The sequence below is a fragment of the Pseudomonas sp. TH32 genome (genome assembly GCF_016650855.1).
GTDB lineage: Bacteria > Pseudomonadota > Gammaproteobacteria > Pseudomonadales > Pseudomonadaceae > Aquipseudomonas.
The window spans coordinates 1-112,592 of record NZ_JAEKFA010000002.1 but is presented as its reverse complement, the minus strand read 5'-3'; the positions used below and the strand labels follow the sequence as shown (position 1 = coordinate 112,592).

Annotated in this window: 110 protein-coding genes and 8 pseudogenes; 45 read left to right on the top strand and 73 right to left on the bottom strand. The window is 59.2% G+C overall.

The features are described from left to right. Window position 1 precedes the first annotated feature (1 nt). The 3 genes from JFV30_RS04255 to cysK all read right to left on the bottom strand — a co-directional run bounded on the left by JFV30_RS04255 (window position 2) and on the right by cysK (window position 3,788). The gene (locus tag JFV30_RS04255; protein ID WP_010176511.1) at window positions 2–862 is read right to left on the bottom strand and encodes a DMT family transporter; all 861 of its coding nucleotides are present in this window, start codon (window positions 860–862) and stop codon (window positions 2–4) included. A gap of 826 nt (window positions 863–1,688) precedes the next feature. Continuing rightward, window positions 1,689–2,627: an aspartyl/asparaginyl beta-hydroxylase domain-containing protein gene (locus JFV30_RS04250; RefSeq protein WP_010176513.1), complete on the bottom strand. Its 939-nt coding sequence runs from the start codon at window positions 2,625–2,627 to the stop codon at window positions 1,689–1,691. 186 nt (window positions 2,628–2,813) lie between these two features. Next, window positions 2,814–3,788, bottom strand: a complete 975-nt coding sequence (gene cysK / locus JFV30_RS04245) for a cysteine synthase A (RefSeq protein WP_010176514.1) — start codon at window positions 3,786–3,788, stop codon at window positions 2,814–2,816. Between the two features lie 123 nt (window positions 3,789–3,911). On the opposite strand from cysK, the gene JFV30_RS04240 reads away from it, so the two are divergent. The 3 genes and pseudogenes from JFV30_RS04240 to JFV30_RS04230 all read left to right on the top strand — a co-directional run bounded on the left by JFV30_RS04240 (window position 3,912) and on the right by JFV30_RS04230 (window position 7,165). Continuing rightward, complete coding sequence (locus JFV30_RS04240) at window positions 3,912–4,988, top strand: DUF748 domain-containing protein (protein WP_201122088.1); 1,077 nt, start codon at window positions 3,912–3,914, stop codon at window positions 4,986–4,988. A 142-nt stretch (window positions 4,989–5,130) separates the two neighbouring features. Beyond that, a complete protein-coding gene (locus tag JFV30_RS04235) occupies window positions 5,131–5,976 on the top strand; it encodes an AAA family ATPase (protein ID WP_003210690.1) in 846 nt (281 codons plus the stop codon). An 11-nt stretch (window positions 5,977–5,987) separates the two neighbouring features. Next, window positions 5,988–7,165: pseudogene (locus JFV30_RS04230) on the top strand (vWA domain-containing protein). Window positions 7,166–7,255: 90 nt separating this feature from the next. Here the strand turns inward: JFV30_RS04230 and JFV30_RS04225 are convergent. The 4 genes and pseudogenes from JFV30_RS04225 to JFV30_RS04210 form a co-directional block, all read right to left on the bottom strand. After that, window positions 7,256–8,064, bottom strand: a pseudogene (locus JFV30_RS04225) (5-oxoprolinase subunit C family protein). Between the two features lie 110 nt (window positions 8,065–8,174). After that, window positions 8,175–8,879, bottom strand: a complete 705-nt coding sequence (gene pxpB, locus JFV30_RS04220) for a 5-oxoprolinase subunit PxpB (protein ID WP_201122085.1) — start codon at window positions 8,877–8,879, stop codon at window positions 8,175–8,177. Further along, entirely contained in the window at window positions 8,876–9,619 is a 744-nt protein-coding gene (locus JFV30_RS04215; protein ID WP_201122084.1) for a 5-oxoprolinase subunit PxpA, read from the bottom strand. Before JFV30_RS04215 ends, pxpB begins: the two co-directional genes overlap by 4 nt. 70 nt (window positions 9,620–9,689) lie before the next feature. Further along, window positions 9,690–10,976 (bottom strand): MFS transporter, encoded by a 1,287-nt coding sequence (locus JFV30_RS04210; RefSeq protein WP_010176520.1) that lies wholly within the window; start codon window positions 10,974–10,976, stop codon window positions 9,690–9,692. 141 nt (window positions 10,977–11,117) lie between these two features. On the opposite strand from JFV30_RS04210, the gene JFV30_RS04205 reads away from it, so the two are divergent. Further along, on the top strand, window positions 11,118–12,047 hold the full coding sequence (locus tag JFV30_RS04205; protein WP_201122082.1) for a LysR family transcriptional regulator: 930 nt from the start codon (window positions 11,118–11,120) through the stop codon (window positions 12,045–12,047). Window positions 12,048–12,053: 6 nt separating this feature from the next. On the opposite strand, the gene JFV30_RS04200 is transcribed toward JFV30_RS04205, so the two are convergent. The 3 genes from JFV30_RS04200 to JFV30_RS04190 are packed head-to-tail and all read right to left on the bottom strand — an operon-like array spanning window position 12,054 to window position 13,960. Next, complete coding sequence (locus JFV30_RS04200) at window positions 12,054–12,596, bottom strand: DUF2937 family protein (RefSeq protein ID WP_003210684.1); 543 nt, start codon at window positions 12,594–12,596, stop codon at window positions 12,054–12,056. A gap of 11 nt (window positions 12,597–12,607) precedes the next feature. Further along, window positions 12,608–13,384: a class II glutamine amidotransferase gene (locus tag JFV30_RS04195; protein ID WP_010176522.1), complete on the bottom strand. Its 777-nt coding sequence runs from the start codon at window positions 13,382–13,384 to the stop codon at window positions 12,608–12,610. Window positions 13,385–13,414: 30 nt separating this feature from the next. Next, entirely contained in the window at window positions 13,415–13,960 is a 546-nt protein-coding gene (locus tag JFV30_RS04190) for an MFS transporter (RefSeq protein ID WP_201122080.1), read from the bottom strand. Between the two features lie 21 nt (window positions 13,961–13,981). Here JFV30_RS04190 and JFV30_RS04185 point away from each other — a divergent pair, with 21 nt between their 5' ends. After that, entirely contained in the window at window positions 13,982–16,036 is a 2,055-nt protein-coding gene (locus JFV30_RS04185; RefSeq protein WP_201122078.1) for a S9 family peptidase, read from the top strand. Window positions 16,037–16,120: 84 nt separating this feature from the next. Next, window positions 16,121–16,594: a cyclic nucleotide-binding domain-containing protein gene (locus JFV30_RS04180; RefSeq protein ID WP_010176525.1), complete on the top strand. Its 474-nt coding sequence runs from the start codon at window positions 16,121–16,123 to the stop codon at window positions 16,592–16,594. Here the strand turns inward: JFV30_RS04180 and JFV30_RS04175 are convergent. Then, window positions 16,591–16,878 carry a hypothetical protein gene (locus JFV30_RS04175; protein ID WP_201122076.1) on the bottom strand — a complete coding sequence of 96 codons (288 nt, stop codon included), beginning with the start codon at window positions 16,876–16,878 and terminating at the stop codon, window positions 16,591–16,593. The genes JFV30_RS04180 and JFV30_RS04175 overlap by 4 nt on opposite strands. Window positions 16,879–16,956: 78 nt before the next feature. Between JFV30_RS04175 and JFV30_RS04170 the strand changes: the two genes are divergently transcribed. Further along, the gene (locus JFV30_RS04170; protein ID WP_003210678.1) at window positions 16,957–17,643 is read left to right on the top strand and encodes a spermidine synthase; all 687 of its coding nucleotides are present in this window, start codon (window positions 16,957–16,959) and stop codon (window positions 17,641–17,643) included. Window positions 17,644–17,690: 47 nt separating this feature from the next. Here JFV30_RS04170 and JFV30_RS04165 read toward each other — a convergent pair. Then, window positions 17,691–18,604 (bottom strand): annotated as a pseudogene (locus JFV30_RS04165) (ParB/Srx family N-terminal domain-containing protein). 148 nt (window positions 18,605–18,752) lie between these two features. On the opposite strand from JFV30_RS04165, the gene JFV30_RS04160 reads away from it, so the two are divergent. From JFV30_RS04160 to JFV30_RS04150, 3 genes are all read left to right on the top strand, one after another. Beyond that, window positions 18,753–19,127 (top strand): YajD family HNH nuclease, encoded by a 375-nt coding sequence (locus tag JFV30_RS04160; protein ID WP_003210675.1) that lies wholly within the window; start codon window positions 18,753–18,755, stop codon window positions 19,125–19,127. A 234-nt stretch (window positions 19,128–19,361) separates the two neighbouring features. Beyond that, a complete protein-coding gene (locus JFV30_RS04155) occupies window positions 19,362–19,829 on the top strand; it encodes an RNA methyltransferase (protein WP_003210674.1) in 468 nt (155 codons plus the stop codon). A gap of 69 nt (window positions 19,830–19,898) precedes the next feature. Next, a complete protein-coding gene (locus JFV30_RS04150; protein ID WP_201122074.1) occupies window positions 19,899–20,249 on the top strand; it encodes a YgaP family membrane protein in 351 nt (116 codons plus the stop codon). An 87-nt stretch (window positions 20,250–20,336) separates the two neighbouring features. Here the strand turns inward: JFV30_RS04150 and JFV30_RS04145 are convergent, their stop codons facing one another. Both JFV30_RS04145 and JFV30_RS04140 read right to left on the bottom strand, forming a co-directional pair. After that, a complete protein-coding gene (locus JFV30_RS04145) occupies window positions 20,337–21,575 on the bottom strand; it encodes a hypothetical protein (RefSeq protein WP_201122072.1) in 1,239 nt (412 codons plus the stop codon). A 12-nt stretch (window positions 21,576–21,587) separates the two neighbouring features. Further along, window positions 21,588–22,037: a YcgN family cysteine cluster protein gene (locus tag JFV30_RS04140; RefSeq protein ID WP_010176530.1), complete on the bottom strand. Its 450-nt coding sequence runs from the start codon at window positions 22,035–22,037 to the stop codon at window positions 21,588–21,590. A 153-nt stretch (window positions 22,038–22,190) separates the two neighbouring features. Here JFV30_RS04140 and JFV30_RS04135 point away from each other — a divergent pair, with 153 nt between their 5' ends. Next, the gene (locus JFV30_RS04135; protein WP_201122070.1) at window positions 22,191–22,784 is read left to right on the top strand and encodes a nitroreductase family protein; all 594 of its coding nucleotides are present in this window, start codon (window positions 22,191–22,193) and stop codon (window positions 22,782–22,784) included. Between the two features lie 35 nt (window positions 22,785–22,819). Here the strand turns inward: JFV30_RS04135 and JFV30_RS04130 are convergent, their stop codons facing one another. From JFV30_RS04130 to JFV30_RS04110, 5 genes are all read right to left on the bottom strand, one after another. After that, on the bottom strand, window positions 22,820–23,752 hold the full coding sequence (locus JFV30_RS04130; RefSeq protein ID WP_010176533.1) for a D-2-hydroxyacid dehydrogenase: 933 nt from the start codon (window positions 23,750–23,752) through the stop codon (window positions 22,820–22,822). 117 nt (window positions 23,753–23,869) lie between these two features. Next, entirely contained in the window at window positions 23,870–24,163 is a 294-nt protein-coding gene (locus tag JFV30_RS04125; RefSeq protein ID WP_003210667.1) for a YcgL domain-containing protein, read from the bottom strand. Further along, window positions 24,160–25,293, bottom strand: a complete 1,134-nt coding sequence (rnd, locus tag JFV30_RS04120) for a ribonuclease D (protein ID WP_003210666.1) — start codon at window positions 25,291–25,293, stop codon at window positions 24,160–24,162. Before rnd ends, JFV30_RS04125 begins: the two co-directional genes overlap by 4 nt. Window positions 25,294–25,415: 122 nt before the next feature. Then, entirely contained in the window at window positions 25,416–26,066 is a 651-nt protein-coding gene (locus JFV30_RS04115; RefSeq protein ID WP_201122068.1) for a class I SAM-dependent methyltransferase, read from the bottom strand. Between the two features lie 143 nt (window positions 26,067–26,209). Further along, entirely contained in the window at window positions 26,210–27,583 is a 1,374-nt protein-coding gene (locus JFV30_RS04110; RefSeq protein ID WP_201122066.1) for a glutamine synthetase family protein, read from the bottom strand. Between the two features lie 387 nt (window positions 27,584–27,970). Between JFV30_RS04110 and JFV30_RS04105 the strand changes: the two genes are divergently transcribed. Next, window positions 27,971–28,747, top strand: coding sequence for a transporter substrate-binding domain-containing protein (locus tag JFV30_RS04105; RefSeq protein ID WP_169387338.1), 777 nt, complete (start codon window positions 27,971–27,973; stop codon window positions 28,745–28,747). Here the strand turns inward: JFV30_RS04105 and cynR are convergent. Beyond that, entirely contained in the window at window positions 28,722–29,588 is an 867-nt protein-coding gene (cynR, locus tag JFV30_RS04100) for a transcriptional regulator CynR (RefSeq protein WP_010176537.1), read from the bottom strand. The genes JFV30_RS04105 and cynR overlap by 26 nt on opposite strands. 112 nt (window positions 29,589–29,700) lie before the next feature. On the opposite strand from cynR, the gene JFV30_RS04095 reads away from it, so the two are divergent. Genes JFV30_RS04095 through JFV30_RS04085 form a run of 3 tightly spaced genes read left to right on the top strand, consistent with a single transcriptional unit; the run spans window position 29,701 to window position 31,737 of the window. Then, on the top strand, window positions 29,701–30,342 hold the full coding sequence (locus JFV30_RS04095; protein ID WP_201122065.1) for a carbonic anhydrase: 642 nt from the start codon (window positions 29,701–29,703) through the stop codon (window positions 30,340–30,342). A gap of 29 nt (window positions 30,343–30,371) precedes the next feature. Beyond that, a complete protein-coding gene (gene cynS / locus JFV30_RS04090; protein WP_010176539.1) occupies window positions 30,372–30,842 on the top strand; it encodes a cyanase in 471 nt (156 codons plus the stop codon). 55 nt (window positions 30,843–30,897) lie between these two features. Continuing rightward, window positions 30,898–31,737 (top strand): cache domain-containing protein, encoded by an 840-nt coding sequence (locus JFV30_RS04085; RefSeq protein ID WP_201122063.1) that lies wholly within the window; start codon window positions 30,898–30,900, stop codon window positions 31,735–31,737. Window positions 31,738–31,822: 85 nt separating this feature from the next. Here JFV30_RS04085 and JFV30_RS04080 read toward each other — a convergent pair whose 3' ends face one another. Further along, window positions 31,823–33,334 carry a DHA2 family efflux MFS transporter permease subunit gene (locus JFV30_RS04080; RefSeq protein WP_201122061.1) on the bottom strand — a complete coding sequence of 504 codons (1,512 nt, stop codon included), beginning with the start codon at window positions 33,332–33,334 and terminating at the stop codon, window positions 31,823–31,825. A 74-nt stretch (window positions 33,335–33,408) separates the two neighbouring features. Then, complete coding sequence (gene pobA / locus JFV30_RS04075) at window positions 33,409–34,593, bottom strand: 4-hydroxybenzoate 3-monooxygenase (protein WP_201126123.1); 1,185 nt, start codon at window positions 34,591–34,593, stop codon at window positions 33,409–33,411. Window positions 34,594–34,782: 189 nt separating this feature from the next. Between pobA and JFV30_RS04070 the strand changes: the two genes are divergently transcribed. Further along, window positions 34,783–35,679, top strand: a complete 897-nt coding sequence (locus JFV30_RS04070; RefSeq protein ID WP_201122058.1) for a helix-turn-helix domain-containing protein — start codon at window positions 34,783–34,785, stop codon at window positions 35,677–35,679. On the opposite strand, the gene JFV30_RS04065 is transcribed toward JFV30_RS04070, so the two are convergent. Both JFV30_RS04065 and JFV30_RS04060 read right to left on the bottom strand, forming a co-directional pair. After that, on the bottom strand, window positions 35,663–35,839 hold the full coding sequence (locus JFV30_RS04065; protein ID WP_162835184.1) for a hypothetical protein: 177 nt from the start codon (window positions 35,837–35,839) through the stop codon (window positions 35,663–35,665). The genes JFV30_RS04070 and JFV30_RS04065 overlap by 17 nt on opposite strands. A 111-nt stretch (window positions 35,840–35,950) precedes the next feature. Continuing rightward, window positions 35,951–36,856, bottom strand: coding sequence for a LysR family transcriptional regulator (locus tag JFV30_RS04060; protein WP_201122056.1), 906 nt, complete (start codon window positions 36,854–36,856; stop codon window positions 35,951–35,953). 104 nt (window positions 36,857–36,960) lie between these two features. Between JFV30_RS04060 and JFV30_RS04055 the strand changes: the two genes are divergently transcribed. Both JFV30_RS04055 and JFV30_RS04050 read left to right on the top strand, forming a co-directional pair. Then, entirely contained in the window at window positions 36,961–37,833 is an 873-nt protein-coding gene (locus tag JFV30_RS04055) for an MBL fold metallo-hydrolase (protein ID WP_169387335.1), read from the top strand. A gap of 34 nt (window positions 37,834–37,867) precedes the next feature. Beyond that, window positions 37,868–38,482, top strand: a complete 615-nt coding sequence (locus JFV30_RS04050) for an NAD(P)-dependent oxidoreductase (protein WP_169387334.1) — start codon at window positions 37,868–37,870, stop codon at window positions 38,480–38,482. On the opposite strand, the gene JFV30_RS04045 is transcribed toward JFV30_RS04050, so the two are convergent. Then, window positions 38,479–39,348 (bottom strand): LysR substrate-binding domain-containing protein, encoded by an 870-nt coding sequence (locus JFV30_RS04045; RefSeq protein ID WP_201122054.1) that lies wholly within the window; start codon window positions 39,346–39,348, stop codon window positions 38,479–38,481. The two genes, JFV30_RS04050 and JFV30_RS04045, sit on opposite strands and share 4 nt — an antisense overlap. Window positions 39,349–39,459: 111 nt before the next feature. Between JFV30_RS04045 and JFV30_RS04040 the strand changes: the two genes are divergently transcribed. The 4 genes from JFV30_RS04040 (at window position 39,460) to JFV30_RS04025 (ending at window position 45,048) form a co-directional block, all read left to right on the top strand. Continuing rightward, entirely contained in the window at window positions 39,460–41,085 is a 1,626-nt protein-coding gene (locus tag JFV30_RS04040; protein ID WP_201122052.1) for a 5-guanidino-2-oxopentanoate decarboxylase, read from the top strand. Continuing rightward, the gene (locus JFV30_RS04035) at window positions 41,082–42,524 is read left to right on the top strand and encodes an aldehyde dehydrogenase family protein (protein WP_201122050.1); all 1,443 of its coding nucleotides are present in this window, start codon (window positions 41,082–41,084) and stop codon (window positions 42,522–42,524) included. Before JFV30_RS04040 ends, JFV30_RS04035 begins: the two co-directional genes overlap by 4 nt. Before the next feature lie 263 nt (window positions 42,525–42,787). After that, window positions 42,788–43,975 carry a cyanate transporter gene (locus tag JFV30_RS04030; RefSeq protein WP_201122048.1) on the top strand — a complete coding sequence of 396 codons (1,188 nt, stop codon included), beginning with the start codon at window positions 42,788–42,790 and terminating at the stop codon, window positions 43,973–43,975. 137 nt (window positions 43,976–44,112) lie between these two features. Continuing rightward, window positions 44,113–45,048 (top strand): LysR family transcriptional regulator, encoded by a 936-nt coding sequence (locus JFV30_RS04025; RefSeq protein ID WP_201122046.1) that lies wholly within the window; start codon window positions 44,113–44,115, stop codon window positions 45,046–45,048. A 10-nt stretch (window positions 45,049–45,058) separates the two neighbouring features. Here JFV30_RS04025 and JFV30_RS04020 read toward each other — a convergent pair whose 3' ends face one another. From JFV30_RS04020 to JFV30_RS04010, 3 genes are all read right to left on the bottom strand, one after another. Beyond that, window positions 45,059–45,421 carry a 5-carboxymethyl-2-hydroxymuconate Delta-isomerase gene (locus tag JFV30_RS04020; RefSeq protein ID WP_010176553.1) on the bottom strand — a complete coding sequence of 121 codons (363 nt, stop codon included), beginning with the start codon at window positions 45,419–45,421 and terminating at the stop codon, window positions 45,059–45,061. Between the two features lie 70 nt (window positions 45,422–45,491). Then, window positions 45,492–46,679 (bottom strand): low temperature requirement protein A, encoded by a 1,188-nt coding sequence (locus JFV30_RS04015; protein WP_201122044.1) that lies wholly within the window; start codon window positions 46,677–46,679, stop codon window positions 45,492–45,494. A gap of 26 nt (window positions 46,680–46,705) precedes the next feature. Continuing rightward, complete coding sequence (locus tag JFV30_RS04010) at window positions 46,706–47,641, bottom strand: LysR substrate-binding domain-containing protein (RefSeq protein WP_201122043.1); 936 nt, start codon at window positions 47,639–47,641, stop codon at window positions 46,706–46,708. Window positions 47,642–47,771: 130 nt separating this feature from the next. Here JFV30_RS04010 and JFV30_RS04005 point away from each other — a divergent pair, with 130 nt between their 5' ends. Next, window positions 47,772–47,948 carry a hypothetical protein gene (locus JFV30_RS04005; protein ID WP_158000320.1) on the top strand — a complete coding sequence of 59 codons (177 nt, stop codon included), beginning with the start codon at window positions 47,772–47,774 and terminating at the stop codon, window positions 47,946–47,948. Here JFV30_RS04005 and JFV30_RS04000 read toward each other — a convergent pair. The 6 genes from JFV30_RS04000 to JFV30_RS03975 form a co-directional block, all read right to left on the bottom strand. Continuing rightward, on the bottom strand, window positions 47,903–49,228 hold the full coding sequence (locus JFV30_RS04000; RefSeq protein ID WP_201122042.1) for an MFS transporter: 1,326 nt from the start codon (window positions 49,226–49,228) through the stop codon (window positions 47,903–47,905). The two genes, JFV30_RS04005 and JFV30_RS04000, sit on opposite strands and share 46 nt — an antisense overlap. Before the next feature lie 59 nt (window positions 49,229–49,287). Next, entirely contained in the window at window positions 49,288–50,610 is a 1,323-nt protein-coding gene (locus JFV30_RS03995; RefSeq protein WP_201122040.1) for an MFS transporter, read from the bottom strand. A 74-nt stretch (window positions 50,611–50,684) separates the two neighbouring features. Beyond that, on the bottom strand, window positions 50,685–51,563 hold the full coding sequence (locus JFV30_RS03990; protein WP_201122038.1) for an SMP-30/gluconolactonase/LRE family protein: 879 nt from the start codon (window positions 51,561–51,563) through the stop codon (window positions 50,685–50,687). 69 nt (window positions 51,564–51,632) lie between these two features. After that, the gene (locus tag JFV30_RS03985) at window positions 51,633–52,565 is read right to left on the bottom strand and encodes a 3-keto-5-aminohexanoate cleavage protein (protein ID WP_010176558.1); all 933 of its coding nucleotides are present in this window, start codon (window positions 52,563–52,565) and stop codon (window positions 51,633–51,635) included. 81 nt (window positions 52,566–52,646) lie between these two features. Then, complete coding sequence (locus tag JFV30_RS03980) at window positions 52,647–53,435, bottom strand: SDR family oxidoreductase (RefSeq protein ID WP_201122036.1); 789 nt, start codon at window positions 53,433–53,435, stop codon at window positions 52,647–52,649. Next, window positions 53,432–54,154, bottom strand: coding sequence for a GntR family transcriptional regulator (locus tag JFV30_RS03975; RefSeq protein WP_003211913.1), 723 nt, complete (start codon window positions 54,152–54,154; stop codon window positions 53,432–53,434). The genes JFV30_RS03980 and JFV30_RS03975 overlap by 4 nt, the downstream gene beginning before the upstream one ends. Before the next feature lie 134 nt (window positions 54,155–54,288). Here JFV30_RS03975 and JFV30_RS03970 point away from each other — a divergent pair, with 134 nt between their 5' ends. Continuing rightward, window positions 54,289–54,678, top strand: a complete 390-nt coding sequence (locus tag JFV30_RS03970) for a VOC family protein (RefSeq protein ID WP_201122034.1) — start codon at window positions 54,289–54,291, stop codon at window positions 54,676–54,678. Between the two features lie 51 nt (window positions 54,679–54,729). Here the strand turns inward: JFV30_RS03970 and JFV30_RS03965 are convergent, their stop codons facing one another. After that, entirely contained in the window at window positions 54,730–54,876 is a 147-nt protein-coding gene (locus JFV30_RS03965; RefSeq protein ID WP_010176561.1) for a hypothetical protein, read from the bottom strand. Window positions 54,877–55,074: 198 nt separating this feature from the next. Between JFV30_RS03965 and tcuC the strand changes: the two genes are divergently transcribed. Both tcuC and JFV30_RS03955 read left to right on the top strand, forming a co-directional pair. Beyond that, entirely contained in the window at window positions 55,075–56,367 is a 1,293-nt protein-coding gene (gene tcuC, locus JFV30_RS03960) for an MFS transporter (RefSeq protein ID WP_010176562.1), read from the top strand. A 12-nt stretch (window positions 56,368–56,379) separates the two neighbouring features. Beyond that, entirely contained in the window at window positions 56,380–57,138 is a 759-nt protein-coding gene (locus JFV30_RS03955) for a substrate-binding domain-containing protein (RefSeq protein WP_010176563.1), read from the top strand. On the opposite strand, the gene JFV30_RS03950 is transcribed toward JFV30_RS03955, so the two are convergent. Beyond that, a complete protein-coding gene (locus JFV30_RS03950) occupies window positions 57,130–58,032 on the bottom strand; it encodes a LysR family transcriptional regulator (protein ID WP_088422866.1) in 903 nt (300 codons plus the stop codon). The genes JFV30_RS03955 and JFV30_RS03950 overlap by 9 nt on opposite strands. 383 nt (window positions 58,033–58,415) lie before the next feature. Here JFV30_RS03950 and JFV30_RS03945 point away from each other — a divergent pair, with 383 nt between their 5' ends. The 3 genes from JFV30_RS03945 to JFV30_RS03935 are packed head-to-tail and all read left to right on the top strand — an operon-like array spanning window position 58,416 to window position 59,988. Further along, window positions 58,416–58,697, top strand: a complete 282-nt coding sequence (locus tag JFV30_RS03945; protein WP_010176565.1) for a ribbon-helix-helix domain-containing protein — start codon at window positions 58,416–58,418, stop codon at window positions 58,695–58,697. Then, on the top strand, window positions 58,694–59,008 hold the full coding sequence (locus JFV30_RS03940) for a type II toxin-antitoxin system RelE/ParE family toxin (RefSeq protein ID WP_201122032.1): 315 nt from the start codon (window positions 58,694–58,696) through the stop codon (window positions 59,006–59,008). The genes JFV30_RS03945 and JFV30_RS03940 overlap by 4 nt, the downstream gene beginning before the upstream one ends. Window positions 59,009–59,058: 50 nt before the next feature. Next, window positions 59,059–59,988, top strand: coding sequence for a hypothetical protein (locus JFV30_RS03935; protein WP_242487023.1), 930 nt, complete (start codon window positions 59,059–59,061; stop codon window positions 59,986–59,988). On the opposite strand, the gene JFV30_RS03930 is transcribed toward JFV30_RS03935, so the two are convergent. From JFV30_RS03930 to JFV30_RS03915, 4 genes are all read right to left on the bottom strand, one after another. Continuing rightward, window positions 59,957–61,582, bottom strand: a complete 1,626-nt coding sequence (locus JFV30_RS03930; RefSeq protein WP_201122030.1) for a methyl-accepting chemotaxis protein — start codon at window positions 61,580–61,582, stop codon at window positions 59,957–59,959. The two genes, JFV30_RS03935 and JFV30_RS03930, sit on opposite strands and share 32 nt — an antisense overlap. 179 nt (window positions 61,583–61,761) lie before the next feature. Continuing rightward, window positions 61,762–62,787: a histone deacetylase family protein gene (locus tag JFV30_RS03925; RefSeq protein ID WP_201122028.1), complete on the bottom strand. Its 1,026-nt coding sequence runs from the start codon at window positions 62,785–62,787 to the stop codon at window positions 61,762–61,764. Between the two features lie 11 nt (window positions 62,788–62,798). Then, window positions 62,799–64,028: a Zn-dependent hydrolase gene (locus JFV30_RS03920; protein ID WP_201122026.1), complete on the bottom strand. Its 1,230-nt coding sequence runs from the start codon at window positions 64,026–64,028 to the stop codon at window positions 62,799–62,801. Window positions 64,029–64,050: 22 nt separating this feature from the next. Continuing rightward, a complete protein-coding gene (locus JFV30_RS03915; RefSeq protein WP_010176571.1) occupies window positions 64,051–65,361 on the bottom strand; it encodes an MFS transporter in 1,311 nt (436 codons plus the stop codon). A gap of 159 nt (window positions 65,362–65,520) precedes the next feature. Between JFV30_RS03915 and JFV30_RS03910 the strand changes: the two genes are divergently transcribed. The 3 genes from JFV30_RS03910 to JFV30_RS03900 all read left to right on the top strand — a co-directional run bounded on the left by JFV30_RS03910 (window position 65,521) and on the right by JFV30_RS03900 (window position 68,445). After that, window positions 65,521–66,462: a LysR family transcriptional regulator gene (locus tag JFV30_RS03910; protein ID WP_201122024.1), complete on the top strand. Its 942-nt coding sequence runs from the start codon at window positions 65,521–65,523 to the stop codon at window positions 66,460–66,462. A 112-nt stretch (window positions 66,463–66,574) separates the two neighbouring features. Then, window positions 66,575–67,396 (top strand): SDR family NAD(P)-dependent oxidoreductase, encoded by an 822-nt coding sequence (locus tag JFV30_RS03905; RefSeq protein WP_201122021.1) that lies wholly within the window; start codon window positions 66,575–66,577, stop codon window positions 67,394–67,396. A gap of 26 nt (window positions 67,397–67,422) precedes the next feature. Further along, entirely contained in the window at window positions 67,423–68,445 is a 1,023-nt protein-coding gene (locus JFV30_RS03900) for an AraC family transcriptional regulator (protein WP_201122019.1), read from the top strand. On the opposite strand, the gene JFV30_RS03895 is transcribed toward JFV30_RS03900, so the two are convergent. From JFV30_RS03895 to JFV30_RS03875, 5 genes are all read right to left on the bottom strand, one after another. Beyond that, entirely contained in the window at window positions 68,435–69,049 is a 615-nt protein-coding gene (locus tag JFV30_RS03895; protein WP_201122017.1) for a hypothetical protein, read from the bottom strand. The genes JFV30_RS03900 and JFV30_RS03895 overlap by 11 nt on opposite strands. A gap of 104 nt (window positions 69,050–69,153) precedes the next feature. After that, window positions 69,154–69,921, bottom strand: a complete 768-nt coding sequence (locus JFV30_RS03890; protein ID WP_201122015.1) for an anti-sigma factor family protein — start codon at window positions 69,919–69,921, stop codon at window positions 69,154–69,156. Then, complete coding sequence (locus tag JFV30_RS03885) at window positions 69,918–70,415, bottom strand: RNA polymerase sigma factor (RefSeq protein WP_201126121.1); 498 nt, start codon at window positions 70,413–70,415, stop codon at window positions 69,918–69,920. Before JFV30_RS03885 ends, JFV30_RS03890 begins: the two co-directional genes overlap by 4 nt. A gap of 58 nt (window positions 70,416–70,473) precedes the next feature. Further along, window positions 70,474–71,025 carry a tetratricopeptide repeat protein gene (locus JFV30_RS03880; protein WP_242487022.1) on the bottom strand — a complete coding sequence of 184 codons (552 nt, stop codon included), beginning with the start codon at window positions 71,023–71,025 and terminating at the stop codon, window positions 70,474–70,476. A 43-nt stretch (window positions 71,026–71,068) separates the two neighbouring features. After that, the gene (locus JFV30_RS03875) at window positions 71,069–71,626 is read right to left on the bottom strand and encodes a cytochrome b (RefSeq protein WP_010176579.1); all 558 of its coding nucleotides are present in this window, start codon (window positions 71,624–71,626) and stop codon (window positions 71,069–71,071) included. 237 nt (window positions 71,627–71,863) lie between these two features. Between JFV30_RS03875 and JFV30_RS03870 the strand changes: the two genes are divergently transcribed. The 4 genes and pseudogenes from JFV30_RS03870 to JFV30_RS03855 all read left to right on the top strand — a co-directional run. Then, window positions 71,864–72,166: a type II toxin-antitoxin system HigB family toxin gene (locus tag JFV30_RS03870; protein WP_010176580.1), complete on the top strand. Its 303-nt coding sequence runs from the start codon at window positions 71,864–71,866 to the stop codon at window positions 72,164–72,166. A 3-nt stretch (window positions 72,167–72,169) separates the two neighbouring features. Next, window positions 72,170–72,541, top strand: coding sequence for a helix-turn-helix domain-containing protein (locus JFV30_RS03865; RefSeq protein WP_010176581.1), 372 nt, complete (start codon window positions 72,170–72,172; stop codon window positions 72,539–72,541). 233 nt (window positions 72,542–72,774) lie between these two features. Continuing rightward, the gene (locus tag JFV30_RS03860; RefSeq protein ID WP_201122013.1) at window positions 72,775–74,034 is read left to right on the top strand and encodes a tyrosine-type recombinase/integrase; all 1,260 of its coding nucleotides are present in this window, start codon (window positions 72,775–72,777) and stop codon (window positions 74,032–74,034) included. Next, window positions 74,022–74,309: pseudogene (locus tag JFV30_RS03855) on the top strand (tyrosine-type recombinase/integrase); the annotation flags it as partial. The gene JFV30_RS03860 and the pseudogene JFV30_RS03855, both read left to right, overlap by 13 nt. 744 nt (window positions 74,310–75,053) lie before the next feature. On the opposite strand, the gene JFV30_RS03850 reads toward JFV30_RS03855, so the two are convergent. The 11 genes and pseudogenes from JFV30_RS03850 to JFV30_RS03805 form a co-directional block, all read right to left on the bottom strand. Then, window positions 75,054–75,788, bottom strand: coding sequence for a reverse transcriptase domain-containing protein (locus JFV30_RS03850; RefSeq protein WP_201122011.1), 735 nt, complete (start codon window positions 75,786–75,788; stop codon window positions 75,054–75,056). A 217-nt stretch (window positions 75,789–76,005) separates the two neighbouring features. Beyond that, window positions 76,006–76,533, bottom strand: a complete 528-nt coding sequence (locus tag JFV30_RS03845) for a fimbrial protein (RefSeq protein ID WP_201122009.1) — start codon at window positions 76,531–76,533, stop codon at window positions 76,006–76,008. Next, window positions 76,530–77,033 (bottom strand): fimbrial protein, encoded by a 504-nt coding sequence (locus tag JFV30_RS03840; protein WP_201122008.1) that lies wholly within the window; start codon window positions 77,031–77,033, stop codon window positions 76,530–76,532. The genes JFV30_RS03845 and JFV30_RS03840 overlap by 4 nt, the downstream gene beginning before the upstream one ends. Further along, entirely contained in the window at window positions 77,030–77,512 is a 483-nt protein-coding gene (locus JFV30_RS03835; protein WP_201122006.1) for a fimbrial protein, read from the bottom strand. The genes JFV30_RS03840 and JFV30_RS03835 overlap by 4 nt, the downstream gene beginning before the upstream one ends. A 14-nt stretch (window positions 77,513–77,526) precedes the next feature. Next, complete coding sequence (locus JFV30_RS03830; RefSeq protein WP_342215031.1) at window positions 77,527–78,036, bottom strand: fimbrial protein; 510 nt, start codon at window positions 78,034–78,036, stop codon at window positions 77,527–77,529. 10 nt (window positions 78,037–78,046) lie between these two features. Further along, window positions 78,047–78,340, bottom strand: a complete 294-nt coding sequence (locus JFV30_RS03825; RefSeq protein WP_201122003.1) for a hypothetical protein — start codon at window positions 78,338–78,340, stop codon at window positions 78,047–78,049. A 42-nt stretch (window positions 78,341–78,382) separates the two neighbouring features. Continuing rightward, window positions 78,383–79,135: a fimbria/pilus periplasmic chaperone gene (locus JFV30_RS03820; RefSeq protein ID WP_274610268.1), complete on the bottom strand. Its 753-nt coding sequence runs from the start codon at window positions 79,133–79,135 to the stop codon at window positions 78,383–78,385. 115 nt (window positions 79,136–79,250) lie between these two features. Beyond that, window positions 79,251–79,517: a FimD/PapC C-terminal domain-containing protein gene (locus tag JFV30_RS33000; protein ID WP_242487129.1), complete on the bottom strand. Its 267-nt coding sequence runs from the start codon at window positions 79,515–79,517 to the stop codon at window positions 79,251–79,253. Between the two features lie 84 nt (window positions 79,518–79,601). After that, window positions 79,602–81,790, bottom strand: a pseudogene (locus JFV30_RS03815) (fimbria/pilus outer membrane usher protein); the annotation flags it as partial. 560 nt (window positions 81,791–82,350) lie between these two features. Beyond that, complete coding sequence (locus JFV30_RS03810; protein ID WP_201122001.1) at window positions 82,351–82,902, bottom strand: fimbrial protein; 552 nt, start codon at window positions 82,900–82,902, stop codon at window positions 82,351–82,353. A gap of 171 nt (window positions 82,903–83,073) precedes the next feature. Continuing rightward, window positions 83,074–83,700, bottom strand: a complete 627-nt coding sequence (locus JFV30_RS03805; RefSeq protein ID WP_201121999.1) for a response regulator transcription factor — start codon at window positions 83,698–83,700, stop codon at window positions 83,074–83,076. A gap of 204 nt (window positions 83,701–83,904) precedes the next feature. Here JFV30_RS03805 and JFV30_RS03800 point away from each other — a divergent pair, with 204 nt between their 5' ends. Then, a complete protein-coding gene (locus JFV30_RS03800; RefSeq protein WP_201121996.1) occupies window positions 83,905–85,116 on the top strand; it encodes an EAL domain-containing response regulator in 1,212 nt (403 codons plus the stop codon). A 202-nt stretch (window positions 85,117–85,318) separates the two neighbouring features. Beyond that, window positions 85,319–88,876, top strand: coding sequence for a transporter substrate-binding domain-containing protein (locus JFV30_RS03795; RefSeq protein ID WP_201121993.1), 3,558 nt, complete (start codon window positions 85,319–85,321; stop codon window positions 88,874–88,876). 726 nt (window positions 88,877–89,602) lie between these two features. On the opposite strand, the gene JFV30_RS03790 is transcribed toward JFV30_RS03795, so the two are convergent. Beyond that, window positions 89,603–89,803 carry an EAL domain-containing protein gene (locus tag JFV30_RS03790; RefSeq protein ID WP_342215029.1) on the bottom strand — a complete coding sequence of 67 codons (201 nt, stop codon included), beginning with the start codon at window positions 89,801–89,803 and terminating at the stop codon, window positions 89,603–89,605. Window positions 89,804–90,017: 214 nt separating this feature from the next. Between JFV30_RS03790 and JFV30_RS03785 the strand changes: the two are divergent. The 4 genes and pseudogenes from JFV30_RS03785 to JFV30_RS03770 form a co-directional block, all read left to right on the top strand. Beyond that, window positions 90,018–90,392, top strand: a pseudogene (locus JFV30_RS03785) (extracellular solute-binding protein); the annotation flags it as partial. A 196-nt stretch (window positions 90,393–90,588) separates the two neighbouring features. After that, window positions 90,589–91,131 (top strand): annotated as a pseudogene (locus JFV30_RS03780) (IS66 family transposase); the annotation flags it as partial. A 2,331-nt stretch (window positions 91,132–93,462) separates the two neighbouring features. Then, on the top strand, window positions 93,463–94,431 hold the full coding sequence (locus JFV30_RS03775; protein WP_201121450.1) for a DUF932 domain-containing protein: 969 nt from the start codon (window positions 93,463–93,465) through the stop codon (window positions 94,429–94,431). Window positions 94,432–94,498: 67 nt separating this feature from the next. Beyond that, window positions 94,499–94,690 carry a hypothetical protein gene (locus tag JFV30_RS03770; RefSeq protein ID WP_201121991.1) on the top strand — a complete coding sequence of 64 codons (192 nt, stop codon included), beginning with the start codon at window positions 94,499–94,501 and terminating at the stop codon, window positions 94,688–94,690. 29 nt (window positions 94,691–94,719) lie between these two features. Here the strand turns inward: JFV30_RS03770 and JFV30_RS03765 are convergent, their stop codons facing one another. After that, on the bottom strand, window positions 94,720–95,028 hold the full coding sequence (locus tag JFV30_RS03765) for a helix-turn-helix domain-containing protein (RefSeq protein ID WP_201121451.1): 309 nt from the start codon (window positions 95,026–95,028) through the stop codon (window positions 94,720–94,722). Between the two features lie 121 nt (window positions 95,029–95,149). Here JFV30_RS03765 and JFV30_RS03760 point away from each other — a divergent pair, with 121 nt between their 5' ends. From JFV30_RS03760 to JFV30_RS03750, 3 genes are all read left to right on the top strand, one after another. After that, entirely contained in the window at window positions 95,150–95,806 is a 657-nt protein-coding gene (locus JFV30_RS03760) for a hypothetical protein (protein ID WP_201121989.1), read from the top strand. A gap of 33 nt (window positions 95,807–95,839) precedes the next feature. Continuing rightward, a complete protein-coding gene (locus JFV30_RS03755; RefSeq protein ID WP_201121987.1) occupies window positions 95,840–96,172 on the top strand; it encodes a hypothetical protein in 333 nt (110 codons plus the stop codon). A gap of 443 nt (window positions 96,173–96,615) precedes the next feature. Continuing rightward, window positions 96,616–97,254, top strand: coding sequence for an EAL domain-containing protein (locus JFV30_RS03750; RefSeq protein ID WP_342215161.1), 639 nt, complete (start codon window positions 96,616–96,618; stop codon window positions 97,252–97,254). Between the two features lie 9 nt (window positions 97,255–97,263). Here the strand turns inward: JFV30_RS03750 and JFV30_RS03745 are convergent, their stop codons facing one another. From JFV30_RS03745 to JFV30_RS03690, 15 genes and pseudogenes are all read right to left on the bottom strand, one after another. Further along, window positions 97,264–97,704, bottom strand: coding sequence for a response regulator (locus tag JFV30_RS03745; RefSeq protein ID WP_446739843.1), 441 nt, complete (start codon window positions 97,702–97,704; stop codon window positions 97,264–97,266). Between the two features lie 14 nt (window positions 97,705–97,718). Beyond that, the gene (locus JFV30_RS03740; protein ID WP_201121454.1) at window positions 97,719–98,840 is read right to left on the bottom strand and encodes a fimbrial protein; all 1,122 of its coding nucleotides are present in this window, start codon (window positions 98,838–98,840) and stop codon (window positions 97,719–97,721) included. Continuing rightward, window positions 98,837–99,127 carry a FimD/PapC C-terminal domain-containing protein gene (locus tag JFV30_RS32995; protein WP_342215160.1) on the bottom strand — a complete coding sequence of 97 codons (291 nt, stop codon included), beginning with the start codon at window positions 99,125–99,127 and terminating at the stop codon, window positions 98,837–98,839. Before JFV30_RS32995 ends, JFV30_RS03740 begins: the two co-directional genes overlap by 4 nt. A gap of 96 nt (window positions 99,128–99,223) precedes the next feature. After that, window positions 99,224–101,433, bottom strand: a pseudogene (locus JFV30_RS03735) (fimbria/pilus outer membrane usher protein); the annotation flags it as partial. 33 nt (window positions 101,434–101,466) lie between these two features. Then, a complete protein-coding gene (locus JFV30_RS03730) occupies window positions 101,467–102,213 on the bottom strand; it encodes a fimbrial biogenesis chaperone (protein ID WP_201121455.1) in 747 nt (248 codons plus the stop codon). 72 nt (window positions 102,214–102,285) lie between these two features. Further along, the gene (locus JFV30_RS03725; protein ID WP_201121456.1) at window positions 102,286–102,834 is read right to left on the bottom strand and encodes a fimbrial protein; all 549 of its coding nucleotides are present in this window, start codon (window positions 102,832–102,834) and stop codon (window positions 102,286–102,288) included. A gap of 289 nt (window positions 102,835–103,123) precedes the next feature. After that, on the bottom strand, window positions 103,124–103,723 hold the full coding sequence (locus tag JFV30_RS32990) for a response regulator (RefSeq protein WP_342215018.1): 600 nt from the start codon (window positions 103,721–103,723) through the stop codon (window positions 103,124–103,126). A gap of 5 nt (window positions 103,724–103,728) precedes the next feature. Then, on the bottom strand, window positions 103,729–105,429 hold the full coding sequence (locus JFV30_RS03720; protein WP_242486999.1) for an ATP-binding protein: 1,701 nt from the start codon (window positions 105,427–105,429) through the stop codon (window positions 103,729–103,731). Next, the gene (locus JFV30_RS32985) at window positions 105,426–106,841 is read right to left on the bottom strand and encodes an ATP-binding protein (protein ID WP_242487020.1); all 1,416 of its coding nucleotides are present in this window, start codon (window positions 106,839–106,841) and stop codon (window positions 105,426–105,428) included. The genes JFV30_RS03720 and JFV30_RS32985 overlap by 4 nt, the downstream gene beginning before the upstream one ends. Beyond that, window positions 106,838–107,815 carry a transporter substrate-binding domain-containing protein gene (locus tag JFV30_RS32980; RefSeq protein WP_242487019.1) on the bottom strand — a complete coding sequence of 326 codons (978 nt, stop codon included), beginning with the start codon at window positions 107,813–107,815 and terminating at the stop codon, window positions 106,838–106,840. Before JFV30_RS32980 ends, JFV30_RS32985 begins: the two co-directional genes overlap by 4 nt. Then, on the bottom strand, window positions 107,812–108,477 hold the full coding sequence (locus JFV30_RS03710; RefSeq protein WP_201121458.1) for a response regulator transcription factor: 666 nt from the start codon (window positions 108,475–108,477) through the stop codon (window positions 107,812–107,814). Before JFV30_RS03710 ends, JFV30_RS32980 begins: the two co-directional genes overlap by 4 nt. 150 nt (window positions 108,478–108,627) lie before the next feature. Continuing rightward, complete coding sequence (locus tag JFV30_RS03705) at window positions 108,628–109,293, bottom strand: response regulator transcription factor (RefSeq protein ID WP_201121459.1); 666 nt, start codon at window positions 109,291–109,293, stop codon at window positions 108,628–108,630. 241 nt (window positions 109,294–109,534) lie between these two features. Then, window positions 109,535–111,007, bottom strand: a complete 1,473-nt coding sequence (locus tag JFV30_RS03700; RefSeq protein ID WP_201121460.1) for an EAL domain-containing protein — start codon at window positions 111,005–111,007, stop codon at window positions 109,535–109,537. Between the two features lie 261 nt (window positions 111,008–111,268). Beyond that, window positions 111,269–111,820 (bottom strand): inovirus Gp2 family protein, encoded by a 552-nt coding sequence (locus tag JFV30_RS03695; protein WP_342215159.1) that lies wholly within the window; start codon window positions 111,818–111,820, stop codon window positions 111,269–111,271. 548 nt (window positions 111,821–112,368) lie between these two features. Next, window positions 112,369–112,557 (bottom strand): helix-turn-helix transcriptional regulator, encoded by a 189-nt coding sequence (locus JFV30_RS03690; RefSeq protein ID WP_133836645.1) that lies wholly within the window; start codon window positions 112,555–112,557, stop codon window positions 112,369–112,371. Between the last annotated feature and the right edge of the window lie 35 nt (window positions 112,558–112,592).

Genomic DNA, 112,592 nt, shown 5'->3' with positions numbered 1-112,592 from the left:
GTCAGCCCTTACGAAACACAAAAGCCAACCCGACAATGATCAACCCCATCCCCAGCAGGCTCAGCATTGCCAGCCGGTTGCCGAAGATCAGGTAGTCCATCACCGCCGTCACCGCGGGCACCAGGTAGAACAGGCTGGTGACATTCACCAGATTGCCCCGGGCGATCAGCCGGTACAGCAACAGCGTCGCCAGCAGTGACACCACCAGCCCCATCCACAGCACCGGTACGAAAAAGCCAGTGCTGTGTTCAAAGTGAAACGGCTGGAACGGCACAAACACCGAGCACAACACCAGGCCCGCCAGGTACTGCACCGGCAGTGTGCCCAACGGGTTATCGGTGATGCGCTTCTGCATGATCGAGCCGAAGGTCATGCTGGCCAGGGCCAGCAGGCCGAAGAGCATGCCCGCCAGGGACATACCGGACATACCGATGCCCTGATACACCACCATGATCAACCCCGCCAACCCCAGCGCCAGGCCGAACATCCGGCTCCAGGAGCGCTGACGCTCCATCAGCACCACGGTCAGGATCGGTTGCACGCCCATGATGGTCGCCATCATGCCCGGCGTCACTTTGAGGTCCAGGGCCAGCAGATAGAAAATCTGGTAAGCCCCCAACAGCACCAGGCCGGTGGCTGCCGCGTAGAGCATCGGCTTGCCGGGGCGCGGCAACTTCAACTTGAGGACCGGTACCAGAATCACCAACCCCGCCAGGGCGATTGCAAAACGGATCAGCAGAAACGCAAAGGGAGACGCGTGGGCCAGGCCCCATTTGGAGAAAATCGCCCCGCTGCTCCACAGCAAGACAAACAGGCTCGTCGAGGCCGCCGCGGCCACGGATTGTTTCGAAAGAACAGACATGGATACCACCTGTGATCAGGCAAAAAGCCAACTCAGCAAACGCTGAAATTCAGTAGGTTTTTTCAGGCGGGCACAGGGGAACAGCAATCAGCTGATCAGCCCGAAATGCCAACACCCGGCGGTGATACGACTGCGTACACCGGCGTGCTACTGACAGGTGGGGGGTAGTGACTGATCTGCGCAGGCTGCTGGCTCCCGCACGGCACGACCGCAGCGTTGACCGCTGAATCGACTACCGCTATGCGCAAGGAAGCTGGCATGTGCTGATCTTTTTTGAAGGGATGAATACGGTGTCTGAAAACACCGGTGGTCGACTATAACCAGCCGGGGACATGCTTTGCAATGACTTCGCCAAAAGGCCAGTAAGGACAGCTTGAGTCAACACCACTAGCCTTGGAAAAAACCAATCCGCTCCGGATCAGGGGGGCTTTCAACTCATGATGACCCATGCCAAAAAAACGCGACACTCTGCGATATCAGCTATACCGCTCCACGGCGCTGCACCTTGCGAAAGCCTCTACCCGGCAGTGGTACGAAGCCCTGAAACATAGCAGTAGAGAAGGCATAGCATCGCAAACATGCTCAATTAATGATCAATAGTGGAGGCTAATATGGGAGCAGTTTCTAAAAACTCCGTCACCCAGAAAGCGTCATCGAAGGTAATAAAAGAGCTCAGGGCCCCAACACTTACAGCTAACCAACGGCGTTTTCTCAGTGCAGCCCTGACAGTCAGCGTTGAAGAACCCAGCCTTTTGGCTGGGAGCCCAGACAAATCAGAAGCATAAAAAAACCGCTCATCCGAGCGGTTTTTTTGCCTGCAACAACCTTAACCAAACAACCAATACCCCAACGCCGTCAGCACCACCACCGCCAGTACCGGCCGCAGGATGCGATAAGCCTTCGGATGCTTGCGCTTCCACTGCTTGACCACACCACTGAAGCCGTCACTGAAGCGCTTGCTCCAGGCATACGCCTGGTTGATCCCGCCAACGCGTTCATCATCCAGGTTCTGTGGCGCGGTAGCGCGGCCCAGTTGGGCGCTGACCCAACGGTTGATGCGGGTCATCAGGCGGCTGCTCAGCGGGCGTTCGATGTCGCAGAACAGGATCACCCGGGTGTGCTCGGTCTCGTTCTTCACCCAGTGCACGTAGGTTTCGTCGAACATCACGTCTTCACCGTCACGCCAGGCGTATACCTGGCCGTCGACGAAGATGCGGCAGTCGTCGGAGTTGGGCGTGGACAGCCCCAGGTGATAACGCAGGGAACCGGCAAACGGATCGCGATGCGGGTTGAGGTGGCTGCCACCGGGCAACAGCGCAAACATCGCGCCCTTGACGTTGGGAATGCTGCTGACCAGGGCCACGGTTTTCGGGCACAGCAGTTCAGCCGATGGCAACGGTTTGTCGTACCACTTGAGGTAGAAACGCTTCCAGCCCTTCTTGAAGAACGAGCCAAAACCGGCGTCGTTGTTCTTCTCGGCCGCGCGGATGTAGCCCTCGTCGAACAGGTGCATGGCCTCTTCGCGAATCACTTCCCAGTTGTCCTTGAGCACGTCCAGCTCCGGGAACTTGCTGCGGTCCAGGTACGGCTTGGACGGCACGGCAGAGAAGAGGTACATCAAGGCGTTGTACGGAGCGAACAGCGCCGAATGGTTGACGAACTGACGCAACATCGGCAAACGGGCCTTACCACGCAAATGCACATACAGCGTGCTGCCGATAAACAGCAGCAACACCGACAGTTTGGCGGCCAAAGAAAAGGTCATGCAGCAACTCCTGGAAATAGGCGTCTGGCGATTAGCCTCCCGGCATGGGGAAACCAGACGTAGCAGCCGGCCATGATAAACACTCCGGGCCTCGGGAAAAACCCGCGCACTCCAACAATCAGCATCTAGCGGTGCGCGATAACGGGCCAATTATGCATAAGGGCCACGCCATCGCGCTGATTTGAATCAAGCCTGGTTTTCCTGATCGGTGAACAAATCGGCGAACAACATGCTCGACAGGTAGCGTTCGCCGGAGTCCGGCAGCACCACGACGATGGTCTTGCCCTGCATTTCCGGCTTCTCCGCCAGGCGCACCGCCACGGCCATCGCCGCGCCGCAGGAGATACCGCACAGAATCCCCTCCTCCTGCATCAAGCGCAACGCCATGGCCTTGGACTCTTCGTCGCTGACCAGTTCGACCCGGTCGACCATCGACAGGTCGAGGTTCTTCGGCACAAAACCGGCGCCGATGCCCTGGATCTTGTGGGGGCTGGGCTTGATCTCTTCACCGGCCAGCGCTTGGGTAATCACCGGCGAGCTGATGGGTTCCACCGCCACCGACAGGATCGGCTTGCCCTGGATGTTCTTGATGTAGCGCGACACCCCGGTGATGGTGCCGCCGGTGCCTACGCCTGCCACCAGCACGTCCACGGCGCCATCAGTGTCATTCCAGATTTCCGGACCGGTGGTTTTCTCGTGGATCGCCGGGTTGGCCGGGTTTTCGAACTGGGCCGGCATAAAGTACTTGGCCGGGTCGCTGGCGAGGATTTCGCCGGCTTTTTCGATCGCGCCCTTCATGCCCTTGGCCGGCTCGGTCAGCACCAGTTCGGCGCCGAGGGCCTTGAGCACCTTGCGGCGCTCGATGCTCATGGAAGCGGGCATGGTCAGCAACAGCTTGTAACCACGGGCGGCGGCGACAAACGCCAGGCCGATACCGGTGTTGCCGGAAGTCGGTTCGACAATGGTCATGCCGGGCTTGAGTTTGCCGCTGCCTTCGGCGTCCCAGATCATGTTTGCGCCAATCCGGCACTTCACCGAATACCCCGGGTTACGCCCTTCGATCTTGGCCAGGATGGTCACGCCACGCGGGGCGATGCGGTTGATCTGAACCAGGGGCGTGTTACCGATGGAGTGCGCGTTGTCTGCAAAAATGCGGCTCATGACGGGTCCTTAAGGCAATTTCAGGAAGGCCCCAAGGGTATGCCTCGTGTTGCGAGGCGTCCAGTCAAGCGAACGTCCGGCGGCGCCAGCAGTCAATCGCCTACACGGATGGAGAAATTTCCTATGAAACGTCGCTACAGTTGGCCGCTCTGGACCCTCGTCGGGATCGTGGTACTGCTGGTCGTCCTGGATATCGCCCTGCCCTATCTGGTGCGCAATTACCTGAATGACAAACTCGCCGACATGGGCGACTACCGCGGCCAGGTCACCGATGTCGACCTCGCGTTGTGGCGCGGCGCCTATCGAATCAATGGTTTGCAGATCGTCAAGGTCGACGGCAAGGTGCCGGTACCGTTCGTCAAGGCGCCGGTGATCGACCTGTCGGTCAGCTGGCATTCGCTGTGGTACGACCATGCAGTCGTGGCCGAGGCACAGTTCATCAAGCCGGAGCTGAACTTCGTCGACGGTGGCACCAACAAACAGGCGTCCCAGACCGGTCAGGGCACCGACTGGCGGGCACAGCTGGGCAAACTGTTGCCGATCACCCTCAACGAGGTGCGCATCGATGACGGAAAGATCGCCTTCCATAACTTCAGCTCGAAACCACCGGTCAATCTGTACGCTACCCATGTCAATGCCAGCTTCTATAACCTGACCAACGTGGTGGACGTCAAAGGCCAGCGCGACGCACGCTTCGACGGCAAGGCGCTGTTCCTGGGCCAGGCACCGCTGGAAGCCAGCGCCACGTTCGACCCCTTGAGCAATTTCGAAAACTTCGAATTCCGCTTCCGGGCCCGGGATATCGAGCTCAAGCGCATGAATGACTTCGCCTCGGCCTACGGCAAGTTCGACTTCAATGCGGGCACCGGCGACCTGGTGGTCGAGGCGCAGGCCGAAAAGGGCCAACTGACGGGCTACATCAAGCCGCTGCTGCGCAATGTCGAAGTGTTCAACTGGCAACAGGACGTAGAGAACAAGGACAAGGGCATCTTCCGTTCAATCTGGGAGGCGGTGGTTGGCGCCAGCGAGACCGTGCTGAAAAACCAGAACAAAAACCAGTTTGCCACCCGCGTAGAGCTGAGCGGCAACGTTCACCAGCAAGATATCAGCGCGTTCCAGGCGTTTTTGCAGATTTTGCGCAATGGTTTTGTCCAGGCCTTCAACGCCCGCTATGAGCAGCCCAAGCCTTCGGCAAATTGATGTCAGACGTGACTGCCCATTCAGAGACTGAATAGCCCGTCTGCGTTCACAGTCGCCGGGGCTGCGCGGTATAGTCGGGCAAAGCTGATTACTCGCCCGCTTCGGTCCCGGACCGTTCGGCGTCACGTTCGAGGATTGATAGATGAAGTTCGAAGGCACCCAGGCCTACGTTGCCACCGATGACCTGAAACTGGCCGTCAACGCCGCCATCACGCTGGAGCGGCCGCTGCTGGTCAAGGGCGAACCGGGCACCGGCAAGACCATGCTCGCCGAGCAACTGGCCGAATCCTTTGGCGCCAAGCTGATCACCTGGCACATCAAGTCCACCACCAAGGCCCACCAAGGCCTCTACGAGTACGACGCGGTGAGCCGCCTGCGGGACTCGCAACTGGGCGTGGACAAGGTGCATGACGTTCGCAACTACCTGAAAAAGGGCAAGCTCTGGGAGGCTTTCGAGTCCGAGGAGCGGGTGATTCTGCTGATCGACGAAATCGACAAGGCCGACATCGAATTCCCCAACGACCTGCTGCAAGAACTCGACAAGATGGAGTTCTACGTCTACGAAATCGACGAGACCATCAAGGCCAAGAAGCGCCCGATCATCATCATTACCTCCAACAACGAAAAAGAGCTGCCGGACGCTTTCCTGCGCCGCTGCTTCTTCCACTACATCGCCTTCCCGGACCGCACCACCCTGCAAAAAATCGTCGACGTGCACTACCCGGACATCAAGAAAGACCTGGTCAGCGAAGCGCTGGACGTGTTCTTCGACGTGCGCAAGGTACCGGGCCTGAAGAAAAAACCGTCCACCTCCGAACTGGTGGACTGGCTCAAACTGCTGATGGCCGACAACATCGGCGAAGCGGTGCTGCGCGAGCGCGACCCCACCAAGGCCATCCCGCCCCTGGCAGGTGCCCTGGTGAAAAACGAGCAAGACGTGCAGTTGCTGGAACGCCTGGCGTTCATGAGCCGTCGCGGTAACCGATAAGGGCGATCGCCATGCTGCTCAACCTGTTCAATGAAATGCGTGCAGCCAAGGTGCCCGTCTCGGTGCGCGAGCTGCTGGACCTGATCAACGCGCTGAAACAGCGCGTGACCTTCGCCGACATGGACGAGTTCTACTACTTGGCCCGGGCGATCCTGGTGAAGGACGAACGGCATTTCGACAAATTCGACCGGGCCTTCGGCGCCTACTTCAATGGCCTGGAAAAACTCGACAATCACCTGCAGGCGCTGATCCCCGAAGACTGGCTGCGCAAGGAGTTCGAACGCTCGCTGACCGACGAGGAACGCGCGCAAATCCAGTCCCTTGGCGGGCTGGACAAGCTGATTGAAGAATTCAAGAAACGCCTGGAAGAACAGAAGGAACGCCACGCCGGCGGCAACAAGTGGATCGGCACCGGCGGCACCAGCCCGTTCGGCTCCGGCGGCTTCAACCCCGAAGGCATTCGCGTGGGTGATGCCGGCAAGCGCCAGGGCAAGGCGGTCAAGGTCTGGGACCAGCGTGAGTACAAGAACCTCGATGACTCGGTGGAGCTGGGCACGCGCAACATCAAGATCGCCCTGCGCCGCCTGCGCAAGTTCGCGCGCCAGGGTGCGGCGGAAGAGCTCGACATCGACGGCACCATCGACCATACGGCGCGCGATGCCGGGTTGCTGAATATCCAGATGCGCCCGGAGCGGCGCAACACCATCAAGCTGCTGTTGCTGTTCGACATCGGCGGCTCGATGGATGCCCATGTGAAGACCTGCGAAGAGCTGTTCTCCGCGTGCAAGACCGAGTTCAAGCACCTGAGTACTTCTACTTCCACAACTTCATTTATGAATCGGTGTGGAAGAACAACATGCGCCGGGGTTCGGAACGTACCTCGACCCAGGACTTGCTGCACAAGTACGGCGCCGACTACAAAGTGATCTTTATCGGCGATGCGGCCATGGCGCCGTATGAAATCACCCAGGCCGGCGGCAGCGTCGAGCACTGGAACGAAGAACCCGGGTACGTGTGGATGCAGCGGTTCATGGAGAAGTACAAGAAGCTGATCTGGATTAATCCGTATCCAAAAGATACCTGGGGCTATACCGCGTCCACCGGGATTGTCCGGGACTTGATCGAGGACCAGATGTTTCCGTTGACGTTGCGGGGGCTTGAGGAAGGGATGCGCTTTCTTTCCAAATAGGCGGAGCACTCACTGACGCCATCGCAGGCAAGCCAGCTCCCACAGGGAAATGCATTCCAAATTGTGGGAGCTGGCTTGCCTGCGATGCTTTTAGCGGTCCATAAAGCGGCGCAAATACTCCACCTGCTGCCGATGTGCCGTCTCCTGCACCACCGGCGCCAACCGCACTTTCTCCCCGGGCAAACACTGCGCCAGCCGCGCCAACGCCAATGGCGTCAACGCGCCCAATCGTGGGTAGCCGCCAATGGTCTGCCGATCATTGAGCAACACGATCGGCTGCCCGTCCGGCGGCACCTGGATCGCGCCCAGCGGTATGCCTTCCGAGATCAGCGACGGCCCTGGTACTGCAACGGCGTGCCCAGCAAGCGCATGCCCATGCGATCGGCGCGGCTGTCGAGGGTCCACTCGCTGTTGAACACATCAAACAGACTCTGCCCGCCAAACTGGCCAATCTGTGCCCCGAGGATCACCTCCAGTGGCGCCTTCGCGTCCAGTTTCGGCAACTGCCCGGCGGACAACTCCCGCATTGCACCGCCCGTGCCTGAATACGTCAGCTGCGCACCTTCCGCCAGCGCCCGGCCAAAACCATCCAGCCCGCCCAGTTCCTCACGCCCCACCGTGGCGCAACTGCCCAGCACCTGCGGCGCATCAAACCCGCCCGGCGCGGCCAGGTAAGCCCGCGCACCACTGAAGGGTTGGGTAAAACGCAAACGCTGGCCTTTTTGCAGAATAAAGCTGCGCCCCGGGCTGATGGCGCGCTCATCGACATAAGCGCCCAGGTCCGCCCCGGCCAGCGCCAGCAGGCAATAGCCCTCGGCCTGTACCGTAAAGCCGCCCAGGGTGATTTCCACCACCGGCGCGTCCAGGGCATTGCCCAGCAACCAATTGGCCCACGACATTGATACCCAATCCAGCGCACCGCCCTGGGTTACGCCCAAATGCCTTACGCCAAAGCGTCCGGCGTCCTGCAACAGGCACAGCGGTGTGCTGGCCTCGATCATCAAGCGGCTCATGCCTGCGCCTCCAACGGCGTGTCATCGCCACCCAGGTGGATGAATTCGCTGTGGCTGACGGCTTCGTACCGCACGGTGTCCCCCGGCTGCATCAGGCTGTAGCCGTCGCGCTCGCGGTCAAACAGCTTGGCCGGCGTGCGGCCGATCAGGTTCCAGCCGCCCGGCGATACCACCGGATAGGCCGCCGTCTGCCGCTCGGCGATCCCCACGCTGCCGGCCGCTACTCGCTTGCGTGGCGTGTTGAGGCGTGGCGTGGCGAGCTGTTCATCCACCAGCCCCATAAAGGCAAACCCCGGGGCGAAGCCCAAGGCGAACACCTGGTACTCGTGCTGGCTGTGGCGACGAATCACCTCCTCCACCGCCAGGCCACTGCGCTGCGCGAGCAACGTCAGCTCGGGGCCGACACTCAGGTCATACCAAACCGGCAACACATGGCATTGCCCGCTGCCCTTGGGCTCTGGCTGCAATTCCTCAAGCGCCTGATCGATCAACGCCCGGGCCTGGCCCGGGTCCAGCGCCAACAGGTCGTAGTGCACCATCAGGGTCGTGTAGGACGGCACCAGGTCCACCAGCGCAGGGCCAAACCCTTCCCTCAGCCGCCGTGTGGCGGCGAGCATCCAGGGCATGTTGTCTTCGGCGATCACATCAAACAGGCGCACCATCAGGCAGTCGATGGCCACTACTTCAATCCGTGACTTCATGCTGGGTTCAACGCCGCGCGGATGCGCTGCACGGCGGCCACCGAGCTGGCGTTATCGCCATGCACACACAAGGTATTGGCCTGCAGATGTAACGGGCTGCCGTCGCTGGCGACCAGGTGCTCACCGCGAGCGATGATCAGGGCTTGCTGGATGATCTTTTCCGGATCGTGGTGCACCGCGCCCGGCAACTGGCGGGAGACCAGATGGCCGGCGCTGTCGTAGGCCCGGTCAGCGAACGCTTCGAACCACAGGGTCACGCCATATTCGTCACCCAGGGCCTGGGCGGAGCTGTTGTCGCGCGTGGCCATCAGCATCAAGGGCAGGCTGGCATCGTAGGCCGCCACGGCCTGGATCACTGCGCGCAATTGGGCCGGCTTGGCCATCATGTCGTTGTACATCGCGCCATGGGGTTTGACGTAGCTGACACGCCCGCCCTGGGCCCGGCAAATGCCGTCGAGGGCACCGATCTGGTAGTGCAACAGGTCCTGGATTTCCTGCGGGGTGTAGGCCATCGAGCGGCGGCCGAAACCCTGCAAATCCTGGTACGCCGGGTGCGCACCCACCTGCACGCCATGCTGGAAGGCCAGGCTGACGGTCTTGCGCATGATGCTCGGGTCGCCGGCGTGGAAGCCGCAGGCAACGTTGGCGCAATCAATGAACGGCATGACCTCGGCGTCCAGACCCAAGGTCCAGTTGCCAAAGCTTTCGCCGATGTCGCAGTTCAATAGCAGGCGGCTCACGGTGAGGGCTCCTGTAGTCTTTATATTTTTCTAGTGTGGGACCTTTCTTCAAGATCCCGCAACGTTCAGGTTACTGTGCTTCAAGCTGCTTGCCACGGGTTTCCGGCAGGCTCAGCGCCGCCAGGATCACCACGCCGTAGGACACCGCCGCAAACCCGCCAATGCCCATGCTCAGGGGCACCTTCTGGCTCAACAGGCCAATCAGCAGTGGGAAGAACGCCGCGAGTGCCCGGCCGATGTTGTAGCAAAAACCCTGGCCAGAACCACGAATCCGTGTGGGAAACAGCTCGGTGAGAAACGCGCCCATGCCGCTGAAAATTCCGGAGGCAAAGAAGCCCAGGGGGAAACCCAGCCACAGCATGACCTGGTTGCTGACCTGCAATTGGGTGTAGAGCACGACGATGATGAAGGAGCCCACGGCGAACAAAATAAAGTTCTTTTTGCGCCCGAGCAGGTCCGTCATGTAGGCACTGATCACATAACCCACGTAGGAACCCACGATCACCATGGCCAGATAACCGCCGGTACCGAGGACACTTAAGCCCCGTTCGTTCTTCAGAAAGGTCGGCAGCCACGACGTGATGGCGTAATACCCGCCCAGCGCGCCGGTGGTCAGCAGCGAAGCGCGAAGCGTGGTGCTGAGCATGCCGGGGGCGAAAATCTCGTAGAACTTCGCCGGGTTGCTCGGTGCTTCCTTCGCTTTGGCCTGGCGATAAATCTCCGGGTCCTTGACCAGGCGCCGCACAAAAATCACGAAGATCGCCGGCAGCAGGCCCAACATGAACAGCGCGCGCCAGGCGTCTTCCGGGGGCAACCAGGAGTACAACAGTGCATAAAGAATCGCCGTGATGCCCCAGCCCAGTGCCCAGCCGGACTGCACCATGCCCACCGCCTTGCCGCGGTCCTTGGCGCGAATCACCTCGCCCATCAGCACGGCGCCGGCGGTCCATTCGCCGCCAAAACCAAAGCCCATCAAGGTACGCGCCACCAGCAACTGCTCGTAGCTTTGCGCCAGGCCACACAGGAAGGTGAACACCGCAAACCACAGCACCGTCAGTTGCAGGGTGAGCACCCGGCCAATGCGGTCCGACAGGATGCCGGCAATCCAGCCGCCCAGCGCCGAGGCGATCAGGGTGCTGGTGTGGATCAGGCCTGCCTGGCCGGTGGTAATGCCCCACATCGCAATCAGTGTCGGGACCACAAAGCTGAGCATTTGGGTGTCCATGCCGTCCAGGCCGTAACCGATCTTGCAGCTCCAGAACGTACGGCGCTCCTGCTGGTTGATATTGCGGTACCAGTCAAACGGTCCGGCGCGGCGTTCGGGCTTGGCCACCTCCAGGGTATCGGGCGCACTCATGGCGGATCTCCACGTGAATATTATTGGTATTGTTCTGGGCCCCTACGACGCTTATCGTGAGACGAGCCGATTTTTGGCGTGCGACCCCTGCTGCGTCCAACTAATAAAAACCGCCCCAATGCATAAGAAAAAGTTGATCCCATGAATTTGAAGTTCCTTGAAACCTTCGTCTGGGTGGCCAAGCTCAAGAGCTTTCGCCTCACCGCCGAAAAGCTCTTCACCACCCAGGCGTCGATTTCCAGCCGCATCGCGGTGCTGGAAAGTGAACTGGGGGTGAAGCTGTTCCTGCGCGATTCCCGCGGCGTGAGCCTGACCCCGGAAGGGGTGAAGGTGCTGGATTACGCCGAGCAGATGATGGCCACCATGCAAGGGCTGAAGCAGTCCCTGGAAACCACCAGCAGCCAGGTTGGACGGATCCGCATCGGGGTGATGGACACGGTGATCCACACCTGGCTCAGCCCGCTGGTGGCCGAGTTGATGGAGCGCTTTCCGCGGGTGGAGATCGAACTGGTGGCCGACACCTCGTTCAACCTCATCGATCAACTGCAAAAAGGCTTTCTGGACCTGATCCTGCAAACCGACCTGCTGCGCCAGGAAACCCTGCGCAGCCTGGAACTGGCCAGCCACCCCATGGGCTGGATCGTCGCCAGCGACTCGATCCACAACCGCAACTACGCCTCCCTCGCCGAACTGGCCCAGGAACGCATCATCACCTACTCGAAAAACTCCTGCCCGCACCAGGACGTGCTCAGCCTGATGCAAGCCAACGGCGTGGCTGCGCCCAGGATGAACTGCGTGAATTCGGTGTCGGCGATTACCCGTTTGCTGCGCGACGGGTTCGGGATTGGCGCGTTGCCGCCGGTGCTGGTCAGGGAAGAGTTGGCGCGGGGCGAAATGACCCTGCTGGCCATGGCACAACGCCCGCCGAACCTGCAGGTGGTGGTGTCGTGGCGGGTCGGGGTGGAGTTGGTGGAGGAAATCGTGGCGCTGTGCCAGATCGTGGTGGGGCGGTATGCGCAGAAGGTCGGCGAGGGTTTGATGGTGCTGAGCAAACCCTCGGCCGGACCGTAACCGGTCCTACAACCCTTTCAGGTCCCGCTCTTCAATCGGCCGGCTCTGGCGCAGGCGCTTGCCGCCCAACACCACCCAGTCGATCAGGCGGAACAGGCATTCGATGCCAAACGACAACAGCATCGCGCCACCCAGGCCCCAGCCCATGGCTTCCGGGGTCAGCAGCAGCATGTAGCTGTAGCCGTTCCAGGTTTCCTGGCGAATCGCCGGGTCGGCGGCCACGGCCACTTGCAGCGCGCGGATGTACCACGGGCCTTGCATCGCCTGGAATTGCTTATCCAGCGCTACCTGACGGTCGAGCAAGGTCCCCAGGCTGTTGGCATCGCTGCGAAACACCGGGTCGTCGCTGGCACGGTAATGAGCCACCAGCGCCTGCAAGTCACCGTTGAAGAACTGCTGCGCCGTGGCATCGAAGCCGCGCAGGCCGGTCTGGGCCTCGATCAAATGGGCTTCGACGCGCTTGGCGTAGTCGCTGATAAACCCCGGCACCTGCACACCCACCAGCAGGCCCACGGCAAACAGCACCAGTCGCAAATAGCTGAGCAACATATTCGGCGTCCTTACTCGGTTGTACCTTGGGAGACGCATTCACCGCGTCGCCACAGGCTCCACTGGCCCGGTTCGTAGCGGGTCCAGGTCTCGTTTTCGGTCAGGGGTTCGGTGGCGATCACCGTGACCACGTCGTTTGGCGTGGTTTCGGCCTGAAAATCGACGATCACGTCGACATCTTTCAACCGCGCAGGGCCAAACGGCGCACGCCGGGTGATCTGTGCCAGTTTGGTGGAGCAATAGCAGAACAGCCAGTCACCGTCGCTCAGCAGGCAGTTGAACACGCCCTTGCTGCGGTATTCGCTGCAGGCGGCAATCAGGTCGGGCAGCACCTGTTCGATGTCCACCGGCTCCGGGAAGGCTTCACGGACGCGGTTGAGCAAATCGCAGAATGCCGCTTCGCTATCGGTATCGCCCACCGGGCGGTAGAACGTGGCGCGGGGATTGAAGTCCGCCAGTTGGCCGTTATGGGCGAAACACCAGTTGCGGCCCCACAGTTCACGCACAAACGGGTGGGTATTGGACAGGCACACCTTGCCGACATTGGCCTGGCGGATATGGCCAATCACCACTTCGCTCTTGATGGGATAACGCTGCACCAGCAGCGCGACTTCCGATTCGCTGCTGGCCGCCGGGTCCTGGAACAACCGCAGGCCGCGGCCCTCGTAGAAGGCGATGCCCCAACCGTCGCGGTGGGGGCCGGTACGTCCACCGCGCTGCATCAGCCCGGTAAAGCTGAAGACGATATCGGTCGGTACGTTGGCACTCATGCCCAATAATTCACACATGCCAGGCTTCTCGATACAGGGCGTACAACGTTAAAGACGCGGTTCGACCCGCATACCGCTGACAGGGGCAGGACGACCGTAGCGCTCATCGGCGAACGGTTCGTCGTCATCCGGCTCGGCGGCAGCGGCTGCCGCAGCGGCGGCCTTCTGCTCACGGCGGGTCCTGGCGGCACGTTCGATGGGCCAGCGAATCAGCACAAATACCAGGTACACGCCGAACGCGATCATGGAATACATGAACAGATCGGAGATCGCCCGCCAGGCGTTGTTGCCGACCTTCAGCACCAGGTCCAGGGCGGTAATGGCCACGGCCGGGGCGAACTGGGTCTTCACCGGGTCGACAATGGTCGGGCTGAACAGCAGCACCGCCATCAGCAACCGCAGCGGCTCGCGCAGCCAGCGCCACATCCAGCGGGTCATGGCAAACCACACCAACAGGCAACCCAGGGCTGCGAAGGCGTAGAGGCCCCAAGCGATCAGATAGTCGTTCTCGGTCATGGTGTCCATGGCAAGGTAGGCAAACAGGCCGCTATGATAACGGCTTTTCAGTGCCGAGGCTGCAATGCCGTCGGCCAACCGCCAGACAGAGAGTGATCCATGCCCCCAGCGACCCACATCACTGCCGCCCCGATCGCCCGCAAGGCCCCAGGCACCGACCCGTACGCCTGGCTGCAAGAGCGCGACAGCGCCGAGGTGCTCGATTACCTCAAGGCGGAAAATGCCTGGCAAGAAGCAGAATTGTCCGACCAGCAGGCCCTGCGCGAAACCCTGTTCGACGAGATCAAGGGCCGCATCCTCGAAACCGACCTGTCCCTGCCCTCGCCCTGGGGCCCGTACCTGTATTACACCCGCACCACCGCCGGCGACGAGTACGCCCGCCACTACCGGTGCCCGCGCCCGGCAGATGACAGCCAACAGGTCGACGAAAGTGCAGAAGAGTTGCTGCTGGACCCGAACGCATTGGCCAACGGCGGCTTTTTCTCCCTCGGCGCGTTCAGCATCAGCCCGGACCACCAGCGCCTGGCCTACAGCCTGGACACCAGCGGCGAAGAGATCTACACCCTCTACGTGAAGGAATTGTCCACCGGCAAGGTCAGCGAACTCGAGTTTGAAGACTGCGACGGCAGCATGACCTGGGCCAACGACAGCCTGACCCTGTTCTTCAGCGAACTGGACGACACCCACCGCCCGCACAAACTGTATCGCTATCGCCTGGACGGCACTGCCGCCGAGGAAGTGTTCCACGAGCCTGACGGCCGTTTCTTCCTGCACTGCTATCGCTCAAGCTCCGAGCGCCAGTTGCTGCTGGCCCTGGGCAGCAAGACCACCAGCGAAATCTGGGCCCTGGATGCCGATCGGCCGCAGCAGGCGTTTACCTGCATGGCGCCACGGGTCGAAGGCCATGAATACGACGTCGACCACGGCAAGCTGGACGACCAGTGGACCTGGTTTATCCGCAGCAACCGCGACGGCATCAACTTCGCCCTGTTCCAGGCCGCCGACACTGGAAGCGTGCCGACCCAGGACGACTGGCAGAACCTGATCCCCCACGACGACGCGGTGATGCTCGATGGCGTGAGCCTTAATGCCCGGGCGATGACCCTGAGCCTGCGCATCGGCGGCCTGCCGATCATCGAAGTTCACCCCCAAGGCCAGGCCGCCTATCGGGTGGAACTGCCGGACGCGGCCTACAGCCTCTACGTGCAAAACAGCCTGGAATTTGTCAGCGACAAGATCCGCCTGCGCTATGAAGCGCTGAACCGCCCGGCGCAGGTCCGTCAGCTGGAGCTGGCCAGCGGCGCGCAACAGGTGCTCAAGGAAACCCCGGTGCTGGGCGTGTTCAACGCCGACGACTACGTCAGCCAGCGGCTGTGGGCGACGTCGGCCGATGGCACCCAGGTGCCCATCAGCCTTGTAGTGCGGCGCGACCAGTTGGGCAAGCCGACGCCGTTGTACCTGTATGGCTACGGCGCTTACGGCCACAGCCTCGACCCGTGGTTCTCCCATGCGCGCCTGAGCCTGCTGGACCGCGGCGTGGCCTTTGCCATCGCGCATGTACGTGGCGGCGGCGAGCTGGGCGAAGCCTGGTACCGCGCCGGCAAGCAGGAGCACAAGCAAAACACCTTCAGCGACTTTATCGCCTGTGCCGAACACCTGATCGCCCAGGGCCTGACCACCTCCAAGCAACTGGCCATCAGCGGTGGCAGCGCCGGCGGCCTGTTGATCGGCGCGGTGCTCAATCAGCGCCCGGAGCTGTTCCAGGCGGCGATTGCCGAAGTGCCGTTCGTCGATGTGCTCAACACCATGCTCGACCCGGAACTGCCGCTGACCATCACCGAGTACGACGAATGGGGCAACCCTGAGGAGCCCGAGGTGTATGCGCGAATCAAGGCCTACGCGCCGTACGAAAACGTCAGCGCCCAGGCCTACCCGGCCACACTGGTGATCGCCGGCTACAACGACAGCCGCGTGCAATATTGGGAAGCCGCCAAGTGGGTAGCCAGGCTGCGGGACACCAAGACCGACGATAACCTGCTGCTGCTCAAGACCGAGCTGGGCGCTGGCCATGGCGGCATGAGTGGTCGTTACCAGGGATTACGTGACGTAGCACTCGAATATGGATTTGTTTTCAAGGCGCTGGGGCTGATTTAAGGAACTCCGCTCGGCGGGCGGGTCTGAACACCTGACCGCCGGGCGCGCGCCCTGCACGATTTATGGACAAAGACTGTAAGCCTCATGCCAGAACCGACCTTACTCAATAACGAAATCCGCGACATGCTGATGGACTGCGGGCTCTTCGACCCGCTGCTACCGGAAGACTTCCATGTGGCGGCGGGCTATTTCAACATCAGCAGCATCGCCCGGGACGAGGTGATTTTCCTCGAGGGCGACGCCGGCACCTTCATGTGCATCATCCACTCAGGCCAGGTGGCCGTGCAGAAAACCAACCATGAAGGCCAGCGGCTGACCATCGCCACCTTGCGCAGCGGGCGGGCCTTTGGCGAGATGGCGGTGCTGGATGGCGAGCGCCGTTCCGCCAGCTGTGTGGCGGCCAGCGATTGCGTGCTGTTGAACCTGGGCAAGGATTCCCTGGAAAAAATGCTCAACGATGCACCGAAAATCGCGGCCAAGATCATTCGTGCGATTGCGATCGCCCTGTCCAAGCGCCTGCGCATGGCGGATGGGCAATTGCTGTCCCAGCAGTTTTAACCGCCCGGGGTCTTGGGCTTGATGTCGTTTTGCTGCAAGCCGGGGATCGTCTGGTCCTTCGGCGGCGTCGGCAACACGATCGGTGCCAGCATCGGTTCCCCACCGCCGGAAACCTTTGGCGTCGCCGGCGGCGTGACTTGCGGATAAGGTGTGGGCGTTGCAGTACCCGGCGAACCCGCAGTGGGCGCGGGGGTGATCGGCACGGTTTGCGACTCCTGGGCCCCGGCCGCACCGCTAAGGGTGAGCGCGCCCCATACAATGACCGTTAGAATGCTGCACTTCATCGATGGCTCCATGGCCTGACCGTAAAGTCGTAAGGCTACTCCCAACCGCGCAAGAATGCCCTTCCCAATGAGATTTCCATGAAACGTTTCGTTCTGCTGGACACCACTCCGATCCCCGACAACGGCGGTGCCTTGTGCCTGTTCGAATACGGTGAGGATTTTGTCATCAAGATTCAGGGCGGTGACGGTGGCCAGTTGATGAACACGCGCATGCACGGCTCCGAGGATGCACTGGCGGAGATTCCGTGCCGCAAGGTCGCCGGACGGCCCGGTTCCCGGGTGTTGATTGGCGGCCTGGGCATGGGCTTTACGCTGGCGGCGGCGCTCAAGCACTTGGGCAAGACCGCCGAAGTGGTGGTCGCCGAACTGGTGCCCGGCGTGGTGGAGTGGAATCGCGGCCCGCTGGGTGAAAAGTCCGGCCGCCCGCTGCTGGACCCGCGCACCGTGATCCGCCTGGAAGACGTGGCCAAGGTGCTGCAGGCCGAGCCCCAGGGCTTTGACGCGATCATGCTGGACGTCGACAACGGCCCCGAAGGCCTGACGCAAAAAGCCAACAGTTGGCTGTATTCCGCCGGTGGCCTCAGCGCCTGCGCCAAGGCCCTGCGGCCCAAGGGCGTGCTGGCGGTGTGGTCGGCCAGCGCCGACAAGCAGTTCAGCGACAAACTGCGCAAGGCCGGCTTCAAGGCCGAAGAAGTGCAGGTGTTTGCCCATGGAAACAAAGGCACCCGGCATACCATCTGGATCGCCGAGAAGCTCAAGGGCTGAAGCAGCCGACTGAACAGAGGCGGCACAAGGCCGCCCTTAACGGTTCGTCACTTACTTCTGCTGTCGATAACGTAGGGCACTTTCTTCTTGAACGTATCGTTCAGTTCCTTGCGGTTAAGTGACGTAAAGCCGCCCAACTGCTGAGCGCTGAAGCCGCTGCCCCCACCGGCGCATCGGGCGCCAGGCTGACCATGCGTTTGGCCAGCGCCTCGATAGCGTCCTCATACCCGCCTTGCTTGTTCAGGTTGAACGCGCCGAGGTCAATCTGCGTGCGCAGCCAGCCGCCCCAATAGAATTCCAGGAACTCCGGCACCACCGCGCCGGAGTTCGGCTTGCCGTAGGAAGCCTTGCGTGAGAAGTACACCAGGCTGCGGAACCTATCGTCGCCGAGGTCCTTGAAACCCAGGTGTGCCGGTATCTGCTCAGGGCTGATGGTTTTTCCCTGGCCGTCCTTGAGCCAGACCTTGCGCGCCTGCTCCATCCGTTTCCAGAACGTCGCCTGGTCCGGGCTGTCGCTGAAGTTATCGGTGACCCGCACCCACATTTTCAGCGTGGCACCCGCACCGGGCTGTTCCCACAAGGTACTGAAGCTGTGATGGCCGTCAGTGAGGTACAGCTGGCCTGCGGGGCCGACCACCACGGTTTTCATGTCTGCCGGGTGAGTGCCCACCGGGTCCTTGCAGGTGAAACTGTCGGGCTTATGCAAATCGGCGCCTTTGGGCACTGTGTCTGCTCCGCCCTGGCCGTTGGTCTCACAGTATTCGTCGAACACCTTCTTGGGAGACTCGGCAAACACCCCCAGCTTGTAGTGGATCTGGTCAAAACCGATGACCGCCTGGGCCGGATGGAGTTGCTCCAGCGCCACCTCGATCACCTGGCCGGGCTGGGGCGTGGAAAGCGCCTGGACGTGAACGCTGACGGCGCATAACAGCAATGCCCACCACCATGAATGCATCCGCATGAGTACCGCTCCTTTGAATTCAGTTCGCCGATACTACAAACATTCCCTGGCACCTGCGTGTACTGCGGCGGAAAAAGCCGGAGGTTTATTACCCCGCAAGCAGCTAGAATCAACGCTATCCGTGATCCACTAAAAGACAGGAGCCATGATGAGCTCGACCAACCCGCCCTCCCACACCGCCAAGCTGGACCGTATCCTTGCCGATGCCCAGCGCGACCGGGAAATGGGCTATCGCGACAAAGCCCTGAAGATGTACCCCCATGTGTGCGGCCGCTGCGCCCGTGAATTCGCCGGCAAGCGCCTGAGCGAACTGACCGTGCACCATCGCAACCATAATCATGACGACAACCCCCAGGACGGCTCCAACTGGGAGTTGCTGTGCCTGTATTGCCACGACAACGAACACTCGCGGTATACCGACCAGCAGTATTTCGGCGAAGGCTCCACCAGCAGCCCGACGATTGCCAAGGCGACGCACAACCCGTTTGCGGCACTGGCCGGGTTGATGAAGAAAGACGACTGAAGCGATGTGATGGGCGACTTGCTGTGGAAGGAGGCTGGTGTGGGAGGAGGCTTGCTGTGGCGAGGGAGCTTGCTCCCGCTGGGCTGCGTAGCGGCCCCACGTTTTTTGGGAGCGCTTCGCACTCCAGCGGGAGCAAGCTCCCTCGCCACAGTGTTGCACCCCATGCCGTTCAAACCGACCGCCTTTCGAGCAATCCCCGTATAATCGCCGTTTTTCTCGAAGGCACCCTCTCCCGTGGGCAATAAACGCTACAGCTGCATCGGTCTGTATAACCCCAAATCCCCCGAAAACGTCGGTTCGGTGATGCGCGCCGCCGGCTGCTACGGCGTGGCCTCGGTGTTCTACACCGGCAAGCGTTACGAGCGGGCCCGGGACTTTATTACCGATACCAAGAAGGTCCACCACGACATTCCACTGATCGGCATCGACGACCTGAAAAAGATCCTGCCCCTGGGCTGCATCCCGGTCGCCGTCGAGCTGGTGGAAGGCGCCCGCCCTCTCCCCGAGTACACCCACCCGGACCGCGCGCTGTATATCTTCGGGCCGGAAGACGGCTCCCTGGACAAAGAGATTCGCGACTGGTGTGAAGACGTGATCTACATCCCGACCACCGGTTGCATGAACCTCGCCGCCACCGTCAACGTGGTGCTTTACGACCGCCTGGCCAAGGGCAACAACACCCGTTCGGGTCCCAAGTACTGATTTTTTGGGAACGTCCGCGGCCTGTGTGCAGTCAGTTGCATATCAATAAGCCCTTGTTGGAGACAGATCATGAGCGACAGCAAAACCCTGCGACCCGTTATCCGGTCTACACCGTTGGAGCGCCAACCCACACAAAACGTCCAGGGCTGGGAACGCATCGGCTCCCTGGCGGGTGGCGTGGTGATGATGGGCAAAGGCCTGCGCCGTGGCGGCTTTTTCGGTTTGATTCAGATGGCGATTGGTGGCGTTGCATTGGCGCGCGGCATCAGCGGGCACAGCTCGGCGAAAGAGTTGCTGGAGCGCAGTCGCCAGGAAATGAACACCGTGCGCACGAAGATTGAACGCGCCGGTGAGGAACTGAAAAACCTCAAGACCAAGGCTGAAGTGGCGGCTGAGAAAGCCAGTAAAACCACTGGCTGAACCCGATCCCGATCCTGTAGGAGCCCGGCTTGCCGGCGATGGCGTCCTCAAGGACCTCATCGCCGGCAAGCCGGGCTCCTACAGGGATCAGTGCAGCAGCTTGCTGTCGAGCACCACCGACGACTCGCCGATAATGCTCTCCCCCAGCTGCACAAACTCCTTTGTGCTGATGCTGTTCAAGCGCATCACCGCCTGGGTCAAATCATCCAGCGAACGCTTGTTGTGGGTTTTCACACGAATCTCGCGGTCCAGTTCCTGCAATAACACCACCGCTCGCGCCACCGTCGCGCTGTTGGCGTGCTCGACCCGCAGGCTCGTCACGTCCTTGCCGTCCTTGGTCAGACGGGCCTGTATCGCGGCGTAACGGTCGTCACTGATACCGCCAGCGCGGCGCATCAGTTCAATGGCGTAATACTGCGCCAAGCCTTCGCTGATCCAGTCGCTGCCCTCATGGTCATTGAACCGGCCGATGGCCTGCACCACTTCACGGATCAACGGGCTGCTCCCGTTTTCGCTGACCAGCGGTGTGCGGCTGTTGAGGTAGATGGAATCGCGCGCCGCGAATGCGCCGCGCCGCATGGGATCGCTGGCGCCCACCACCAGCAGTTTTGCCGGATGCCTCGGGAACGCTGCTTGCACCTGAGGCCAGACAAACGTCAGCAAGGTCAGCACATCCATGCGGTGCATGCCCTGCCCTTTGGGCGAAGCCACAGTGATTTCGGTTTCGCCCAAGCGCATCCTGCGGCTGCCCAGATTGCCGGCGAGCATCCAGCCGGTGGGCCGGTCAAACAGGCGGGAAACGTTGTCGATGCGGAATTTGTTCTTGCCGATGCGCGGCCATGACGTCTCGACGCTTTTCCAGCCGGCAGGCAGTTCAAACACCAGGCGCGACACCAGTTCAATGCCGTCCTGTTGATCCAGGCGTGCAGTGGGCACCAGGTCTTCACCCCGAAACAGCGCCCAGCTCGGCGTCATGCGTGCTTCGTAAATCCCCTTCTTGCGCGCATGGGTCAGGCGGACACGGTAGGTCAGGCTGGCCTTGTCGGCGCTGGGCTGCCACAGGCCTCGGCTGTCACCCGGCGTATTGCCCGGCAGCACTTGCCACTGGCCATCGGCCTTGAAGTCGCTGTAGTCGCCGTCGCGGCCCAGGTCGAAGTTGAGGCTGCGCACCGCCGAGCCCTGGGACAGGCTCAGACGTACTTCAGCCTGATCACTTTGGGGCAGCAGCTTGACGTGATAGTCCAGGTCAACTTTCTTCGCCGCCCACGCCGACGCGCTCAATGCCAACAACAGCAGGCTTGCGGCCAGCCTGGCTCCAACCGTCATACACACTCCTTTTCAACCGGCGCGAAAAATCAGGTAATCCTCCCAGTCATCCTCGGGCACGCTGCCTTCGCTGAGCATGCGCCCGGACTGGGAAATGCGTTCCTGGTGCACGGCGTCGCGGTCACCGCAGACCAGATGGTGCCAGAGCGGCAAGTCCTTGCGCTCGCTGACCAGCCGGTAACCGCAGGTGGGCGGCAGCCATTTGAACTGGTCGGCCTGGCCCGGGGTGAGCTGGATGCAATCGGGCACCGAGTCGCGACGGTTGGGGTAATCGGTGCACTGGCAGGTTTTCAGGTCCAGCAGTTTGCAGGCAATGCGCGTGTAATAGACGCTGTTGTCGTCTTCATCCTCGAGCTTTTGCAGGCAGCACAGGCCGCAGCCGTCGCACAACGACTCCCACTCATCCTGGTCGAGTTGTTCGAGGGTTTTGCGGATCCAGAAAGGTTCGACTTTGGCGGCCATGGCTCTACATCGGTATCGGTATGTTAAAAGGCCGCCAGTCTAGTGCCCATGGCCCCCGGGGCCAAGCGCTTACGACTGCCGGTAGAACAAGACTTGTCAGCCCGTCGGCGGCGAAGTAGTTTTGAACCCCGGTTTTTCATCAGGATCAGCCCAATGAGCAGCAACCCACGCGTCGCCGACTACCCGATCCACCCGCAATTCACCGACCGCTGGTCGCCGCGCGCCTTTACCGGCGAAAGCATCCCGGTAGACACCCTGCTGAGCTTCTTCGAAGCCGCCCGCTGGTCACCCTCGGCCTACAACTCGCAGCCGTGGCGCTTCCTCTACGCGCGCCGTGACACACCAAACTGGGAACGTTTCCTGGGCCTGCTGAACGAATTCAACCGTGGCTGGGCGCAGCATGCGTCGGCCCTGGTGATCGTGGCGTCGAAGACCGACTTCCAGGTACCCGGCGCCGCCGAGGAAACCCCGGCCCTGTGGCACACCTTTGACACCGGCTCCGCCTGGGGCCACCTGGCGCTGCAAGCCAGCCTCAGCGGCTGGCACACCCACGGCATGGCCGGTTTCGACCAGGAGCTGACCCGCAAGGAACTCAAGGTGCCAGAGGGCTATGCCCTGCACGCGGCCGTGGCGATTGGCAAACTGGGCGACAAATCGACCCTGGCCGATTACCTGCAAGCCCGGGAAACCCCAAGCCCGCGCAAGCCGTTGAGCGAGCTGGTATCGGAAGGCGATTTCAACGTGTAAGACCTCACCAGGAGCGAGCGCGCTCGCTCCTGATGTTAATACCCGCGCTCGAAACTCACTTCCCCGCGCAATGCTTCCTGCGCCTGATACGCGCGCAAATTCTCGACAAACAACTGCACCATCATCCCCGGTGAGGTCGGCGCGGAACTGTGCCCGGTCAACAGCAAGCCCCAGGCGGTCCAGAACGGATGACGCTGTGGCAATGGCTCCTGACGGCACACGTCGATCACCGCACCCGCCAGATGCCCTTCCTTCAAGGCCTCCACCAGGTCCGCATCGACCACCGCCACACCGCGCCCGACGTTGATAAACAACCCGGTCGGCTTGAACTGCTTGAACAGCGCGGCATCGTACAAATCATGGGTGTTCGGGGTGTTGGGCAGCAGGTTGACCACGTAGTCCACCTCGCCTACCAGCCGTGGCAGCTCTTCAAGCGCGGCGACTTCGATAAAAGGCGCCTGCTCACGGGCTTCGCTGGCGATGCCGTACAACTCCACGCCAAACGGCAACAGGAACTGCGCAACGCTGCGGCCGATATCGCCGGTGCCGACGATCAGCACCTTGCGCCCCGCCAGGCTCTGGCCCATGCGGTTGTCCCATTTGCGCTCGACCTGGCTGACCAGCCGCGCCAGCACTTCACGCTCGTGGCCGAGCATGTAGGTGAGCACGTATTCGGCCATCACCTGGCCAAAAATGCCCACGGCGCGGGTCAGGCGGTAATCCCGCGGCAGGCCCTCAGCCAACAGTGGGGTGATGCCCGCCCAGGTCGATTGCAACCATTGAGGCTGATGGCCCTGGCGCAGCAAGGTCGCCAACAGATCCGGCTGGCCCAGCCACACCGGGCAATCCGCCGCCAGACGCGACAGTTCAGCGGAATCGCCGCTGGTCATGACCTCAAGGTCCGGCGCCGCTTCGCGCAGCAGCCGGGCGTACAGCGGGTGATCGTGTTCAGCAATCAGAACGCGCATGGTTCAAACCTTTCAAAAACACTGCAGGCGGCCGCCGGTCCAGTTCACTGTCCGTTGCTGCCACCGCCAAAAATTGAATTCCATTGATGAATGTGCCCCGGACGGGGCACTGACCGATCACATCGGGTCATTACGTCGCAGCAGCTCTTCGGGCAAGTGTTCGATGTACTCGTCCTCGGCCGGCGGCATTTGCAGGTGGTAGCCCTGCTTTTCGAGGTTTTCCAGGACCACGGTGATGTCCTCGCGGGACAGCTTGCGCTCCGGGCTCAGCACCAGGTCAAAGGCGTGGTGCGGCTTGCCGAAGGCGGCCAGCAGACTTTCCGGCACGCGCTCCAGTGCATCGCTTTTCAGCACGTAGAGGTACATCTCGTTTCGTTTGAGGCTGCGATAGATGGAGCAAATACGTTTCAAGGCTGTTCTCCGGCAGTGGCCAGGCTGTCCAGCAGCGCCTGGCCCATCAATTCGCGGCGCCAGCCACGCAGCGAATCTGGCAATTGGTAAGGCCCCTCGGGGTAGCCACTCTTGACCAGGGCTTCGAGGGTTTTCTTGCGCAGCATCAGTTCCGGCGCCATGTCCAGGCGTTCAGCCTCGGCCTGGCCCAGGGCGCGCAGTTGCTTGATCAGCGTGGCGGCGTCCACCGGCAACGGCTCGGCAACCGCTGGCGGCCATTGGTCCATTGGTACGCTGCCGGCACGCTTGATCAGGCCCAGCAGGAACTCGCCGTCCTGGCGCACGGTGCGCGGGTGCATGTCTTCGATCTTGCCCAGCGCGGCGAGGTTATCCGGCTGGGATTTGGCCAGGGGCCATAACGAGTGTTCACGAATGATACGGTTGCGCGGCAGGTCACGGGCACGGGCTTGCTGCTCGCGCCAGGCGCACAGTTCGCGCAACACGGCGAGCTGGGCACGGGACAGTTTCCAGGCCAGCTTGGCGTCGCGGTAGACCTCGTACGGGTCGACTTCGCGGCGCAGGTTGGCCACCAGCTCGGCGCCGTCTTCCAGGACCCAGGCGTACTTGTCGTCGGAAAGTTTCGGGCGCAGGCGTGTGTAGACTTCCGCCAAGTGCACCGCGTCTTCGGCGGCGTAGCTGATTTGCGTCTCGGACAATGGCCGCTGCAGCCAGTCCGAGCGGGTTTCGCCCTTGGGCAACTCGATATCGAGGACGGCTTGCACCAAACGCGAATAGCCCATGGAGAAACCGAGGTTCAGGTACGCAGCCGCCAGTTGGGTGTCGAACAGTGGCACCGGCAGGCTGCCGGTCAGGCGCAGCAACACTTCCAGGTCTTCGCTGCAGGCGTGTACCACCTTGATCACCGCCGGGTTTTCCAGCAAGGCGGCCAAGGGTTGCCAGTTGTCGATGGTCAGGGGATCGATCAGGTAAGCGCGAACGCCATCACCAATCTGGATCAGCCCGGCAATGGGATAAAAAGTGTCGACCCGCATGAATTCGGTGTCGAGGGCGACGAATGGCAACTGCTGCCATTCGGCGCAGTGCTGGCCGAGGCTATCGTTGTCGCAGATCCAGTGAATATCGATGGCCACACGGCTCTCCCTTGAAGAATGGCGCGCAGTATATATCGCGAAAGGGAGTTGCGAGCATTCGCAGCACAGCATCCGCCATGAAAACTCCTATAGGATCTGAAGAATAGTCCGACGGGCGGGACTTATCCTCTCTTACGCAGGACGTAAACCCGCCACATGGCCGAGCCGGGCATGAATTCCTGTTGGTTGAGGACCTTGAAACCGGCCTGGCGAAACTCCGCTTCCACCTGCGTCCGGTGGCTGGCAACCGCCGCCAGGGCGGGCTGCATCGCCCGATAACCGCTGTCGCTGTTGACCGAGACAATCACCGTGTCGCGGCTCACCCGATGAAATTCACCGAGCAGGGCCAGGCGCCCTTCTGCCGTCGGCACATGGCGAAACAACTCCAGGCAGAAAATGCAGTCCACCGCGTTGGCCGACAGGCCGATGGAAAAGGCCGAGCCCTGGAAGGTCTTGATCCGCTTGAGCAAGCCCGGCGCATGGTGGGTACGGGCGTGGTCGAGCATGTCCTGGGAGTTGTCCGACGCGAGGATCACCCGGTTGCTGTGCTCGGCCAGCACCGGCCAGAAGCGCCCCGAGCCGCAGGCCAGGTCGAGGATCAGCCCCGGTTCGCCGGCGATTTTCAGCGCACGGCGTACCAGTCGCTCATCGCGCCACAGCGCCAGGCGCCGCAGCAACTTGGGCGGGCGCGTGTCAGCGCAGACCCGGGCATGCTCCTGGCCTGCACGTTCGGCAAATTCAATCTCGATGGAAGACGGCAGTTGCGACGGCATCACACGACTCTGTTAATGGATCAGACATCCGCAGCTTAACCACCGTCTCGTGAAAAAAGGTCGAAGGATTGTTTACCGCGCATGCAGGGCCAGTATCCGGCGCCCAGCCTGTCTGTTAACTGTCTGTGATCAAGGCTTCATCTTCAGGCCGGGTGCAAATACCAGCGCCAGTCCTGCTCCCCCACTTCGCCCATGAACTGGCGATACTCGGCCCGCTTGACCGCCAGGTACACACCGAGAAATTCACCACCAAAGGCTTCCCGGGCCCAGGACGAGCCTTCGAGGGCGCGCAAGGTAGTCAACCAATCGGTGGGCAGTAATTCCTTGGCCTGGGCGTAACCGTTGCCCTCCACCGGCGCGCCGGGATCGCGCTGTTCGCGGATGCCCCGGTGAATACCCGCCAGGATCGCCGCCGCCGCAAGGTAAGGGTTGGCGTCGGCGCCGCAGATTCGGTGTTCGATATGCCGGGAAAACGCCGGCCCGCCCGGTACGCGCAGGGTCACCGTGCGGTTGTCCACGCCCCAGGTGGCGGCCAGCGGCGCGTAGCTGTTGGTCTGGAAGCGTCGGTAGGAGTTGGCGTTCGGGCAGAACATCAGCAACGAGTCGAGCAAGGTGCTGAGCATGCCCCCCACCGCCTGGCGCAACAGCGGCGTGCCGTCGGGTGCTTCGCTGGCAAACAGGTTATTGCCGTCGCGGTCTGCGAGGCTGACGTGCATGTGCATGCCGGTGCCGGCCAGGTCATCGAACGGCTTGGCCATGAAACACGCGGTCATCCCGTGCTTGTGGGCCACGCCCTTGACCAGGCGCTTGTAACGTACCGCTTCGTCCATGGCTTGCAGGGCGTCGCTGCGGTGCTCCAGGGTGATTTCCACCTGGCCCGGGGCGTATTCGGAAATCGCCGTGCGCGCCGGAATGCCCTGGAGTTTGCAGGCGCTGTAGAGGTCGGCAAGGAACGGTTCGATCTGCTCCAGTTCCCGCAGGCCGTAGACCTGGGTCGAGCGTGGGCGCCCCCCATCGACATCCCGCGCCGGTTGCGGACGGCCGTTGCTGTCGGGTTTCTGGTCGAGCAAATAAAACTCCAGCTCCGCCGCCATCACCGGGTAATAGCCGTCGGCCTTGAGGTCCTCGATCACCTTGGCCAGCAAGTGCCGCGGGTCGGCCACGGTGGCGGGCATGCCTTCGGTGGGGTGCATGCTGACCTGCACCGCCGCCGTCGGGATCAGGCGCCACGGCATGCGCTGCAAACTGCCGCTGACCGGGTAGGCGCGGCAGTCGATATCGCCCACTTCCCAGACCAGCCCGGAGTTCTCCACGTCGTCGCCATTGATGGTCAGGCCCAGGATCGTACTCGGCAGCGGCCGGCCACTTTCATAGACCGCCAGCAGCTCATCGCGGTGCAGCAACTTGCCCCGGGGCACTCCGTTGTTGTCGAGGATGAACAGCTCGAACATCTCGATATCCGGGTTCTGGTCCAGAAAGGATTGGGCTTCGTGCAGGGTGGCAAAGGGCGTGCTCATGGGCATTCTCATACGTTCGCGTCAGGCAGGCGCGCGGGCGCTGCCGGGCAGATGCGTGGGGCATCCGGTTGGGCAAATCAACGGGTGAGAAAGGCGTCCGGTGGGCGCGCGTGACGGCAGTGCCAGAGTGCCCAGAAGGCGAGTTCGGAAGGGAGTGCATCAGCGGTGATTCGACGACGGTCCGGACGGCTGGACGCGGTGGCGCCTGGCGATGTCTCAGGGTGTGTGTCGGGGGAACCGTCCATGCGGAAGTCACAGTAAAGAGATGCCGAACAGCCTCACACGCGAGGTTAAGCCGTTAAATCCAGTCTTGACGGAGTTTGGTTGTGCCGTGGCTAAACATTTGCAAATAATGGCGGCCCTGCTCATGCCCAAGGACCCGACCGCATGAAAGCTTTGCTGACCCTTTCCCTGCTGGCCGGCCTGTCCGCCCAGGCCCTGGCTGACAGCCCCGCATCGCGCCTGGATGAAGTGCTCCAGCGCGGTGAAATGACCGTCTGCACCACCGGTGACTACAAGCCCTACAGCTATTTGCGCCCGGACGGCAGCTACGAAGGCATCGACATCGCCATGGCCCAGTCGCTGGCCAAAAGCCTTGGCGTGCAAGTGAAATGGGTGCCCACCACCTGGAAAACCCTGATGCCGGACTTCCTGGCCCAGCGCTGTGATATTGCCCTCGGCGGTATTTCGGTGTCGCTGGAGCGGCAGAAGAAGGCATTTTTCAGCCAGCCCCTGGGCGTCGACGGCAAGATCCCGCTGGTGCGTTGCGCCGATGTGCAGCGCTATCAGACCGTGGAGCAAATCAATCAGCCGCAGGTGCGGGTGATCGAGCCTTCAGGCGGTACCAACGAAGTATTTGCGCGGGCGCATCTGGGCAAGGCGCAACTGACACTGTTCCCGGACAACGTGACGATTTTTGAAGAGCTGTTGGCCAACAAGGCCGACGTGATGATCACCGACGCCAGCGAGGCCCGGTATCAGCAAAAGCTCAAGCCGGGGCTGTGTGCGGTAAACCCCGAGCGCTACATGCAGTACAGCGAGAAGGCGTTCTTGCTGCCTCGGGATGATGTGGCGTGGAAGAGCTACGTGGACCAGTGGCTGCACTTGAGTACGGTGACGGGCGTGTATGACGGCATCATCAACCAGTGGCTGGCTGCGCCCTGACCAGTTCGACAAACGCCCGGCACGCCGCGCTGCGATAGCCTCCCTTGCGACTGAGCAGCGCCGCCGTGCGTTGCGGCAACGCCGGGCTTAACGGCACCGCCTGCAAGCCCGCCTGCACCTGGGCAATCGCGCTGGGCAGGATGGTCGCCAACTGAGTGCTCCGTACGATTTCAATAATCGCACTGATGGAATTGGCCTCCATGGCGATCAGGGGTTTTACCGCCTGGCTACGAAAATACTCATCGATATAGCGGCGCGTGGCGAACCCTGAGTTCAGCAGCACCCACGGCTGCTGAAGCCACTGCTGGCGGTTCAACTCCGGATGGCCGGCACTCACCACCACGCTCAACGCCTCGACAAACACCCCTTCACACTCGATATCCGGCAAATGCTCGCCGGTAAAACCAATGCCGATATCCAGCAAGTCTTCCGTGAGCGCCGCCTCCATGCGGTCTTGCGTCAGTTCCTCGACGCTGACCGTTATCCCCGGGTACAGACGGTTGAACCGCGCCAGCAACGGCCCGATCAGGTACGCGGTAAACGTCGGCGTCATCGCCAGGCGCAGGCTGCCGCGGCTCAGGTCCTGCACGTCGTGCATGGCCCGGGTGCCGGCCTGCAGATCCTGCAAGGCCAGGCGCGCAAAACGCACATAGGCCTCGCCCGCATCGGTCAGGCTGACGCTCCGGCCGGAGCGATCCAGCAGTGGCGCGCCAAGAGTGTCTTCCAGTTGCCTGATCTGCTGCGACAAGGTCGGCTGCGACACATGCAGCGCCTCCGCCGCCCGGGTGAAATTTCGGTGCTCGGCAACGGCCAACAGGTAGCGGATATGACGCAGCAACATGAAGGGCGCTCCAACTATAGGCATGACTTATAGAAACCATAATAAGCCGGTCTTGGACGCTATAGCTGAAAACTTCCATCCTTGCCCCATCAGCGACGCAAGGAGAACCACCATGCAAGACCTCATCGACGGTTTCCGCAAGTTCCAGGGTGAAGCCTTCACCCAACGCAGCGACCTGTTCAAACACTTGGCCACCACGCAAAACCCCGGCACGCTGTTTGTGTCCTGTTCCGACAGCCGTGTAGTCCCGGAACTGCTGACCCAGCAGGAACCCGGCGACCTGTTTGTGATCCGTAATGCCGGCAACATCGTGCCGTCCTACGGGCCAGAGCCCGGCGGTGTGTCGGCCACCGTCGAATACGCGGTAGCCGTTCTCGGCGTCAGCGACATCGTGATCTGTGGCCACTCCGACTGCGGCGCCATGACCGCCATTTCCACCTGCAAATGCCTGGACCACTTGCCGGCCGTCGCCAACTGGCTGCGCCATGCCGAGTCGGCCAAGGTAATCAACGCCGCCCGTACCCACGCCTCAGACGCCGACCGGCTCAACTCGCTGGTACGGGAAAACGTGGTCGCCCAACTGGCTAATCTCAAGACTCACCCTTCCGTGGCCCTGGCCCTGGAACAAGGTCGGCTGAGCCTGCACGGCTGGGTCTACGACATCGAAAGCGGCGGCATCGACGCCCTGGATGGCCGCAGCGGGCGCTTTGTGTCCTTGCTGGATAACCCGAGCACCCGCGCCCACGCGGCCTGAACCCTATTCAAACCCAAGAGGACATCACCATGCTGCAATCCCAATTCGCCCAATCCCCACGCCTGGCCCTGGCCGACACCGTTATCGACATCAAGGCGCGCAAGAACCTGTCGTGGCAGGACCTCACCGACGGCACCGGCCTGAGCCTGGCGTTCGTCACCGCCGCCCTGCTCGGCCAGCACCCGTTGCCCAAGGACGCTGCCGATGTGGTGTGCGACAAACTCGGCCTCGACGAGGACGCCAGCCGCCTGCTGCAAACGGTGCCCCTGCGCGGCAGCTTCCCCGGCGGCGTGCCGACGGACCCGACCATGTACCGTTTCTATGAAATGCTGCAGGTCTACGGTTCGACCCTCAAGGCCCTGGTACACGAGCAGTTCGGCGACGGCATCATCAGCGCGATCAACTTCAAGCTGGACATCAAGAAAGTCGAAGACCCGGACGGCGGTTCCCGCGCGGTGATCACCCTGGACGGTAAATACCTGCCGACCAAACCGTTCTGATAAGTCGGCAAACCGTCTACGCTCTTGGCACACCAACAAGAACGAGGGACGGGTAATGAAGGCAATCCTCCGAGCCACCTGGCTGCTGCTGCTGTGCGTTGGCCAAGTGCACGCCGCCACCGCTGAGGATGCGGACGCCCAAGCCGCCAAGGCCCTGCTGGAAAAGGCCTTGGCGTATTACCAGACGAATGGCGACAAAGCCTTTGCGGCGTTCAGCCGCCTGGGTGAATTCGTCGACCAGGACCGCTATGTGTTCGTGGTCGACACCAAGGGCGTGCTGCTGGCGAGTGGCGGGCCCTCTTCTGCGTTGATCGGGCGCAACGTTTCCGAGGTGCTTGGGCCGGATCTGAACAAGTCATTCAAGGATGCGTTGGCGGTACCGGAAGGCAGTGGCATCCAGCAGGCCGATTACCGGTGGCAGAACTGGAATGACGGCAAGGTCGAGCGCAAGCATGTGTATTACCAGCGCGTTGGGCAGCGGATTCTGGCCGTGGGTTATTACTTGCCACGGGCTACGCCGGAGCACGCGAAGTCTTTGCGGGACAAGGCCGTCAAGGCGCTGGAGAAGGATCAGGCCGGGACGCTCAAAGCCATCAACGCCATGCAGGGTGGTTTTCTGCAGGACGATTTGTATGTGTTTGTGGTTGACCTGGATACCCACCGCTATGTGGCCCATGGCACGAACCCGCGGCTGGTCAACACCGACTTCAGCAAGATCAAGGACCCCGACGGCAAGCCGGTGGGTGAGCCGATATTGGCGGTGATGGCTGAGCAGGGTCAGGGGGAATACGAGTACCGCTGGAAAAATCCGGTGACCGGGAAGGTCGAGAACAAGCATGCGTATTTGCGCAAGGCCGGGCATTTTATGGTCGCTGTGGGGTATTACAGCCCGTGAGGCCATCACCTGCTCAAAAGCTGGAATGCAATCACAATGTGGGAGCTGGCTTGCCTGCTCCCACATTTGATCTTCATTGTTCCAACTATTTGGCCTTGTCTTCCCGCCCCCGCAGCACGCGATCAGGCATGGCAATCGCCGCCGCCAACCCCAGCAACGACACCCCTGCACTGACCATCAGCAAATGCCTGAAGGTAATCAGCAGCTCCCCCCGCAAGGCATCCTGCGCCGGCCCCGGCGCCGCATTCAAACCGTCCAGCAACACATTGCCGGAACTGCCTTCCGCCACCAGTGCCCCACTGGCCAGGTGCGCAAAACTGGAGTCCTGCAACAACGCCAGCAGCAAGGCCGACATGCACGCCACCCCGACCGCCCCACCCAGGGAACGGAACAGGTTCGTGGTGCTGGTCGCCACGCCGATGTCCCGCTGCTCCACCGAGTTCTGCGTACCCACCAGGGAGGTCGGAAACTGCATCCCGGCGGCAATCCCGCAGAGCAACATGAACAGGCTGGTCACCGCCACGGCCTGGGGTGCACTGAGGGCCATGCCAAGGATCGCGATCGGGCTCAGCAAGGCGCCAATCAGGATCATCGGTTTATAGCGGCCCGTCACCGAGGTCATGCGCCCGGCAAAATACGCGCCCATCGGCAAGCCCATCGCCAGCGGCAGCAAGTGCAACGCGGCGCTGTCGGCACCGGAACCGGTGACGGTCTGGTAACGCAGCGGCATCAATACCGTGAGGGAAATCGCCTGGAAGCTGGTAAAGAAAATCGTGCACCAGCACAGCACCGCGCTGCGGTTGGCGAACAGGTGCATCGGCAACAACGGCTCCCGCGCCCGGCGCTCGTGCCACACAAACACCGTCAACGCCACCAGCGCGCAGGCCAACAGCCCCAGCACTTCATCGTCACGCCAGTGATGGCCCTGGCCGATTTCGGTGATGCCCAGCAACAACGCGGTCAAGCCGACGATCATCAGCACGGTGCCGAGGTAGTCGATGACCGGCTTGCGCTGCGGCACCGGCAGCCCCACCAGCGTTCGATGGGCCACCCACCAGGCGCCGGCGCCCAAGGGCAGGTTGATCAGGAACACCCAGCGCCACGACAGGTACTCGGTCATGTAGCCACCCAACACCGGCCCGGCCACGCTGGCCACCGCGTACATGCTGCTGAAATAGCCCTGGTAACGCCCGCGCTCACGGGGAGGAATGATGTCGCCGATAATCGCCTGACTGACCGAAATCATCCCGCCGGCACCGATGCCCTGGAGGATCCGCGCCAGCACCAGTTGCTCCATGCTCTGGGCCATGCCGCAGAACAGCGATGCAACGGTAAACAAGCCCATGCCGATCAGCATCATTGGCCGGCGCCCGTACAGGTCGCCGAGTTTGCCGTAGATCGGCACCGCCACGGTCATGGCCACCATGTAGCCGGAGATCACCCAGGCCAGCAGGTTGACGTCGTGGAACTGGGCGGAAATGGCCGGCATGGACACGGCGACGATGGTCTGGTCCAACGCCCCGAGGAAGATCGCCATCATCAAGGCGACGAGAACACTGCGAACGGCGGGTGTGGCGGGCTGATTGAGGTTGGTCACGGCAGAACCTGCGAGCAAGGGCCCACGGGAAAAGGAGGCCCGCGGGAATGCTCGTCAGTGTACTAGATAGCTGGCTACTCGATAGCCTCGTAAGGAAGTCCGACGTAATTTTCTGCAATGGTTTTACGTCCGGCCTCGGAGTCGACGAAATATTCCAGCTCGCTCTGGGCGATGTGCTGGCTGAAGCCATCTGCCTCCGGGAATTGGTGCAGCATCGAGGTCATCCACCAGGAAAACCGCTCGGCCTTCCAGATCCGCCGCAGGCAAATCTGCGAGTATTTCTCCAGCAACTCCACCCGGCCCTCGCGGTACACCTTGAGCAGGATATTGAACAAGGTGCTGACGTCGCTGGCCGCCAGGTTCAAACCCTTGGCGCCGGTGGGCGGCACGATGTGGGCGGCGTCGCCGAGCAGGAACAGCCGGCCGTACTGCATCGGTTCCACCACGAAACTGCGCAACGGGGCGATGCTCTTTTCGATGGACGGGCCGGTCACCAGTTGCGCGCCCAGTGACGCGGGCAAGCGGGTTTTCAGTTCGTCCCAGAAGCGTTCATCGGACCAGTCTTCAACCGCTTCATCCGCCGGCACTTGCAGGTAATAACGGCTTCGGGTCGGAGAACGCATGCTGCACAGGGCAAAGCCGCGCGCGTGCTTGGCGTACACGAGTTCATCGTGGATCGGCGGGGTGTCGGCCAGAATGCCCAGCCAGCCAAACGGATACACCCGTTCAAAGACCTGCAATGCCTCGGCGGGAATCGACTGGCGCGCTACACCGTGGAAACCGTCGCAGCCGGCGATGTAGTCGCAGTCCAGCCGATACTGCTCGCCTTCGTGCTCGAAACTCAGCCAGGGCTCTGCACTTTTCAGATCATGGGGCTGCACATTGCGGGCTCCGTAAAAAGTGACAGCACCGCTGGCCTGGCGCGCGGCCATCAGGTCGCGGGTGACTTCGGTCTGGCCGTAGATCATCACCGTCTTGCCGCCGGTCAGCGTCTTCAGGTCGATGTGGGTCAATTGCCCGTTCAGCGCCAGTTCAAAGCCCTCATGCACCAGGCCTTCGGCATCCATCCGCGCACTGACCCCGGCCTGGCGCAACAGGTCGACCATGCCTTGTTCCAGCACCCCGGCACGGATGCGCCCTTGCACGTAATCCGGCGTCTGGCGCTCAAGAATCAGGGTTTCAATCCCGGCCTCGTGCAACAGTTGGCCGAGCAGCAGTCCCGAGGGACCGGCGCCAATAATGGCGACTTGGGTTTTCAGCGTTTTCATTATTTTTATGGCCCGCAAGCTTCACCCGAACGTATTCGGTGAAAGAGTTGTCATTGAAGGTGTTGCTGGCATTTTTCACTTGAGTGCCCGGCATAAGAAGGTGAAAACTGAGCCCAAAGCTGCGCTTTTCGCCAATTGGGGCGATTACCGCACAACTCTCCCGAAGTATCGGATGAAGCCATGACCAAAACTGCCAGTGCCGCGATTCCAGTGTTCAAACTCTACGGTGAGAGCCAGCAATGGCCGACCCCTGATTTGCTGCACTGTGAAACCATCTCCCGGCGCAGCCGTGAGTACCAGTGGGAAATCCAGCCCCACCGGCACGCGGACCTGTGCCAGTTGCTGTACGTGCACAAGGGCCAGGCGCAACTGGAGATCGAAGGCCAGCGCAGCACGCTGAGCGAATCGACGCTGCAGGTGCTGCCGCCGTTATGCGTGCATGGTTTTCGCTTTTCCGAAGACGTCGAAGGGTTCGTGGTCACCCTGGCCGCGCCGCTGATGGCGCATCTGCAGGGGCAACTGGGCTCGGCACTGGACGGCCTGAACGCACTGGGCAGCTACCCGGCCGGCAACGACAGTGACTACCTCAACAGTTTGTTCGCCCGGTTGCAGGATGAGTACGCCAGCGATCAACCGGCGCGGGACATGATGATGCACGCGCTGGTCAGCGTGCTGCTGGTGTGGATCAGCCGCCAGGCCATCCAGCGCCGTCATCCACGGGCACCGCGAGGCCGCGAATACTTCCGCCGGTTCACCCAACTGGTGGAGCAGCATTACCGCGAACACCCGAAAATCGAAGACCTGGCCCACAAGCTCGGGATCTCGGTTTCACACCTGAACGGTACGTGTCGGGAACTGGGCGGCCAGCCCGCGTTGCAGATCATGCACGACCGCCAATTGCTGGAAGCCAAGCGCCTGCTGACTTACACCAGCATGACTATCAATGAGATGTCGGACGTGTTGGGCTTTTCCGACCCGACCAACTTCTCACGGCTGTTTCGCCGGCGCGTCGGGTTCTCCCCGAAGGCGTTTCGGGAGCAGTTGAAAGCCGACCAGGACGCTAGCGCAGCGAGCTGAAGGCGGCCATGTGGCCAACGCATTGCCCGTGATTGCAGCTGGAAGCGAAGCCCGGCTGCATGCGGGTCTGTTCGACGCGGTAGGCGGCAGTGCCGTAAAGCGCTGTGGCGGCGGCGCACAGGGTGAAAATCATCAGGTACTTTCTTGTTTTGATCGACATGATGCTGACCTCTGATCGGATCAAGAAGGTGCTTGTATAAGCATAGTTCAGAAGCATGGCTCAGATGCAGCAAGTCGCTTATCCGGCGACATTCAACCTGTTTATGTCGGCTCAGAGACCGATGTCCCACTCAGGTTCCTCCGGAAACCTCAGCACCAGGAAATCCAGCAGGCTGCGCAACGCCGACGGCATGTGCTTGCGCGAGGCGTACACCGCGTAGATGTTCATTTGCTGCGGCTCCGCCTCGGGCAGCAGGCGGATCAACTCGCCACTGCGGATGTAGTCGCCCGCCTGATAGCTCGGCAGCCGCGACACCCCTGCCCCCGCCAGCGTGACCCGCAATAAAGTGCTGGCCTCGTTGGCGCTGATATTGCCCTGCACCGGCACCGACACCGGCTCGCCGTTTTCCACGAAGTGCCACAGGCTTTTGCCGAAGTAGGAATGGGTCAGGCAGTTGTGCCGGGCCAGGTCCTGCACACGCCGGGGCTGCGGATGCTCCAGCAGATAAGCGGGCGACGCGCAGATCACCGAGCGGCACAGCGTGAGCCGGCGGGCGATGAGGTTGGGGTCCAGTTCAAAGCTGGTGCGGATCGCCAGGTCGATGCGCTCATCCACCAGGTTCACCGTGCGATCCAGCATCTGCATGTCGATGCTGACCAGCGGGTAGTGCCTGACGTATTCGGCGATGGCATCGGCCAACTGCGCCTGGCCGAACGAGGTGCTGACGCTCAGGCGCAACAGGCCCCGGGGCGCTTCGTCCGGCTCGCTGACGGCGGCCTGCATGTCGCTGCACAACTCCAGCATCTGCCGGCAACGGGGCAAGGTTTCGCTGCCGGCGGCGGTCAGGCTGAGCTTGCGGGTGGTGCGGTGCATCAGGCGCGCGCCGACCCAGTCTTCCAGCTCCGCCAGGTAGCGCGACACCACCGGCCGCGACAGGTCCAGATGGTCGGCCGCCGCCGATTGGCTGCCCAGGTCCACCACGGCCACAAACACCCGCATTGCTTGAAGACGATCCATGATTTGCCCGCTTTTAGAAACAAACTATGTCCAAGCATCGCATTTTTTGTAGCGTTTGGTGCAACTAAGCTCTGTCCACACCTCACCGATGACTGGAGCTGCACATGTTTGGATTCTCCCCGCTCAAGCGCGTGGCCCTGGCCGCTGCCACCCTGGCCTTCGCCGCTCACGCCGCGGCTGCCGACCTGACCCTGGACGCCTACAACCCGGGCGAAACCGCGATGATGCCGGTCACTTCGGTACTGGTCAGCGGCGACAAAGACGCGATCCTCGTGGATGCCCAATTCGGCAAAACCCAGGCCGAGCAACTGGTGCAAAAAATCCGCGCCAGCGGCAAGCGCCTGACCACCATCTACATCAGCCACGGCGACCCGGACTACTACTTCGGCCTCGACACCCTGGCGGCCGCGTTTCCCCAGGCCAACATCGTCGCGCCGCAGCCGGTGGTGGACCATATCAAGGCCACCGTTGAACACAAACTGGCGTTCTGGGGCCCGAAACTGGGGGCCGACAAACCTGCCAAAGCCGTCATCCCCCAGGTACTCAAGGGCCACAGCCTGACCCTCGAAGGCAAGCAGCTGGAAGTGATTGGCCTTGATGGCCCGCAACCGGACCGCACCTTTGTGTGGATTCCGTCGATCAAGGCGGTCGTCGGTGGCGTGGTCGTCTCGGAAAACATTCATGTGTGGATGGCCGATACCCAAACCGCGAAATCCCACACCGACTGGCTGGCGACCCTGCAACGTATCCAGGATCTGAAACCGCGCACCGTGATTCCGGGTCACTACCTGGGCACACCGTCGCTGAAATCCGTGGCGTTCACCGCCGACTACATCAAGGCCTTTGACGAAGAAACCGCCAAGGCCAAGGACTCTGCCGCACTGATCAGCGCAATGAAAAAACGTTACCCGAACCTGGGCGACGAAAGCACCCTGGAACTGGGCGCCAAAGTCGCCAAGGGCGAAATGCAGTGGTGAGTTGATTCAACCCTTAACCGTACTGGAGAACGTCATGAGCAAGATCGCAATCATTGGTGCCACCGGTCGTGCCGGTAGCCAGCTGCTGGAAGAAGCCTTGCGTCGCGGGCATACCGTGACCGCCATCGCGCGCAATACCGACAAGATCGGCGTGCGCCCTGGCGTCACTGCCAGGCAAGTGGACGCGCTGGATGCCGAGGCGCTGGAACAGGCCATCCGTGGCAACGACGTGGTGATCAGCGCGGCACACTTCGCCAGCCTGCCGGCAGAAGCGGTGATCAACCCGGTGAAAAAAGCCGGCGTGAAACGCCTGCTGGTGGTCGGCGGTGCCGGCTCGCTGCTGCTGTCGGGCGGCAGCCGGGTGATCGACAGCCCTGGTTTCCCCGAGGAATACAAAACCGAAGCCAGCGCCGGCAGTGTGTTCCTCGACACCTTGCGTCAGGAAAAAGACCTGGACTGGACTTTCCTGTCGCCCTCGGCGGAGTTCACCGAGACCGCGCGCACCGGCAAATTCCGCCTGGGCCAGGATGAGTTGCTGGTGAGCAATGAAGGCCGCAGCTGGATCAGCTTTGCCGACTTTGCGATTGCGCTGATTGATGAGGTGGAAACGCCGAAGCATTCGCGCCAGCGGTTTACCGTCGGTTATTAAGCGCGTGCCTGGCTCACCAGCCAGTCCATAAGCTGCTCCAACCCCGCCGAGGGCTCCGTCCCCGGCGGGTACACCAGGTAATACCCCATCCCCGTCGGCACCCGCAGTTCAAACGGCGTCGCCAACCGGCCGGCCTTGAGGTCCTCGCCAATCAGCGCGCTGTCGCCGATTGCCACGCCGGAACCCTGGGACGCCACCGTCATCGCCAGGTCCAGCGTTTCAAAATGATGCCCCTGGGCCAGATTGCTCAAACGCGTATCCGCCGCCTTCAGCCACAACGCCCAATCCCGTTCATCCCGCGTGGGGTGCAGCAGCACCTGTTGCTGCAAGTCTGCCGGCGTGTGCAAACCACCGAGCAAGGCCGGCGCGCATACCGGTGTCAGACGCTCATCAAACAGGTGCCGGGCCTGGGTCGACTGCTCGGCAATCGGCGCGTAGATCACCGCCGCATCGAACTGCTCCCGGCGAAAGTCCACGGTGTAGGCCACGGTGGTGGTCAGTTCAACCGGCACGTCCGGGCGTTCCTGCTGCCACTGCATCAGGCGCGGCAACAGCCAGCGCATCACGCAGGTGGAGGCCTTGAGCTGCAGGGTTTCGCGGCGAGTGCCGATCTGTTCCACCGCCTCGCCAATCAGGCCGAACACCTGCTGCGCCCGCAACGACCACTCACGGCCCTCTTCCGTCAGGCTCAAGCCCCGGGCCTGGCGCTGGAACAGCGCATAACCCAGATGGCTTTCCAGCCCGGCAATCTGCCGGCTCACCGCGCCCTGAGTGATGTGCAATTGCTCGGCGGCACGGGTGAAGTTGCAGCACTGGGCCGTGACCCAAAAGGTGTGCAAGGCCGGCAACGGTGGAAGGCGTTTCATAGGGGCGCAGCCATGACGTGAGGACATGGCTAGTATGACTTTTTATCGATTGTTGCCGCTACGGGCCAGCCGTTCCAATACGGGCCTTTATCAACAATAAGAGCGACGACAATGGCGACCTGCGGCGAAGTATTGGTCAACCTGCTGGAAGGCTACGGTGTAGACCAGGTGTTTGGCATCCCCGGCGTGCACACCGTGGAACTCTATCGGGGCCTGGCGCGCTCCAGCATCCGCCACGTCACCCCGCGCCACGAACAGGGCGCCGGCTTCATGGCCGATGGTTATGCACGCACCAGCGGCAAGCCCGGGGTGTGCTTCATCATCACCGGCCCCGGCATGACCAATATCACCACCGCCATGGGCCAGGCCTACGCCGACTCGATCCCGATGCTGGTGATTTCCAGCGTGCAGTCCCGCAGCCAGTTGGGCGGCGGACGCGGCAAGCTGCACGAGCTGCCGAACCAGGGCGCGATGATCGCGGGCGTGGCGGCGTTCTCCCATACCTTGATGTCGGCGGCCGAATTGCCCGGTGTATTGGCCCGGGCGTTTGCCCTGTTCCAGGCCGGGCGACCGCGCCCGGTGCATATCGAAATCCCGCTGGATGTGCTGGTGGAAAACGCCGACGCGTTGCTCGGCAGCGAGCCGGTCAGCGTTTCCCGCGCGGGCGCGGCGCCGTCGGCGGTCAAGCAAATGAGCCAGTTGCTGGCGGCCGCCAAACGCCCGCTGATTCTGGCCGGTGGCGGCGCCATCGACGCCGCGCCCGAGCTGACGCAATTGGCCGAGACCCTCGGTGCGCCGGTGGCGCTGACCATCAACGCCAAGGGCATGCTGGCGTCCCACCACCCGCTGCTGATCGGCTCGACCCAAACCCTGGTCGCCACCCGTGCGCTGGTGGCCGAGGCCGACGTGGTACTGGCGATCGGCACCGAGCTGGCAGAGACCGACTACGACGTGACCTTCGCCGGCGGCTTCGACATTCCCGGCGCCCTGCTGCGCATCGACATCGATTCCGACCAGACCGTACGCAATTACCCACCGCACGTGGCACTGGTGGCTGACGCGCAAATCGCTGCCCAAGCGTTGCTCGCCGAACTGCACGACACGCCCTTGGCCGCCCGCGACAACCACTGGGGCGCCCACCGCGTTGCCCGCCTGTGGAGCGAACTGGAACCCACCTGGGACGCCGCGACCCGCGCGCAAACCCTGTTCCTCAACACCGTGCTGGATGAACTGCCCGACGCCGTACTGGTGGGCGACTCCACCCAACCGGTGTACACCGGCAACCTGACCCTGAACCTCGACCAGCCACGCCGCTGGTTCAACTCCTCCACCGGCTACGGCACCCTCGGCTACGCCCTGCCGGCGGCCATCGGTGCATGGCTGGGGCGCGGCGACGGTGCGCCGGTGGTGTGCCTGATCGGCGACGGCGGGCTGCAATTCACCCTGCCGGAACTGGCCAGCGCCGTGGAGGCGCGCACCCCGGTGATCGTGCTGCTGTGGAATAACCAGGGTTATGAAGAGATCAAGAAATACATGGTCAACCGCGCCATCGAGCCGGTGGGCGTCGACATCTACACCCCGGATTTTATCGGCGTGGCCCAGGCCCTCGGCGCGGCTGCCCAGCGCATCCAGGGTGTTGAAGAACTGCGCAGCGCATTGCGTGCCGCCACGGATCGCCAGGGCCCGACGCTGATTGAAATCGACCAGGGGCTTTGGATGAAGGAGGTGGCGGTATGAGCGCGGCAGTGAACGGGCTGTATATCAATGGCGTGTGGCGTGCGGGCCATGACGTGCTGGACGTGATCAACCCGGCCACCGAGGCCACCTTGGCTCACGTCAGCGTGGGTGACGCTGGCGCAGTGACGGAGGCCGTGAGTGCCGCCAGCGCGGCCTTCCCGGACTGGTCCAAAAGCACCGGCCGCGATCGCGCCGCACTGCTGCGCAAAATCGCCGAGGGCGTCAGCGCCCAACGCGAACACCTGATGCAGCTGCAATCGAGCAACAACGGCAAGCCGCTGTTCGAGGCGGGCATTGATGTGGACGACGTGATCGCCACCTTCACCTACTACGCCGGTTTGGCCGACGACATGGACGCCAGCCAGGATCGTCCGGTGGCACTGCCCACTGAGGATTTCAGCGCCCGCGTTCGCCGTGAACCCTGCGGCGTGGTGGGCCTGATCGTGCCGTGGAATTTCCCGATGGTGACCACCGCCTGGAAACTCGCCCCGGCGCTGGCTGCCGGTTGCTGCGTGGTGCTCAAGCCTTCGGAGGTGACGCCGCTGGCCGAGCTGGAACTGGCCAGGATCATCGCCTCGGTGGGTTTGCCTGCCGGGGTCTTCAACGTGGTCTGCGGCACAGGCCTGGCGGTGGGCGCCCCGTTGGCGGCGGACCCGCGGGTCGCGAAAATCTCGTTCACCGGCAGCAATGCCGTGGGCGTGCAGGTGATGCAGCGCGCTGCCGAAACGGTCAAGGGCGTGAGCCTGGAACTGGGCGGCAAATCGTCGTTGCTGGTGCTGGCCGGTGCCGACCTCGACCTGGCGGTGGAACTGGCCTGCGGCGGTGGTTTCTTCAACGCCGGGCAGATGTGTTCCGCTACCAGCCGCGTGTTGGTGGCGGATGAATTGGCGGATGAGTTTCTGATTCGCTTGCAGGCCAGGGCCGAGGGTATTCGCGTGGCAGACCCGTTTGCCGAAGACGTGGAAATGGGCGCACTGGTCAACCGCGCGCAGTACCAGCGGGTGCTGGGGCATATCGAACGGGGCGTGCAAGCGGGCGCGAAGTTGCTGTGTGGCGGCGGGCGTCCGGCGGATTTGCCTCAGGGTTACTTCATCCGCCCGACGGTGTTTACCGAAGTGCCGCTGGACAGCGCGTTGTGGAACGAAGAAATCTTCGGCCCGGTGCTGTGCGTACGCAGCGTTGCCAGTGAAGCCAAAGCAGTGGCATTGGCCAATGACAGCGAGTTCGGCCTGGTGGCCAGTGTGTTGAGCCGCGGCCTGGAAGCGGCCGAACGGGTGGCGAATGCCTTGCAGGTGGGCCTGGTGTGGATCAACGCGCCGCAGGTGATCTTCCCGCAAACGGCGTGGGGTGGTTACAAGCAGAGCAGCATCGGCCGGGAACTGGGACCGTGGGGGTTGCAGGCGTTTCAGGAGATCAAGCATGTGATTCGGGCGATCTGAAACCACCCGACAACATTGTGGCAAGGGAGCTTTTGTGGCGAGGGGGCTTGTCCCCGTTGGGCTGCGAAGCGGCCCCAAAAAAGCGGGAGCGCTTCGCACTCCAACGGGGGACAAGCCCCCTCGCCACAACCAGCGCTCCTCACCACAAGACTCCTTGGCACAAAAGCCCGCACGCATTTTTTCAATAGTCCCAACGACTTTCTCATTTGCCCGCCTCCCCCACGCCCGGCCTAATACTGCGCTTATCAGTTCAAGGCCTGCCCATGGAAAACGTCCGCGCAAAACCCGCCACCGCCGTTTGGCTGATGATCAGTGTGGTGCTGGTCGCCCTCAACCTGCGCCCGTCGATGGCCGCCGTCGGTCCATTGCTGTCCTCGATTCGCGGGGACGTGGCCCTGAGTTTCAGCACCGCCTCCCTACTGACCATGCTGCCAGTCATGGCCATGGGCCTGGCGATGTTTTTCGGCATGGGCGTGGCCAAGCGCTTCGGCGAGCATCGCAGTATTGTGCTGTCGCTGGTGGTGATCGGCCTGGCCACGGTGTCACGGCTGTTTCTCGATTCGGCGGTTGAGCTGATCCTCAGCGCCATCGCCGCCGGCCTAGGGATCGCGATGATCCAGGCGCTGATGCCCGCGCTGATCAAATCCCGCTTCAGCGATAACGTTTCACTGTTTATGGGCCTGTACGTCACCGCGATCATGGGCGGTGCAGCCCTGGCCGCTTCGTTCTCGCCGTTTATCCAGGTGCGCACCGGCAGTTGGCGCATCGGCCTGGCAATCTGGGCGGTGCTGGCGGTATTGGCGCTGGTGTTCTGGTACGCCCAACGCTCGGTGTTGCCGCCGCTGCCCCAAGCCGGCGCGGGCCCGCAGGCGTCATTTTTCGGCAATCGCCGGGCCTGGTTGCTGGCGATCTTTTTCGGCCTCGGCACCGCGTCCTACACCTGCGTGCTGGCCTGGCTGGCGCCGTACTACGTGGAACTGGGCTGGAGTGAACAGAATGCCGGCCTGTTGCTGGGCTTTTTGACCGCCATGGAAGTGGTCTCCGGCCTGGTCACCCCGGCCATCGCCAACCGCCGCCAGGACAAGCGCGGTGTGGTCGCGGTGTTGCTGGTGCTGATCATCGCCGGCTTCTGCGGCCTGATCCTCAGCCCGCAACACCTGAGCCTGCTGTGGCCCTGCCTGCTGGGCCTGGGCATTGGCGGGTTGTTTCCGATGAGCCTGATCCTGTCCCTGGACCATCTGGACAACCCGCGCCGCGCCGGCGGCCTGACCGCCTTTGTGCAGGGCATCGGTTACCTGATCGCCGGTTTGTCGCCGCTGATCGCCGGGATGATCCGCGACCAACTGGGCAGCTTCGAATGGGCCTGGTGGTCACTGACGGCCGTGGTGGTGGTGATGCTGCTGATCGTGCTGCGCTTCGACCCCCGGCATTACACGCGGCATATTCGCTGAGGTCGTGTTGTAAACATTATTTGTCCCACCTCAAACATAGAAAGGTCCGACAGCGCTTTCTATTGGCACGAACGTTCCGTTAACATTTTGTATTGTCTTGTACCGAACTCGGTACAAACGATTTGCGGACGGAACGGATGCTAAACAGCAACTTGCTTAGAAAGCTCGATATGCAGGACCTGATGGTGTTTATCGCTGTTTATGACCAAAGCAGCGTCACCGAGGTCTCCGAAACCCTGTTCGTCAGCCAGTCCACCGTCAGCTACAGCCTCAAGAAGCTGCGCACCAGCTTCGAAGATGAGCTGTTTATCAACACCCGGGCGGGCATGCGTCCTACGTACAAAGCCACCACCATGTACGACCATGTGCAGAAAATCCTCGAAAGCATCAACCTCTGCCACGCCGGCAGCCACGCCTTCGACCCCACCCGGAAGGCCGTGACCTTCAATGTCTGCGCCCCGGAATACTTCGAACAGTTGGTCCTGCCGCGCCTGCTGAAAACCTTCGACCTCGCCGACCTCCCGGTGATCGTCAATGTGCAGAAGCTGGAAACCGAGATCCCGGCCGACGCCTTGCGCGACGGTCGCCTGGACCTGGTGATCTGCTTCGGCCCGCACTTTCATCGCGAGCACAAAGACATCAAGACCCAGATGCTGCTGGAGGACGACCTGGTGTGCGTCTTCGACAAACACTCAGCGCCCCGGGAACCGGCGTTCAGCCTGCAATCCTTCGTCGCCCGGCGTCACGTATTCCCCACGCCGTGGAGCTCCGACACCAACATGATCGACGGCTGGCTGGCGCGCCAGTCCCAAAAGCGCCAGGTGATCGCCCGGGCCAACAGCTACAGCGCGGCGCTGAAGATGATCACCGGCACCGACTTTATCGTCACCCTGCCCCGTCGGGTGCACAAGCAACTGGCGGACAACCGCGTGTTCGGCCATTGCGAAGCACCGAACGGTTTGCCGGGGTTTACCCTGGACATGCAGTGGAATGAACACAGCGAGCAGGACAGCGCCAACACGTGGTTCAGGGAGCAGGTGGTGAAGGTGTGTGCGGATCAGGGGTTGCTGTAACCCCTGCCCATCAGCCGATGGTGACTTTGCTGTAGGACTCGCGGTCCATGTCTACCAGCAAAACACTGAGTTGAACCTGCAAATCCGCAGGCCAATCGCCCAAATCCTGCAACGCCGCCAACAGGCTTTCCGACAATTGCTTCTTGACCTGCGGCGATCGCCCGCTGAGCAGCGACAGCTTCACGGCGATAAACGCACGCGGGCTCAAGGACGTGCCGACCTGGAACGTCTCCACCTTGACCGCGCGACTCTTGATATCAAACTCGGAACCGAACTGCCCGGACGCCATCAGCACGTTGTTGAGCCGCAACAGGGTTTTCTCAACCGCCAGCTCGGTCAGGTTGGCGGTGTATTCCAGATGCAGATGCGGCATGAAAAGCTCCGAGTTGTTATAGGAAAAGAGTCATACATATAGCACGGTGCCGGGCGAAATCAGACCGCTTTCAATGTGAAACTTCGGTCAGGCCGCGCAACGAGCGATTTTCCCAAATCGCCACCACCACCAACACGGCTGACGTCAGCGCTCCCAGCACCAGCGCCGAAAACACCTGCTGCAATCCCAGCGGCAACAACACCAGCAACAGCAGCAACCCACCCAGGTGCGAAAACGGCGGCAAGGGCCGGTCGCTCATCACCCATTTGAACAACGCACTGCCCAGCAGGAACAACCACGGGCCGGCAATGATCGCCACCACGCCGGCCTGGCTGGCGTGCCCCGGGTGCACCAGCACCAGTTCATCGGCCACTGCACTGACAATGATCCCGGCCACGATCAACACGTGCAGGTAGGTGTAGGCAATCCGCGCCTGACGTCCCGGGTCGGCGGAGCTGGCAATGCGGTGGTGGGCGCGCTCGGCGCCGCTGTCGAAATAGATCCACCACAGGGCGATGCTGCCCACCACCGCCACCAGGAACGCCGCCAGCCCATCCATGCTCCAGGGCAGTTCGGCAAAGGTAGCGCCAGTCACCAGCAACGACTCGCCCAGGGCGATGATCACAAACAGGCCGCAGCGTTCGGCCATGTGGTTGCCTTCCACATTCCAGTCCGAAAGTGTCGAGGGCCCAAGCCCCGGTACCCAGAAATACACCGACGGGGAAATCAGCTCGATCAACAGCGCCAGGGCCCAGAAGGCCAAACGCTGCTCGCCCTCAAGCAGCGCGCCGGTGATCCAGAACACCCCGGAAAACAGCATCCACGCCAGGATGCGCTGGAAGTTTCGGGTCATGTTCAGCGACTCGCCGCGCACCGCCCACAAGGCAAACAGCGTGCGCCCCACTTGCATGAACACATAGGCGACCGCGAACAGCAGGCCGCGATCGGTAAACGCCTTGGGGATCGAAGACGACAGCAGCAAGCCCGCCACCATCAAGCCGAACAGGCCGATGCGGATCGGGATTTTTTCCGGGTCCAGCCAGTTGGTGACCCACGAGGTGAAGATCCACACCCACCACACCGCCACCATCATCAGCGCCACCTGCACCGCACCGCCGATGGACAAGTGCGCGAGCAGCGAATGGGACAATTGGGTCACGGCAAACACGAACACCAGGTCGAAAAACAGCTCGACCATACCAACCTTGCCGCTGTCATGACTGCCGCGCCCACGCAGCAAGGAACGGGATGGGGTCATGGGTGGATCTCCCTGAAGGTGTTATCTCAAGATTTTGGCGCTACCACCGCCAGCATGTCCCGCTCGCTCATGAACGCCTCCAGCCGCGAGCGCATCCAGCGTTCCGCCGGGTCGGTGTCGACGTGGCTGAGCCAGACCATGGACAAATCCAGGGTCGGGGTTTCGAACGGAAACGGTTCACAGAACAGATTTCCCCCGGCGGCCATGGCCTGGGCAGTGTAGTCCGGCAGGCTGGCGATCATGTCGGTGCCGGCGAGCAACGCCGGCAGCGCGCTGTATTGCGGCACCGAGAGCACCACGTGACGCTTGCGACCGATTTCCGCCAGCCATTCATCCGCAAACCCGGACACGTTGGCCGTGTGGGACACCAGCACATGGGGCCGTGCGCAATATTCGTCGAGGGTCAGGGGTTTGTCCGAGGCGTCTGCCCGCAACAGGCAGGGGCGGATATGCCGCAATAACTTGCGCTTGGCATTCGCCGGCAGGCCACGGGTCTGGGTGATGCCGACGGTGATATCGCCGGAGGCCAGCAGGTCCGGGATACGCCAGTAGTCCACGTGCTGCACCACGAACACCACCATCGGCGCTTCCTGGCGCAAAGCCCGCAGCAATGGCGGCAGCAGGCCGAACTCGACGTCATCGGACAGGCCGATGCGGAAGGTCATGGTGCTGATGGACGGGTCGAAATCGTGGGTCAGGCTCAGGGCCGACGACAATGAATCGAGGGCCGGCGACAGGTGCTTGATGATCTCTTCGGCCCGCGCGGTCGGTTCCATGCGATGGCCGACGCGGATGAACAGCGGGTCATTGAACAACGTGCGCAGGCGGTTTAGGGCCGAACTGATCGTGGGTTGGCCGAGAAACAGCTTCTCGGCCACCCGGGTCACATTGCGTTCGAGCATCAAGGTTTCAAAGACGACCATCAGGTTGATGTCGGCCTTGCGTAATTCATTGCGATTCATCGGCGCTCGCCCCACTGCCCTGGATAGGGGGCAGTTTAGAAACACCCGGGGCCCTGCGTCTATGCGCACACTGTTCAACGCGGGCCTTTGAGACTATAAAACAGCTTCCGAGGCTTTCGAGAACACCATCGTGCTGGTCATTTCTGTCTTGAGCGTCCTGGTCGCCGGGATTTTGCTCTGGGCCATCAAATTCGTCGCTCATCCCACCGCCAGGACACTGTTGCGGGTATTTGTCGGTTTATGCCTGGCGGCAGTCGTGGCTTATCTGGTGCTGGCTTCGGGGTTTCCCACTTCATTGCTGGTGTGATCGGGCTCCTGCCCCTGGCGCAAACGCAAGGCGGCCAACGCGGCCACCACCAGCACCACCGCAATTACTTTCAAGCCGTTCGTGGCATTGCCGGTGCTCATCTCGATCGCGCCCATCACCGACGGCCCGACAAACCCGCCGAGCAACCCGCAGGCATTGACGAAGCCCAGCCCGCCCGCCAGCGCCACGCCCTTGAGGCGTGAAGCGGGGTACAGAAAGATGATCGACTGCACCACAAAGAACATCACCGCCGACACACAGAAGCCCAACAGGCTGAACACCGGCCCCGACACCGAGGCAATGCCCAACCCCGCCGCCATGGTCAGCAAACCAGTGATCAACAGCCGCCGGGCACGGGTGGGCGTGGTCGCAAAACGCGGCAGCAGCACGGCGCCTGCCGCTGCGGCAATCCACGGCAATGAGGTCAGCAGGCCGACGCTCATGGTGCTCAGTTCGCCATATTTGCTGATGATGCTCGGCAGGAAAAAGATCACGGTGTAGATGGTGATCTGATGGCAAAAATACACAAAGATCGCCAGCAGGATTTGCGGCGTCAGCCAGTTTTTCAGGGAATGCCCGCCCTCGCCTGCGCCCTCTTCGGTCTCCATCGCGATGCGCTGTTCAATCCCGCGCGCCTCTTCGGCCGAGAGCCAGGGTGCCTTGCTCGGACGGTCCGGCAACTTGCACCACACCACCCAGGCAAACGCGACCGCCGGCAAGCCTTCGAGCAGGAACATCCACTGCCAGCCGTGCCAGCCGAGGATCCCGTCCATGCGCATCAACGCAGCGCCCACCGGGCCGCCGATGATGTTGGCAAAACACACGCCGAGCAGAAAATACCCGGTGGCCCGCGCCCGTTGCTCGCGGTTGAACCAGTAGGTGAGGTACAGCATCACCCCGGGAAACAGGCCGGCTTCGGCAATGCCCAGCAGCAGGCGCAGGACATAGAACGAGGTCTCGCCCTGGACGAACGCCATGGCCGCCGAAATCAGGCCCCAGGTCACCATGATCCGGGCGATCCAGAACCGCGCGCCGACCTTGTGCATGATCAGGTTGCTGGGGATTTCCGACAGCGCATAGGTCAGGAAAAACAACCCGGCGCCCAGGCCGTACGCGGCGGCGGAAATTCCCAGGTCCACGTCCAGGTGATGCTTGGCCAGGGCAATGTTGGTGCGGTCCAGAAAGCTCAGCACGTAGGCGATGATCAGCAAGGGCATCAGCTTGACGAACATCAGTTTGTTCAACTCCCGTGGCTCACGGGCAGGGTTGGCAGTCTTCATCGGGCAAGTCCTCTTGGCGCCCCGCCAGCACCCTGGCTGGGGGACGCATCGGTGTTGTTCTAGGGTTCGAGTTGCACAACCAGCGCCGGCGGGCGGTGGGAAAACAGTTGCAGCAGCGCCCCGCCCAGGGCACAGCCGGCCATCACGAAGAAGCACACCGTGTAGCCGTGCAAGGTGGTCCAGCCGCCGCCCATGGCAATCAGGCTGCCCATCAGCACCGGCGCCAGGCCGCCGCCGATGAACATCGCGGTGGTGATGATGCCGTTGGCGGTGGAGGTCGCCGACGGCTCGGCCGAGTCGCAGGCCACCGCGTAGTAGATCGGCCACACCGCGTTGGCCACCAGGCCGAACAGCAGTTGCACGACGATGATCAGGGTCAGGGTGTTGGCGAAGTAGAACGCCCCGACACTGGCGGCCATCCACACCCCGCAGATGATCAGGGTGACGCGCCGGCCAATGATGTCCGACAGCGACGGCCACACCAGTTGCCCGAGAATCCCGGTCAGGGTGAACACCACGCTCATGCCCGCCGACTCCGCCAGGGACAGCCCGGCGATGTTGTACAGGTACGCCGGCAGCACGATGTTGACACCCATGTACACCACCTGGGTCAGCATCGTATTACCCGCCGTGAGGGCGATATTGCGGTTGCGCAAGGTAGCGATAAAGGTGCGCCAGGCGTGGCCTTTTACCTGGCTGGCCGGTGCGTTGTCCGGTGGGGTCATGCCCTTGGCGGCGATGTCGACGTAGAGCGCGGTGATACGTTCGGCGGTGGAATACCGCGCCCAGAAAATCATCAGCGGCAAGGCCACGACAAACGCGAAGAAGAACACGTAGCGCCAGTTGTCTTCACCAAAAGTGCTGATGACAAAACTGGCGACGATGCCACTGAGCATGGCGCCAATCGGGTAACCCGTATGGTGCGCGCCCAGGGCAAAACCACGGCGCTCCACCGGCCACCATTCGGCGGTGTTGCTCACGCCCACCGGCTCACCCCAGCCTGCACCGAGGTTGACGCCCACCCGCAGCGCAATAAAGGTCGCGAGGTTGCCGCTCAGGGCCTTGAACCCGGAGAGAAACGAAATCGCGGTGTAACCCAGCACCAGCGGCACCTGGAACCGCGCACGTTTCCAGCCTCCGCCGTAGCGGTCGCTCCACATGGAGCCAGGAATATCCAGCAAGGCCAGGGCGAGCATGATCACCGTGGCCATGGTGCCCCACTGATCAGCCGACAAATCGAAATGCTTGGAGATGGTCGGCCCCAGGCGCAGCACGATCTCACGGTCGTAGGCGTTGAGGATCCAGATCATCCAGCACACCAGCAACGACACCCAGGAGTGCCGGTGAATGCTGCGCAGCGAGGCTTTTTTTAAGGTTGCCATGGGTTTCTCCAGGCGCGCGAGGGCGCGCACTGACACAAGGTTGCGGAAGGAATATGCCTTGTTGAAAAAACGCGCTAGCTGGCGAACCGTCGCTCGGCTATTCCTTGCACGCCCAGCCCGGTGATCGCAAAAAGCGCCCCGCGCTGCTGACCGTCGGCCGGGAAACGCGGCAACGGCGGCTTGGCCATGGAGGTCACGAACAGGGTGTCCAGGTTCGGCCCGCCGAAAGTCAGGCTGGTGACTTTTTTCACCGGCATCTGGATAATCCGGTCGACCTGGCCATCCGGTGTGTAGCGCACCAGTTTTCCGGCGTAGACCAGCGCCTGCCACAGGCAGCCTTCGGCATCCACGGTGCAGCCGTCGGCGGCGCCACCGCCGGAGGTGTCGACCTTGGCAAACGTGCGTCGATGACTCACGGCGCCGGTCGCCAGGTCGTAGTCATAGGCCCAGATCTCGCCGGACCAGGTGTCGCAAAAATAGAATGTGTCGCCCGACGGGCTCCAGCACGGGCCGTTGGACACGATGATGCCTTCGTCCAGGGTGTGCAGGCTCAGGTCTGCGTCCAGGCGGTAGAGTTTGGCGCTGGCGCTGTCTTCCCGGGTGTCCATGGAGCCGAAGACAAAGCGCCCCTGGCGGTCGACCTTGCCGTCGTTGAGGCGGTTGTTGGGCAGCGCGGGTTCCGGGTCGATCACCAGCGCCAGTTCGCCGCTGCCGAGGTCGAGGATGTGCACGCCGTTTTGCAGCGCGACGATGGCCTCATCGCCGCTATGGCGCAGGGCCATGGAGCCGATCTTCTGGCCCACGTCCCAGGCACGCAGCTCGCGACCGTCATCGGTGCAGCGCAGGATCCGGCCGTCGGCGCTGTCGATCCAGTACAACCGTTGTTGCAGGGCGTCCCACACCGGGCCTTCGCCCAGGGTGGTCTTCACGTCGACAAGCACTTCGATACGCATGGTGTTATCCCCTTTTTTGTTGTTGTGCGGGATGGGCATGGCCGCGCCGTGACGCGGCCGGTTTAGCACTTAGAAGTTGACCTGGTCGCGCCCCTTCAGCCCGAGGATTTCTCGCGCTTCATCCGGCGTGGCAACCCGGTGCCCGAGGGCTTCGATCACCGTGCGAATGCGCCGTACCTGGTCGGCGTTGGACGCGGCCAGTTTGCCCGGGCCATCCCACAGCGAATCCTCCAGGCCGACCCGGGCGTTGCTGCCCATGGACAGCCCCATGGTTGCCAACGGAATTTGCCCACGGCCGGCGCCGAGGATTGACCACACGTAGTCGTCGCCAAACAGCCGATCGGCCGTGCGACGCATGTGCGCCAGGTCTTCCGGGTGGCCGCCGATGCCGCCGCGCAAACCGAAAACCGACTGGATAAACAGCGGCGGCTTGAGCAGGCCGCGTTCCAGGAAATGAGCGGCGGTGTACAGGTGCCCGATGTCGTAGCACTCGATTTCGAAACGGGTGCGGTTCTCGGCGCAGGAATTGAGGATGTGGGTAATGTCGCGGAAGGTGTTGCGAAAGATCCGGTCGTCGCTTTCTTCCAGGTACGGACGCTCCCAGTCGTGCTTGAACTCGGTGAAGCGGTTGAGCATTTCGTACAGGCCGAAGTTCATCGAACCCATGTTCAACGAGGCCAGTTCCGGCTTGAACTGCATCACCGGTTGCAGGCGCTCTTCAACGCCCATGGTCGGTGCGCCGCCGGTGGTGATATTGATCACCACGTCGCTGGCGGCTTTGATTTGCGGCAGGAATTCGGCGAACAGCGCGGGGTCCTGGCTGGGACGGCCATCGATGGGATCGCGGGCATGCAGGTGAACAATCGCGGCGCCGGCTTCGGCAGCACCGATGGCAGCGTCGGCAATTTCCTGCGCGGTGATCGGCAAATGCGGCGACATCGACGGCGTATGGATGGCACCGGTGACGGCGCAGGTGATGATGACAGGACGATTTTTGGACATGACGATTCTCCGACTTTTATTCTTATGAAAAAAATCCCGGGTGCTGCGTGTGTGTTCTTCCTTGGCTAACGCTGGCGCGGCCTACAGGTACTCGACGTTGCCATCGACACTGATCGCCTGGCCGGTGACATTGCGGGCGGCGGGCGAGCAGAGAAACAAGGCCATGGCCGCGACGTCTTCGGCGGTGACCATGCGCTTGAGGGAGATCTTGTTGAGGTATTCCTGGCGCATCTCGGCTTCGGGCACGCCGACCTGTTCGGCACGGGCGCGAATCACGCCGTCCATGCGCGGGCCTTCGACGATGCCGGGCAGCAAGGCGTTGACGCGGATGTCGCTTTCGCCCAGCTCCGAAGCCAGGGATTTCATCAAGCCGACGATGGCCCATTTGGTCGCGGCATACGGCGTGCGCCAGGCGTAGCCGAGACGCCCGGCGACCGAGGCGATATGCAGCAGATGGCCGTGGGACGATTCCTTGAGCATCGGCACCGCGTGATGGGCAAAGCGGTATTGCGCCGTCAGGTTGATGTTGATCGTGGCTTGCCACTCGGCATCGCTGATGGCATCGATACCGCCGGTGGGCCCGGCAATCCCGGCGTTGTTGACCAGCACATCCAGCCCGCCGAACTGCTCGCGCTGCACCTGGAACACCGCCTTGATCTGCGCGGCATCACTCACGTCGGCACGGGTGGCCACGCTGCCCGGGTACTTGTCGCGAAACGCCGCCAGGGCCGGTTCGCTGACATCACACACATGCACCTTGGCGCCCGCCTCCAGATAAGCCGCGGCCAACACTTCACCGATGCCGGCAGCCCCGCCGGAAATCAACACACGTAACCCAGGATAGGGCTGCAGCCGTTGTAGGACACTCATGCACGTTTACCTCCTGAAACAGACGACCGCGAGCGGTCGTTCTTGACGAGCAGGCGCGCCAGGGAATCGGCGGCCTGCATGATGTCATCGGTCACGGCAGCGCGGGCGCCGGCGCCATCGCGGGCGGCCAGGGCTTCGACGATGCGCGTGTGCGCCTCCATCGAGCGCTGCAAGTGAGCTTTATCGGGAGCGACCAGGGCAAAACACGGGCCCATGTGCAGCCAGAAGTTTTCCACGGCAGCCATGGTCAACTCGGCCTGGGCGACGGCATAGATCCGACGGTGAAAGGCGAAGTTGGTCCACAGGTAGCGGGAAACGTCGACTTCGTCGGCGGCTTGTTGCATCTGTTGGCAGAGGTCGGAGATTTCGTCGAGGTCGGCTTTTTCCAGGAGCAGCACGGCCTTTTCCGCCAGCAAACCTTCCAGGGCGACCCGCGCATCGCGAATCTCGCGCAGGCGTTCGACCGTCATCATGCGTACCCGCAGACGGGAAGTTTCGGTGACTTCAAAGGCGTTTTCGGCGCTCAGGCGCTGGAGGGCTTCGCGCACCGGCATGGGGCTGGAGCCGAGGGCTTCGGCAAGGCCGCGGATGGTGAGTTTCTGGCCGGGCTGGAAACGACCACTCATCAGGGCTTCGCGGATCTGGCGATAAACCTGGTCTTGCAAGGTATCGCGGGACACCTGGCGCAAGGTGGGAAGGAGAAGCGGGCCATCTGTCATGAGTCAAAACCTGTGTTGTCGTTCTTATGGCCCCAATATGTGATCACAAATCAAATATGTCAAATAGTTTCCCGTTGACCGTCCGTGCGACGCTGACTTTAATGACCCCTCTCTCAAGCAAGGACCGCTGAACCATGAAATTTGCCTACACCATCGTCTACGTCCCGGACGTGTCCGCATCCCTGCAATTCTTCGAAAAAGCCTTCGGCTTCAGTCGCCGTTTCCTGCATGAATCGGGCACGTATGGTGAACTGGATACGGGCGGTACCACCCTCTCCTTCGCGGCGCATGAGTTGGGTGAGATGAACTTCAAGGGCGGGCACGTAGAGGCGCATGCTTCACGGCAGCCGCTGGGGATGGAGCTGGGGTTTGTGACTGAAGATGTGCCAAAGGCCCATGCCAGAGCGCTGGCGGAGGGGGCGACAGAACTGGCAGCGCCGAGCACCAAGCCCTGGGGACAGGTGGTGGCATATGTGCGGTGCCCGGATGGCACGCTGGTGGAGTTGTGTACGCCGATTCAGTGAATCGTACTGTGGCGAGGGAGCTTGCTCCCTCGCCACAGTGAAATGCACGCCTCAAGGCCTGAGCGGGCGCTCCTGATCGCGCTCCGACAGCTCCGTGCCATCGTCCGGATGCTTCCAGGTCTGCGGTTTTTCTTCCTCGCGAAGCTTCCTGGCCCGCTCCAGCTCCAACTCCTCGCGCTGCTTCTGCTCGTTACTCATACCCACCTCCCATCCGTAAGATTTGGACACACTGGGGAAGCATAGATGAGGGAGCGGTTTTGTGTGAGCCCGCCGATTGATAACCGCAGCGCATCAATGCATGTAAACAACTCACTTATCATTTCTAAATGTGTCAGCCACTATCCGCGGTCTTAAGCGAAACAAGCACTTTAAAAAGAACGCTGGAGACACAAAAAAATGCAAAACCCTTCACGGCCTGACTCTGCCCGCTCCAAAGTCGGCGCGGTCTTTCGCGTCACCTCCGGCAACTTTCTCGAACAGTTCGACTTCTTTCTGTTCGGCTTCTATGCCACCTATATCGCTGCCGCCTTCTTCCCTGCTGCCAATGAATTTGCGTCATTAATGATGACCTTCGCCGTGTTCGGCGCGGGCTTTCTGATGCGTCCACTGGGGGCCATCATCCTCGGTGCGTACATCGATGATGTGGGCCGTCGCAAAGGCTTGATCGTGACCCTGGCGATCATGGCCAGTGGCACCCTGCTGATCGTGCTGGTGCCGGGCTATCACACCATTGGTTTGTGGGCACCGCTGCTGGTGCTGATGGGCCGTCTGTTGCAAGGCTTCTCGGCCGGCGCAGAACTGGGCGGCGTGTCGGTGTACCTGGCCGAAATGGCCACCCCGGGCCGCAAGGGTTTCTACACCAGCTGGCAATCGGGCAGCCAGCAGATCTCCATCGTGGTCGCTGCCGCCCTGGGTTATGGCCTGAACCAATGGATGGAACCGGCCGTGGTTGCCGATTGGGGCTGGCGCATTCCGTTCGCCATCGGCTGCGTGATCATCCCGTTCATCTTCGTGCTGCGTCGTAACCTGCAGGAAACCGAAGAGTTCGCCAACCGCAAGCACCGCCCAACCATGCGCGAAGTGCTGGCCACGCTGGTGAAGAATTGGACCATCGTGATCGGCGGCATGATGATGGTGGCAATGACCACCACCGCGTTCTACCTGATCACCGTCTACGCGCCGACCTTCGGCAAAACCGTGCTCAACCTGACCACTTCCGACGCCCTGCTGGTGACCTTGCTGGTGGCCGTGTCGAACTTCATCTGGCTGCCCATCGGTGGCACCCTGAGTGACCGTTTTGGCCGCAAGCCCGTGCTGATCGCCATGACCACCCTGACCGTGCTTACCGCCTACCCGGCACTGTCCTACGTCGTAAATGCACCAAGCTTCGCCCACATGCTCGAAACCCTGCTGTGGTTCTCCTTCCTCTACGGCATGTACAACGGCGCAATGATCCCGGCCCTGACCGAAATCATGCCGGTGGAAGTGCGCGTGGCGGGCTTCTCCCTGGCCTACAGCCTGGCGACCGCGATCTTCGGTGGGTTTACCCCGGCGATTTCCACCTGGTTTATCCACGAGACGGGCGACAAGGCTTCGCCCGCCTACTGGCTGATGTTTGCCGCGCTGTGCGCCCTGTGCGCAACGTTCGCGCTGTATCGCCGTGCCAGTGCCCGCCTGCAAGTCGCCTGAGGAGCCACGCCGATGAAATCCCTGTTGAAAACACTGGTGGCACTGGCGATCGGTTCCGTGGCGATGGTTGCCCACGCTGAAGCGCTGAAAGTCATGACCTCAGGCGGCTTCACCGCTGCCTACAAGGTGCTGGGTGCGCAATACGCGACACAGAGCGGCGACACCCTCGACACCATCCTCGGCCCGTCGATGGGCAAGGCGCCGGAAGCGATTCCCAACCGCCTGGCCCGTGGCGAACACGCCGACGTGGTGATCATGGTCGGCTACGCCCTGGATGAGCTGATCAAGCAAGGCAAGGTCGACAAGGCGTCCCGCGTTGAGCTGGCGGATTCGCGCATCGGCCTGGTGGTCAAGGAAGGCGCTGCCAAGCCCTCGATTGCCACCGATGCCGAACTGAAGGCCGTACTGACCAACGCCAAATCCGTGGCGTATTCGGACAGCGCCAGCGGCGTCTACGTCGAAAAGGAACTGTTCAAGAAACTCGGCATGCCGTCCAAGGGCACCATGATCGAACGCATCCCGGTGGCCTCCCAGGTGGCCAAGGGTGACTACGAGGTGGGCTTGCAGCAGGTGTCCGAACTGTTGCCGATTCCGGGCGTGACCTATGTCGGAAAAATCCCTGAAGACGTGCAGTCCGTCACCCGGTTTGCCGCAGGCATTCCGGTGAATGCCGAACACCCGGCGCAGGCGAAAAAGCTCCTGCAATTCCTCGCCTCGCCCCAGGCGCAACCGGTGGTGCAATCCACCGGCCTGGACTCGGTGTCACACTGACCGAAACGGCATCTCCCGCGTCAACCGCTCCAGTTCCAGTGCCGCCGGCGTCAACGTACGCCCGCGGCGCTTGATCAACCCCACATTACGCACCACCTCCGGCTCCACCAGCGGCACACTCATCAGAATCGGGTGCTTGCCTGCCGGCATCGCAATCGACGGCACCATCGCCACCCCCAACCCCGCCTCCACCAGCCCGATCATCGTGGTCACGTGATGGGTTTCGCAGATGCTTTGCTTCTTCACCCGCACACCGCGCAGGGCCTGGTCCAGCAGGAAGCGATTGCCTGAGGTCTTGTCCACGGTGATGTAGTCGTGCTCGTACGCCTCGGCCCACGTCACACTGGCCCGGTCCGCCAATGGATGTTCCCGGCGACAGGCCAGCACATACCGCTCTTGCAGCAACAGCTCGAACTCCACCCCGTCGGCCAGGCTGCCGCTGAAACTCACGCCGAAATCTGCCTCGCCACTTTCCACCGCCGCACACACCTCGCCCGCACTCGCGTCCAACACCCGCAGGCGAATCTTCGGATAGAGCTTGTGGAATTCGGAGATCACATGGGGCATGAAGTAGTACGCGGTGGACGGCACACAGGCGATGGTGACGTTGCCCATGCGGGTTGAGGCCACGTTGCTGATGCCCATCAGGGCGATGTCCAGGTCATCGAGCATGCGCTCGACTTGGGGCAGGAACGCGCGACCGACCATGGTCAGACTGACCCGGCGCGTAGTGCGTTCGAAGAGTTTGACGTCAAGGGCGGATTCGAGCTTCTCGATGCGCCGGCTGAGGGCCGGTTGGGAGATACGGATGGCTTCGGCCGCCGCACGGAAACTGCCCTTGTCTACGACGGCACGGAAGGCTTGGAGGTCGTTGAGGTCGAAGTTGATGATCACGAGGGCAGCCATTGGTTGATCAGATGTGGCGGGCATTATCGTATGGGGGCTGGCGGGATGCTATTGGCGCGATCCACCTACTCGGGATCAGCCAATAGCCCTGCAGAAAATATGCGGTCATACATATCAGACGGGAATTAGCGCTGGTGAGAAACGGAGGCCCTGAAAAGCGTCAATACTGACAACCTCAAATTTCGTTCTTACTCCTTAGGCCCGTTATGGAAAAGTCTTTGACGATGGATTACCCCACCAATATCTGCACGAAACAGGCGGCACGCTGCTTAGTCCAGGAGATACCAACGGCTCACACTGGTCAGTTATCGCTTGCAACACGCCCATCGTTGGGTAGGATTAAATCCTACCCAGCAAAAGCGGACGCCACCATGCGCTCAACCCAGCAAATGAGCATCACCTTGCCGATTGAGATGGCCGCACTCGTCAAAGCCAAAGTGAGCACCGGCGAATACGCCAGTGAAAGTGAAGTCATACGCGATGGGCTACGCGCCCTGCTGGCACGTGATCGCGCAATGGAGGACTGGCTTCGGGATCAGGTGATTCCGGCAGCCGCCGCTCTCAAAGCGGATCCCGGTAGCGCGTTGTCTGCCGCCCAGGTCCGCGAACAGATGGCAGCAAAACGCAAACAGAAAGGCACTCGCAAGCCGTGAGCTACACAGTAGCTTTTTCACCCAAGGCAGTAGCGCAACTCGAAGAACTTGAAGACTACATCACCCAGGCCGGCTCACCCATCGTCGCTGCGCGCTATGTAGATGCCATCATCACTTATTGCGAAAACCTGTCCCTTTTTCCCCAGCGTGGGACCAGCCGTGAGGATTTGTTACCCACTCTGCGTACAACTCACTATCGGCACGCCACGATCATCGCTTTTACAGTGGATGCCGACACGGAAACGGTATCGATTCTAGGGGTGTTTTACGGAGGGCAAGACTATGCGGCCCTCTTGCAGGATAACGATTAACTTCAGCTCCACTCTTTTCCATTCCCCCATACCTACCGGCAGCGCAATCAATGGATCAAACAATAAAAAGGACTTCAAGCCCGGCCTCTCTCTATCGCACGCTTCGACCAGGGTTGTGGCTACTGGGTTCGCTCTGCTTTGCCGCTTTGGGCTTCTTCGCCTGGCAAAGTTTCTACCCGGTCAGCGCTGCCGATGACTGGAGTGTTCAAGTAGTCCACCGCGACGTGGAAAAGGCCGCATCACTGATGCCGATGCCCGACGGCTCACTGATGGTCAGCCAGGAGTTGAGCGACGGCCTTGGCAGTATCGTGCGCATTCTGCCGGACGGAAAACGCGAGCTGGTGGTGGGCAATCTATCCAAGCCCGATGGCATGGTTGCCACTCAGGGCGGTTGGGTGTTCAGCCAGGAAGTGGATGGAGCACCGGTCAGCTTTCTCAAGGACGGCGTGGTCACCGAGCTGTTCAAGGGAGAAAGCGTGCAAGGGCTGTGGGACGACGGCGAGTATCTCTACGCCATCGAAGACCGCAAGGTCGGGGCCCGGATCCTGCGCTATCACTGGAGCGACAAGACATTGAGCGTCGTGCGTGACCAACTCAGCGAAGGCGAGTCGATCGTTCGCTGCACGGATGGGCGCATGCTCTACACGGAAAAGAAGAAAGGCGTGGTGCGGGAACTGACCGACGACGGCAGCGATCCGGTGGTACTGAGCCAGCTGAACAAACCCACCTTCCTGATGTGCGATGAGCGCGGGTTATGGATCAACGAGGATTCAACACACCGCGCGCGTTTACTGTTGATCGACAAGCAAGGGCGCCAGCAGACGATTCTGTCTTTCCTGAAGGCCCCGCAGTCGATTGTGCGTACGACGAAGGGAACCTACCTGGTGGCCGAAGGTGGCCGTAACCGTGTCCTGGAATTGGTGCCGTCCCTGGCACGGGTAAACCCCGTTACAGCTGAAACCGCGCCACCGCCTCATTGAGCGACACGGCCAAACGCGCCAGCTCATGGCTCGACCCGTTGATCTGCCCCGCTCCGGAGGACGATTGCGCGGACAGGTCACGAATATTGACGATATTACGGTCGACCTCTTTGGCCACTTGGGCCTGCTCCTCGGCAGCACTGGCGATGACCAGGTTGCGCTGGTGAATCTGGTCGATGGAGTCGGTGATCTGGCTCAATGCGCCACCGGCCCCTTCGGCCAGGATCAAGGTTTCACTGGCGCGCTGGGTGCTCGACTGCATCGACGTCAATGCCTCGCTGGAACCCGTGCGCATCGCGCTGACCATCTGGTCGATCTCCAGGGTCGATTGCTGCGTACGATGGGCCAGCGCACGCACTTCGTCGGCCACCACCGCAAAGCCACGCCCGGACTCACCGGCACGCGCGGCCTCGATGGCGGCGTTCAGGGCCAGCAAGTTGGTCTGTTCGGCGATGGAGCGAATCACGTCCAGCACCTTGCCGATATCCCGCGATTGATCGGCGAGGTTTTGCACCAGGCTTGAGGTTTCACCGATGTTGGTACTCAGCGCCTGAATCGCGCTGACCGTTTCGCCGACGCGCTGCTGGCCGTCGCGGGCCGTTTCATTGGAGAGCCGGGTGGACTCGGAAGTGGAGACAGCATTACGCGCCACCTCATCGGCCGCCGAGGTCATCTCGTTGACTGCGGTGGCGGCTTGCTCGATTTCCGCGGTCTGCTTTTGCAGGCTGCGGCTGCTCTGGTCGGTAATGCCGTTGAGGTCGGTGGCCGATGCCGCCATCTGCCCCGCCGACTGGCGAATCAGTTGCAGGGTACTGCGCAGGCTGCCTTGCATGGTCTGGAGTGCCACGAGCAGGCGCGTCACTTCGTCGTCGCCGGTGACTTCAACGGTCTGGGTCAGGTCGCCTTGGGCGACGTTTTCTGCGGCGCGCACCGCGTGGCTCAGCGGGCCGACAATGCTGCGCGTCAGCAACCAGGCCAGGGCCACGGTGCTCAACGCCGCCAGCAGCACGAAACCGAAGACCATCGTGCGCGAGCGGCTGTACTGAGACTCGGCCGTCTGACCCTGCAGGTTTATCTGGGCGTTGTAGTAGTCGGCCAGGGCATTGAGCTGATTGCCGGAACCGTCGACCACGGTTTTCATGTCCACCAGCAGCAACTTGTTCAGCTCGGCGGTCTGTTGCTTGTCAGCGAGGATGAACGACTGCGTGAGACCTTGCTGATACTGACGCAGGGAAACCTGGAACTGATCGTAGAGATTGCGTACCTCAGGGGTATCAATCACCGCATTGAGGTCAGCCAGCTTCTTTACCAGGTCCTGGCTACGGGTGTCCATCTGGCTGCGGTATTGCGCGATGCTCGCCGGATTGGGATCAAGGGCCATGCGCAGGGAAATGGTGCGGATGCGCAGCATGATTTCGCGAATATCCGAGACCAGGCGCATTTTCGGCACCAGGCCGCTTTCAACCTGCACGGCGCTTTCGCGGATGCTCGCCATGTTCGAGAGCGCAAAGAACCCCAGTAACGCCACGAGCAAGGCAATCAAGGCAAAACCGAGACCCGCACGGCGGGCGATGGACAGATTGCGGAGCGACATGGCGATAGTTCTCATTATTGGCATACGACATCGTATGACAGAGTTTCGGCCAGTCAGGACGGGACTTGAGGGGGGGCGACCAGAAGTTAACAGATAAAAATTATCGACCTAAAAGGCCCACCGGGCGGACGCGCCTTGAATGTATTTCCAAGGCAGTCCGGGACCCTTTATTCAGCAGGTTATTTCGACCATGCCCGCGCACTTTCAAAAAACGCCTGCGCATTACTGTCCAGTGTTTCCAGGTGATACCCGCCCTCCTGCACGATCACACACGGCAGCCCCAACCCACGAATACACTCACCCAGCCGCGCAAATCCTTCCCGCGTCACCGCCACTTTGCTTTGCGGGTCCAGTTTGTAGATATCGAACCCCAGCGACAACACCAGCACGTCCGCCGAGAACTCCTTCACCGCCTTCAACGCCAGCTCCAGCTTGTCAAAGAACACCGCCTCGCTGGCACCATGCGCCATCGGCAGGTTGAGGTTAAAGCCTTCACCCGCATCAGTGCCGCGTTCTTCGGCAAAGCCTGCGACGCCGGGATAGAAATTGGTCGGGTCGCCGTGAATTGACACGTACAGCACGTCATCACGGTCGTAGAAAATCTCCTGGATGCCCTGCCCGTGGTGCATGTCGGTATCGAGCACGGCGACGCGCTCGAATCCATCGCGCAACGCCTGCGCCGCAACCGCCGCGTTGTTGATGTAGCAGAACCCACCGGCCGCGTCGAAGCGGGCGTGATGACCCGGCGGGCGGCACAGCGCATAGGCTGCCGGCGCGCCGCCGAGGATGTCTTTAGCCGCAGCCATCGCGCTTTGGGCCGACCAGTAGGCCGAGCGCCAGGTGAGTTCGCCAATCGGGCAACTGCCGTCGGCGAGGTAGCGCGCCGCCTGGGCGAGAATGCCGCGCAGGGCGTTGGGTTCACGCACGAAGATGTTGGACATGACTTCGTCGCCCCAGTCTTCGGGGATCTCCTTCCAGCGCTGGTGGGCTTCCTGGAGGAAGGTCAGATAGGCGGCACCGTGCACGGCCAGCAGTGGATCGAGGCCGTGGTCGTGCGGTTGGTGGATGTCGAAGCCCAGGGTTTGTGCGGCCAGCAGCAGGTTGCGGGCGCGCTCGGGGACTTCCTGCGGGGTGCGCATCTGGCCGCGGGAGTAGTAACTGCGGGGATGGTGCAGGAGTTGTTCGGGATGGAAAAAAGTACGCATGGAATTTCTCCTTACTGAGCCTGGCCGGCGCGTTTCAACACGGCATTGAGCAGTACATCAGTGCCCTGGCGAACATCCTCGGGCAGCACGTCTTCCGCTTCGTTATGACTCAAGCCACCCACGCACGGGATGAACACCATCGCCGTCGGGCAGAAGCGCGCCAGGTGGATGGCGTCGTGGCCGGCGCCGCTGACGATGGATTGCTGGGCATAACCCAACGCATCCACCGCCGACTGCACGCACGCCACACACTCGGCATCAAACGGCGTCGCCGGGCTGATCCAGTGCGGGCTGACGGTGACGCTCAGGCCTCGCTGGGCGGCGATGTCCTGCAAGCGGGTACGCACGTGTTGCTCCATGGCGTCGATGTCGGCGTCACGGTGGTGGCGCAGGTCGACAGTGAAATTCAGCAGGCCGGGAATGGTGTTGCGCGATGATTTGGCGATGCTCAATTCACCCACCGTCGTCAGCCCTTCCGGCGCAAAATCGACCGCCAGGGTTTCCAGTGACTGGATCATCTGTGCGGCGCCGTACAGGGCGTCTTTGCGCAGCGGCATGGGCGTGGTCCCGGCATGGGCGGCCATGCCTTCCACACGCACATCGAGCCAGCGGATCGCCTGGCCGCCGGTGACCACGCCAATGCTCTTGGCGTTGTCTTCCAGAATAGGACCTTGCTCGATGTGCGCTTCAAAATACGCATCCACCGCACCGCCCAACGGGCGTTCGCCGTGATAGCCGGTGCTGCGCAACGCCTGCGCCACGCTGACACCGTCCACATCCCGGGTGGCCAGCGCCTTATCCAACGCCAAGGTGCCGGTGAACACCGCCGAGCCGAGCATGGCCGGGGTAAAACGGGCGCCCTCCTCGTTGGTCCACACCGCGATTTCCAGCGGCTTGCGGGTCTGGATGCCGTGGTCGTCGAGGCTGCGGATCACTTCCAGTCCGGCCAACACACCATAGACGCCATCGAAGCGCCCGCCTTTGGGCTGGGTGTCGAGGTGGCTGCCCATCATCACCGGCGCAGCGCCGGTGTCGGTTCCCTCCCGGCGGGCGAACAGGTTGCCGATGGCATCGACGCTCAAGGTCAGCCCGGCATCTTCACACCAGCGGCTGAACAGCGCGCGGCCTGCCTGGTCTTCGGCGCTCAACGCCAGGCGGCAACTGCCACCGCGCGCCGTGGCGCCGATCTCGGCCATGGCCATCAGGCTGGCCCACAGGCGCTCGCCGTTAATCTTCAACATACACATTCTCCAATCAAACTCATCAAGCCATTTCAAGACGGTGCGCGGTGGCGTGGCGGCGGGACAACGCGAGTACGCACACCAGCGAAATCGCAGCAATCGCGCTGTAGAACACAGCCATCGGCCACCACTGGCCCTGGTATTCATGGGCCAGCCACGTGCCGATCAACGGCGTGAGGCCACCGGCCAGCGCGCCACACACTTGGTAGGCCAGGGAGATGGCGGTATAGCGCACGCGGGTTTCGAACAGGCCGCTGACGAAGCCGGCGATCACCGCATAAAACGAGGCCATGCACACCACAGCCAGGGCGATACCGAGGATGATCAACGGCGCCTGGCCGCTGCTGACCAGCACGAACATCGGGTATGGCGACGCCATTGCCAGCAGCGTCATGGCACACAGAAAGCGCGTCGCACCGACCTTCTCCGCCACCCAGGCCGCCAGCGGCTGAACACAGAACTGGATGATGGCCACCACAAACAGGCACTCCAGAATCAACGAGCGCGGCAGGTTAAGTTGCTGGGTGCTGTAGGCAATCATGAAGGTGTTGGTGAAATACACGCCGGCAATGCCCAGCGTGTTAGCGCCGATGCACAGCAACAATGGACGCCAGGAAGTCCTCAGCACCTCGATCACCGGGGCCTGATCCTGGGTGATGGCCCGGGCTTTTTCCGCCCTGGCTTTGTCTTCCAGGAACTCGGGGGATTCGTTGACACCCAGGCGGATCGCCAACCCGACGATCAACAACAGCGCGCTGGCCAGGAAAGGCACGCGCCAGCCCCAACTGAGCAGGTCGGCTTCCGGCAAACGGGTCACGGCACTGAACGCCAGCAACGACAGAATCAAACCCGCCGGGCTGCCCAACTGCGCAAAGGAGGCAAAGAAGTTGCGACGACCTTTGGGCGCATGTTCGCCGGCCATCAGCACTGCCCCACCCCACTCGCCACCCACGGCAATGCCCTGCACCACCCGCAGCAGCACCAGCAAAACCGGTGCCGCGACGCCGATCTGCGCGTAGGTCGGCAACAGCCCGATGCACACCGTCACCACGCCCATCATCACCAGGGTAATCACCAGGGATTTCTTGCGACCGATACGGTCACCGATATGCCCAAACACAATGCCGCCCAACGGCCGGGCGAAGAAGCCCACGGCAAAGGTGCCGAAGGCGGCCATGGTGCTGAACAGCTTGTCGTCGGAAGGGAAAAACAGCTGGCCAAACACCAGCGCAGCGGCGGTGGCGTAGATGTAAAAGTCGTACCACTCGATCATGGTGCCGATGAAGGCGGCGGCCGCGGCACGGCGAGGCTGCGGCGAAGCGGATGGCTTCATGGGGTTGGCTCCTTTGGTTATTTTTTTGGCAGGAGAAAGGTCTGGCGCATGCGCTCTGATGGCGCTAAGTGAGGGTGATTTTTCGTCTCGGCGCTATGATTAGTCAATTTTCTATTTATTATTCCAATTATAAATCCTGCTTATTATCGAGCTGTTGCCATGTCTGAAAACCGCCGAGATGTTCACCCGCTGCTCAATGACCGCCTGGACTGGAACCTGCTGCGCACCTTCCGGGTGATCGGCCAGGAATTGAGCATCAGCCGCGCCGCCGCACGCCTGCACCTGACCCAACCGGCCATCAGCCAGGCGCTCAAGCGCCTGGAAGAACAGCTCGACTGCCAGCTGATTGCCCGTCGCGGCCCACGCTTTGTGCTGACCGAGGCCGGCGAGCAGATATTCGCGATTGCCGGCGAGATGTACGGCCAGGTCTCGCAGATGAGCAACGCCCTGCAAAAACCCGGCGACGAGATGCTCGGCAAGGTGCGGTTGCTGATGATCAGTCGGATCAATTCCGACACCTTTGATGACTTTCTCGCCGACTTCCACCGCCAGCATCCCAGGGTCGACCTGGACGTGGAGGTGATGCGCAGCTCTGACATCGTTGCCGCCCTGCTGGAGAAAACCGCAACCCTTGGCCTGAGCCTCAATCGCCGGCCACAACCCCGCCTCGAGCAGCACCTGTTTCTACGCCAGCGGTATGCATTCTTTTGCGGGCGGCATCACCCGTTGTTCGGCCGCACCGGCTTGGCGGAAGGCGATTTGCAGTCGGAAAATTTCGTGAGTTTTACCAGCGACCAGATCGGCGGGATGCTCTCGCCGTTGACGATTTTCCGCGACCAGCAGGGCTTCAGCGGGCGCATCGTGGCGTCGTCCTCCAGCCTGGAAGAAGTACGGCGGTTGGTGATCGCCGGATTTGGCCTGGGCTGCCTGCCGATTCATGTGGTGGCCGAGGACGTGAAGAACGGGTTGCTATGGCGTTTGCCGCCGGACGAGGGAATTACCGACGTGGATATCCACCTGCTGTGGAACCGCGAGCAGAAGATGAGCCGGGCAGAGACGGTGTTTATCGAGAGCCTCTCGGCGCGACTCGCCGCGGAATAAATGGCGTAATTTGCAAGTCGCTTGGCGCCCTCTTGCTAGTGTATGAAAACGGCCCGTCCACCATCATTCGTTCACAGGTTGCTCCCGTTGTCTCAAACGAAGAGGTGTTCGAATGTCCAAAATCTGGTTTATCACCGGCAGTTCCCGTGGCCTTGGCCGCTCGATTACTGTGGCCGCACTGCGCGCCGGTGATCGTGTAGTCGCCACCGCGCGCAATCCCAAGCAGTTGGATGACCTGGTGGCCGAATATGGTGATGCGGTTTATCCCGTCGCGCTGGATGTCACCCACAACCAGCAGGTGCTGGAAGCGGTAGACGCTGCGGTGAAACATTTTGGCCGCCTGGATGTGGTGGTCAATAACGCTGGCTACGGTGATCTGGCTTCGGTGGAAGACGTAACCCTGGAGGATTTTTCGGCGCAGATCGACACCAATTTCTACGGTGTGGTGCACGTCAGCAAGGCGGTGGTGCCGGTGCTGCGCGCCCAGGGCAATGGGCATATCTTTCAGGTGTCGTCGCTGGGTGGACGTATCGGCATGGCAGGCCTGGCCGCATACCAAAGCGCAAAATGGGCCGTCGGTGGTTTTTCCACGGTGCTGGCACAGGAAGTCACGCCACTGGGCATCCAGGTAACCGTGCTGGAGCCGGGCGGCATGCGCACGGACTGGTCGGGCAGCTCCATGACGATTCCCGCCATCAGTGAGCCCTACCAGCAAACCGTCGGTGCCCTGGTGGAATTGCTCAACTCACCCGGCATCCTGCCGACCGGCCCGGACCGGGTTGCCGAAATCGTGCTGGAGCTGGCACTGAACAAAGACGCCCCGCTACGCTTGTTGATCGGCAGCGATGCCGTGCAATACGCGGCCCGGGCAGCGGCAGACTTGGCCGAGTCGGATAAAAAGTGGCATGACCTCAGTGTGTCGGCCTCGGATTAATCTCACGATTTGAAAGAAGGTACTGCATGCCTGACGCGACACAACCCCGTTTCAACATACCGGACGTGTTTTGGCTGGCCCTGAAAAGCGTCGGGCTGGAGCCATCGGTGGTGTTGCGTCAGGCGCGCTTGCCCATGACCCTGCATATCCGCGAGCGGCGCGACCGGCGGCAGGTGACGACGCTGGAGTTCTTTCGCCTGTGGGAGGCGGTGCGGGCGCTCAACCCTGATCCGGCTGTCGGAATCCTGCTGATGACCCGCCTTGAGGTCACCACACTTCCACCGTCCAGCTTTGCCGCCTTTATCGCCCGGGATTATCGGGATGGCCTGCACCGCCTCGCCCGCTTCAAGCAACTGTGCACGCCTGAGCGCCTGCTGGTTTGCGAGAATGGCCGCAGGTGCACGGTGACCATCGAATGGCTGCACACGCCTGAGCCGCCACCGCCGCTGTTGGTGGACGCGGCGTTTGCCACGTTTGTGGAGTTGGGCCGGCGGGGTTCACGGGCGCAGATCACTCCTCTGAACGTTGAACTGGCTCGCCCGGACGACGGCAGCACCGTACTGGCGGAGTTTTTCGGCTGCCCCGTGCGCTTTGGTGCCGAGCGCAATGCGCTGGTGCTGGATGGCGCGGATCTGGATCGCCCCTTTCCTGGATACAATCCGCAAATGCTGGACATGCTGAACCCGGGCCTGGTGGCGGCGCTGGCCGAAGCATCAGCACCGGCCAGCATCTGCCATCAAGTCAAAATCACCCTCAAGCGCATTCTGGCCAGTGGCCGCCCCGAGATGATCGAAGTCGCGCGGGAATTGGGCATGAGCGAACGCACATTGCAGCGGCGCATTACCGAAGCCGGCAGCAGTTTTCGGCAACTGATGCTGGAGACCCGCCAGGAAGTGGTGCGCCATTTGCTCACCGAGCCGTCTATCGAAATAGACGAGATCGCCTGCCTGGTCGGCTATGAAGACACCAACTCGTTTTATCGGGCGTTTCGCTCCTGGGAAGGGACGACGCCGGCTCGGTGGCGCGCGCTGCAAGCCCCTACGTGTTGATAAACGCCGGTTGCTTGCACAGGGTCAGGTTGTTGAGGTGCTCGTTGATGTCGAGCTTTGACGAGCCAATATCGAATTGGTAGTAGACCTTCCACGACATCGCCGCCCGGTTGCCCGTGGTGCAGAACTTCATCAGCTTGGCCTTGCAGGTGGCCTCGTAGAACGTGCCCGCCAGCATGCGCGCCGGGCTGGCGCCGGGGTCCTTCGACTGGCAGGGACAGTGGGACAGGAATACCTCGGCTTTGGCCGGCGGCCGGCCGCGCAGGCTGACGAAGTTTTGCACGCATTCGTCGAAATGCTCGATCAACAACTCTTCTGCGTGGCGGCTTTCGACGTCTACGCCGCGCTGCGCCACCAAGGCCTGGGCGACCGGCAACATCGACCGATACGAATCCTGGTGCTCAGCCGTGGTCAGCGTCCTGTTTAATAGCTGCGCATGCAGTTTCAATTTGTTGCCCACGGCACTGTTGGCGACTTGCTCGCGCGATTGCCGGCTGATGAACACGTAGTACCGCGCGCCCTCCAGGCTCAGTACCAAGCCAATCGCACCTGGGCGCTCACGAAGCGGAAGCGCTTCTTTGAGTGTGTCTCGGTAAACCAGCATGGGCCTCTCCCTCACCAATCGATAAACCCGAATCAACAGGACGCCAGATTCGGACAGGTACATTGGTGAACAGTCAGGGGGCCGGGTTTATTCCATACCGGTGACTATACGGCCAGGGTCTTTTCAGCACTGCGCGCCATGATCTGCAAATCTTCAAACGGGTTTCTGCCAATCAACATGAACGCATGGGTTGGGCTGGACCAAAACACCACGTTCATGCCACGGCGCTGCTCAGTGGCCATGGGTGCGGCGCCCTTTTTCGCCGCCGTGATGCACAGCGCCAAAGGACCGTGGCGCGGGTCGAGGTAGGTCAATTGGCCGATCAATACACCGTCATAATCGAGGATTTGTGCGCGCCTGAACTCGGCGCCCGGCAGGCTGATTGCCTCAGGGCTCAGCGGCAGGCCGAGTTGGCGCCCTACCGAATTCAGTTGAGCGAGATGGGAGTCAGGGTCGGCGCTGAGGTTCTCCAGGGTCCGGGGCGTATACAGCGCCATGTATTCGGCGACCGAGGTGCGCCATCCCGAACTAGGCTCAGGCCGGGGCCACGCCATGAACAGTCGATCAGCGACCACACCGGCCACCGCAAAGCTTGCCGCTACCGCGAGAAACCTGCGTCGACTCAGGGCCGGTGTGTGTGCCGGCGGCAAGGCGTCGAGCATCGCCTGCAAACGCTCGGCAGGGGCTTGGTCGAGAACCGAATCGAACGCTGACTTGAACGACAACTGCCCGCGCTTGAGCTGCTCGACGCGGGCCGTCACGGCGGGATCGATCCCCAGCAGGTTATCGATAAGCTGGCACCGCTCGGGGTCCAGCTCACCGTCGAGATAAGCCACCAGCAGTTCATCCGACGGTAGGGTCTGTTGAGTCATCGTCGTTCTCCGCTCGATTTATCCAGCAGGCCGCTTGAGTGCGCCGTTTCAGCCAGCCTCAAGCGCGCAGCAGCCAGCCGGCTCATCACCGTTCCCACCGGGATGTGCAGGACCTCGGCAATTTCCTTGTATGAAAGCCCTTCGACGTAGGCCAGGAACACCGTCTCCCGCTGGGCTTCGGGTAGCGCATTGACGCGTTTGATGACCTGCGCGGCCAGCACCTGGTCCTGAGCCTGGGTTTCGCCGTCGAACGACAACTCCTCCTCCGCGTCGACAAATCCCTGGCCCTGTCGTACCCGCTGCGAGCGCAGTTCGTTAAGCCAGATCGAATGCATGATCGTCAGCAGCCAGCGGTCGAGCCGCGTGCCGGCCACAAACTGGCCCGCACGCTCCAACGCACGCACGCAGGTGGCCTGCACCAGGTCATCCGCCACATGCTTTTGTCGCGACAGCACCAAGCCGTATCGCCATAAACGCGGCAACAGCAGGCTCAACTCACGGCGCAACTCAGCGTCTTGGGTGATGGCGGTCTCCTGTCGTTTCGCTCACGCGTCAAGCCTGAGGTGCGGCGGCGATAGCTTCGGCCAGGTCTTCGTACTCTTCGCAAGTGGTGCTGCACAAGGCTTTGATTTTCACCAGTTGCTCCTGGGCCAGGTCTACACGGCCCTTGATCACATAGGCCTCGCCGAGGTATTCGCGCACCTGGGCGTAGTTGGGGTCCAGTGCCACGGATTTAAGGTAGTAGCTGATACCTTCATCGGTGCGACCCAACTTGCGGGTGGCGTAGCCGCGATAGTTCAGGGCCTTGGCCGTGTTCGGGTTGTGCAGGGTGTCGAGCAGTGACAGGGCTTCTTCGTAGCGCCCGTCCTTGGCCAGGCGATAGGCGTAATCGGTGCGATCGGCGTCCGAGGTGGCCTTGCTTGTCTGCAATACGCACTTGCCGGTCTTGGTATCCCAGACCTGGCCTTTGGGGCAGTTGGGCTTGGGCGGCGCCGATTCGTCACCGGAAGCGTGGGCCTGGCCGGCCAGTAGCGCGGCGGCCATACAGGCTCCGAAGAACAAGGCAGTGCGATAATCAACGGCGTGTTCGTGGCGACTCTTCATGGCGTTCATGCTCCGTAACAATAGGGAAAGTACCGCAGCAAACTCAGTGTTGAAGATCGCCCCGAGGGCCGGGCAGCATGCGGCGCAAGGTGCTGTCGCGCTGGATGTAGTGATGCCACAGCGCGGCACAGGCATGCAGCCCCGCGAGCACGATGATCGCCCAGGCGACGTTGTTGTGCAGGCCACCCAGGGTGCCCCGCAATTCGTGATCGATCACAAACGGCGCAGGCACCGGGAACAGTCCAAAAAAGTTGAAGGGCTCGCCCTGGGCCCAGCGGAACAGGAAGCCGAGGATGACCTGCGTGAGTAATAGCAGGTATAGACAGCCGTGGGCGATTTTGGCGGCCACGTTCAGCGCCGGGTGCGTGTCGGCCTTTGGATGATTGCCGCCGAACAGGCGCCAGAGGATACGTGCAGCAATCAGCACCGCCATTGCGATACCCAGGGAGATATGCACGGATTGCAGGCCTTTGCGCAGTGGCGTGCCTTTTTCTAGGTTTTCCCAGATGTGGGCGCTGGCGAACATGAAGATCACCAGGGCAGCGGTCAGCCAGTGGAAGGTGCGGGTCAGGCGGTCGTAGCGGTCGGTTGGGATGTTCATGGGCGTTTCCTGGGTGGTCTGTGGGGTGAACACCGCAGTGGGGGGAGTTATTCGGTCGTGAGTGAAAGTTTATGTGAGCGCGACGGAATACAACGCTTCTTGGGCTGGGAGGAAAACACCCAGAAACCAAATCACTCGCCTGCCACTTCGCGTTTTATGGGACTTACGGCTTATCTGAACATCACCCATCGGATGAAACGCACTTGAACAAGTCCCATGCTGGGACTAGGATCTTTAATGAGAATTGTCGCTGTCAGCCAACTAAAGACCTTTTGGCAAAAACGCCCGGATGCAGAGCAATCATTCCTCGCCTGGATTGATGAGGTCAAAAAATCAGACTGGAAGACCCCGGCTGATATCAAGGCTCAGTTTCGTCACGCCAGTGTTCTAAAAAGCCGCAGGGTCGTGTTCAACATCAGAGGTAACGACTATCGGCTCGTGGCTGCCGTGGCTTATCGCTACGGCGCCCTCTATATCAAATTCGTCGGTACGCATAAGCAGTACGACGTCATTGATGCCGATACCGTTGAAATGGAGTAAGCCATGAATATTCGCCCTATCCACACCGAGCAAGACTACCGGGACGCGCTGAAGGCTGTATCGCCCTTGTTCGACAATGAGCCTGAACCCGGGACACCTGAAGGCGACTATCTTGATGTGATGATTACGCTAATTGAAGTCTACGAAGCGAAGCACTTCCCGGTGGATTTGCCCAACCCGGTGGATGCCATCCGTTTCAGAATGGAGCAGTCGGGGCTATCGGCAGCTGACCTGGTACCTGCTATTGGCCGACAGAATCGGGTTTATGAGGTACTGAACGGAAAGCGGGCTCTTACGCTGCCGATGATTTGGAAGTTGCATGAGATGTTTGGGATTCCGGCAGAAAGCCTGATAAAGCCAGTAAAGATTGCTTGAGATCAGAAACGAAAAAGCCCCGTAGTTTATTCAACTACGGGGCTTTTTCTATGTAATGGCGGAGAGATAGTCCGCCAAATCAAAATCCACCAACAACCGATAAAACTCTACCGCCCTTTATTTTTAAGGGGCTACAAGCCTATCATCGTCTCAAGACATCTACCATCATTCGTCACCTTCCTAGCCTTTGTGGGGGAACAAATGGGGGAACAAACCAGATAAAGGATATTCCCATGGGAAAGCTGACCGCTAAGCAAATTGAAAATCTGACAACCCCAGGCACCTACGAGGACGGAGATGGCCTACGTCTCCTGATCAAGCCCAATGGGAAGAAGTATTGGGTACTGCGCTTCCAGCTCTCCGGCAAGCGGAGGGAGATGGGGTTAGGCACCTATCCTGCAATCGGCCTTAAGGAAGCTCGGCAAAACAGTAGCGATAAGCGTCGTTTACTGCGCGATGGTATTGACCCCTTACAGGCTCGTGACGATGAACGAGCGGCACAGGTGACCGCTGAGCTGCAACGTAAAAATAAAGCCATCACGTTCCGGGACGTTTCAGCCGATTACATAGAAGCTCACCGTGCTGGATGGAAAAACGTCAAACACGCCCAGCAATGGACGAACACCCTGGCTACTTACGCCGCGCCCGTCATCGGCGAACTCGCCACCAACCAGATCACCACCGAGCACGTCCTCGATATTCTAAAACCCATCTGGAGCAGCAAAGCCGAAACAGCTAGCCGGGTTCGTAACAGGATCGAACTAGTCCTTGATGCCGCCAAAGCACGTGGACTGCGAGTCGGTGAAAATCCAGCACGCTGGCGTGGACACCTAGACAAGCTGTTACCACCGAGCTCCAAGGCTAAACGCACCCAAAACCACCCGGCATTGCCTTACTCGGAGTTGGCTCGTTTCATACCGGCACTCGAAAGTGTCGAAGGTCAATCCGCCTACGCACTCAAAATGACGATCCTCACTGCGTGCCGAACCAGCGAGGTTCTTGAAGCCGACTGGAGTGAGGTTGATTTGAAAACCAAGCTATGGACGATTCCAGCGGTGCGAATGAAAGCGGGGAGAATTCATACCGTGCCGTTATCGGATGCGCTCATCGCACTGCTCGAAACTCTCCCACGAATCAAAGGTAGTTCGTTGCTGTTTCCAGGAGCTCGTAAAGGTCGCCCCATTAGTAATATGGCCATGTTAATGACTTTGCGTCGCATGGACCAAAAGGACCAGGAAGATGGTGGTAAGGGCTGGCGCGATAGCAATGACAAAGTCATTACTGCTCACGGGTTTCGCAGCACATTCAGGGACTGGGCTGCTGAATGTACACCCCATGCACGCGAAGTCTGCGAGATGGCTTTGGCTCACGTTGTCGCCAACGGCGCCGAGGCCGCCTACTGGCGCAGTGACTTGCTAGAAAAGCGCCGTGTACTGATGGCTGACTGGGCCGACTTTGTGACACGTAATGTAAAGGGGTCTGCCATTCTTTAGTAAACATGGCGCTGAAGCGAATGGTTCTCGAAAGGCGCCTCGTGAGTCATGGAATGCGCTCAATGGCGAGCACCATCCTCAACGAGCAGGGCTGGGATCCTGAATTGATAGAAGTCGCACTTGCCCACGTCGATAAAGACGAGGTACGCAGCGCCTACAACCGAGCGGACTACATCGAACGCAGACGCCCAATGATGACCTGGTGGAGCGATCACATTCAGGAAGCTGCTACCGGTAACCTTTCTGTGTCAGCTATCAGAGAAAAACGAGATTAAAAAGTCGCTTCGATACGCTGAACCAAAGGCAGCTACCGGCCGATCCAGTTGAAAAAGTCGGCTTGCCCAAAACGCTCGGATATCGATGCATGAAAACACCTCTTTTGCACGCAGCTAGAGAACATCACCAGGCTTCCGGACAAAGTCCATGCATGGCTCTGCAGGGCAAGGGGAGAGTTGCCATACCGCGTACGCCCCTCCCAGCCCGCTTCTACAGCGGAAGTTCCACGCGTCCGGTTTATGCGGTTTCTTCATCCTCACCCCGACCCCCACGAGCCCTCGTGCCGTTTCCGCCGCAAGTTCCACAGTGGTACATAGCGGTAGTGCCTGGGGGCGGATGCCGTTCAGGCAGCTGTCCAGTGAGTTGTCACTTCGGCAGACATAGAGAGAACCAGGGAGGTCGGGGTAGACTAGTAGGTCGTCCCACGACATGTTGGATCCGTCCCTCGTAAAATCGCTTGGCGACGCTTGTACAGCCGTCACGATCCAGCCTGAGGTCAGCCTGTCGATTGGTACTTCCCTCATCCAGATGGTCGCCGCGGTCGCGCTGCCGCACCCCGCAGCGCCCATGAGTAGCCCCGCGATCATGTTGCGTAATTGCAGTGTTCGTCCCTATGCGGTCGTATGACGGCCCGCAGGGTTTGTGAGCCGCATGTTCTCGGAGTATTTTGGTTCTTTCCGCATCCGCGAGTCGTGCACGGACGGACCTGGTGGCCAGCCCGGCGCAGACGAGAGAAGGATGGATCATCCCAACATCTGCATTACCCAGATGTTCCACCGTGTCAAATACGCTTGCACCCGCGCGTCGGCTTCTGTCGCTAACAGTCCCCTCCGTCGGGCTTGCTCATAGAGCCGCAACCGTTGTGTAAGATGGTTTTCTAACGCACGAGGCGCAATGGAGGTCCCCGCGGGGGTGAACCATACGCCCAGCCAGTCAAATCCATGCTCTATCCTCCCCAGTTGGGTTTTGTCCGGATGCGTTTCAAAGCCGCCCAGGTTAAAAAACTCATGCAGCTGTTTTACACAACGTCGCAGTTGCCAACGCGTGCGGGTTAGCAGCACAAAATCGTCCATATACCGCGCATAAAAGATGCCCTCCACGGCAGCAAAATGGTCATCCACGTGGTACAGCAGCGCAGCCCCCATGAGCGGACTGAGCGCACAACCCCGACATATCCCTTTGTCGGGCGTAAAAATATCCCCGCCGTCCTCGACGCTGTAATCCAGGTACTGCTCGACAAGGTCGGTAAGCACTGCCTCATCAAGGTGCTGGCGTACAAGACTCAGCAATTGCTCCTTGCGGATATGGCGGTAATAACCGCGAATATCCGTGCGATAGACGAATGGAAAGTCCCCGGAGGCTAGTGCCCGCCTAACTTCACTCACCGACTGCCTTCCCCCGCCCCGCCCTTTGATATGGGCGCAGCGTTCATGCGTCGGCAGCCGATTTTCCACCTGCAGTGCAACCCATTTCAGCACCAGGGCGTCTTGTGCGCACCACTGTACCCAGCTGCGGTCATGGTCCCGATGTACCTGCATAGGTTGGAGGCGATAATTACCGCCACACACCTGCCGATACAACGCCTCACCTTGTTGTGGCCCATGGAAACGCAGGTGCCACACATCCGCGTTTGGAGGTGCATGTCGGCGTCGTTTGCCCACCCAGGCATACGCCGCCAACCAGTCACTTTCAGCCTTATTCATATTCCAGGCTAAAGGTGGCGATAGCACTGAAAGGTCCGCGCTCAATGCTCTTGTTGGCTATCGCCTGCGGTTCGCCCTGCACAAAGGCCAGCATCGTCAGGGTGTTGCTGCCGTTGACCAACCGGAAGCCTTCACCGGGCTTATTCAGCGGTAGTTTCTGGCCAGCGAGGGTTTCCATTCCGATAGCAATACCGTTGGCCTGGCTGCCACCCGCAACCGCCAGCAACCCGTTCAGATTTGGGTTTTCAATACCGCTGAAAGCCACCTTCACGGTTTTGCCCAGACTCGCGTCGCATTCAGTCAGGCGAATTTCAAACGTCTGGCCGTGAGTGCGCTGGTTGGTATACAGGTACTTGTCTGTCACCGTGCCAAAGTCCAATGTCACGCTCTCGCTCCCAGGCGCAATCAAACAAGGCTCTGCCACCAAGGCACCGTGTAGCCGAACATTCTCGGCCTGCACCGTCTGGTTAAGCATCAACACCAGCGGCAGTGCATAGAGATGCCTCTTGCTCCGGCTCATTGGTACACCGCCCGCAGGGTCGCAGTGGCCTCAAATGGTCCTTCTATCAAGACTGCGCCCACCCGTTTGACTGGTACGGCGTATAGCTTCGGCGGACTGGTCTGACTTATGGGGATCGGCTTGTTCAATTCAAAAGGAACGCCGTTTTGCTGGATCTGGATCGCCAAATCAGTCACGTTGCTGCTCACTGCCGCGGCATCGTAATCCACCGGGGTACCAATGATTTCCAGTGTCATGTCGCTAGCATTGGAACTCGGATCGCAGGTGATTTGGTAATTCATCACTTGCATGTAGTTCACGCCATCCACTTTTTTCACACCTACCCTAGTACCAAAATTCACATCTACGTTGGCGCCTTGGTTGATAGTGCACGGTGGTGACTCAATCAAGGTGCCGCGCAGCCTCACGTTATCGGTCTCCCAGTCGGCCGCGCTCAAGATGCCACTGACCAGAAACAGCAAGATGCCTGCATAAAGTTTCGTGACGTTAAACCTGCTCACCGGTACTCCACCCTCATGGTCGCCACCGCAGAGAAGACACCGCCACTAAGAGTGGCGTCGGTACGTTTGACCGGCACTGCGTAAAGTTGCGGCAAGTTCGGGTAGGTGAAATCCTTGGAGCTGTTGATAGGTAGCCGAGTCCCACCATTCAGTATTGCAATGCCAAAATTGCTGATATTGGTCACCAACACACCGCTGTCAAACGCCGCACCCGTGCCTTCTATCCGGATGCTCATCGCACTGGGGGCGCCCACCGGGCATTGCACTGTGTAGGGAACTTGCATTTTCTTATAGGTGCCGTCCACCAGGGTGGTCTGCACGTCGCTTCCGAAGTCAACGACAATAATGGTGTTGCTACTCACCTTGCACGGTATTGACTCAACCAGAGTGCCGCGGAATCTTAGGTTATCTGTTTCCCAGTCTGCCGCGCTCAAGATGCCACTCACCAGAAACAGCAGCATGCCCATATAAAATTTCATCACGTTATACCTGTTCACTGGTACTCCACCCTCATGGTCGCCACCGCAGAGAAGACACCGCCACTAAGAGTGGCGCCGGTACGTTTGACCGGCACTGCGTAAAGTTGCGGCAAGTTCGGGTAGGTGAAATCCTTGGAGCTGTTGATAGGTAGCCGAGTCCCACCATTCAGTATTGCAATACCAAAATTGCTGATATTGGTCCCCAACACGTTGCGATCAAACGCCGCCCCCGTACCGTCTATCCGGATATTCATCGTTCTGGGGGCTCCCGCCGGGCACTGCAGTGTGTAAGGCACTTGCATTATTTTGTAGCTACCGTCCACCAGGGTCGTCTGCACGTCGCTGCCGAAGTCAACTACCACAATGCTATTGTTGTTGACCGTGCACGGCGGCGCCGTGAGGATCACCGTCACATTGATGGTACTGGATGAGGACGCCATGACCGGCTGAACGTTAGCTCCCAGCGCGACCAAAACAACGCATAAGGCACGGCGCATATACCGGTGTGAAGTTTCGATGGCCACGCTGCTCACGTTACGCATAGTTAGTTCGCAAGCTCAATTGAGCTGAACACGCCTGCGCCAATCGGTTGCTAACAATGTCTCCCAGCCGCACAGCCCAATGTGTAGAGGGCATTTCCAGCCGAAAAGCACTTCCTGTGAACGCGCCACGCACACGCAACACGCCATTAACACTTTCCACATTGGCGTTATCCTTAGCCGGGGCAACCGGCTGTAGCGGTGTCACTCGCACTGCCGCCGGCTTTATCCACAGGGATTGCCACTCGTGGGGAGACAGAGCTGTATTGGCTTTTTTTCGCTGTTGCATGTTTAGCTCCTTCATTGCGTCATGACACCCATACACCGGTCATCAATTCGGCTTGACGGGCTTGGCCTTGCAGTCGTCACCGATGCAGGTGAACTGCAGCTGCGGGCGACCTCCGTAGTCATTGACATAGGTCAGTACCGGCGTCGGGCCCAGCACGGAAACGCTCAGGTTCAGCGTGTCGTTACCCTGTGGCGCCACCATGATCGGTTCAAACCCCTCGGCGCCGGTGCTGCCGGGTTTGCTGCCAGCGTCGACTATCGTCACGTAATACGGCGTCGGGTTATTCACCTGGTATTTGTCACCCTGCTTCTTCAGCGTCAGTTGTTCCTGCCAGGGCACCATCCCCATGGTTGCGCCCAGGGCTTTTGGCCGATAAAACAGCTTGATGCGCGTCTGCAGTGCCAACTGCAACGTGTTGGGTTTTTCGCTCTTTGGCGGAATTTCACGCAGGTTGAAATAGAACAGCGTCTCGCGGTCCTGCACTAACAGATTGGCGGCAGGCACGGCCTGTACCTTGATCTGGCTTTTGGCCCCAGGCTCCAGGCGCTGCAGGGGCGGAAGTGCGGTCAAAGGGCTGGTGATCTTATTGCCCTGCTCATCCTCCACCCAGCCTTGCGCCAAGTAAGGAAGAGTTTTGTTTTCATTGCTGATACTGAGACTGATGGACTTTTCTCCACCGTTAAATACCGCCCGGGTCCGATCCAGCGACACGGCAGCTTGCACTTGTTGCAGGCCCAGCATGCTCAACAGCAGGCCGCCAACCACGCTGGAGAGAGGATTACTCTGTATATTCATCTTTAGTTACTCACCGTTGGTGTCACTGTAAAAAATTAAAAAGACAGTCCTCCGAAAAGAACGCCATGCTAGCCTGCCGCACGTGCAGCAGGTGTCTTGGCAGTACTGAGTCAACTCAGCGTTTTTTTGGCGAATCGCTGGAAGATATCCGTGTGCAAGGCAACACCAGTTCTGCCATGTCGCCCGCGGAAATCTGCGCCGGCATCTGCAGCGCACACTGCGCTTGACCATTCCAATACACGCTCATTTCCCCACCGGGTTGAATGCCGCTGAGGTAGACGCTGCCATCGTCGCTCACGAGGCCCACTTTCTGGCCCTTGGAGTTTTTCACCGTGGCACCAAAAGGTGCGGTTGAACCATCGCTCAGCTGGATGATCACCATCGCTTTCTCACCGGCCACGACCTCAAACCGGCGATAGCCAATAGCCCCTTCAGTCAGAGTCGCTTGTGTCACCGAGCGCGCCACTTCGGCGTTTTCCGGCAATTTGTTAAGATCAATGCTGACCTGATTGCGGTGATAACTGTTGACGTCGGTGACCACGGCTTTACCAAATCGGTTAGTGCGAACGGAGGCGCCATACCCCGAGATCGGAATGTCCGCGACGCCATCGGTATCGACCAGGATTCGAGTACCACCAATCATGTTCGAGCGGTGCATCGCTGCCCCCTTCATGGTGGCGGTTGCCCCGCCCTGCAGCGACATACCGACCGACGCATAACGACCCTCCTGATAGCTGGTATTGGCATTCACCCGGGCCAGGGTACCGTCATGGCTGTAGAAGCCACTGGCGGTGGACCCGTTGCTGTTTTTGCCGCCATTGAGCTGATAACTGTCCCCATTTTCGAGACGATCGTAGTAGCCCACCTGATGACTGTTTGCATCACGATCGTAGCTGCCGCTGTAGCTGATAGAACTGTTACCTCCACCCAGTGGCATTGAGAGCGAGAGGTACATACCGTCATCATTGGAACCGTTGTACTTATTACGGTACGCCGTCATCGACAGGCTTAGTGCTCTGAACTGACCGACGCTGAAGTTTTTGGACAAGGTAAAGGTATATCGGTCGCTGGCCTTGGTATTCCAATAAGTCTGGTGGTCGTAGTTGAGATAAGTACTCAACCCACTGTCGCTGAAGTTCTGTCTGAAACTGACGCTGTATAACTCTTTGCTGTTTTCATTACGTGTGCCGTATTTACAGGCATTCAGATAATCGGTCATGGACATGTAGTCTTTCTCCGAGAAGCGATACCCGGCAAAGGTCACTTGGCTGTCATACTTGTCAAAGTTTTTCGAATAGCGCAGCCGATAAGAGGCACCGCTCAGTGTGTCTTGTTCCGTTTGAGGCAGTCGGGCCCGCGACTGGGTAACGTCAAACGACAATGCTCCATATGTCATCAAGTCACGTCCCAAGCCTAAGGCCAGGGCTTTGTAATCACCGCCGTCTACACCTCCTCCGTAAAGCGACCAACCATTACTCACCCCCACGAAGCCTCTCCGGCGATAAACATCTGGCCTTCGGTGCTATGGCTGAAGTCTGAGGGTCGACCGCTGCTGACTTTGTAACGCACGGCGCCTGGCCTGGTCAGGTAGGGAACGCTGGCGGTTTCAACAGTGAAAGACTGCACGCTGCCATCTTGCTCCTCTACCCGCACATCCAATTGCCCAGAAACGGCATCATTAATGTCTTGAATGCGGAACGGCCCCGAGGCAACCTGGGTTTCATATAACACCCGGCCCTGCTGGCTGATCACTACTTTGGCGTTGGTACGCGCAACGCCTGCAACTTCCGGGGCATAACCACGCAGGTTAGGCGGCAACATGCTGTCATCGGTGATCAGGCTGGCGCCGGTAAAGCGAAAGCTGTCAAAAATATCGGAATACAGGAAGTTCTCACCCAGTGAAAACTGCGCCCCAAGGGCTGGAATAGCCTTGTATGCGTAGTAACGGCTCCAATCCCAACTATTGCCCGAGCCCTGGCCATTGCTGCGATGATCCAGCCGCGTTTGCCAGTCGGCACGCAACCGCCAGGCGCCCATGTTGGCCCCCACCGTGCCGTTGCCGCTCAGGGTGCTGGAGGTGCCACCACCATGCTCCTCGCGCTGGCTTTGGCCGTTCATGTAGTAGTCGACGAACAGGCCAGGGATACCTTCGTCCCAACGCGACGGCGGATCCCAGCTGTCTATGGCATATTCCAAATAGGCCTGCGGTACGCTCACCGTCAGGATGGAAGTTCCTAGTTCAGCACTCGCTACCGCACCTGGCAGACTGTCCAGCAAAAGGCATTGCCCCTGATGCCACCATGTGAGTTTTTTGCTGATATCCGGCTTCAAACCGAACTTATCGACCAGCGTCGAACTGAGGCACGCGACACTGTCTTTGGCATCCTGTTCTGAGGGATAAAACACCACAGACTGCTCTGGCTGCTCCTGCCTGTTAATACGCACAAGCATCGTGTAATTACCCGGCATAATATACGCGCCACGGGAAAACTGGCTCAAATCAATATTCTCGCGATCTTTAACATCTAGAACATCAGTATTGAACTGTACTTCTTCCGCACTGACATAGAACCCGACACCGCCAAATGCGCAGATTAGAAAAGTACCAAGTACGCGCGAGCGGAAAGGTAAAAGCGTCCAGCTTGGCGCCCTCATACTTCATTTATCCAATTAAATTCTTGTTCGCGCCGCACACACGCCAACTACTTTCGAATCATAGTTGTGCCCGGCCACACACCACCGCAGACCCATAGGTCCTAAACAAATACAAAATAGCCAGACTACCGACGGATTCCCCGCAAGTACCAGACTACGGAAACATTCAAGCGTCACTTACATTGACCAAGCTTCTAATTGGGAAAAGCTGCCCGAAGCTGTAACAATCTGGCCACTGCGCGCCAAATGCAGTACATAAATGCTGAAAAACTCGATTTCTGCCAAACTATCAAATATCACCTTGAAGATGAGACTTATAAACTTAATATCCAAGGGCAAAACTTTAATTCAAGGAAAATATACATAACACAAAGAACCACCGCATGCCTTCGCGCATCGAAGATGCAGTTAATCAGCTAACAGATTGCAGATATCGGACTATCTCGTAACATCGGCTAAACAATAGAAGATCGCCATCTACCATACGACTAACCCTAAACAGACAAAAATGCATGTGGCAATACTACCCACATGCATAACCAATCTATATCGAGATCAAATCAGTTGTAGGACAGCATGAAGTTAGCCACGCTGCTGAATTCACCCGGAATGATGGAGGCCGCAGCACCACCGTTACCTTTGAGATAAGCACTGAACGCCAGAGTGGCGTTAGTAGCACCTATGCTAACCAGTTGGCCGGTGGATGCGGTACCCAGAACAACCTGCGCACCGTTACCGTCAGTAATTGCAATGCCTGCACCGCTAGCATCGCCGGTGATACCCAGCAACCCGCCTGTACCGGCCGGACCATCGAACGTTGTCTTGACAGTTTTAGCGGTCGTCAGGCTGCACTTTTCCAGGCGAATTTCAAAAGGCTTCGGCTCGGAGTTACCGCTGTTAGCCAGCGTCGTGTTAGATACCGAACCCAACCCAACCGTTTGATCGACAGAGTTCGGATCAATAGAGCAAGGAGCGTCAATAATAGCGCCGGTAAACGTAATTTTACCGTGACCCTGATCTATGGCTGGAGCCGGATCTTCACCTTCAGCCTGCACGCCACAGGCAACACCCAACATTAACGCTGTCACGATCGCCAGTTTGTTGAATTTCATTTTACATTCCTAAATTAGTGTTTTGTCCTATCAGGAGCCCAGTGGAGCTCTCGAAGCTCAGATGTCGCGAAACCATCAAGCCAGGGCCAGAATATTCGTTAGGAATGTAGAAGTACGTAGGACGTTACCGAAGACCGACTAGGAAATGTCCTACATAATTTCAGATACCGATCAGACGGTCAGCGAGTTGCGCTTGGCGAATTCAGCCAGGTCCACCAACGAAGCGACGCCGATCTTTTGTAATAGACGGGTCTTATAGGTGCTGATGGTCTTATTGCTAAGGAATAACTTTTCGCTAATCTGCTTATTCGAAAAGCCCTGAGCCAAGTACTGCAATACCGTCAACTCTCGGTCGGTCAGCGATTGGATCTGCTTAAGTTCAGTCAACTGATCGGCTGAAGTTACACTGTCAGAGGCCAGCGAAGGGAAGAAGGTATAGCCAGCGTCCACAGCCTTGACCGCAGCGATCAAGTTGTCGAGCCCCTCTTCCTTGTTGACAAAACCACGGGCACCGAGCTGGATACAGCGTCGGCAGACGGCGTCGGCTGGCTGCGAAGTCAGCATGAGTATCTCACTACGCACGTTCAGGGCCTTGATGCGGGTGATGACGCTGAAGCCATCAAGCTTGGGAATGCCAATGTCGAGAATCACAACCTGTGGGGTTAACTCACGCACTAGCTGAACAGCTTCGAGTCCATTATCTGCCTCGCCGACCACGCGCATACCGTGCTTTTCCAGCAGTATCTTGACCGATAGCCGAATCACCGGGTGATCGTCAACTATGAGAACACTATGCATCGTATTTTTGCCTCTTGAGCGCGGCGGTGCGCAGCAGTTCAACTTAAGGATAGCTAAGGCTAACACCATTAGCTGAACCGGTCCTACTGTAGGACCTTCGGCTGATTGCCTTCGGAAATTTCCTAGAAAAGATAGGAAACCTCTCATTTAGACTCCAGTCGCACACTCACACACTGCCTCCTCCCCTTTTTGTGTAGATGCGCAATGCAAAACTTGACTGTGATGGTGTTGGAGGATGAACCATTCCAACGCTTGGTCACCGTGACCGCGTTGGAGAAAATACTGTCGGGCCCTATTCTGCAAGCTGCTGGTGGCGACGAAGCAATTGCTGCCCTCGAAACCTGCAACCACATAGATATCGTTCTCTGCGACCTTAAAATGGCAGGTACTGACGGGCTGGCCTTCCTGCGCCATGCCAGCAGCAGTGGAAAAGTCCGTGCAGTGGCGCTGTGCAGCGAGCTGGATCCAGTCCTACGGCATGCCACTGCATCGATGATTCACTGCCTAGGCCTCACCTATCTCGGCGATTTGGGGAAACCATTCAACAAGGAGGGTTTCAACGAATTGATCACGCGCTACCAGGCGCACTGTAATGCCACGCCCAGGTTATTACCTCCGTCCGAACTGCCAACTCTAGACGACGTGCTGCTAGGTTTGGACAACGGTGAGTTCGAGGCTTATTACCAACCCAAAGTCACCCTTCAAGGGCAAGCGTTGGTAGGAGCGGAAGTGCTCGCGCGTTGGGCACATCCGCAGCTCGGGGTGTTAACACCTGCGCACTTTTTACCGGTGATGGAACAGCATCACCTGATCGACAGGATGTTCTGGCATCTGTTCGAGCAGGGTTTGGCGTTGCATCAGCGACTGGCGGAGCTAAGGCTGGAGTCCCACTTAGCGTTTAACCTACATCCGATGCAATTAGCCAATCGTGCTTTGACTCATCGTATATCGATGCTCCTCAGAGAGGCGCGGGTGTCACCGTCTAGTGTAATGTTCGAGATCACCGAATCTGGTCTGCTCAATGCACCGGCCAATAGTCTGGAGAACCTCGTACGCTTGCGCATTCTCGGATGTGGTCTTGCCATGGATGATTTTGGAGCAGGCTACTCATCGCTAGATAGGCTCAGCGAACTGCCGTTCAGCGAGATCAAACTTGACCGGGCATTTGTACACAAGATGCAAAGCCAACCCAGGAGCGCAGCAATTATCAGCTGTTCGGTGGCCCTCGCGCGCTCTCTGAACATCGAATTGGTCATCGAAGGTGTAGAGACACTCGAGCAGCAGGCTCGACTGATTGATCTGGGCTGCACCGTAGCCCAAGGCTTTCTATTTGCCCGACCTATGCCGGAAAGTCACTTCATAAACTACTGCATGGACCGAAATACTCGCCGGGCCGATACATCATCTGATGACTGAACGAAGGCAATAGTGTTGAACTAAAAGCGCGCTATCCAAATCGCTGACGGCTACTATCGTTACGTCACGCCCCCCAACTACAATCCGGTAAGGGTAGGCTTCCACCCCCTGGGCACTTTCGGTCTGATCCCCTATGTACCTACGCTCTCTCTGGCTAATCCTGTGCCCACTCCTGACAACCACTCCTGCGGTGTCTGCACAGATGCCTTTGCCTTATCAGGCGCTTGCCAGCGAGTTACATGTTGACCACCACGAAATGGAAGCTTCGCCTGAAGATTGGCTCTGGCTGCGACATAAAAGTGAGCTGAAGGTCGGTGTATCCCCCAGCGAATCGGCACCGTTCTCGATCAAGACTGCTGAGAATCAGTACGAGGGTATCAGTGCTGATACAACGGCACTTGTTTCGCAATTATTGGGAGTGCAGTTGAAGCTCGTACCATTTGCCAATGACGAGGACGCCGAACAAGCGCTGATAGCAGGCAGTATAGATTTGATCAGCAGTACTCATAGCCAAACATCGCGCCAGGATCTGATTTTCAGTACTCCTTACACCCAGGATCGGCTTGCCGTATTCAAACGTCGTTCGGAGTCGCGGCATCCGCCCGCCAATTTGGCCGGTTTGAGCGTGGCGGTCACCCGCGAGTACGTTGACGAATTACAACAGCTATATCCTCGGGCTGATTTCAAGGTCTACTCCAACCATGACAAGGCGATTGCCGCTGCCGCCTTTGGGCAGGCAGATGTTTATCTCGACGATCTGTATAGCGCCTATTACCAAATGAATCGTTCGTTCTACGGTTACTTGAGCTTTGAGCGATTCAGCGAGCTATCCATCGGTGGTTACCGCTATGCCTTTCGTGGCGACAACACGCGCCTGCAAGGCCTAGTTAACAGGGCCATCGTCGTCATCGGCAAGGATCAACTGAGGCACTTGGCCATGCGCTGGGTTGGTAACAGCTTCATTCCCAGGGAAGATCCCATCAACCTCACGTTGCAAGAGTCCCGCTGGATTGAGCGCCATCCGGTGGTCCGACTGGTGGTCAATGACGACTTGGCGCCAAGTGCGTACTTCGATTCCAATGGGGTATTTATCGGGGGTGTAGCCGATCTTCTTGAAGTGATAACACTCAGTACCGGTCTACATTTTCAGGTGAAATCTTATAGCGGTGGTTTCTCACAAATCATCAATGCGCTGCAAAATGGCGAATCCGATTTGACACTGATGACCGCCAGCCCTGAACGTGAAGAGTTCCTGCGCTTTTCCCGACCGCTCTTCGTCGATCCCTTTGTGTTGCTCACCAACATTCAAAACAAAGACAAGTTAGTAGACCTGGCGGATAAACGTGTGGCGATTGCCACCGGCCACGTCGCTATAAAGAGACTGCACGAACTCTACCCCAAAGCGATACTGATCGAAGCGGGTAGCACAGTGAACTCAATGAATCTTCTCTATGAGGGACAGGTTGATGCCGCGGTCACAGCGCTACCCGCAGCACGCTACTACATCGAGAGGTTGTTTCGCGACAAGCTGGTTGTCAGTCAAGCGCTTGATCTCGAACCTGGCACGATTAACTTTGCCTACCAACGAAGTGACGCGGAACTGCAATCCATAATAGAGAAGGTATTGCAGAGCATGGCGCCGGATGAGCTCAACGCTCTTTACAACCGCTGGCGCTCCCCACCGGGCATGAGTGGACAGACTTGGATCAATTACGAACGGGTGATCCGTCAAGTTGTATTAGCCGCAGTGGTGTTGCTGCTGCTCGCGTTGGTCTGGGTGATTTACCTACGTCGCCAGGTCAAAGCAAGGGCCAAAGCCGAGCAGATGCTCAACGACCAACTACGGTTTGTCGAGACCTTGACTGACTGTATGCCTCCACCCCTTTACGTGTGTGATTCCAATGGACGCATGGTGTCGTGCAACCGCAGCTTCCTCAAGAGTGTTGGCTTAAGCACCGAACAGGTGCTGAACAAGACACCCGATCAGCTACCTAGGGAAAACTTTGAGAGCGCGCCTGAATTTCACCACGATTTCTTGCATGCCATACGTTACAGCCAGACGATCGAGTCGGTACATGCCATTCAGCTACAAGGAAGAGCGGTATGGATTAGCCACTGGGTGCAACCGTTCCAAAACTCACAGGGCATCACCAAGGGCGTTATCTGCGGCTGGCTGGATATCACCGAACATCGACAACTGGTACAGCAGTTACAAGAAGCAAAGAGCCATGCGGACGACGCCAGCAGGGCCAAGAGTAGTTTCCTGGCGACGATGAGCCATGAGATTCGTACGCCAATGAACGCCGTAATCGGTATTCTGGAGCTAGCGCTCAAGCGCGCCGATAGCGCACCCATCGATCGCACCAGTATCGAAGTTGCTCATACCTCAGCAAAAAGTCTGCTGGAACTAATCGGCGATATTCTCGATATCGCGCGAATCGAATCCGGCCGTTTGAGCCTCTCGCCAAAACGCACCAACCTGAGAGAGTTGGTTGAATCGGTCGCACGGGTGTTTGAAGGGCTGGCCCGGCAGAAACGCCTGAACTTAGTACTGGAGATCGACTCGAGCATCAATTGCGACGTACTGGTTGATGCAATGCGTTTTAAGCAAATCCTCTCCAATCTTGTCAGCAACGCGATCAAGTTTACCGAAGAGGGTACGGTAGAGGTCAGCATTACAGGTGTCTTGATCGATGGCAGCGTACTCAACGTAAGCCTTAGTGTCGAAGACACAGGTGTTGGCATAAGTCCGCTCGATCAGCAGCGGCTGTTTCGCCCCTTTGCCCAAGTGCACCGCAATGTGCAGCAAACCGAAGGTACTGGCTTGGGCCTGGTAATCTGTCGCTCACTCTGCGAGATGATGGGTGGCCGGTTAAGTATGAGTAGCGCGCTAGGCCGCGGCACGAAAATCGACGTTGAGTTGCGCTTACAAGTTCTTGAGCGCGTCAGCATCTCGCCGGTGCTAGCGACACCTGCGCGCAAACAACGTTATCGCCTGCAGGTACTGGTGGTGGATGACCATCAGGTCAATCGACAAGTTTTGTATCAGCAGTTAGCATTTCTCGGCCACGATGTCAGCGAGGCAGAAAATGGCCGGGAAGGCTTCGAACGCTGGCGCGAACAACCCTTTGATATTGTCATCACTGACTGCCATATGCCGATCATGAGCGGTGTCGAACTGACCCGGGCAATTCGGCGAGCAGAACTGGAAAGCGAACAGGAATCTACGGTGATCATCGGCCTCACCGCCGATGCACAGCCGGAGGAGTTAGAGCTGTGCATTCTCGCGGGCATGAACGATTGCTTGATCAAACCAATCGGTATTGATGATCTGGACGCGCGCTTGTTGGAGCACTATTTGACTGATGAAGTCGACCAGCCTGAAACGAAGCAACTGATATCCATACCTGATTCGTTCAAACTGGTAGATCTTGCGCCGCTGGAGCTTTTAATCAGCAACGAGCCGATCAAGTTTCAACAGATCCTTGATGAACTGATTAAAAGCAATCGAAAGGACTGTCAGACGATGCAGGAATTACTGCAAAACGGTGAGATAGACAACCTTGTAGAGCTGGCCCACCGGGTCAAAGGCGCCGCGCGAGTAGTAAAGGGCGAGCAACTGGTGGAGTGCTGCAGGAGACTAGAAGCTGCATGCCAGGACTCAAAGGTTGAGTCGGGACAGCTCCAGCAGCTAGTTGGGCAGGTCGAGGCGGCCATTGCTGCACTAGAGCATGCGTTACTGAGTCCTCGGTTACAATAATCTGTAATAAATCTAGAGGTTACTCGACATGTATTCCTATTCGTGTAGCACTTGATTTAAAGGCTGCAGTACCCAAAATCCAGCACTCCTCCAGAGAGCGTGGATAGTTTTCGGCGAGCCAAACCATCGGTACATAAACATGATTATCTCGAATACGGATAGATATATTATCCCTTAGGGTGGAAGTCGAAACGACTTTTTCAATGCCGCCAATAGCTGCCGGAACAAAAACACTTCCGTCTGTCGAGATGCCCACAGTACGCTTCCACTCAGGTAGTTTTTTTATCTTTCCAGAGTTAACAACTAACCACCGCATTTAGCACACCACTTGACTCGCCATAGTTTTATTATGGTCTCTCGCTATTTTATCTAAGACAATAGGAATTTTCCCAAAGACTTATAGACTCTTCCTACATGGCTACTGCGTCGGCTTGCGAAGATGCCCCTTACGTATGCAATGAGCGCCCCTAGGTTTCATTCGCAAATGCTGCGTATTCTCCTCCTTAGCCAGGTAGTGCTTTGCTTTTTGCGCCTGGCTATGAATGTGAACATCGTACTGATAGATCCCATGAGTAAGCGACTGTCAGTGGGAGATTTTTCGAAGGTTTATGTGATCAATTGGATAAAGTCCGGTGCCACTGATTTCAAACAACGGTTCAGGCGCCGAACGCCTGTTCCAACTCGGTTTGCAACCATTAGATAAACCACTCCACCTCAGCCGACAGTTCAACGGTTGGCGTGCCAATGCTGGAGCTTGGTGGAAGACCAGTTGACAGAGATCATCACGTCTTCAGGCCAGCGCGTGGCCTCTTTGCACTCCGTATGCAATACCCAATGACTCAAGGGCAGGATCAGCGCGGTTTCCTCGGCAATGGGGATAAAAACGTCCGGCCCCAATAACCCGCGTTGCGGATGTTCCCAGCGCACCACCGTGGTCATCTACGCGAATAAAGTCGCGTCTGAATAAACTTTTTAAAAGAAGAAAAAGTATCGTGAAAATATGCGTTTTACGTTTGTTGGGCTTTATTCGAGCTGTCGTAATCAGGTTTGTCGGCCGCTGCCCCATATGACCGACTGCTGAGTAGGGGTTCACAAGAAAAATAATAGTTGCTGTCGCCCAGAGCGCAGAGTGAGGAGCACCATGAGAATAATCGCAGCGACATTTTTGGTTTCAGCAGGTCTGTCCGTAACCCTGGCATGCCACGCCGCAGAAACCATCACCATCGCCACCGTCAATAACGGTGACATGATCCGCATGCAGCGGCTCTCGAAAATCTTCGAGGCGCAGCATCCCGAGGTAAAACTCAACTGGGTGGTGCTAGAAGAGAACGTCTTGCGCCAGCGCCTGACCACTGATATTTCCACCCAAAGTGGTCAGTTCGATGTGTTGACCATTGGCACCTATGAAACACCACTCTGGGGCGGTAAAGGTTGGCTGGAACCTATGAAAGACCTCCCTGCCAGTTACGACGTCGAAGACATATTTCCCGCTATCCGTCCGGCCAAGTCATCTAACAGACTCTGCAAAACCAAAACATGGTACCCAGTCAAATGGTCATCAGCCAATCAGATGAGAAATCGTCGAGGGCAGTTAAGTTGTTGGATTAACTCGAAGCTGGTGAGGGTTCTTGCTTCGGCTTGGTCTTGCCGAGAACGAACCACACAGCTAAACAGATAAGCCCACCGCCGTACAAATGTGCGGCCGAAAGACGCTCACCAAGGAACATCACACCCCAGACGAGACCCCGGTACAAATGCTGACACCTGGCGCGAAGAAAACTCATCGCGCTTGTGTCTGGGCCTATGCCACCAGCCAGTTCTCCGATCTGGCTGCGGTCGTTTATGACTTCAGTCCGAGCAGGGCTGGCGAACATGCCCGAGCCTTCCTTGGCCACTGAAACGGCAAGCTAGTCTGCGACGACGTCGCTGGCTACAAGGCAGGCTTTGAACTGGGTGTCACGGAGATCGGCTGCATGGCCCATGCACGCCGCAAGTTCTTCGACTTACACGCGTCCAACAAAAGCCAGATCGCCGAAAAAGCGCTGCACTACATCGCGCCCTTGTACGAAGTTGAACGAGAAGTTCGCGAACTGGAACCGGGTGTCCGACAGCGCATACGGCAGGAAAAAGCAGCCCCGATTATCGACGCACTCCATACCTGGATGATCGCCCGGAGGCAGCTTGTGTATGAGGGATCGGCCATCGCCAAGGCGTTGGATTACAGCCTCAAACGCTGGATTGCGCGGACGCGGTATAGCGGAGTGAGGAAGGTTGTCGTATGCGGTTTATAGCACACGCGTACGACGCGATCATTCAATTTCGGTTGTCAGCACTGTAGAGCCTGTATACACACCGGCGGAGGTCGGAGATTTAACCATTGTTGCAGATATTGGGACTCGGGCGTCGTTAGCGACGGTAAAATTAGCTGTCGCCCCGCCCCCGGGTAGTGTAACGCGCGCAGTACCTAGCGTCCCGATCGCGATATCTCCCCCGTTTTGGAGTCGCAGTTTCACGGCGGCGGGCCCGGTGCATCGTACGGTGGTTTCGGAGGACGCAGAGATACCACTTTCCCCCACCACGCCGGTCAGTGTGAGCGACACGGTGTCGCTGGCACACGTGATCGGAGGTCGCTGTTCGGTCACGATCGCCGGTCCCTCCCATCTGTACCCATTGGCGAAATTCTTACTACCGCGGCACCCCACCCCTGCGGTGACGGTGGTACCGGCTGGGGGTGGGGCGGTGGTTCGTATGGTGACCCGTCCGATGGCGTCCTGCACATACTGGATGACGTCCTGTGGATTACAGTATGCGGGGGTGGGTGGGATGTACCCGACGCACGGGGCGGGATACGCCGACGAGCAGCGGCGGGTCATGGGGTCATAAATATCGAACGATAATTGCGCGTACACCCCCGGACCAGGAAGCGGCATTTTCTGGATCTCCGCGAGGGAGATCGACGCTTCAACGAGACGATAGTCAGTGGTCCCGTTGGGGGCGGTTGTTGATTCGAACCGCATCATCCCCGCGGCAGCGACGGCCGGGATGACTAGGGGCAGGGCGAGGGCGATCGGTAGCAAGAAGTCGTTTCGTAGTTTCATTCAGGCGCGGTCTCGTAGTGGATCTGGACGGGGGGGGACACTAGGCGGGGGAGACCCCGGGCGGCCGTGCGGAGCCGTTCCGATGGCATCAATGGGTTACCCCAGCATTTACTCTGCTCGTACTTTTCACCGTGCCTCATACGTCTGCACCTGCACCGCGGTTTCTATCAATGACAACCCTAGGCGCCTGGTTTGCTCGTAAAGCCGCAGTCGTTGTGCACGGTGTGTTCTAACTCGCTATGAGCTGGGAGGAGCTTAGGAGTCAAGAACGTAAAAACGTATCGGACGCGCCTGATGGATGGCTAGGAAACTTCCTACGTCTTCCATGTCATGGCATATAATAAAATGGCAAATCACATTTAGTGAGCTCAGCCACCTAATGATTGCAGGTCAGGTACCATGAGGACGGCCAAGACCGACTTTATGAATTCACGCTTCTCGACACCGGTGTATTCAGCGTCCGCATACGCTTAACTCGCCCATGCCAGCCCCGGATAATCTGCAGGGGACCCTAAGGCATAATTCGGTAAGGGTGCCCTCCCTTCTGCTGGGTCCAAGGTCTGCTTGCCTATCCTTGGAGCTGTAACTCACGATCAGAAAACGAAAGATGTGTTCACCGCCCGCTACCCGTGTATGAGAATGCAGATCTCTTTTTTCTTGTCCCAGGCAAGGAACCCGAACGCTAAGCCAAAAGAGTTTACGACTCAGCTCCATAATTTTTTGACCTGGATGGCTTCAGAAACCGGTTAGGGGCGCTTTGGGTCGATTTCTGCCTGTCACGACCGACGGAAATTGGCCAAAAGCGGACGACCAACTCGGTTCTGGTTTCGCGCAGCTTGCCTCCTCCGCAAGTGCAAGCTGGCTGACCTCTCTGCCTCTTGGATACGCCTGGTATGTCAAGTCGGCTGCGGGCCACGCCCCCGATGCGCATTGACTCGGCTATAGACTGCGCTGAGTCGTCTTCTTCCGTACCGATCAAATCATTCATCAGAAACACCTATTCGATTCGAAAAAATCTGAACCACACATAACAGTAATGACATCACCACCATGGAGCTTCAAACCATGTCATTGCAGTGCCCTCGCTGTCACTCACCCAAAAGTCGCGTCCTTCCACCAAGCCATGAAAATTGCAGCTGCCCTCGGTACGGTCGGCGGCGCAGCACGTGGCGTCAGTGCAGCATTAGCCGGCGGCCAGGCGGGTGCCACCGTTGGCGCTATTGCCGGCCCGCTCGGCGTCACTCTCGGAGCCGTTTCTGGGGCGATCCTCGGCGGCCTTGTTGGCGGCGCTGGCGGCTGTGCATTAGGCGCTCAACTCGGCGACAAGCTTGACCGCCACGTACTCGCCCACAACCTCTGCCTGATCTGCGGGCATCGCTTCAACCTCCCTGCTTAATCCGTCTTCTACTCCTTTCTTTCTATTACGTCCGGACATTGCCACGCGATGCGTGGCGTTTATGCCGAGCTGTACCCCAAGGAACATTAATCATGGCTCATCAAATCGAACAAATGGCTTACGTTGGCGCAACCCCGTGGCACGGCCTCGGCAGTCAGCTGACTCAAAAACAACCTATCGAGATCTGGCAGCGTGAAGCCGGTATGGACTGGCAGATCCAGGAAAGCCCCGTCCACTTCAAAGCCGACGCTATTGGCCATATGGGCAGTATTCACTCATTCCCAGAGCAAAAGGTACTGTACCGTTCCGACACCAAGGCTCCGCTGTCCGTGGTATCCAACCGCTACCAAATTGTCCAGCCGCGTGAGGTTATGGAGTTTTACCGTGACCTGACTGAAGTGTCCGGCTATGAGCTGGAAACGGCAGGTGTTCTGAAGGGAGGGCGTAAGTTCTGGGCATTAGCGCGAACTGGGCAAAACGCCACTTTGAAGGGCAACGATCAGGTTAATGGCTACTTGTTGCTGGCGACCTCGTGTGACGGCACCCTCGCGACAACAGCCACGCCGACCACCGTTCGCGTGGTTTGCAACAACACGTTGAGCATTGCCTTGAATTGTATCCCCCATGCAATCAAGGTCCCACATAACACGCGATTCAATCCGCAGACTGTGAAAAAGCAACTCGGTATTGCCGTCTCGCAATGGGACGAATTCATGTACCGGATGCGCGTGCTCTCCGAACGCAAAGTTCAGTGGCCTGAGGCGATGAGCTTTTTTATGGAGGTGCTATGTGAGACCTACGCCCAAGATCCCATTCCCGACGTACTACCCAACAAACGAGCGCTGGAGAAGGTGCAAAGCCTATACGAAGGCAAAGGGCGTGGATCAGGCATGGAGTCCACTCGCGGCACCGCATGGGGCCTGCTAAACGCAGTAACTGAGTATGTCGATCACGAGCGTCGTGCCAGGAGTTCAGAATACCGGATGGACTCAGCTTGGTTCGGGCAGGGAGCGCAAATCAAGCAACGCGCACTCGACTCGGCTCTTCGACTAGTTGCATAAAATTGTTTTCGACCAACATGCCTGAGCGATCACCGCTCAGGCATTTTTCCGCCTGAAGGAAAATACGATGAATTTCATACGCTTTGTCGGTCTGCTTTTCATGTTTTTCGGCATTCTGGCCAGCTGCCTGTTGGCAGTAGCGCTTGCTGTTCTCATGGCTCGCTCCTGGCCAATCCTGATTGCAGTGCTGCTAGCAGCCTTGCTATTCGAGTTGATCACGACAGAAGCCGGGGTCGAAGTATCTTTGAACCCATGCTGAAGGTAGACCAAAGGCGCATTGCTGAGTTGCTATTGAGATTCCAGCAGCAGGTCCAGGTGTTGCATAAGCTGCACGCGCTCGTCTGCACCCAGCTTACTAAACTTGATAAGCAGCTCAGCTTCGTCATCTTCGACCGCGTAAAAATACGCCGCAGGAACACTGAGCACCTCGCTCAGACGCTCGACCAAATCCGGTGCAGGAACACGCTTCCCCAACTCGTACCGGTTCATACGGGTGCTTGCAGACATCTCGTCTAAGCCGGCATCCAGTCCTAGTCGTTCTTGCGACAACCCCGCCCGAATACGCGCCTGCTTTATCCGCTTTGCCAGTACTGACATGCACACACCCAATTTCCAAAGGGGCATCGTGCATGCGCAGCTTTTTCCAAATACTACCGTTTTGGTAGTATTCGAATATCATACGAACTCAATCCAACCATCGACAAAACCGAGCACTCAGATGAAAGTCAAAATCTCGCTGATCAATGCAATGCTTTTTGCCGCTTTACAGGCAGGTGTGTCCCTGACAGCTGCCGCAGACCCGAACGTACGTGTATGCGATACGACCCCCACTCCAATGCCTATCCTTGCGATCAAACACATCGACTGCTCTATCCCCAACTCTCCGTCTTCAGTAAATAGGGCCTACGTCGATCAGAACGGCAACAAAACTTTGCAGCGTGTTGATGGAAGGCGAATCGTCAACTGCGACAGCGCAGGGACCTGCGCGCACCGTGGTGAATTCATGGGCAATGCTCCTGAAGGGATCTACGGGATCACAACCGGATGGTATCTGGGCACAGATACGTCGGGGGCCGTTGTGGCTTACAAGGAAGGTACAGGTCCAGGCTACGGAGGAAAGCGTTACGAACGACAGGCAACGAAAAGCCCATCATCAAGCCCGATAGACGTAAGCAAACTTGAAGTTGTGTGCATGGCAACGGCGGTTTTCAACTGTTCGATCAATGGGCAAGACATCGAAGATGAGGATTTACCTAAATATCTTCCGTTGGTGGATAAAAAGGATGTAAAGAAACAAGGCGGAAACTGCGACTCAGTACCACTTTGCTACGACAAGAACATGATGCTCTTGGGTCTAAATAAAGACTTGTTTTAAACCTTATAAACTTCACTAGCAATTGGAAATAAAATGGACATCAGTGTTTATTCAGCCAGCGAAATCTCTAACAAAGAAATTTCCTCAATGATCGCAGAAAAAAAGTCTTTTAAAATAAAAGAAATCGAATCTGATTTTTTTGGTGACACGGTGGAAACCATAGAAAAGCTAATTGAGTTACAAGGATACACATGTCGAGTGTATACCGCAGGACGCATAGCAGCCCTTGGAGTCGGTGCAATTACTATCGTTGGTGGGGTAGCAGCCGGACTTACAATTGCAGCTCACAACATCGCAACCTATAACCCTGACTATGAAATAGCTAAATTTTATCCGACAACGCTAGCCATTACCTACAAGAAGTAGAAACTTCTACCCAGCATAAATCAACCTTACGCCTTCCTTAGCAAAGCTGAGAAAGGCATAATGATCAAAAGTTTTCTTTTTGGGTAGCAGCTAAACCTTTCCCCCACTCGTGCTTCTCCTGATTCACTTTAAATAAACGAGAGGTATTTATTAGTCGATATTATATCGACAGCATCTCGCATAGCTCTCTCCCTCATAACTATTAAAGAAAAGAGGTACCAGCCGTATGCCGTGTAATTTAGGGCATCTGGGAGGAGTCGACCACACTGACCTTTAGCCACAACATCAGTCCCTAAAGCTTTTGCATTTCAGCATGCCCAATAGCGGCCCTTCAATTTCCGAATCGCTCCGAATTATCCAGGCTTAAAGGCTATGCGTCGATACGCCAAGACAGGCCGCGTCATCAGCGACAGAGAGTTTCTTTTCGTTCACTTGATTGACAAATTGTATTTCGAACTCTTCGAGACAACGCTGGTTGCTCGTGGCACCTCCTAATTGGCCTCAGTTTAAGGCAAAGAGGTGTCTACGAAACCCGGGGCGATTCATCTAGAGCAGGGCCAACTCATAGGCATGGCATTCAACCTGTCCCTTGGGCATTGATGAGCGAAACACTTGTCGAGCGCTTGGAGACTCGGTTGCGCCAGCACCCTCTGCCACTTTCATCACTAACCATCGAAATCACCGAGGACGGTCCTAGCGGTGCTTGCGCTAGCAGCGTTGAAAAGCTTAATCGCCTGCGCCTATTGGGCATACGCCTATCGATTGATGACTTCGGCACGGGCTGTTCGTCACTTTTACGACTATGCCAGGTACCGTTTAGTGAAATAAAACTGGCGAAAGAGTTCATCCAATTTATCGACGGCCCCGGCCACTGCCGTGCAGTCATTCGCAATACACTGGTTCTGGCCGGCAATTTGGGCATGCAACTGGTGGTGGAAGGTATCGAAACCGCAGCTCAGCAGGATCATTTGTATGAGATGGGGGTGCAGATTGGTCAGGGCTTTTTGTATGCTAAACCGATGGCGATCGATGTATTTGAAAGGTGGATACAAGAACCGATGACAGAAGCCTGTTTCCAATAACGGTTTTCATTAGGCACCGACTTCTCCGTTTCGCTCCTGCGCAACAGGACAGGTCTCGACCTTTGCCATCAGGTGGGTGAGGGTTTCGAAGTCCGGCAATGGCAAAGCGCTGATCAGCACCTTGTCTTGACGGCATACCAGAAGCGAGGGTACGCCCCGTTGCTGATCATCGTAAATCAATGCATAACGAATATGCGGGTTGTCCATGCAGAAAGAAAACAGATCAAATTTCACCCCCTTCACCAATGAGGCGTTGATAATCAACAGGTCCAGAGGCTCGCGGTCGTACTCCACCGCACTAAATACCTGCACCAGTTGATGCAAGGGCGCAATTCGGTAATAACCCAAATGGTTCAGGTCCCGTTCAATCCTCAACCGGTAAAAGTGTTGTTCATCTGCGATCAGAATTCGTAGCGCTTTATTCGGCCTTATTCGCATCCTCGCGATCACTCTCAAGTTTTCCATCACTGATAAATAATCGTAAACGTCGCCGACGCATTGGCCGGCCCCGGCGTGACCTTGGCCTGTGTTTGCAAATAGCGGGCACGCAGCCGGATTGAATAGCTGCCCTCAGTCGTTCGCAGGGTCAGGCCACTGTTTTGATTGGTAGACAAAGGCAAGCCGCTGCCGTTAGGCGTCCCGACCTGCACACCTACGCCGGTGGCGGCGGGTGAACTGCCGGCAGTCGTAGGGTCCAGGCTTAGCACACCAGTACCGGCGTTGATCGCCGTCCTTGCCGGGTCAACGCGGTATTGCAGGGTGTTGTTGACCAGGGTGCCACTGGTGCCCGTACCGGAGGGTGAATTACCGCTCTGGGAGCTCCAGCCTGGTCCTGTGGTGCTAAAGGTTCCTGTAAACGCCGGGCAATCATTCAATTGAATGGCAAAATCAACCCAGCCGCTGGCCGTGTTTATTCCGGTAAATGTCTTGGTCTGATGCGTGCCCATAGGGACTGTCACATCCGGCGTACTGCAGGTGCGCGAGACAATCTGGATACTGCCGGAGATGCCCATCTTGAACCCCAACATTCTGACATCGCCAAAATTGCCAAACAGGCTCACGGTCGGCAACGTGCTGCCCATTAACACTCCCGGTGAAATATCGCCTATCTTGATGAGGATCAATTCATAATTGGATGGACCATCAAAAGGAACCAGGCACCTCCAGCCCGCCGAACACGTGGTCCATGATGGGCTACTTTGCCTTGGTAGCGGGCCGCCCGTGCTGTTAAAGGCGACCCCGAGCCCCGGAATCCTGGTTCTGTAGACTTTGTTGGCGTAGGTTCCGCTGGACCAACTGGCCAGTGAATTGTTCTCAAGAGTCATCTCCATCCATTGTTGAAACGGGGCATACAGGCACTCTAGCTTCACTGCCTGGCCCGCCGCCATGCTGAACTTCTGTCGATACACCTCAGTGCCCACCGGCACATCGCGCCCAACGCTGATGGAGGATATCTGCAACGGCATGTCGCCCACCGCCGGCTGAATACCGTTCATGTAGGTACAGGTGACTGCCATGGCCGTGTTGGCAGCGGCCCACAGCGCCATGACGGCCAATCCCGATTTGATCAAAGCCCTGATGCTCATAACGGTACCTTTTGCGTAGTGTTGGGCCGCACGCTGTTCGCGACTTGTTTGCCTGCCGCACACACGGCGTCCAGCTGTTGCAACTGCTGCCCCTCACCTGGGCCCGGCGGAATGGCCAACGCGCACTGCTGATGGGCTTTGCTGCCCCAGTTGATCAGCAATTGACGGGTGTCCGGCTTGATCCGCGCATAGAGCTGGCCACCCTGCCCGACCATGCCCACCGTGGCGCCTTCGCCATCCGTTACGCCGGCGCCGAACGGCAAGCTGCTGCCATCGTCCAAGCGCACATTGAGCAGCACCGCACGGCCTTGGTTGGTGGTGTATTTAAGGTGCACCACGGCACCGGCACGTGGTGCGACTTGCTGGCTGGTTTCGCTGAATTCGACGTCCAGGGAGCTGCCGGCCGGGTCAATGGCCACTTCATTCAACTCATATGGGCGCAAGTACGGCACCACGGCATTGCCACTCCCGTCGAGCCTTAGGCCTGGGTAACCGGAAACTTTGGCGCCCTGCGCACCGGGCGCACTGATCACGGCCATGGTTTCGCCGCGATAAGGCGACAACGTCACACCTTCGGAGTGAGCCACCACCGTGCCGCTGGCGCCCAGGGACGTGCTGGTATACCCATCGCCATAGCCCAATGCGGCATTGAGCATGGCCCGGGCGCCGGTGTACTGCCCGTTGAACGCAGCGCTCTTGCTGCTACTGCCGCCATCGTGCCCGAAGGTAGCGCCGTAGCCATACTGGCGGTCTTCGCCGGCAGTACCACTGATACCGGCCTGCTCGCTGTAGTTGCCGCGGGTGTCACGGCCAACCTGGGCGGTCATCTGCGGGCCATAACCTGAGCCGCCGAATTCCAGGGGCATGCTCATGGTCAGCAGAAAACTGTTCTCCATGTCGCCCATGCCCACACGGCTGCGGTTGGCATTCACACTGAAACTCACGCGGTTGAATTGCTTGCTATAGCTGAACTGGTATTGCACGTCGCTGCCCGGCTGGTTCCAGTAGTTCTGGGCATAGCCGCTGATAGTCACTTGGCCCCAAGGCCCGAGCGTCTGGTCGGCGGTGATGGACAGGCGGCTACGCGGGCGCCCAAATAAGCGGGTATCCCAGCCATTTTTCTCGGCATCCAGCAGTTGCACTGCATTACTGAAATCCAGGTAGTCACCGGTAGAAAACCGATAAGCCGCCACCGAAAAGTTACTGCCGGTGCTGAGTACGTTCTTGCTGTAGGACACGCGCATGCTCTGCCCTTTGGCGGTACCGCCAGCCAGCTCGGTCTGAGCATGAGTCACGTCGACCGCCATGGCACCGATGGGCGTACCGAACGCCACGCCCGTGAGTAACGCCGTGTAGTGGTCGCTCGATTGCATACCACCAAACCCGGTGAACGTGTTGTTCAGGCCGTATTGCAAAGTACCTTGCAGCAGGCGTACCTGTTGGTCGACATAGTTGTTGCGGGTTTCACCGGCGGTAAGGCTGAAACGCGCGGTTCCTGGGCGCAGCAACTGGCTGACCGAGGCATAGGGCACGATAAAGTTCTGTTCCGTGCCGTCTGCCTCGGCAACGCTCACATTGAGGTCGCCGCCGTAGCCGGTGGAGTACAGGTCGTCGATCACAAAGGCACCGGGCGCTACAGTGGTTTCCAGCAATACGTTGCCGGCCTGGCGGATGGTGACCCGCGCGTTGGTGCGCGCAATGCCACGGATAACCGGGGCATAACCGCGCATGGAGTCGGGCAGCATGCGGTCGTCGCTGGCCAACTGCACGCCGCGAAAGGACAATGTGTCGAAGATCTCGCCGCTGGTGTTGGACTCCCCGCCGTGAACTGGCTTTTCAGCGCAGTGATATCGCGCTGTACGTAAGTGTCCAGGGCTTGGTATTTGTTGCCCTGGCGCGACTGCCAGCTCATCGACGCGTTGTGGCGCAGGCGCCAGTCACCCAGATTGAGGCCGGCGTTGAGGCCCATGAAAGCCGAGTCATAGTTACCGGAGCGGGTGCGGTTCCGATTAGCGTTAAAGTTGTAACTGAGCATGCCTGCCGTAACCCCGCGGTCCCACAGTTCAGGGCTGACATAGCCCCGGGAATTACGCTTCAAGGCCGCTTGGGGAATGCTGAGGTCGAGCGCCTGGTTCTCGGGCGAAAAGTTCGCGCTGGCGCCTTGGATCAAACTGCCCAATGCCACGCAGCCCTGACTACCGAGCGCCTGACTGGCCTCGGGTGGCAACTTGGACATTTCCACGCCCTGGCGCTCAAGCAACCCATGATCCATGCACACCACCGGCTTGCTGCCGTCGGGCTGGGCCTCAATGCGGATGTCCTGGCGGCTGTTCAACTGGCCATTGAGCAAAACGTCGGCGCGGTACTGTCCTGGCGTCACCGGGTTACCGGCCTGGTATTTACCGAGGTCAAGATTGCGTGAATCCTCAGGCAAAAACGCGTCGTTGAATTGCACCTCTTGCGCCAACGCGCCTTGCACCCCCAATGCACCAGGAGTAACGGCCAATACCCTGAGTATCAAGGTCGTAAGCGGATTCAAGGCAAAGCGAGGCTGCGCCCTCAGGGCAAGCCTGGAGCTGGAAGAGGTTGGCATAATTGACTCGCGGGTAAAAACGTCAGGGATTGATCAGGGCTTGAGTGCTTTCCGAGTCGGGATCAGCGCGCCGTAATCATTGATGGCACTGAACTCCACTTGGGCATCGGCGGCAGGTCGAGTCTTGAGGGTTGGCAGCGGGAACTGCCGGGTTTCGCCCGGGGCAACCATCCCATCCTCACTGCGAGCGCGCGTAGCACCTTGCACCAGGTCCAATTCGACCATCGACACGTAGAACGCCGACGGGTTGAACGCTTGCAACGCCAGGCCCACGCCATCAGGGGTCGACACCACTTGCCATTGCACCTGTTCAATCGCTTCAGTGGCGGTTCCAGGCAACCCGGTGGGGCGGTAGAACAGCTTGATACGCGAGCGGAATGCCATTTGCAGGGTGTTGAGGTCTGCGCCGGCTTCGGGCTTTGGCGGAATCTCCAACACGTTGAGCCAGAATATTGATTCTTTGCCTGGGGCAAGTGCAGCGCCCGTGAACATTACCCGCAGGCTTTGGCCTTTGGCCGGGTCGATACGCGCCACCGGTGGCGAAAGCAGAAACGGCGCCTTGGAACTGGTGGGGGTGGAGGTCACACTGCCGGTGTCGATCCACGCCTGCATCAGCGCAGGTTGCGTGCCGTTGTTGTTGAGTTTTACGGTGACTTCCTTCTGGCCTGCCGGGTAGATCACCCGAGTGCCGGTGATCACCACACCTGCATTGGCCTGAAAACTTGCCAGCACCATGAGGCTTGCCAGCAGTAACTGTTTGAATGGAAGTTTGTAATACATGACGTTGTCCCATCGCTGCCAGAAAACACGCCCTTCACATACCAATCAGGGCGTGTGCTCATTGCGCGCGGCTTACTGATAGTTGATAGAGTACGTAACGTTACTGATAACAGTACCTGGCGTAGTTGCTGCCTGTGCGTAGTACTGAACGGAGTACGGCAGGTCTGCACTTAGGGTGGTCGAATTGATGCTGATACGGCTGGTAGAAGCAACTTGCCCGGTATCGCCGGCCTTGATCGGTTTGCCATTAGAGGCGTCAACTAGTTGCAGTTGAGCCTTGGTGGCAGTGCCGCTCAAGTTCTTCAAATTGCCGCTGGCCGGGTCAACTGAAGCGCCGGCTTCAAAGAACGCAGAAGCGGTTTTCAGTGCAGCAGAGCACTTGCTCAGTTGAATGCTGAAACCGGTCTGGCCTGCCACTTGGCCGAGCGAGGCAAGCGAAGCGGTGGAGATCGTCGGCAACGTAACAGTGCTGCCCGCGGAGCCGGCAGCACCATTGACCGCAACCTGGCAGGTTTCAGCTTTCAGTTCGCCGTTGAAATTGATGGTGCCGTCCGACGCCATGGCGGCGGAGGTGGCGGTGGCTGCGACCAGTACAGCGAGGGCGCGGGCTTTGTAATCCATGAGGTAACTCCGAAAGAGCAAGGGTCTAAGTAAGTATTGGAGTTTCCTTTTGCAGGATAACTCCCTGTGCTGTTGCGGGGTTAAGTTTAAGGCGCCGACTGAGCCATCCAAATAGGACTGCTCCGAAAAAAACAACTAGCCAGCGTAGATTTCCAACAATTAACTATTCGCGCCCCACGCCTAAAAAACCACAAGTATCGGTTATTGTTTTTATTGATCACGCCGACACTTCGTCAATAGGAGCACTCCTAAAAAACTTGTGCCACCAGAGAGCAATTTGCAGCAAAACTCAAGAACTTAGTCCCACCCACTGTTCAACCAAACAACTGAGATGGCCCGCAATAACCACAGTGGGCCAGCGCCCTTCAGCCTGTAGCTCAGGCTCGAGCATTTTGGCTGTGGCCGCGAGATCCGCCCAACCCACCGCTAACGCAACCGCATGCAGGCGCCGCACGGCCTGCAGCGCCAGGCTGCGATCACGCAGGGCCACCGCCTCAAGCAAACTACTCAGGTGCTTGCGCAACGTCTCAGGCCCTGGGGCATTGGGTGACTGATCGGGCTGCGCCAAGATGACTTCGCACCACAGCTCAATGGTTTGTTGCAATGGCGCCTGGTGAATAGGCTTGCTCAGTGCACCATCCATACCGGCATCAAAGCAACGTGCGAGATGTTCATTGCCAGCAAACTGCGAGACCCCGATGATCGGGCAATACGTCCGCTGCTGTTGGCGCTCAAGTTCACGAAACTCGCCGGCCAGGTTATATCCATCGGCCTCTGGCAGATCACAGTCCATCAACACCAGATCAACTTCGTGTGCGCTGAAGAGGCTCAAGCCTTGGGTAATATCAGCCGCTGACAACGGCTCACAACCCAAGTCATGCAGTTGCACCTCCACTACGTGTTGATCGACTTTCGTGCCCCCACTACCAAAACCCGCAACCCCACAGATTCGGGCGCTATCGCTAGCGCCGGCGAATCGAGCGGTTCAGCCCATTCGATGGGCAACATCACCCCGACTTGGGTCCCTTTGCCCAGCGTGCTACTGAGCGTGAGCTCGCCCTGCATCAACTTCACCAACCGCCGACAGACCACCAACCCGAGCCCAGTGCCGCCCTTGCGCTTGTAAGCGTCCTTGTCCCGGACATAGGGCCGAAACAATGAACCTTGCGCCTGTTCAGACAAGCCGATGCTGCTGTCAACTACCCGAATCATCAGTTGCCGATCCCCCTCAAGCACTTGAAGCTGAACCTCTACCCGACCGACGTCGGTGAACTTGATGGCATTGAAGATCAGGTTGCGCAAAATCTGGGCCACGCGCAGCTCATCGAGTAACAAAGGGGCGACAGGTCGCTCACTCGTCACTGTCAGTTCAAGACCTTTTTCCTCGGCATACGGACGCTGGCTGTCCACCACGCGCCGGGCCAGTACACCGAGGTCCACGGCTTCCACGTTGAGCTTTAATTGCCCGGCCTCCATCTTGGAGATATCCAGCACATCGTCCACTAACCGCAACAAGGCGTTAGCGCCATTGTTAGCGAGATACGCGAAGTGGCGTTGATGTTCATCGAGCGCGGTATGCTCCAACAATTCGACAGCGGCCAGTACCGCGTTCATGGGCGAGCGAATTTCATGGCTCATCACCGCCAGGAACATCGCCTTCTCTCGCTCGTTATGGGTGGCGCGTCGACGCTGCACGCGACTTTGCCAAACGAGTGTGACGAGTATCAGCACAACGCCCAGCAGCAACCACAACTCACTTTCGTAATGATCGGTGATGGCCTCGATGGTCGGTATATCCAAGTTCATGTCTGCGAACCAGGCATCGTAGATCGCCTTGCGCTCATCCCCGGTGATGGAGGCCAGCGCCTTGTCCAGAATCGACAACAGGATCACATCGTCATCGCGTACCGCCATGCTCACCCCGGTATGCTGCTGGGGCACCACTCCGGAAACCTGCAACACGCCGTGGTACTGGCGAGACAGGTACGGAATCAGTAACCATTCTGAAGCAATGGCTGCATCTGCCTTGCCGTCCTTGACCATTGCCATCATGTCTACTGCGTTCTGGGCCGAAATGATCGTGATACCAGGCACCTTTTCCTTCAAAAATGCCGAATAGCCTTCACGTCCCAACATCACCAGCCGCTTGCCGGCGAGTTGCTCAAGATCGGCAAAAGGTTCACCGTCAAAACGACTGACAAGGATGGTCGAACTGGTGTTGTAAGGCTGGGTATAGAGGATCCCGCGATCCTCAGCGGGGTCATCGGAGCGACGCCGAGTAGGCAAGATATCGACCTCACCGCTGATCAGCATGTCTTTGCGGGCACTGCGTGTAGTGGTCGGCACAGACGTGAAATGCAACCCCGTACGGCGTGTGATCAATCCCAGGTACTTGGCCGACAGCCCTCGCAGCTCGCCACCGCTGATGTACTCGAAGGGCAACAGATTTTCGAACACACCTACGCGCAAGACCGGGTTAGCCGCAACCCAGTCGAGTTCCTGTTGCGTCAAAGTCAGTGGCGGCGGGTTCGCCTGTGCACCCACCAGGCCAGCGCAGCCCACCAGGACCAGTACCAGTAAAAGACGCCACATCATAGTTGCATCCGATGTGCCCGGATTGCCGGCAGCGCATCGAGCTGCGTATCGCCGTCCAAATCATTCCATTGCTGGAGCAATGCTCGCAGGGCTTGCGTGTAAAACGGGTTATCCCACTCCGCCTGCGTGCGCAGCAGGTTCTCCACATGCTCCGTCGCCCGGCCCATTGCTGGCCACTCCATGATCAGCGCTGCACCGTGCAAGCGATGAGCCACGTGCAGGGCGGACGGGCGATCACACAGGGCTATCGCCTTGATCAGGTTCCCCAGGTCAGCGGCCACTTCCCGGTTGATCCCGGCCTGGTCGAGCACGGGAGCCATCAAACTCACCGCGGGATCTGCCAGTGTGACGTCGCACCAACGCTCAATGACCTCGCGCAATTGGCCCAGGCCAATGGGCTTGCTCAATGCGGCGTCCATCCCGGCTTCCAGACAACGCTGAAGGTGCTGCCCACCGGTCAAGGCAGAGATAGCGATGATCGGGCAACGCGTGCGGCCCAGTTGCTGCTCGAATGCGCGCAACCTACGGGCTAGGCCATAACCATCCTCGTCCGGTAGATCGCAGTCCACCAGGATCAAGTCGTACGCGGCTTGCGCAAACAGGGCGCGGGCTTGGGCAGCATCGGCGGCCACCACGGGCCGACCACCGTAGCTGCTGATTTGTGCACGCAACACCTCTTGATTTGCCAGGGTGTCCTCCACCACCAGGATCTGCAATCCGCTGGAGGCCGGCAGCGCTGACGTGGCTTCTACTTGTGGCAGTTCAACAGGTGACGGTGCGGCCGCTACGGGCAAGCAGATAGTGATTGTGGTGCCTGCACCCAGCTCGCTCCTGAGTGTCAACGTGCCGCTCATCAAGTTGACCAATTGCTGGCAAATCACCAATCCTAATCCGGTTCCCCCTGAACGTTTGTATGACTGGCTGTCTTGTGCATACGCCCGGAACAGCGACGCCTGCACTGCGGCTGAAATCCCGATCCCGGTGTCACGCACCTCAATCTGCAATTGCCCGGCGTGGTCGGTAAGCCCCACCACCCGCACGTCGATATCGATACCGCCTGCATCGGTGAACTTGATGGCATTGGAAAGCAGATTATGAAAAATCTGCGTCAGGCGGGTGCTGTCGAGCAGCACCAAGGGTAACTGCGCTTGGATGTGGGAATTCAGCACCAGATGTTTTTCTCTGGCGCGCAAGCGGTGTAGGCCGACGACGCCTTGCACCAACGCCGTCACATCGGTCGATTCAACTGTCAGCTGTATGGGCTTCACCGTCGACCTCGACGTCTCCAAAATGTCATCCAGTAAACGCACCAACGTGTTGGCGCCACTGTTCGCCAAATGAGCAAAATGACGTTGTTGCAGGTTGAGCTGGGTGTGCCCCAGCAGCTCCAACGCCGCCAGCACGGCATTCATGGGGAGCGTATTTCATGGTTCATGACCGCCAGGAATCTCGATTTTTCCTGCTCATTGCGTAGCGCGCGGCGCCGCAACCGATGACTGCGGTAGACCAGCGCGCACAGGCCGGCCAACGCCAGTGCACCAATCGTGAGGACATGCATGTAGTGGTTGGCGATACTCAACAGGGACGGAGCGTCTACATCCAGGTCGTGATACCAGTTCTCATAGATGGCATTGCGTTGATCCGCCGTAATGGACCCGAGAACTTTTTCAAGTATGGAACGCAGCATGACCTGGTCTGCGCGGACCGCCATGCTCACCTCCAGCACCTGGTGCCCAACCACACCCGACGTTTCCAGAACGCCCTGGAACTGTCGATACAGATAGGGCATCAGAAAGGTTTCTGAGGCGACCACCGCATCGGCCCTGCCCTCCTTGACCATGGTCAACATCTCCATGGCCGATGTGCTTCTGATGAGATGGGCCTTGGTCGCCTTTCCCCGGAATATCTCCTCGTAGTGCTCCACATCGGGAATCATCACGGTTTTGCCCTGCAGCTGTTCCAGGTCAAAAATCCCGGGACTGTCGACACGCGTGACAATAATGGGCGAGGTGGTGTGGTAGACCAACGCGACCAGCCCCTGAGTCGCGGGCTCGGACCTGAAGTGCAGGTAAGAGGACAGCAGATCCACCTGGCCTTCCAGTAGCATCTCTTCACGCGCGGCCAGGGTCTTGCCAGGTACATAAGTGAATTGAAGGCCCGTAGCGGCCGTCACAAACTGCAAGTACTGCATTGATCGACCGCGCAGTCCCCCGTCGCTCATGTACTCGAAGGGAATCAGGCTCTCCACCACCCCAACACGAAGTACCGGGTGTAGGGTTATCCAGTGCAATTGCTCTTCGCTCAGCTCAACAGAACCAGCCCAGATAAGCGGCGACCCCAGCATCAACAACACGAGAAGCCCAACACTCCACAACCTGGCTTTCATGACGTGCCGATGATCCTATTAAGCTTGAACAGTTCGTTGTTCGACGTCACGCCCAATTTGCGAAACGCTGAGGTTTTCTGGGTGCTGATGGTCTTGATACTGCGATTGAATTTCTCGGCAATTTCACTCACGGTCATACCCGCGAGATAACAGCGAATGACTTCCTGTTCTCGACTGGTCAGCTCCGCCTGGAATAACGCATCCTGCGCATTGCCCTGGCCTTCGCGGGTATCGCTGGTGACCGTTTCCGCCAAGCGGTAGGTCATGTCGGTGCTTAGGTACGCCGCACCCGCGGCGACCTTGCGAATGGCCTTGACCAGTTGGTCCATGTCTTCACCCTTGCCGACAAAACCACGGGCGCCGACCCGCATGGCCAGGCTAACTGTCGCCGGGTCGTGATGCGTGGACAAGACGAGGATATGACAGAGGGGAAACTTGACCCGCAAGGCCCGAATCAGTGATACCCCGTCCAGTTCGTCGGGATTCAGGGAGAAGTCCAGCAAGAGTAAATCCGCAGGAGACGTGGCGAGACCCGCGATAAGGTCACGGCTGCGTGCGTAAACGCCAACCACTTCAAAGTTCGCCTCACACGCCAGGGTGTTGGCGAGTCCATGCCGTACAACCGCGTGATCATCCAACAACGCAATGCGTACAGGTTTCATCGTGATCGACCCCACTCTGCGGACCGCACACAGTGCGATCGGAACACAGGAATAGCCTACCGATACAACGTTCAGCCCGTAGTTGAGTATATCCAGTGATCGGTAAATCACATCCCACTCGTGCTTTTTTCCGAGCAGTGCGTAGTTGAATCAAATACCCTCAATAATGTGCTTGATTCTGAATAACTCATTGTTCGATACCACACCCAATTTGCGAAATGCCGCGGCTTTTTGTGAGCTGATAGTCTTGATGCTACGACTAAATTTTTCGGCGATTTCCGTAATGGTCATGCCCGCCAGGTAACAACGGATCACGTCCTGCTCACGTGCTGAAAGGCTCACAAAACGCAAAGCTTCATCCCGGTTACTTTCTTCACCGTGACTATTCACGGCCGTGGCTTCCGCTACCCGATAAGCCATGTCGGGACTCAGGTAGACCTCGCCCGATGCCACCAACCGGACAGCGCTGATCAACTGATTGATGTCTTCACTCTTACCCAGAAAGCCGCGCGCGCCGACACGCAAGGCGAGAATCACAGTCGCAGCGTCGTGGTGGGTGGAAAATATCAGGAGGCGGCACTGCGGGTGCTTTACCCTCAATGCACGAATCAACAAGATGCCGTCTAACTCACTCGGCCCGAGCACAAAATCCAGCAACAATACCTCCGCCGGCGCCACCGCAAGCCCAGCCATGGCGTCACGGCTGCGGGCATAGACACCGACCACTTCAAAATCAGGTTCCTGCTGCAATCGATTGACCAACCCATGTCGTACGATTGCATGATCATCCAGCAAAGCAATTTTCAAGCGTTTCATAAATCAGAAGGCACTCTTTATAACGAGCAAAAGGATGAGATATACAGTGCCCTCATCTTTAGTAAGTTCTCGTCATCTCAGACGAACCTATAAAATCAATGACATCCGTGCTATTGACCAATCGCACATAACTACACAAGCGAACGAAAAGAGCGGCAAATAACCCAGAAAGCCAGAGGCCATAAAAGCTAATGTGATCGCGCCAGAATAAACATCAGAAAACTCTTAAAAGCGGTCAGTGCTATAGATTATTTTCCCGTTGAATAACGAAACTCAAGAAAGCATCAATTTCCATCGGGCGTGCCAACGCGTAACCCTGCCCTACCCGGCAACCCAATCGGTACAACAGCGGAATAGTCGACTCATCCTCGATCCCTTCTGCCACCAAATTCAAACTGAGCAGGCGTGCCCAGTTGACGATTCCGGCGATGACTTTACGTGACGACGAATGCAGCTCCACACCACGGACGAACGACCCATCAATTTTCATCTCATCAAACGACAGGTTCGCCAACAGGTTCAACGTAGCGGCACCCGTACCAAAATCATCCATCGACACTTGGAAGCCCTTGGCTCGAATAGCCGTCAACGAGGCCGATAAGTAGAGTTCGTCGGGCTCGGGTACATCCTCGGTGAGTTCAATTTTGAGCAGTCGACTCGGCAGGTCAGCCTGACGCATACGTGCCGCCAGCCGGTCAGAAAAGTTAGGCGTACAAATGGTCTTTGCCGACGCATTCACCGCAATGGGAATCTCGATATTTTCGCGTTTTAGCGCAAGCATGACCTTGATCGTCCACATCTCCACCAGGCTGAAAAGCAGCAAGTCCAGGCCCAACCTGTTGACCAATGGCATCAATACAGAAGGCGGTATTTCCCCAAAACGTGGGTGCTTCCAACGCACCAGCGCCTCAGCCCCCACAACGCGTCGGCTCCGCAACTCAAATTGCGGCTGGAACACAAAGCGCAGGCCCTCCCCCGTCGTCAGCGCATTGATCACCTCATCTTCGGCCAACGAATCGAACGTATTCATTCGCAACGTGGCGTCCGGTTGCGCACGCGTCAGTACCGCCGCTCGCAAGGCGTCGCCCAGGGCCAGGGTGGCACCTTCGCGCAGGATTTCCACCGAAATGCCTGCCGTCCGTGCCAATCGGGCATGGGACTCCAAAGCACTGACGGCAACCCCACCCATGTACTTGATCCAGAGCGGACTGGTCGGCGTTTTGTGGCACAGCGAGTGCCCCCCTTCAACGACACTGGAGGGTGCATCCAAGGCAGCCTCCCCGGTCCAGAAGATACTGGGGAACTGGGTCAGTGTGCCCACCTCATGCATCCCCCTGAGGAGGCTCGGCAACATCAGCCCGTCGCCACACTCAGGACGGAGCTCACAGACAATAACGTCGACTGGATATTCGCCCAACCAGGCCTCAACGCCACTCAAGGATTCGAGGTTGACGATTGGAGTCACCCCCATTCCACTCAAGGCAGAAGCCAGCCGGTGTGCACATACAGCATCGGACGCCAACGTGATGACACGTAATGCGCTGAACTCGCTGGGCACGGCGGCATTCAAGATCATGATAAAAATTTCCTGAGACTGTTTCAGGAAAAAGCTTATCAGCGCAAAAAAGAAGCAAATAGGACTGGGACTAAAAGTACACCCGCGCAGCTCAGGACAACTGATGCCCCACCCAAGCGGGTGTTGGGTTTCCCACATAAAAGCGTCGTTCTAACACGCTGTCAGAAATAGGTAGCTACCGGTAATCCGTAGAGTGTTGAACCGGGCTTTGATTTTCCTCCCTGCATCTCCTTTCTCATCAGCTGACCTACTCGCCTACATCAGCGACAGACAGTTTCATTTCCGGGCACTTAATTGACCGCTTGGCTTTTTGAATCTTCGGGGCAGCGTAGGTTGCTCATGGCGCCTCCTGATTCGCCTCAGTTAAGGCATGGAGGTGTCTACGGAATGAGGGGCGATTCACCCTCTACTGCAACCGAACCCATGCTGACTGCTTCCGTAGACCTTGGTAGCCGATTTGCAGAGGTAGCTAGCCCTTCTGAAAAGCGAACCAAGCTCATCGTCACCAAATCCCTTCGCAGATTTTCCTCTGGCTACTCGGTAGGTCGCGTTATCTGGAATTTCTACCAGTCCTACAACTAGATCGGCTGGGATCCCCAGCGCGCTCGCCCACGCCTCGTTCAAGCGACTGAACATGTTGGTTCGGTCTGAGGCGATTTTGCCTACGGTGTAAAAGGCGTCTCGGTTTAGCAAAATCAGCAGATGGTAGTGCGGCCTTCCACGCCACCCTTGCTCTCGTGCCCACACATACCGAACTTTGCAGCTATGAGCGTGCTGGTACCGCCGTGAAGCCATTTCGCGGTTATGCTTCACCTTTGATTTGAATGAGGCAAAAAACCTACTAATGACCTCGTTGGAATCTATGTAATCGTCCAGTTCAATGTCACAGGGAAGCCGTAGGTCCACCCTGAATGCGAGCACCCTTGAGTATTGGTCAAAGGTCAAATCCATGGTTCGCTTTAAATCAGCCAGGTACTCGCGGATGAATGGGCCTTTCTCCACCATCACTGGCAGCCCTTCGAAGGTGTCGTCGTAGTGGAAGTGAAGATTTCGGTTATCGGGGTGACGAAGCATGATTACTACTCTTGGAGTGGAGGTCATAACCTCTGCACCCTGAGTAGTTTTTAACCCTGCCTCCTTCCTGCCCCAGATGCATTCGCCTTCAGGGTGTGCCCCTTCTGTACAGGTCTATAAAGCATATTACCCGCACCGAGAAAGTGACCTCCGAAAGGTGCGAAGGCACATCACTGAAATCCCAATGAGACGTTGATTTTTTGATAATCCCTGCACTCTGGAAAAAAAGCATCTCCCATGCATGGGCCTCCTCACACTGTCGCGAATCACGCTATCAGCAATAGTGATCAACTCAACTTCGACGTAGTCCATGACTCACTGAAGCGACCGCAATGACCCGCACACCCTCCGGCATAAGCGCCATGGTCGGAGATGATCCGACCATGGCGCTTATGCCGGTTAGTCAACACCCTTCACGCAACAAATTATTCGGCCGTGTCGCGCTCTTCGATCCGAGCCAAAATCCACTCGTGTACCTCCTCCTCCACCCAACCAACACTGCGCTCTCCCAGTGAGACCGGCTTGGGGAAGGCTCCTTCGGCGATGTACTTATAGATGGTAGAGCGACCCAGACCGGTTGAGTCGATGACGTCTTTCAGGCGAATGATCCTCATGAACGGGGCTCCTCTGTTCGTTCAGAGGATTGGCA

What these genes read in the sequence shown, in the direction of transcription:
- JFV30_RS03980 (WP_201122036.1), bottom strand. Translation starts at nt 53,435, where the DNA reads ATGAGTGTCCTACAACGGCTGCAGCCCTATCCTGGGTTACGTGTGTTG.
- JFV30_RS03775 (WP_201121450.1), top strand. Translation starts at nt 93,463, where the DNA reads ATGGCTCATCAAATCGAACAAATGGCTTACGTTGGCGCAACCCCGTGG.
- JFV30_RS03995 (WP_201122040.1), bottom strand. Translation starts at nt 50,610, where the DNA reads ATGGCAACCTTAAAAAAAGCCTCGCTGCGCAGCATTCACCGGCACTCC.
- JFV30_RS04060 (WP_201122056.1), bottom strand. Translation starts at nt 36,856, where the DNA reads ATGGATCGTCTTCAAGCAATGCGGGTGTTTGTGGCCGTGGTGGACCTG.
- JFV30_RS03930 (WP_201122030.1), bottom strand. Translation starts at nt 61,582, where the DNA reads ATGTCGCTCCGCAATCTGTCCATCGCCCGCCGTGCGGGTCTCGGTTTT.
- JFV30_RS03860 (WP_201122013.1), top strand. Translation starts at nt 72,775, where the DNA reads ATGGGAAAGCTGACCGCTAAGCAAATTGAAAATCTGACAACCCCAGGC.
- JFV30_RS04180 (WP_010176525.1), top strand. Translation starts at nt 16,121, where the DNA reads ATGCCAGAACCGACCTTACTCAATAACGAAATCCGCGACATGCTGATG.
- cynS (WP_010176539.1), top strand. Translation starts at nt 30,372, where the DNA reads ATGCTGCAATCCCAATTCGCCCAATCCCCACGCCTGGCCCTGGCCGAC.
- JFV30_RS03820 (WP_274610268.1), bottom strand. Translation starts at nt 79,135, where the DNA reads ATGAATATACAGAGTAATCCTCTCTCCAGCGTGGTTGGCGGCCTGCTG.
- cysK (WP_010176514.1), bottom strand. Translation starts at nt 3,788, where the DNA reads ATGAGCCGCATTTTTGCAGACAACGCGCACTCCATCGGTAACACGCCC.
- JFV30_RS04205 (WP_201122082.1), top strand. Translation starts at nt 11,118, where the DNA reads ATGAATTTGAAGTTCCTTGAAACCTTCGTCTGGGTGGCCAAGCTCAAG.
- JFV30_RS03955 (WP_010176563.1), top strand. Translation starts at nt 56,380, where the DNA reads ATGAAATCCCTGTTGAAAACACTGGTGGCACTGGCGATCGGTTCCGTG.
- JFV30_RS03795 (WP_201121993.1), top strand. Translation starts at nt 85,319, where the DNA reads ATGCCTTTGCCTTATCAGGCGCTTGCCAGCGAGTTACATGTTGACCAC.
- JFV30_RS04150 (WP_201122074.1), top strand. Translation starts at nt 19,899, where the DNA reads ATGAGCGACAGCAAAACCCTGCGACCCGTTATCCGGTCTACACCGTTG.
- JFV30_RS03900 (WP_201122019.1), top strand. Translation starts at nt 67,423, where the DNA reads ATGCCTGACGCGACACAACCCCGTTTCAACATACCGGACGTGTTTTGG.
- JFV30_RS04195 (WP_010176522.1), bottom strand. Translation starts at nt 13,384, where the DNA reads ATGTGTGAATTATTGGGCATGAGTGCCAACGTACCGACCGATATCGTC.
- JFV30_RS03890 (WP_201122015.1), bottom strand. Translation starts at nt 69,921, where the DNA reads ATGACTCAACAGACCCTACCGTCGGATGAACTGCTGGTGGCTTATCTC.
- JFV30_RS03800 (WP_201121996.1), top strand. Translation starts at nt 83,905, where the DNA reads ATGCAAAACTTGACTGTGATGGTGTTGGAGGATGAACCATTCCAACGC.
- JFV30_RS03965 (WP_010176561.1), bottom strand. Translation starts at nt 54,876, where the DNA reads ATGAGTAACGAGCAGAAGCAGCGCGAGGAGTTGGAGCTGGAGCGGGCC.
- JFV30_RS04145 (WP_201122072.1), bottom strand. Translation starts at nt 21,575, where the DNA reads ATGACGGTTGGAGCCAGGCTGGCCGCAAGCCTGCTGTTGTTGGCATTG.
- JFV30_RS04055 (WP_169387335.1), top strand. Translation starts at nt 36,961, where the DNA reads ATGTTTGGATTCTCCCCGCTCAAGCGCGTGGCCCTGGCCGCTGCCACC.
- JFV30_RS04110 (WP_201122066.1), bottom strand. Translation starts at nt 27,583, where the DNA reads ATGAGCACGCCCTTTGCCACCCTGCACGAAGCCCAATCCTTTCTGGAC.
- JFV30_RS04135 (WP_201122070.1), top strand. Translation starts at nt 22,191, where the DNA reads ATGAGCAGCAACCCACGCGTCGCCGACTACCCGATCCACCCGCAATTC.
- JFV30_RS03825 (WP_201122003.1), bottom strand. Translation starts at nt 78,340, where the DNA reads ATGCAACAGCGAAAAAAAGCCAATACAGCTCTGTCTCCCCACGAGTGG.
- JFV30_RS04040 (WP_201122052.1), top strand. Translation starts at nt 39,460, where the DNA reads ATGGCGACCTGCGGCGAAGTATTGGTCAACCTGCTGGAAGGCTACGGT.
- cynR (WP_010176537.1), bottom strand. Translation starts at nt 29,588, where the DNA reads ATGTTGCTGCGTCATATCCGCTACCTGTTGGCCGTTGCCGAGCACCGA.
- JFV30_RS03910 (WP_201122024.1), top strand. Translation starts at nt 65,521, where the DNA reads ATGTCTGAAAACCGCCGAGATGTTCACCCGCTGCTCAATGACCGCCTG.
- JFV30_RS03765 (WP_201121451.1), bottom strand. Translation starts at nt 95,028, where the DNA reads ATGTCAGTACTGGCAAAGCGGATAAAGCAGGCGCGTATTCGGGCGGGG.
- JFV30_RS03705 (WP_201121459.1), bottom strand. Translation starts at nt 109,293, where the DNA reads ATGAAACGCTTGAAAATTGCTTTGCTGGATGATCATGCAATCGTACGA.
- JFV30_RS04235 (WP_003210690.1), top strand. Translation starts at nt 5,131, where the DNA reads ATGAAGTTCGAAGGCACCCAGGCCTACGTTGCCACCGATGACCTGAAA.
- JFV30_RS04240 (WP_201122088.1), top strand. Translation starts at nt 3,912, where the DNA reads ATGAAACGTCGCTACAGTTGGCCGCTCTGGACCCTCGTCGGGATCGTG.
- JFV30_RS03700 (WP_201121460.1), bottom strand. Translation starts at nt 111,007, where the DNA reads ATGTGGGAAACCCAACACCCGCTTGGGTGGGGCATCAGTTGTCCTGAG.
- JFV30_RS03755 (WP_201121987.1), top strand. Translation starts at nt 95,840, where the DNA reads ATGGACATCAGTGTTTATTCAGCCAGCGAAATCTCTAACAAAGAAATT.
- JFV30_RS03915 (WP_010176571.1), bottom strand. Translation starts at nt 65,361, where the DNA reads ATGAAGCCATCCGCTTCGCCGCAGCCTCGCCGTGCCGCGGCCGCCGCC.
- JFV30_RS33000 (WP_242487129.1), bottom strand. Translation starts at nt 79,517, where the DNA reads ATGGTGATCATCCAGCTGAGCGATGGTTCAACCGCACCTTTTGGTGCC.
- tcuC (WP_010176562.1), top strand. Translation starts at nt 55,075, where the DNA reads ATGCAAAACCCTTCACGGCCTGACTCTGCCCGCTCCAAAGTCGGCGCG.
- JFV30_RS03870 (WP_010176580.1), top strand. Translation starts at nt 71,864, where the DNA reads ATGAGAATTGTCGCTGTCAGCCAACTAAAGACCTTTTGGCAAAAACGC.
- JFV30_RS04020 (WP_010176553.1), bottom strand. Translation starts at nt 45,421, where the DNA reads ATGCCGCATCTGCATCTGGAATACACCGCCAACCTGACCGAGCTGGCG.
- JFV30_RS03690 (WP_133836645.1), bottom strand. Translation starts at nt 112,557, where the DNA reads ATGAGGATCATTCGCCTGAAAGACGTCATCGACTCAACCGGTCTGGGT.
- JFV30_RS03875 (WP_010176579.1), bottom strand. Translation starts at nt 71,626, where the DNA reads ATGAACATCCCAACCGACCGCTACGACCGCCTGACCCGCACCTTCCAC.
- JFV30_RS04025 (WP_201122046.1), top strand. Translation starts at nt 44,113, where the DNA reads ATGCTAAACAGCAACTTGCTTAGAAAGCTCGATATGCAGGACCTGATG.
- JFV30_RS04050 (WP_169387334.1), top strand. Translation starts at nt 37,868, where the DNA reads ATGAGCAAGATCGCAATCATTGGTGCCACCGGTCGTGCCGGTAGCCAG.
- JFV30_RS04255 (WP_010176511.1), bottom strand. Translation starts at nt 862, where the DNA reads ATGTCTGTTCTTTCGAAACAATCCGTGGCCGCGGCGGCCTCGACGAGC.
- JFV30_RS03720 (WP_242486999.1), bottom strand. Translation starts at nt 105,429, where the DNA reads ATGATGTGGCGTCTTTTACTGGTACTGGTCCTGGTGGGCTGCGCTGGC.
- JFV30_RS03725 (WP_201121456.1), bottom strand. Translation starts at nt 102,834, where the DNA reads ATGGATTACAAAGCCCGCGCCCTCGCTGTACTGGTCGCAGCCACCGCC.
- JFV30_RS03845 (WP_201122009.1), bottom strand. Translation starts at nt 76,533, where the DNA reads ATGAGCCGGAGCAAGAGGCATCTCTATGCACTGCCGCTGGTGTTGATG.
- JFV30_RS04065 (WP_162835184.1), bottom strand. Translation starts at nt 35,839, where the DNA reads ATGTCGATCAAAACAAGAAAGTACCTGATGATTTTCACCCTGTGCGCC.
- JFV30_RS03740 (WP_201121454.1), bottom strand. Translation starts at nt 98,840, where the DNA reads ATGAGCATCAGGGCTTTGATCAAATCGGGATTGGCCGTCATGGCGCTG.
- JFV30_RS32985 (WP_242487020.1), bottom strand. Translation starts at nt 106,841, where the DNA reads ATGAATGCCGTGCTGGCGGCGTTGGAGCTGCTGGGGCACACCCAGCTC.
- JFV30_RS03925 (WP_201122028.1), bottom strand. Translation starts at nt 62,787, where the DNA reads ATGCGTACTTTTTTCCATCCCGAACAACTCCTGCACCATCCCCGCAGT.
- JFV30_RS03805 (WP_201121999.1), bottom strand. Translation starts at nt 83,700, where the DNA reads ATGCATAGTGTTCTCATAGTTGACGATCACCCGGTGATTCGGCTATCG.
- JFV30_RS04045 (WP_201122054.1), bottom strand. Translation starts at nt 39,348, where the DNA reads ATGAAACGCCTTCCACCGTTGCCGGCCTTGCACACCTTTTGGGTCACG.
- JFV30_RS03935 (WP_242487023.1), top strand. Translation starts at nt 59,059, where the DNA reads ATGGATCAAACAATAAAAAGGACTTCAAGCCCGGCCTCTCTCTATCGC.
- JFV30_RS03880 (WP_242487022.1), bottom strand. Translation starts at nt 71,025, where the DNA reads ATGAAGAGTCGCCACGAACACGCCGTTGATTATCGCACTGCCTTGTTC.
- JFV30_RS03695 (WP_342215159.1), bottom strand. Translation starts at nt 111,820, where the DNA reads ATGGATTTGACCTTTGACCAATACTCAAGGGTGCTCGCATTCAGGGTG.
- JFV30_RS03865 (WP_010176581.1), top strand. Translation starts at nt 72,170, where the DNA reads ATGAATATTCGCCCTATCCACACCGAGCAAGACTACCGGGACGCGCTG.
- JFV30_RS03945 (WP_010176565.1), top strand. Translation starts at nt 58,416, where the DNA reads ATGCGCTCAACCCAGCAAATGAGCATCACCTTGCCGATTGAGATGGCC.
- JFV30_RS04250 (WP_010176513.1), bottom strand. Translation starts at nt 2,627, where the DNA reads ATGACCTTTTCTTTGGCCGCCAAACTGTCGGTGTTGCTGCTGTTTATC.
- JFV30_RS04105 (WP_169387338.1), top strand. Translation starts at nt 27,971, where the DNA reads ATGAAAGCTTTGCTGACCCTTTCCCTGCTGGCCGGCCTGTCCGCCCAG.
- JFV30_RS04200 (WP_003210684.1), bottom strand. Translation starts at nt 12,596, where the DNA reads ATGTTGCTCAGCTATTTGCGACTGGTGCTGTTTGCCGTGGGCCTGCTG.
- JFV30_RS04185 (WP_201122078.1), top strand. Translation starts at nt 13,982, where the DNA reads ATGCCCCCAGCGACCCACATCACTGCCGCCCCGATCGCCCGCAAGGCC.
- JFV30_RS04160 (WP_003210675.1), top strand. Translation starts at nt 18,753, where the DNA reads ATGAGCTCGACCAACCCGCCCTCCCACACCGCCAAGCTGGACCGTATC.
- JFV30_RS04095 (WP_201122065.1), top strand. Translation starts at nt 29,701, where the DNA reads ATGCAAGACCTCATCGACGGTTTCCGCAAGTTCCAGGGTGAAGCCTTC.
- JFV30_RS04035 (WP_201122050.1), top strand. Translation starts at nt 41,082, where the DNA reads ATGAGCGCGGCAGTGAACGGGCTGTATATCAATGGCGTGTGGCGTGCG.
- JFV30_RS04130 (WP_010176533.1), bottom strand. Translation starts at nt 23,752, where the DNA reads ATGCGCGTTCTGATTGCTGAACACGATCACCCGCTGTACGCCCGGCTG.
- JFV30_RS03990 (WP_201122038.1), bottom strand. Translation starts at nt 51,563, where the DNA reads ATGCGTATCGAAGTGCTTGTCGACGTGAAGACCACCCTGGGCGAAGGC.
- JFV30_RS04010 (WP_201122043.1), bottom strand. Translation starts at nt 47,641, where the DNA reads ATGAATCGCAATGAATTACGCAAGGCCGACATCAACCTGATGGTCGTC.
- JFV30_RS04140 (WP_010176530.1), bottom strand. Translation starts at nt 22,037, where the DNA reads ATGGCCGCCAAAGTCGAACCTTTCTGGATCCGCAAAACCCTCGAACAA.
- JFV30_RS03895 (WP_201122017.1), bottom strand. Translation starts at nt 69,049, where the DNA reads ATGCTGGTTTACCGAGACACACTCAAAGAAGCGCTTCCGCTTCGTGAG.
- JFV30_RS04000 (WP_201122042.1), bottom strand. Translation starts at nt 49,228, where the DNA reads ATGAAGACTGCCAACCCTGCCCGTGAGCCACGGGAGTTGAACAAACTG.
- JFV30_RS04210 (WP_010176520.1), bottom strand. Translation starts at nt 10,976, where the DNA reads ATGAGTGCGCCCGATACCCTGGAGGTGGCCAAGCCCGAACGCCGCGCC.
- JFV30_RS03835 (WP_201122006.1), bottom strand. Translation starts at nt 77,512, where the DNA reads ATGAAATTTTATATGGGCATGCTGCTGTTTCTGGTGAGTGGCATCTTG.
- JFV30_RS04175 (WP_201122076.1), bottom strand. Translation starts at nt 16,878, where the DNA reads ATGAAGTGCAGCATTCTAACGGTCATTGTATGGGGCGCGCTCACCCTT.
- JFV30_RS03770 (WP_201121991.1), top strand. Translation starts at nt 94,499, where the DNA reads ATGAATTTCATACGCTTTGTCGGTCTGCTTTTCATGTTTTTCGGCATT.
- JFV30_RS03730 (WP_201121455.1), bottom strand. Translation starts at nt 102,213, where the DNA reads ATGTATTACAAACTTCCATTCAAACAGTTACTGCTGGCAAGCCTCATG.
- JFV30_RS32980 (WP_242487019.1), bottom strand. Translation starts at nt 107,815, where the DNA reads ATGAAAGCCAGGTTGTGGAGTGTTGGGCTTCTCGTGTTGTTGATGCTG.
- JFV30_RS04170 (WP_003210678.1), top strand. Translation starts at nt 16,957, where the DNA reads ATGAAACGTTTCGTTCTGCTGGACACCACTCCGATCCCCGACAACGGC.
- JFV30_RS04030 (WP_201122048.1), top strand. Translation starts at nt 42,788, where the DNA reads ATGGAAAACGTCCGCGCAAAACCCGCCACCGCCGTTTGGCTGATGATC.
- JFV30_RS03905 (WP_201122021.1), top strand. Translation starts at nt 66,575, where the DNA reads ATGTCCAAAATCTGGTTTATCACCGGCAGTTCCCGTGGCCTTGGCCGC.
- JFV30_RS03970 (WP_201122034.1), top strand. Translation starts at nt 54,289, where the DNA reads ATGAAATTTGCCTACACCATCGTCTACGTCCCGGACGTGTCCGCATCC.
- JFV30_RS03985 (WP_010176558.1), bottom strand. Translation starts at nt 52,565, where the DNA reads ATGTCCAAAAATCGTCCTGTCATCATCACCTGCGCCGTCACCGGTGCC.
- JFV30_RS04070 (WP_201122058.1), top strand. Translation starts at nt 34,783, where the DNA reads ATGACCAAAACTGCCAGTGCCGCGATTCCAGTGTTCAAACTCTACGGT.
- JFV30_RS03710 (WP_201121458.1), bottom strand. Translation starts at nt 108,477, where the DNA reads ATGAAACCTGTACGCATTGCGTTGTTGGATGATCACGCGGTTGTACGG.
- JFV30_RS03810 (WP_201122001.1), bottom strand. Translation starts at nt 82,902, where the DNA reads ATGAAATTCAACAAACTGGCGATCGTGACAGCGTTAATGTTGGGTGTT.
- JFV30_RS04015 (WP_201122044.1), bottom strand. Translation starts at nt 46,679, where the DNA reads ATGACCCCATCCCGTTCCTTGCTGCGTGGGCGCGGCAGTCATGACAGC.
- JFV30_RS04115 (WP_201122068.1), bottom strand. Translation starts at nt 26,066, where the DNA reads ATGCCGTCGCAACTGCCGTCTTCCATCGAGATTGAATTTGCCGAACGT.
- JFV30_RS03920 (WP_201122026.1), bottom strand. Translation starts at nt 64,028, where the DNA reads ATGTTGAAGATTAACGGCGAGCGCCTGTGGGCCAGCCTGATGGCCATG.
- JFV30_RS03760 (WP_201121989.1), top strand. Translation starts at nt 95,150, where the DNA reads ATGAAAGTCAAAATCTCGCTGATCAATGCAATGCTTTTTGCCGCTTTA.
- JFV30_RS04085 (WP_201122063.1), top strand. Translation starts at nt 30,898, where the DNA reads ATGAAGGCAATCCTCCGAGCCACCTGGCTGCTGCTGCTGTGCGTTGGC.
- JFV30_RS03975 (WP_003211913.1), bottom strand. Translation starts at nt 54,154, where the DNA reads ATGACAGATGGCCCGCTTCTCCTTCCCACCTTGCGCCAGGTGTCCCGC.
- pxpB (WP_201122085.1), bottom strand. Translation starts at nt 8,879, where the DNA reads ATGAAGTCACGGATTGAAGTAGTGGCCATCGACTGCCTGATGGTGCGC.